This is a genomic window from Streptomyces sp. RPT161, from assembly GCF_027533845.1.
GTDB classification, from domain to species: domain Bacteria; phylum Actinomycetota; class Actinomycetes; order Streptomycetales; family Streptomycetaceae; genus Streptantibioticus_A; species Streptantibioticus_A silvisoli_A.
Map to the genome: position 1 here is coordinate 400,972 of NZ_JAPZVN010000003.1, position 112,491 is coordinate 513,462.

107 protein-coding genes, 7 tRNA genes and 1 pseudogene (2 of these 115 cut by a window edge) are annotated in these 112,491 nt (G+C 71.3%); 36 read left to right on the top strand and 79 right to left on the bottom strand.

The window, feature by feature from the left end:
* Together O5O46_RS09865 and O5O46_RS09870 are read right to left on the bottom strand one after the other, a co-directional pair.
* Positions 1-1,010 carry the 5' portion of a hypothetical protein gene (locus O5O46_RS09865; RefSeq protein WP_269854939.1) on the bottom strand. It extends 184 nt beyond the left edge of the window, so the window shows 1,010 of its 1,194 coding nt (coding positions 1-1,010); the start codon lies at positions 1,008-1,010; its stop codon lies off the left edge, out of view.
* Positions 1,010-1,576 (bottom strand): DUF4365 domain-containing protein, encoded by a 567-nt coding sequence (locus O5O46_RS09870; RefSeq protein ID WP_269854940.1) that lies wholly within the window; start codon positions 1,574-1,576, stop codon positions 1,010-1,012. The genes O5O46_RS09865 and O5O46_RS09870 overlap by 1 nt, the downstream gene beginning before the upstream one ends.
* A 241-nt stretch (positions 1,577-1,817) precedes the next feature.
* Between O5O46_RS09870 and O5O46_RS09875 the strand changes: the two genes are divergently transcribed.
* Entirely contained in the window at positions 1,818-2,546 is a 729-nt protein-coding gene (locus O5O46_RS09875) for an exonuclease domain-containing protein (RefSeq protein ID WP_269854941.1), read from the top strand.
* A 117-nt stretch (positions 2,547-2,663) separates the two neighbouring features.
* Here the strand turns inward: O5O46_RS09875 and O5O46_RS09880 are convergent.
* The 3 genes from O5O46_RS09880 to O5O46_RS09890 all read right to left on the bottom strand — a co-directional run bounded on the left by O5O46_RS09880 (position 2,664) and on the right by O5O46_RS09890 (position 3,411).
* Positions 2,664-2,735 (bottom strand) — tRNA-Val (locus tag O5O46_RS09880).
* Between the two features lie 62 nt (positions 2,736-2,797).
* On the bottom strand, positions 2,798-3,271 hold the full coding sequence (locus O5O46_RS09885) for an SRPBCC family protein (protein ID WP_269854942.1): 474 nt from the start codon (positions 3,269-3,271) through the stop codon (positions 2,798-2,800).
* Between the two features lie 68 nt (positions 3,272-3,339).
* Positions 3,340-3,411: transfer RNA gene (locus O5O46_RS09890), tRNA-Val, on the bottom strand.
* Positions 3,412-3,736: 325 nt separating this feature from the next.
* Between O5O46_RS09890 and O5O46_RS09895 the strand changes: the two genes are divergently transcribed.
* A complete protein-coding gene (locus O5O46_RS09895; RefSeq protein WP_003959770.1) occupies positions 3,737-4,150 on the top strand; it encodes an SsgA family sporulation/cell division regulator in 414 nt (137 codons plus the stop codon).
* Positions 4,151-4,396: 246 nt separating this feature from the next.
* Positions 4,397-4,939, top strand: a pseudogene (locus O5O46_RS09900) (CGNR zinc finger domain-containing protein); the annotation flags it as partial.
* Positions 4,940-5,293: 354 nt separating this feature from the next.
* On the opposite strand, the gene O5O46_RS09905 reads toward O5O46_RS09900, so the two are convergent.
* Entirely contained in the window at positions 5,294-5,767 is a 474-nt protein-coding gene (locus tag O5O46_RS09905) for a hypothetical protein (RefSeq protein ID WP_269854943.1), read from the bottom strand.
* Positions 5,768-5,931: 164 nt separating this feature from the next.
* Between O5O46_RS09905 and O5O46_RS09910 the strand changes: the two genes are divergently transcribed.
* Entirely contained in the window at positions 5,932-6,450 is a 519-nt protein-coding gene (locus O5O46_RS09910) for a DsbA family protein (protein WP_269854944.1), read from the top strand.
* A 37-nt stretch (positions 6,451-6,487) separates the two neighbouring features.
* Here O5O46_RS09910 and O5O46_RS09915 read toward each other — a convergent pair whose 3' ends face one another.
* The gene (locus O5O46_RS09915) at positions 6,488-7,315 is read right to left on the bottom strand and encodes a GNAT family N-acetyltransferase (protein ID WP_269854945.1); all 828 of its coding nucleotides are present in this window, start codon (positions 7,313-7,315) and stop codon (positions 6,488-6,490) included.
* A 44-nt stretch (positions 7,316-7,359) separates the two neighbouring features.
* Entirely contained in the window at positions 7,360-8,181 is an 822-nt protein-coding gene (locus O5O46_RS09920) for an aminotransferase class IV (protein ID WP_269854946.1), read from the bottom strand.
* 188 nt (positions 8,182-8,369) lie between these two features.
* On the opposite strand from O5O46_RS09920, the gene O5O46_RS09925 reads away from it, so the two are divergent.
* The 5 genes from O5O46_RS09925 to O5O46_RS09945 all read left to right on the top strand — a co-directional run bounded on the left by O5O46_RS09925 (position 8,370) and on the right by O5O46_RS09945 (position 8,827).
* Positions 8,370-8,442, top strand: a tRNA-Gly gene (locus tag O5O46_RS09925).
* Between the two features lie 27 nt (positions 8,443-8,469).
* Positions 8,470-8,540 (top strand) — tRNA-Cys (locus O5O46_RS09930).
* A 1-nt stretch (position 8,541) separates the two neighbouring features.
* Positions 8,542-8,613, top strand: a tRNA-Val gene (locus tag O5O46_RS09935).
* A gap of 42 nt (positions 8,614-8,655) precedes the next feature.
* Positions 8,656-8,730, top strand: a tRNA-Val gene (locus O5O46_RS09940).
* A gap of 25 nt (positions 8,731-8,755) precedes the next feature.
* A tRNA-Val gene (locus O5O46_RS09945) sits at positions 8,756-8,827 on the top strand.
* Between the two features lie 198 nt (positions 8,828-9,025).
* On the opposite strand, the gene O5O46_RS09950 is transcribed toward O5O46_RS09945, so the two are convergent.
* Both O5O46_RS09950 and O5O46_RS09955 read right to left on the bottom strand, forming a co-directional pair.
* A complete protein-coding gene (locus O5O46_RS09950) occupies positions 9,026-9,232 on the bottom strand; it encodes a hypothetical protein (RefSeq protein ID WP_269854947.1) in 207 nt (68 codons plus the stop codon).
* 292 nt (positions 9,233-9,524) lie between these two features.
* Positions 9,525-9,767 carry a hypothetical protein gene (locus O5O46_RS09955; protein ID WP_269854948.1) on the bottom strand — a complete coding sequence of 81 codons (243 nt, stop codon included), beginning with the start codon at positions 9,765-9,767 and terminating at the stop codon, positions 9,525-9,527.
* Positions 9,768-10,044: 277 nt separating this feature from the next.
* Between O5O46_RS09955 and O5O46_RS09960 the strand changes: the two genes are divergently transcribed.
* From O5O46_RS09960 to O5O46_RS09970, 3 genes are all read left to right on the top strand, one after another.
* Positions 10,045-11,337, top strand: coding sequence for a serine/threonine-protein kinase (locus tag O5O46_RS09960; protein ID WP_269854949.1), 1,293 nt, complete (start codon positions 10,045-10,047; stop codon positions 11,335-11,337).
* A gap of 582 nt (positions 11,338-11,919) precedes the next feature.
* Entirely contained in the window at positions 11,920-13,113 is a 1,194-nt protein-coding gene (locus O5O46_RS09965; RefSeq protein WP_269854950.1) for an acyl-CoA dehydrogenase family protein, read from the top strand.
* Positions 13,110-14,276, top strand: a complete 1,167-nt coding sequence (locus tag O5O46_RS09970) for an acyl-CoA dehydrogenase family protein (protein ID WP_269854951.1) — start codon at positions 13,110-13,112, stop codon at positions 14,274-14,276. Before O5O46_RS09965 ends, O5O46_RS09970 begins: the two co-directional genes overlap by 4 nt.
* Here the strand turns inward: O5O46_RS09970 and O5O46_RS09975 are convergent.
* The 5 genes from O5O46_RS09975 to O5O46_RS09995 form a co-directional block, all read right to left on the bottom strand.
* On the bottom strand, positions 14,243-15,061 hold the full coding sequence (locus tag O5O46_RS09975; RefSeq protein WP_269854952.1) for a TrmH family RNA methyltransferase: 819 nt from the start codon (positions 15,059-15,061) through the stop codon (positions 14,243-14,245). The genes O5O46_RS09970 and O5O46_RS09975 overlap by 34 nt on opposite strands.
* 54 nt (positions 15,062-15,115) lie before the next feature.
* Complete coding sequence (gene cobA / locus O5O46_RS09980) at positions 15,116-16,342, bottom strand: uroporphyrinogen-III C-methyltransferase (RefSeq protein WP_269854953.1); 1,227 nt, start codon at positions 16,340-16,342, stop codon at positions 15,116-15,118.
* A gap of 195 nt (positions 16,343-16,537) precedes the next feature.
* The gene (gene cobT, locus O5O46_RS09985; RefSeq protein WP_443072439.1) at positions 16,538-19,993 is read right to left on the bottom strand and encodes a nicotinate-nucleotide--dimethylbenzimidazole phosphoribosyltransferase; all 3,456 of its coding nucleotides are present in this window, start codon (positions 19,991-19,993) and stop codon (positions 16,538-16,540) included.
* 423 nt (positions 19,994-20,416) lie between these two features.
* Positions 20,417-21,631, bottom strand: a complete 1,215-nt coding sequence (cbiE, locus tag O5O46_RS09990) for a precorrin-6y C5,15-methyltransferase (decarboxylating) subunit CbiE (protein WP_269854954.1) — start codon at positions 21,629-21,631, stop codon at positions 20,417-20,419.
* Between the two features lie 141 nt (positions 21,632-21,772).
* Positions 21,773-22,423: a GNAT family N-acetyltransferase gene (locus O5O46_RS09995; protein WP_269854955.1), complete on the bottom strand. Its 651-nt coding sequence runs from the start codon at positions 22,421-22,423 to the stop codon at positions 21,773-21,775.
* Positions 22,424-22,638: 215 nt separating this feature from the next.
* Here O5O46_RS09995 and O5O46_RS10000 point away from each other — a divergent pair, with 215 nt between their 5' ends.
* Positions 22,639-23,409 (top strand): class I SAM-dependent methyltransferase, encoded by a 771-nt coding sequence (locus tag O5O46_RS10000; RefSeq protein ID WP_269854956.1) that lies wholly within the window; start codon positions 22,639-22,641, stop codon positions 23,407-23,409.
* Between the two features lie 36 nt (positions 23,410-23,445).
* Here the strand turns inward: O5O46_RS10000 and O5O46_RS10005 are convergent, their stop codons facing one another.
* From O5O46_RS10005 to O5O46_RS10025, 5 genes are all read right to left on the bottom strand, one after another.
* Positions 23,446-24,300: a MetQ/NlpA family ABC transporter substrate-binding protein gene (locus O5O46_RS10005; protein ID WP_269854957.1), complete on the bottom strand. Its 855-nt coding sequence runs from the start codon at positions 24,298-24,300 to the stop codon at positions 23,446-23,448.
* 162 nt (positions 24,301-24,462) lie between these two features.
* A complete protein-coding gene (locus tag O5O46_RS10010) occupies positions 24,463-25,140 on the bottom strand; it encodes a methionine ABC transporter permease (RefSeq protein WP_269854958.1) in 678 nt (225 codons plus the stop codon).
* The gene (locus tag O5O46_RS10015) at positions 25,137-26,195 is read right to left on the bottom strand and encodes a methionine ABC transporter ATP-binding protein (protein ID WP_269854959.1); all 1,059 of its coding nucleotides are present in this window, start codon (positions 26,193-26,195) and stop codon (positions 25,137-25,139) included. Before O5O46_RS10015 ends, O5O46_RS10010 begins: the two co-directional genes overlap by 4 nt.
* Before the next feature lie 106 nt (positions 26,196-26,301).
* A complete protein-coding gene (locus O5O46_RS10020) occupies positions 26,302-26,427 on the bottom strand; it encodes a hypothetical protein (RefSeq protein ID WP_269854960.1) in 126 nt (41 codons plus the stop codon).
* Between the two features lie 274 nt (positions 26,428-26,701).
* Complete coding sequence (locus O5O46_RS10025; RefSeq protein ID WP_269854961.1) at positions 26,702-27,355, bottom strand: HAD-IA family hydrolase; 654 nt, start codon at positions 27,353-27,355, stop codon at positions 26,702-26,704.
* A 116-nt stretch (positions 27,356-27,471) separates the two neighbouring features.
* On the opposite strand from O5O46_RS10025, the gene O5O46_RS10030 reads away from it, so the two are divergent.
* Both O5O46_RS10030 and O5O46_RS10035 read left to right on the top strand, forming a co-directional pair.
* Positions 27,472-27,840 (top strand): hypothetical protein, encoded by a 369-nt coding sequence (locus O5O46_RS10030; RefSeq protein ID WP_269854962.1) that lies wholly within the window; start codon positions 27,472-27,474, stop codon positions 27,838-27,840.
* Entirely contained in the window at positions 27,833-28,279 is a 447-nt protein-coding gene (locus O5O46_RS10035; protein ID WP_269854963.1) for a hypothetical protein, read from the top strand. Before O5O46_RS10030 ends, O5O46_RS10035 begins: the two co-directional genes overlap by 8 nt.
* Before the next feature lie 7 nt (positions 28,280-28,286).
* On the opposite strand, the gene O5O46_RS10040 is transcribed toward O5O46_RS10035, so the two are convergent.
* Complete coding sequence (locus tag O5O46_RS10040; RefSeq protein WP_269854964.1) at positions 28,287-28,790, bottom strand: GNAT family N-acetyltransferase; 504 nt, start codon at positions 28,788-28,790, stop codon at positions 28,287-28,289.
* Between the two features lie 250 nt (positions 28,791-29,040).
* The gene (locus tag O5O46_RS10045; RefSeq protein ID WP_443072440.1) at positions 29,041-29,556 is read right to left on the bottom strand and encodes an RNA polymerase sigma factor; all 516 of its coding nucleotides are present in this window, start codon (positions 29,554-29,556) and stop codon (positions 29,041-29,043) included.
* A gap of 203 nt (positions 29,557-29,759) precedes the next feature.
* On the opposite strand from O5O46_RS10045, the gene O5O46_RS10050 reads away from it, so the two are divergent.
* Positions 29,760-30,428, top strand: a complete 669-nt coding sequence (locus O5O46_RS10050) for a lysophospholipid acyltransferase family protein (RefSeq protein ID WP_269854965.1) — start codon at positions 29,760-29,762, stop codon at positions 30,426-30,428.
* 228 nt (positions 30,429-30,656) lie between these two features.
* On the opposite strand, the gene O5O46_RS10055 is transcribed toward O5O46_RS10050, so the two are convergent.
* The 4 genes from O5O46_RS10055 to O5O46_RS10070 form a co-directional block, all read right to left on the bottom strand.
* A complete protein-coding gene (locus O5O46_RS10055; RefSeq protein WP_269854966.1) occupies positions 30,657-32,195 on the bottom strand; it encodes an MFS transporter in 1,539 nt (512 codons plus the stop codon).
* Positions 32,192-32,740 (bottom strand): TetR/AcrR family transcriptional regulator, encoded by a 549-nt coding sequence (locus O5O46_RS10060; RefSeq protein ID WP_269854967.1) that lies wholly within the window; start codon positions 32,738-32,740, stop codon positions 32,192-32,194. Before O5O46_RS10060 ends, O5O46_RS10055 begins: the two co-directional genes overlap by 4 nt.
* A gap of 133 nt (positions 32,741-32,873) precedes the next feature.
* Entirely contained in the window at positions 32,874-34,298 is a 1,425-nt protein-coding gene (argH, locus tag O5O46_RS10065; RefSeq protein WP_269854968.1) for an argininosuccinate lyase, read from the bottom strand.
* Entirely contained in the window at positions 34,295-35,515 is a 1,221-nt protein-coding gene (locus tag O5O46_RS10070) for an argininosuccinate synthase (protein WP_269854969.1), read from the bottom strand. The genes argH and O5O46_RS10070 overlap by 4 nt, the downstream gene beginning before the upstream one ends.
* A gap of 281 nt (positions 35,516-35,796) precedes the next feature.
* Here O5O46_RS10070 and O5O46_RS10075 point away from each other — a divergent pair, with 281 nt between their 5' ends.
* The gene (locus O5O46_RS10075) at positions 35,797-36,180 is read left to right on the top strand and encodes a DUF488 domain-containing protein (protein WP_269854970.1); all 384 of its coding nucleotides are present in this window, start codon (positions 35,797-35,799) and stop codon (positions 36,178-36,180) included.
* Here the strand turns inward: O5O46_RS10075 and O5O46_RS10080 are convergent.
* Positions 36,152-37,627 (bottom strand): sensor histidine kinase, encoded by a 1,476-nt coding sequence (locus O5O46_RS10080; RefSeq protein ID WP_443072454.1) that lies wholly within the window; start codon positions 37,625-37,627, stop codon positions 36,152-36,154. The two genes, O5O46_RS10075 and O5O46_RS10080, sit on opposite strands and share 29 nt — an antisense overlap.
* Entirely contained in the window at positions 37,627-38,379 is a 753-nt protein-coding gene (locus O5O46_RS10085; RefSeq protein WP_269854972.1) for a response regulator transcription factor, read from the bottom strand. Before O5O46_RS10085 ends, O5O46_RS10080 begins: the two co-directional genes overlap by 1 nt.
* 126 nt (positions 38,380-38,505) lie before the next feature.
* Here O5O46_RS10085 and O5O46_RS10090 point away from each other — a divergent pair, with 126 nt between their 5' ends.
* From O5O46_RS10090 to O5O46_RS10100, 3 genes are read left to right on the top strand one after another with little or no spacing between them, the layout of a single operon-like run.
* Positions 38,506-39,876: a ferredoxin reductase family protein gene (locus O5O46_RS10090; protein WP_269854973.1), complete on the top strand. Its 1,371-nt coding sequence runs from the start codon at positions 38,506-38,508 to the stop codon at positions 39,874-39,876.
* A gap of 15 nt (positions 39,877-39,891) precedes the next feature.
* Positions 39,892-40,347: an FMN-binding protein gene (locus tag O5O46_RS10095; protein WP_269854974.1), complete on the top strand. Its 456-nt coding sequence runs from the start codon at positions 39,892-39,894 to the stop codon at positions 40,345-40,347.
* Between the two features lie 31 nt (positions 40,348-40,378).
* A complete protein-coding gene (locus tag O5O46_RS10100; RefSeq protein ID WP_269855157.1) occupies positions 40,379-41,179 on the top strand; it encodes an FAD:protein FMN transferase in 801 nt (266 codons plus the stop codon).
* On the opposite strand, the gene O5O46_RS10105 is transcribed toward O5O46_RS10100, so the two are convergent.
* From O5O46_RS10105 to O5O46_RS10130, 6 genes are all read right to left on the bottom strand, one after another.
* Positions 41,109-41,639 carry an arginine repressor gene (locus tag O5O46_RS10105; RefSeq protein WP_269855158.1) on the bottom strand — a complete coding sequence of 177 codons (531 nt, stop codon included), beginning with the start codon at positions 41,637-41,639 and terminating at the stop codon, positions 41,109-41,111. The genes O5O46_RS10100 and O5O46_RS10105 overlap by 71 nt on opposite strands.
* Positions 41,640-41,644: 5 nt before the next feature.
* Positions 41,645-42,838 (bottom strand): acetylornithine transaminase, encoded by a 1,194-nt coding sequence (locus tag O5O46_RS10110; protein ID WP_269854975.1) that lies wholly within the window; start codon positions 42,836-42,838, stop codon positions 41,645-41,647.
* Positions 42,835-43,740, bottom strand: a complete 906-nt coding sequence (gene argB / locus O5O46_RS10115; protein ID WP_269854976.1) for an acetylglutamate kinase — start codon at positions 43,738-43,740, stop codon at positions 42,835-42,837. The genes O5O46_RS10110 and argB overlap by 4 nt, the downstream gene beginning before the upstream one ends.
* Positions 43,737-44,888 (bottom strand): bifunctional glutamate N-acetyltransferase/amino-acid acetyltransferase ArgJ, encoded by a 1,152-nt coding sequence (gene argJ / locus O5O46_RS10120; protein WP_269854977.1) that lies wholly within the window; start codon positions 44,886-44,888, stop codon positions 43,737-43,739. The genes argB and argJ overlap by 4 nt, the downstream gene beginning before the upstream one ends.
* A 79-nt stretch (positions 44,889-44,967) precedes the next feature.
* A complete protein-coding gene (argC, locus tag O5O46_RS10125; protein WP_269854978.1) occupies positions 44,968-45,996 on the bottom strand; it encodes an N-acetyl-gamma-glutamyl-phosphate reductase in 1,029 nt (342 codons plus the stop codon).
* A gap of 220 nt (positions 45,997-46,216) precedes the next feature.
* A complete protein-coding gene (locus tag O5O46_RS10130) occupies positions 46,217-46,780 on the bottom strand; it encodes a dihydrofolate reductase family protein (protein ID WP_269854979.1) in 564 nt (187 codons plus the stop codon).
* 367 nt (positions 46,781-47,147) lie between these two features.
* Here O5O46_RS10130 and O5O46_RS10135 point away from each other — a divergent pair, with 367 nt between their 5' ends.
* Positions 47,148-47,594 carry a TIGR03618 family F420-dependent PPOX class oxidoreductase gene (locus O5O46_RS10135; RefSeq protein ID WP_269854980.1) on the top strand — a complete coding sequence of 149 codons (447 nt, stop codon included), beginning with the start codon at positions 47,148-47,150 and terminating at the stop codon, positions 47,592-47,594.
* 91 nt (positions 47,595-47,685) lie between these two features.
* On the opposite strand, the gene O5O46_RS10140 is transcribed toward O5O46_RS10135, so the two are convergent.
* The 5 genes from O5O46_RS10140 to O5O46_RS10160 form a co-directional block, all read right to left on the bottom strand.
* The gene (locus O5O46_RS10140; RefSeq protein ID WP_269854981.1) at positions 47,686-48,435 is read right to left on the bottom strand and encodes a GNAT family N-acetyltransferase; all 750 of its coding nucleotides are present in this window, start codon (positions 48,433-48,435) and stop codon (positions 47,686-47,688) included.
* A 57-nt stretch (positions 48,436-48,492) separates the two neighbouring features.
* Positions 48,493-50,895 (bottom strand): excinuclease ABC subunit UvrA, encoded by a 2,403-nt coding sequence (locus tag O5O46_RS10145; RefSeq protein ID WP_269854982.1) that lies wholly within the window; start codon positions 50,893-50,895, stop codon positions 48,493-48,495.
* Between the two features lie 418 nt (positions 50,896-51,313).
* Positions 51,314-51,730, bottom strand: a complete 417-nt coding sequence (locus tag O5O46_RS10150) for a VOC family protein (RefSeq protein WP_269854983.1) — start codon at positions 51,728-51,730, stop codon at positions 51,314-51,316.
* Positions 51,731-51,740: 10 nt separating this feature from the next.
* Positions 51,741-52,178, bottom strand: coding sequence for a helix-turn-helix domain-containing protein (locus O5O46_RS10155; RefSeq protein WP_269854984.1), 438 nt, complete (start codon positions 52,176-52,178; stop codon positions 51,741-51,743).
* A 279-nt stretch (positions 52,179-52,457) separates the two neighbouring features.
* Complete coding sequence (locus O5O46_RS10160) at positions 52,458-54,677, bottom strand: NADP-dependent isocitrate dehydrogenase (RefSeq protein WP_269854985.1); 2,220 nt, start codon at positions 54,675-54,677, stop codon at positions 52,458-52,460.
* 268 nt (positions 54,678-54,945) lie between these two features.
* On the opposite strand from O5O46_RS10160, the gene O5O46_RS10165 reads away from it, so the two are divergent.
* Both O5O46_RS10165 and O5O46_RS10170 read left to right on the top strand, forming a co-directional pair.
* Positions 54,946-55,650 (top strand): hypothetical protein, encoded by a 705-nt coding sequence (locus O5O46_RS10165; protein ID WP_269854986.1) that lies wholly within the window; start codon positions 54,946-54,948, stop codon positions 55,648-55,650.
* A 78-nt stretch (positions 55,651-55,728) separates the two neighbouring features.
* Complete coding sequence (locus O5O46_RS10170) at positions 55,729-55,935, top strand: DUF1918 domain-containing protein (RefSeq protein WP_269854987.1); 207 nt, start codon at positions 55,729-55,731, stop codon at positions 55,933-55,935.
* Positions 55,936-55,938: 3 nt separating this feature from the next.
* Here the strand turns inward: O5O46_RS10170 and O5O46_RS10175 are convergent, their stop codons facing one another.
* Positions 55,939-57,162 carry a glycoside hydrolase family 10 protein gene (locus O5O46_RS10175; RefSeq protein WP_269854988.1) on the bottom strand — a complete coding sequence of 408 codons (1,224 nt, stop codon included), beginning with the start codon at positions 57,160-57,162 and terminating at the stop codon, positions 55,939-55,941.
* 107 nt (positions 57,163-57,269) lie between these two features.
* On the opposite strand from O5O46_RS10175, the gene O5O46_RS10180 reads away from it, so the two are divergent.
* Both O5O46_RS10180 and O5O46_RS10185 read left to right on the top strand, forming a co-directional pair.
* Complete coding sequence (locus O5O46_RS10180; RefSeq protein WP_269854989.1) at positions 57,270-57,704, top strand: DUF6314 family protein; 435 nt, start codon at positions 57,270-57,272, stop codon at positions 57,702-57,704.
* A 109-nt stretch (positions 57,705-57,813) separates the two neighbouring features.
* Positions 57,814-58,674: a 3-hydroxybutyryl-CoA dehydrogenase gene (locus O5O46_RS10185; protein ID WP_269854990.1), complete on the top strand. Its 861-nt coding sequence runs from the start codon at positions 57,814-57,816 to the stop codon at positions 58,672-58,674.
* An 86-nt stretch (positions 58,675-58,760) separates the two neighbouring features.
* Here the strand turns inward: O5O46_RS10185 and pheT are convergent, their stop codons facing one another.
* The 7 genes from pheT to infC all read right to left on the bottom strand — a co-directional run bounded on the left by pheT (position 58,761) and on the right by infC (position 66,148).
* Positions 58,761-61,274 carry a phenylalanine--tRNA ligase subunit beta gene (gene pheT, locus O5O46_RS10190; protein ID WP_269854991.1) on the bottom strand — a complete coding sequence of 838 codons (2,514 nt, stop codon included), beginning with the start codon at positions 61,272-61,274 and terminating at the stop codon, positions 58,761-58,763.
* Positions 61,274-62,419: a phenylalanine--tRNA ligase subunit alpha gene (gene pheS / locus O5O46_RS10195; protein WP_269854992.1), complete on the bottom strand. Its 1,146-nt coding sequence runs from the start codon at positions 62,417-62,419 to the stop codon at positions 61,274-61,276. The genes pheT and pheS overlap by 1 nt, the downstream gene beginning before the upstream one ends.
* 158 nt (positions 62,420-62,577) lie before the next feature.
* Entirely contained in the window at positions 62,578-63,699 is a 1,122-nt protein-coding gene (locus O5O46_RS10200) for a sensor histidine kinase (protein WP_269854993.1), read from the bottom strand.
* A gap of 45 nt (positions 63,700-63,744) precedes the next feature.
* Positions 63,745-64,584, bottom strand: a complete 840-nt coding sequence (locus O5O46_RS10205; protein WP_443072442.1) for a TrmH family RNA methyltransferase — start codon at positions 64,582-64,584, stop codon at positions 63,745-63,747.
* A 149-nt stretch (positions 64,585-64,733) separates the two neighbouring features.
* Positions 64,734-65,117, bottom strand: coding sequence for a 50S ribosomal protein L20 (gene rplT, locus O5O46_RS10210; RefSeq protein WP_255928596.1), 384 nt, complete (start codon positions 65,115-65,117; stop codon positions 64,734-64,736).
* A gap of 97 nt (positions 65,118-65,214) precedes the next feature.
* Entirely contained in the window at positions 65,215-65,409 is a 195-nt protein-coding gene (gene rpmI, locus O5O46_RS10215) for a 50S ribosomal protein L35 (RefSeq protein WP_269854995.1), read from the bottom strand.
* Positions 65,410-65,524: 115 nt separating this feature from the next.
* On the bottom strand, positions 65,525-66,148 hold the full coding sequence (infC, locus tag O5O46_RS10220) for a translation initiation factor IF-3 (RefSeq protein WP_269855159.1): 624 nt from the start codon (positions 66,146-66,148) through the stop codon (positions 65,525-65,527).
* A 357-nt stretch (positions 66,149-66,505) separates the two neighbouring features.
* Between infC and O5O46_RS10225 the strand changes: the two genes are divergently transcribed.
* Positions 66,506-66,895, top strand: a complete 390-nt coding sequence (locus O5O46_RS10225; RefSeq protein WP_269854996.1) for a DUF1844 domain-containing protein — start codon at positions 66,506-66,508, stop codon at positions 66,893-66,895.
* 76 nt (positions 66,896-66,971) lie between these two features.
* Here O5O46_RS10225 and O5O46_RS10230 read toward each other — a convergent pair whose 3' ends face one another.
* From O5O46_RS10230 to O5O46_RS10245, 4 genes are all read right to left on the bottom strand, one after another.
* Positions 66,972-67,715: an MIP/aquaporin family protein gene (locus O5O46_RS10230; RefSeq protein ID WP_269854997.1), complete on the bottom strand. Its 744-nt coding sequence runs from the start codon at positions 67,713-67,715 to the stop codon at positions 66,972-66,974.
* Positions 67,716-67,854: 139 nt separating this feature from the next.
* Positions 67,855-68,634, bottom strand: coding sequence for an SseB family protein (locus O5O46_RS10235; RefSeq protein ID WP_269854998.1), 780 nt, complete (start codon positions 68,632-68,634; stop codon positions 67,855-67,857).
* 34 nt (positions 68,635-68,668) lie between these two features.
* Positions 68,669-69,847, bottom strand: coding sequence for a type VII secretion-associated serine protease mycosin (mycP, locus tag O5O46_RS10240; RefSeq protein ID WP_269854999.1), 1,179 nt, complete (start codon positions 69,845-69,847; stop codon positions 68,669-68,671).
* Positions 69,844-70,782: a hypothetical protein gene (locus O5O46_RS10245; RefSeq protein WP_269855000.1), complete on the bottom strand. Its 939-nt coding sequence runs from the start codon at positions 70,780-70,782 to the stop codon at positions 69,844-69,846. The genes mycP and O5O46_RS10245 overlap by 4 nt, the downstream gene beginning before the upstream one ends.
* 272 nt (positions 70,783-71,054) lie before the next feature.
* Here O5O46_RS10245 and O5O46_RS10250 point away from each other — a divergent pair, with 272 nt between their 5' ends.
* The gene (locus O5O46_RS10250; protein WP_269855001.1) at positions 71,055-72,257 is read left to right on the top strand and encodes an amino acid deaminase/aldolase; all 1,203 of its coding nucleotides are present in this window, start codon (positions 71,055-71,057) and stop codon (positions 72,255-72,257) included.
* 122 nt (positions 72,258-72,379) lie between these two features.
* Here the strand turns inward: O5O46_RS10250 and O5O46_RS10255 are convergent, their stop codons facing one another.
* The 3 genes from O5O46_RS10255 to O5O46_RS10265 are packed head-to-tail and all read right to left on the bottom strand — an operon-like array spanning position 72,380 to position 75,929.
* Positions 72,380-73,180 (bottom strand): 3-oxoacyl-ACP reductase, encoded by an 801-nt coding sequence (locus tag O5O46_RS10255; RefSeq protein WP_269855002.1) that lies wholly within the window; start codon positions 73,178-73,180, stop codon positions 72,380-72,382.
* Positions 73,177-74,553, bottom strand: a complete 1,377-nt coding sequence (locus tag O5O46_RS10260; protein WP_269855003.1) for an aldehyde dehydrogenase family protein — start codon at positions 74,551-74,553, stop codon at positions 73,177-73,179. The genes O5O46_RS10255 and O5O46_RS10260 overlap by 4 nt, the downstream gene beginning before the upstream one ends.
* A gap of 8 nt (positions 74,554-74,561) precedes the next feature.
* On the bottom strand, positions 74,562-75,929 hold the full coding sequence (locus tag O5O46_RS10265; protein WP_269855004.1) for a glutamine synthetase family protein: 1,368 nt from the start codon (positions 75,927-75,929) through the stop codon (positions 74,562-74,564).
* 82 nt (positions 75,930-76,011) lie between these two features.
* Between O5O46_RS10265 and O5O46_RS10270 the strand changes: the two genes are divergently transcribed.
* Together O5O46_RS10270 and O5O46_RS10275 are read left to right on the top strand one after the other, a co-directional pair.
* Positions 76,012-76,761: a FadR/GntR family transcriptional regulator gene (locus O5O46_RS10270; RefSeq protein ID WP_269855005.1), complete on the top strand. Its 750-nt coding sequence runs from the start codon at positions 76,012-76,014 to the stop codon at positions 76,759-76,761.
* A 49-nt stretch (positions 76,762-76,810) separates the two neighbouring features.
* A complete protein-coding gene (locus tag O5O46_RS10275; RefSeq protein ID WP_269855006.1) occupies positions 76,811-77,515 on the top strand; it encodes a gamma-glutamyl-gamma-aminobutyrate hydrolase family protein in 705 nt (234 codons plus the stop codon).
* 51 nt (positions 77,516-77,566) lie between these two features.
* Here the strand turns inward: O5O46_RS10275 and O5O46_RS10280 are convergent, their stop codons facing one another.
* Positions 77,567-78,493 carry a LysR family transcriptional regulator gene (locus O5O46_RS10280; protein ID WP_269855007.1) on the bottom strand — a complete coding sequence of 309 codons (927 nt, stop codon included), beginning with the start codon at positions 78,491-78,493 and terminating at the stop codon, positions 77,567-77,569.
* Positions 78,494-78,563: 70 nt separating this feature from the next.
* Here O5O46_RS10280 and O5O46_RS10285 point away from each other — a divergent pair, with 70 nt between their 5' ends.
* A complete protein-coding gene (locus O5O46_RS10285; RefSeq protein WP_269855008.1) occupies positions 78,564-79,685 on the top strand; it encodes a TDT family transporter in 1,122 nt (373 codons plus the stop codon).
* On the opposite strand, the gene O5O46_RS10290 is transcribed toward O5O46_RS10285, so the two are convergent.
* The 3 genes from O5O46_RS10290 to O5O46_RS10300 all read right to left on the bottom strand — a co-directional run bounded on the left by O5O46_RS10290 (position 79,651) and on the right by O5O46_RS10300 (position 83,329).
* Positions 79,651-80,370, bottom strand: coding sequence for a helical backbone metal receptor (locus O5O46_RS10290; RefSeq protein WP_269855009.1), 720 nt, complete (start codon positions 80,368-80,370; stop codon positions 79,651-79,653). The genes O5O46_RS10285 and O5O46_RS10290 overlap by 35 nt on opposite strands.
* Before the next feature lie 69 nt (positions 80,371-80,439).
* Positions 80,440-82,260 carry an ABC transporter permease/substrate binding protein gene (locus O5O46_RS10295; protein ID WP_269855010.1) on the bottom strand — a complete coding sequence of 607 codons (1,821 nt, stop codon included), beginning with the start codon at positions 82,258-82,260 and terminating at the stop codon, positions 80,440-80,442.
* Complete coding sequence (locus tag O5O46_RS10300) at positions 82,253-83,329, bottom strand: quaternary amine ABC transporter ATP-binding protein (protein ID WP_269855011.1); 1,077 nt, start codon at positions 83,327-83,329, stop codon at positions 82,253-82,255. The genes O5O46_RS10295 and O5O46_RS10300 overlap by 8 nt, the downstream gene beginning before the upstream one ends.
* A gap of 163 nt (positions 83,330-83,492) precedes the next feature.
* On the opposite strand from O5O46_RS10300, the gene O5O46_RS10305 reads away from it, so the two are divergent.
* Both O5O46_RS10305 and O5O46_RS10310 read left to right on the top strand, forming a co-directional pair.
* Complete coding sequence (locus tag O5O46_RS10305) at positions 83,493-84,425, top strand: 5'-3' exonuclease (RefSeq protein ID WP_269855012.1); 933 nt, start codon at positions 83,493-83,495, stop codon at positions 84,423-84,425.
* Between the two features lie 65 nt (positions 84,426-84,490).
* On the top strand, positions 84,491-85,348 hold the full coding sequence (locus O5O46_RS10310; RefSeq protein WP_269855013.1) for a siderophore-interacting protein: 858 nt from the start codon (positions 84,491-84,493) through the stop codon (positions 85,346-85,348).
* Positions 85,349-85,457: 109 nt separating this feature from the next.
* On the opposite strand, the gene O5O46_RS10315 is transcribed toward O5O46_RS10310, so the two are convergent.
* From O5O46_RS10315 to O5O46_RS10360, 10 genes are all read right to left on the bottom strand, one after another.
* Positions 85,458-88,298, bottom strand: a complete 2,841-nt coding sequence (locus O5O46_RS10315) for a DEAD/DEAH box helicase (protein ID WP_269855014.1) — start codon at positions 88,296-88,298, stop codon at positions 85,458-85,460.
* A gap of 153 nt (positions 88,299-88,451) precedes the next feature.
* Positions 88,452-89,369, bottom strand: a complete 918-nt coding sequence (tatC, locus tag O5O46_RS10320) for a twin-arginine translocase subunit TatC (RefSeq protein ID WP_269855015.1) — start codon at positions 89,367-89,369, stop codon at positions 88,452-88,454.
* A gap of 232 nt (positions 89,370-89,601) precedes the next feature.
* Positions 89,602-89,805 (bottom strand): hypothetical protein, encoded by a 204-nt coding sequence (locus O5O46_RS10325; RefSeq protein ID WP_269855016.1) that lies wholly within the window; start codon positions 89,803-89,805, stop codon positions 89,602-89,604.
* A 24-nt stretch (positions 89,806-89,829) separates the two neighbouring features.
* Positions 89,830-90,066 carry a hypothetical protein gene (locus tag O5O46_RS10330; protein ID WP_269855017.1) on the bottom strand — a complete coding sequence of 79 codons (237 nt, stop codon included), beginning with the start codon at positions 90,064-90,066 and terminating at the stop codon, positions 89,830-89,832.
* Positions 90,067-90,076: 10 nt separating this feature from the next.
* A complete protein-coding gene (locus O5O46_RS10335) occupies positions 90,077-91,036 on the bottom strand; it encodes a helix-turn-helix transcriptional regulator (protein WP_269855018.1) in 960 nt (319 codons plus the stop codon).
* Between the two features lie 16 nt (positions 91,037-91,052).
* Positions 91,053-92,027 carry a helix-turn-helix transcriptional regulator gene (locus O5O46_RS10340; protein ID WP_269855019.1) on the bottom strand — a complete coding sequence of 325 codons (975 nt, stop codon included), beginning with the start codon at positions 92,025-92,027 and terminating at the stop codon, positions 91,053-91,055.
* A gap of 107 nt (positions 92,028-92,134) precedes the next feature.
* Positions 92,135-92,515: an FKBP-type peptidyl-prolyl cis-trans isomerase gene (locus O5O46_RS10345; protein ID WP_269855020.1), complete on the bottom strand. Its 381-nt coding sequence runs from the start codon at positions 92,513-92,515 to the stop codon at positions 92,135-92,137.
* A gap of 40 nt (positions 92,516-92,555) precedes the next feature.
* Positions 92,556-93,452 carry an FKBP-type peptidyl-prolyl cis-trans isomerase gene (locus O5O46_RS10350; protein WP_269855160.1) on the bottom strand — a complete coding sequence of 299 codons (897 nt, stop codon included), beginning with the start codon at positions 93,450-93,452 and terminating at the stop codon, positions 92,556-92,558.
* 204 nt (positions 93,453-93,656) lie between these two features.
* Complete coding sequence (gene pafA, locus O5O46_RS10355; RefSeq protein ID WP_269855021.1) at positions 93,657-95,018, bottom strand: Pup--protein ligase; 1,362 nt, start codon at positions 95,016-95,018, stop codon at positions 93,657-93,659.
* Between the two features lie 9 nt (positions 95,019-95,027).
* A complete protein-coding gene (locus O5O46_RS10360; RefSeq protein WP_269855022.1) occupies positions 95,028-96,275 on the bottom strand; it encodes an MFS transporter in 1,248 nt (415 codons plus the stop codon).
* Between the two features lie 73 nt (positions 96,276-96,348).
* Between O5O46_RS10360 and O5O46_RS10365 the strand changes: the two genes are divergently transcribed.
* Positions 96,349-97,434 carry a LacI family DNA-binding transcriptional regulator gene (locus O5O46_RS10365; RefSeq protein ID WP_269855023.1) on the top strand — a complete coding sequence of 362 codons (1,086 nt, stop codon included), beginning with the start codon at positions 96,349-96,351 and terminating at the stop codon, positions 97,432-97,434.
* 505 nt (positions 97,435-97,939) lie between these two features.
* Here the strand turns inward: O5O46_RS10365 and prcA are convergent.
* The 5 genes from prcA to arc all read right to left on the bottom strand — a co-directional run bounded on the left by prcA (position 97,940) and on the right by arc (position 103,620).
* The gene (gene prcA, locus O5O46_RS10370) at positions 97,940-98,686 is read right to left on the bottom strand and encodes a proteasome subunit alpha (RefSeq protein ID WP_269855024.1); all 747 of its coding nucleotides are present in this window, start codon (positions 98,684-98,686) and stop codon (positions 97,940-97,942) included.
* Positions 98,687-98,735: 49 nt separating this feature from the next.
* A complete protein-coding gene (gene prcB / locus O5O46_RS10375; protein WP_269855025.1) occupies positions 98,736-99,581 on the bottom strand; it encodes a proteasome subunit beta in 846 nt (281 codons plus the stop codon).
* A gap of 152 nt (positions 99,582-99,733) precedes the next feature.
* Positions 99,734-99,949, bottom strand: a complete 216-nt coding sequence (locus O5O46_RS10380; RefSeq protein WP_269855026.1) for a ubiquitin-like protein Pup — start codon at positions 99,947-99,949, stop codon at positions 99,734-99,736.
* A gap of 181 nt (positions 99,950-100,130) precedes the next feature.
* On the bottom strand, positions 100,131-101,642 hold the full coding sequence (gene dop, locus O5O46_RS10385) for a depupylase/deamidase Dop (RefSeq protein ID WP_443072443.1): 1,512 nt from the start codon (positions 101,640-101,642) through the stop codon (positions 100,131-100,133).
* Positions 101,643-101,853: 211 nt separating this feature from the next.
* A complete protein-coding gene (gene arc / locus O5O46_RS10390; RefSeq protein ID WP_269855027.1) occupies positions 101,854-103,620 on the bottom strand; it encodes a proteasome ATPase in 1,767 nt (588 codons plus the stop codon).
* A 240-nt stretch (positions 103,621-103,860) separates the two neighbouring features.
* Here arc and O5O46_RS10395 point away from each other — a divergent pair, with 240 nt between their 5' ends.
* Positions 103,861-104,151: a ferredoxin gene (locus O5O46_RS10395; protein WP_269855028.1), complete on the top strand. Its 291-nt coding sequence runs from the start codon at positions 103,861-103,863 to the stop codon at positions 104,149-104,151.
* 26 nt (positions 104,152-104,177) lie between these two features.
* On the opposite strand, the gene O5O46_RS10400 is transcribed toward O5O46_RS10395, so the two are convergent.
* The 3 genes from O5O46_RS10400 to O5O46_RS10410 all read right to left on the bottom strand — a co-directional run bounded on the left by O5O46_RS10400 (position 104,178) and on the right by O5O46_RS10410 (position 107,100).
* A complete protein-coding gene (locus O5O46_RS10400) occupies positions 104,178-104,726 on the bottom strand; it encodes a hypothetical protein (RefSeq protein ID WP_269855029.1) in 549 nt (182 codons plus the stop codon).
* Positions 104,727-104,928: 202 nt separating this feature from the next.
* Positions 104,929-105,840 (bottom strand): tRNA (adenine-N1)-methyltransferase, encoded by a 912-nt coding sequence (locus O5O46_RS10405; protein ID WP_269855030.1) that lies wholly within the window; start codon positions 105,838-105,840, stop codon positions 104,929-104,931.
* A gap of 30 nt (positions 105,841-105,870) precedes the next feature.
* Complete coding sequence (locus O5O46_RS10410) at positions 105,871-107,100, bottom strand: site-2 protease family protein (protein WP_269855031.1); 1,230 nt, start codon at positions 107,098-107,100, stop codon at positions 105,871-105,873.
* 132 nt (positions 107,101-107,232) lie between these two features.
* Here O5O46_RS10410 and O5O46_RS10415 point away from each other — a divergent pair, with 132 nt between their 5' ends.
* Together O5O46_RS10415 and O5O46_RS10420 are read left to right on the top strand one after the other, a co-directional pair.
* A complete protein-coding gene (locus O5O46_RS10415) occupies positions 107,233-108,123 on the top strand; it encodes a RecB family exonuclease (RefSeq protein ID WP_269855032.1) in 891 nt (296 codons plus the stop codon).
* A 35-nt stretch (positions 108,124-108,158) separates the two neighbouring features.
* Positions 108,159-108,830, top strand: a complete 672-nt coding sequence (locus tag O5O46_RS10420; protein ID WP_269855033.1) for a response regulator — start codon at positions 108,159-108,161, stop codon at positions 108,828-108,830.
* A gap of 60 nt (positions 108,831-108,890) precedes the next feature.
* Here the strand turns inward: O5O46_RS10420 and O5O46_RS10425 are convergent, their stop codons facing one another.
* The 3 genes from O5O46_RS10425 to O5O46_RS10435 form a co-directional block, all read right to left on the bottom strand.
* Positions 108,891-110,489 carry an ABC transporter substrate-binding protein gene (locus O5O46_RS10425; protein ID WP_269855034.1) on the bottom strand — a complete coding sequence of 533 codons (1,599 nt, stop codon included), beginning with the start codon at positions 110,487-110,489 and terminating at the stop codon, positions 108,891-108,893.
* Positions 110,490-110,588: 99 nt separating this feature from the next.
* Positions 110,589-111,947, bottom strand: coding sequence for an oligopeptide/dipeptide ABC transporter ATP-binding protein (locus O5O46_RS10430; RefSeq protein ID WP_269855035.1), 1,359 nt, complete (start codon positions 111,945-111,947; stop codon positions 110,589-110,591).
* Positions 111,931-112,491 carry the 3' portion of an ABC transporter ATP-binding protein gene (locus tag O5O46_RS10435; RefSeq protein ID WP_269855036.1) on the bottom strand. Its footprint extends 534 nt past the window's final position, so 561 of the gene's 1,095 nt are visible here — the last part of the coding sequence; its start codon lies off the right edge, out of view; the stop codon is at positions 111,931-111,933. Before O5O46_RS10435 ends, O5O46_RS10430 begins: the two co-directional genes overlap by 17 nt.

Here is a 112,491-nt window from a genome sequence, read left to right on the forward strand (position 1 = left end):
TCGTCCGCCGCCAAGCGCATGCGAACGTGCCGTACGTCCGCACCCCCGAGCACCCGCAGCCGCACCGAACCGCCCTCCGCCGGACGGGCACTGCGCAGCCGGACCACGGTCCCGGTCACGGTGACCGGGACCGGCGGCTCCGAGGCGGCGTAGCGGGCGGCGGCCTGGTGCAGCGCGGGCAGGTCGCCCGGCGAGAACTCCACCGGCTCCGGGCGGGCGGCCACTCCGAGTGGCAGCCCGGCCGCCGGGGACCAGGCCAGGGCGATCTCGGCTCCCTCGCTGTCCCGCACCAAGTGCGCGACCGCCGCGACGAGTTCATGGCACACGCCCAGTTCCACCGCCGCGTCGAAGGCCTCAAGGCGGCCGGTCGCCCGCTGGTAGTCCACCGCGTCCCGGGCCGCCTGCAGGGCGCGCAGCAGCGTGATCGTGACGTGCCGCTCGTCCGGCGCCGGGGCGTACGCGGTCAGCAGATGACCGCCGGAGGACGGGCCGATCAGCACCCGTTCCAGATAGGCGGTGGCGTACCGCCCGTGCCGTTCCCCGAAGTATCCGGCGTTGCCCTGGGCGGCCCGCGCGGCGGCCGAGAGCATGCCGCGCACCGCGTCCCGCAGCCGCTCCGCCGCCGTCCACGGCACCGCCCCGGCGCACCGGGGCACGTCCCGCCGCCAGCGGATCTCGTCCCCCGGCACGGTCAGGGCCAGCAGCACCTCGCGGGCCGAGGGCGCGCCGGAGTGGGCCAGCGCGGTCAGTGCCTCGCCGACGAGGTCGGTGCAGTCCCCGTACTCCGTGCTCGCGGGCACCAGCAGGCTGGTGGCCGCCATACCGCTTCGGGTGCCGCTGCCGGGCGGGGTCCAGCGGGTGTACCGGCCGCTCTCGCCGCCCCTGCGCTGCCAGCCGTGCCGGGCGAGCAGCGCGGTGAGCACCTGGGGGTCGACGCGCTCGGGGTCGGGCAGTTCCGCCGCGGGCGGTTCGGGTTCTGACGGTTCGGGGTCCGGTCCGGTGAGTCGCATCAGGGTCTCCCTCCCGCCCCGACCCGCGTCATGATCTCGCACAGCGCCCGGTCGTCGAAGATCCGGGTCGTGGGGATCCGCACGGTGGTCTTGTACCTGCCCGTCACCGGCTGGCCGGCGAGGTTCGTCCAGTAGCAGCAGTGCCTCAGCTCCATGCGGTCGTGCCCCGCACGCAGCCACTGCTCCTGGCTGCGCGGCACCAGCATCACGACGAGGATCTTGTGCACCGACACCGGTGTCCTGGCCAGCTTGGCGAGGTGGGCGTTCTCCAAGGTGAAGGAGAAGAACGCCCCGGGTGGGTTCGGTGCCACCTGGTAGGTGCACTTGAGCTGCACCTTGATGGTGACCTCGTCGTCCACCGCGTGACCGCGCGAGCTGTGGCTGAGGTGCCAGTCGATGCCGTTGTCGGGGAAGGGCTGGGCGAGCGAGCATCCGGCCGCCGCGGCCACCGCATGCAGATAGCCCACCTGAAGGGTCTCCATACAACTGGTGGTGGCGAGTCCTCCCCGTAGCGGTGCCGTCCGTTCGGGAAGCAGCCCGCCGGGTTCGGGCTGAGCGAGCGCCATGGCTGCTGCCGTGCCTTCCGGGCCTTGCGCGAATCGTTTCCCCGCGACGAACCGTAGGCGGCTGGGGCGGTTTGGCCGCCCAGGAATCGAACGGGCCGTCAACTCTGTCTTCTCCGGCGGGAGTGATCCGCAAACAGGTGCGAACCGGTGCGCGCCACGACGGTTCGATGACGTGGCGTCACGGGTAGGAAACGGACAGTGGGTTGTCCGTCGGGTCAAGAGGGCGGAAGGGGTGGCGGTCATGGCACGTTGGTTCGAAGGGCCCCTGGCCGCGTTCGACACCGAGACCACCGGGGTGGACGTGGAGCACGACCGCATAGTGTCGGGCGCCCTCGTCGTACAGGACCGGGCAGACGCCGAACCGCGCTTCCTGCGCTGGCTGGTCGACCCCGGTGTGCCGGTACCGGAAGCCGCGCGGGCGGTGCACGGGCTGACCGATGCCCATCTGCGGGAACACGGCGCCGCGCCGGGTCCGGCCGTGGAGTCGATGGCGCGGGCGCTGGCACACGAGTCGGAGCCCGGCACACCGCTGGTGGTGATGAACGCGCCGTTCGACCTGACCCTGCTGGACCGGGAGTTGAGGCGGCATCGCGGGCTCGGCCTGTTCGGCTACCTGGAGCGCACGGCGCTGTGCGTACTGGACCCGAGGGTGCTGGACAAGTACGCGGACCGCTACCGCAAGGGCCGCCGTACCCTGAGCGACCTGTGCGCGCACTACGGCGTCCCGCTCACCGACGCGCACGACGCGGCGGCGGACGCGCTGGCGTCACTGCGCCTGGTGCGGGCGATGGGCCACCGCTACGCGGAGCGCGGCATCGGTCTGATGTCACCGGCCGAACTGCATGTCCGCCAGGCTTTGTGGCATGCGGCACAGGCTCGCGGCCTGGAAGCCTGGTTCGCCAGAAGCGGTTCCCCGGAACGCTGCGACCCGGCGTGGCCACTACGCCCGGAACTGCCCGCTGCGGCTTAGCACCCGCCTCAAGCCCGTTCGGCGCCTGAGGACCGGGGTTCGGGGAGAAGGCCCCGAAGATTCCCCATAACCAACAAGACCGGTCAGCGACTTGAAGCTGACCGGTCTCACTCGGGGTGGGCGATACTGGGTTCGAACCAGTGACCTCTTCGGTGTGAACGAAGCGCTCTCCCACTGAGCTAATCGCCCCGGTTGTTCCGCGGTTGCCGCCGCGGCACGTGCAGAACAATACAGTGCGCGGGACGTCGTGTTCAAACGCCGTTCTCCCGCCCTTGTTCCGACCGCTCGGCGAGCAGGGCGCACAATCCCCGGCGCCCGGCGCGCATCATCAGCGCGTGGTTGGCCCGGAAGAACAGCCGACCGGGAACGGAGAGCCACCGCATCACGGGTTTGCGGACGATCACCTGCTGCTCGAACGCCGCCCGGGTCCCGGTGCCGCGGGGGCCGAGCGTCCACCGTGCCCAACCCTCAAGATCACCGGTCATCGCGATCTCCAGCACCCCCGCCGCCGGATCGCGCCGCGCCTCGCGGGCGGTTACCACCAGCTCGTATGGGAGGACGGAACGGAAGCGGGCGGTGCCGCTCCACTCGTCGATCGGGTCGACCCGGCGCACCTGCGGCCACCACCGGGGGTACTCCTCGGCGCGTTCCAGCACCGCGTAGACCTCCGCGAGGGGAGCGTCCAGCCGCCAGACGTCGCGAAAGCGGTACCGGCACCAGTCCATGGCGCCCAGTGTGACGGCAACGCACGAGGGCCCGGAAGCCTTCTCGGCTTCCAGGCCCTCGGTCGGGGTGGGCGATACTGGGTTCGAACCAGTGACCTCTTCGGTGTGAACGAAGCGCTCTCCCACTGAGCTAATCGCCCCGGCGCGGAGACAACATTACCGCATGTCAGCGGGGGCTCTTGACCACCTCGGTGCCACCGGTCGTGCTTCGGTGCGCCCGCGCCCGCCTGGAGACACCGCCGGAGGTGAAGCGCTACCGTCACTCTTCGTGATCACAACGGTACAGTCGACCGATCCGACCGCTCACCGCATCGGCCCATCAGGGCAGCCCAGGACTGGTCCGAACGAAGTACCAGAAACCTCACAAACCAGTCAGAGGGGTTTACAACGTCCTCGCAGGTGGCATGTCGATTTCGCCGACGTGCGAATCCCCGAGCGCACACTGAGCGAAAGGCCTTGGCGCTTATGAACACCACGGTCAGCTGCGAGCTGCACCTGCGCCTCGTTGTGTCGAGCGAATCCTCACTGCCCGTACCCGCGGGCCTGCGGTACGACACGGCCGATCCCTACGCCGTGCACGCCACCTTCCACACCGGTGCCGAAGAGACGGTCGAATGGGTGTTTGCCCGCGACCTGCTCGCGGAGGGGTTGCACCGTCCCACCGGAACCGGCGATGTCCGTGTCTGGCCCTCCAGGAGCCATGGCCAGGGCGTTGTCTGCATCGCCCTGAGCTCTCCAGAAGGCGAAGCACTGCTGGAAGCCCCGGCCCGGGCGCTGGAGTCGTTCCTGAAGCGGACCGACGCCGCCGTACCGCCGGGCACCGAGCACCGTCACTTCGACCTCGATACCGAGTTGTCCCACATCCTCGCGGAGAGCTGAGCCCCCGCCCGCTGCCCGCGGCCGTCCTACTCGGGGGGACGACGCGGGCCTGACATCGCGCGTCGGAGCGCCGTTGCCGCGGAACCCCGCGGCGCGGCGCTTCTGCGTGTGCGGCGGTCACGGCCGGATCGGCGGGCTGATCCAGGTGGCGACAGCGCACGGTCCACTTGAGTAAAGTCACCCGGCAACAACCGCGGGCCCGACCCGCCGGTGCGCTGTCCGACCCTCCGGCCAGGGAGCGAAGCCGTGCTGATCAACCATGACACCCGGTGCGCCCTCGACCGTGTCGTCGACCTGCTCAACACCGCGCCGGAGAGCGAGGGCCGGGAGAGGCTGGACGGCCTGGAGTCGCTGCGCGACTTCGTGGCGCGCAACCGGGTCAGCGATGTCGGGCGGCTCGCGGAGTCGGATCTTCCAGCGGTGCGGGCGGTACGCGCCCGGTTCGGCGAGGTGCTGACCGCGACCGGCAGCCGCAAGGCGGCGGCCCTGATCAACACCATGGTCGCGGAGGCCGGGACCACCCCTCGACTGACCGACCACGACGACTACGACTGGCATGTGCACTACTTCGCCCCCGGCGCCTCGCTGGCCCAGCAGCTCGCCGCGGACGGCGGGATGGCACTGGCGTTCCTGGTGGTCGCGGGGGAACGGGACCGGCTGCGCCGGTGCGCCGCGCCGGACTGCCGTCGCGCGTTCGTCGACCTGTCCCGCAACCGCTCGCGCCGCTACTGCGACAGCCGCACCTGCGGCAACCGCCTGCACGTCGCCGCGTACCGCGCCCGCCAGCGCGCCGAGCGGTCAGAAACCAAGCAGGTCGTAACAGGCGCCGAAGAAGATCAGGGTGCCGATCACCCCGAGAAACACCATGAGCGGCGGCTGGGAGAGCGCGAAGAGGCACCCACGGGAGTCGTCGTTCATCTGGTACGCGGCCTCGACAGGTCGTAAGTCACTCGACAGGGGGCAGGCCCGCACAACAGTACGTCCCTGTAAGCCTCAAGTCGCTTACGCCAGAGGGGAGTTGGCGGCTGCCATAACGATCATCGCGTAATGCGGCCGCCCAGAGGGCCCAACACGCTGACCCGCGGGGGTGGTTGTGGGGCACATAACGGCGTGGCGCCGTGGCGCCACGCCCAACGCACTTGATCAGATGCCGTGTTTCCGAAGGATTTCCTCAATGTCCCCCATTTCGGAGGAAAGTTCATCGTTCGCCGCGCCCTTGCCCTTCGCCTTGACCGCGGGCTTCGACCGGCCCAACCGCGGTGCGGAACCGGCGGCGACCGCCTGACCGCCCCGCGACGGCCGGACGGCCTCGCGCTCGGCGCGGCTGACCTGCTTCGAGTCGCCGAAACGGGTGGAGACGTAGAGCACCACGGCCAGGGCCAGCACCGCGAAGCCCGCCCACACCGTCGGCTTGAGTACCAGGCCGGTCGCCCAGCTGCCGACCGCACTGCCGATCTTGCCCGCCAGGGTGATCAGCCCCGCCTCGTACAGTCCGATGGGCAGCAGTGCCAGTGCGGCGATGCGGGTCGCCCGGCGGAACCGGCGGCGCCAGGCGGTCAGCAGCGCCACCGCGAGTCCCGCGCCGGACAGGGCGACGCACACGGTGGCGGTCAGCATCGCCCACTCCTCGTGCCGATTCCGGACATGGCCACTCCAATCAGCCGGATGTGCGTCATCTCCATCGTGCACCGGCCGCGGCGCCGCGGGCCATGCCCGGACCCCGGCTTCAGGGAGATCTCGGGGTGATGATCCTCCCCACGACCTACTGAGAGACTGGCCGTATGAACGAAGCCAAACCCCGCAGCGCGACCCTCGACTTCTGGTGCGACCTGCAGTGCCCGGACTGCCGCACCGCCTGGCAGCAGGATCTGCGGGAGCTACGCGACCAGTACGGCGACCGGCTGGAGATCCAGCTGCGGCACTTCCCCCTGGAGAAGCACAAGTACGCCTTCGCCGCGGCGCAGGCCGCCGAGGAGGCCTTCGTCCAGGGCAGCGGCTGGGAGTACGTCGAGGCGGTACTGGACCGGATCGAGGAGTTGGAGCGGCAGGGCGAGCCGCTGCTGGTGCGCATCGCCGAGGAGTTGGGGCTGGACGACGAAGAGATGGACACCGCCCTGGTGGACGGCCGCCACATCCTCACCGTCGACGCCGACCACGCCGAGGGCAAGGCGATCGGTGTGACGGGCACGCCGACGTACGTGATCGCGGGCGTCCGCCTGGACGGTGGCAAGAGCCAGGCGGGACTGCGCGAGCGCATCCGGCAACTGGCGGACGAGGCCCTGGCCTCGCCCTCGGAGTAGCGGCTCGCCCCAGGGCCTGGGCGCGGGTCGGGAGGGCCTAGAGCAGGGGCTTGGCGAGGTACACCGTCGTGGAGCGGTAGCCCAGTGACTCGTAGAGTCGCTGGGCGGGCGTGTTCCCGGCGAACACGTTCAGGCAGAGGCTGCGGACACCGGCCGCCAGGCACTCGCGTTCCGCCAGCAGCATCAGCGTGCGGCCGTGGCCCTGGCCGCGTCGTGCCGCGGCCACCTCGACGCTGTAGACCCAGGCCGAGTCGGCCGACCCGAGTCCCACCCACAGCCAGCCGATGTCCTCGCCGCCCTGCGTGAGCACCCTGAGCACCGCGTCCGCGGTGTGCGGGCCGTCCGGCAGCAGCGTCCGGCACTCGCCGTCGGCCTCGGCCGACGCCTGCTCGTACGGCACTCCCCGCCGCACCCAGCCGTCGATGTAGCGTGCCCGGTCACGCTCATGCCAGACCGGGTACTCGTCCTCCCCCATCGGCCGCACCACGACGCCCGGCGGCAGGTCCGGCGGGGTGTCCGGCAAGAGCTTGACCATGCCGTGGCTGCGCTCCACGTAGCCCAGCGCGCCGACAAGTCGCAACGCGATCTCCGCATCGGCCGGAACCCGCAGCTCCACCCGTCGGCACCCCCAGCCGCGCAGCACCTCCTCAGCGGCGAGCGCCGCGACCGTACCGCGACCGCGTCTGCGGTCCGGCTCGTCGATGTCCAGCGAGACGATGCGCCCGACCTCGGGGCCGAAACGCCGGTCCGTGGCGAGCTGGATCGTGCCGACCGGGCGGCTGTTGACGCACACCGCGAACCGGCGCGATCGCCCTCCGTCCGCCTCACGCCGCTCCGCCTCCGCGGGCCGCAGGGTGGTTGTCATGGCTTCGCTCCCCCTCCCGTGGCGGCCTCCCGCCACCCATCACCTCACGGATTGCCGTCCGCCGCCGACCGTTCGGCGAACACCCGGGCCGCCTTGGCGGTGACCGGGCCCGGAGCGCCGGGCAGTTCACGGTCGTCCACCCGGTGCACCGCCTGCACATCGCGTGTCGAGGAGGTCAGGAAGACCTCGTCGGCGACGTCGAGCACATCGAGCGGCAGGTCGGCCTCGCGCGCCCCGGCCCAGTCGATCACCAACTGCCGGGTGATACCCGCCAGACAGCCGGAGTCCAGCGGCGGCGTGACCAGTTCGCTGCCGAGGACGACGAAGACATTGGTGCCGGTGCCCTCGCACAGCCGCCCCCGGGTGTTGCCGAAGACCGCCTCGGAGGCACCGCGCTCCCGGGCGCGGGCGAGGGCGACCACGTTCTCCCCGTACGAGGTGGTCTTCAGGCCGGCGAGGGCGCCGCGCTCGTTGCGCGGCCAGGGAACGGTGACGATCGCGGTGGTCTCCGGCCGTCGGGCCGTCCGCTCCAACGCGACGACCAGCGTCGGCTCGCCGTCGCCGCGTGCGGAGCCGAGCGGCGCGATGCCGCCGGTGTAGGTGATCCGCAACGCCCCGTAAGGCGCCGGGTTGGCGTCGAGCACCGCCAGGCAGGCCTGGCGCACGCGGGCCGGGTCCGGCTCGGGCAGCCCGAGACCGCGCGCCGAACGGGCCAGCCGGACCAGGTGCCGGTCCATGGCGAAGGCGGTGCCGTTGGTCGCCTTGAGCGTCTCGAACACGCCATCGCCCACGGTCAGACCGTGGTCCAGCACGGACACGGCGGCACTGGCCGCGTCCCTCAGTTCACCGTCGACCCAGATCTTCACCGTCGCCGTCCTTCGCTCATGCGCCCCTTCCGTTGTCGACGCTACCCCCGCCCACCCTCTACCTGCCCGGCACGCTGCGGAAACGGAATTTGAGCTGACGCGGAATTCCGCTAGAGTTCAACACGTCGCCGGGACGCGGAAGCGAACCGGCGGAGATCGCTCCCGGACGGTGTCCGGGGGAGACACACGCGGACGTGGCTCAGTTGGTAGAGCATCACCTTGCCAAGGTGAGGGTCGCGGGTTCGAATCCCGTCGTCCGCTCGGAGGGGGTCCCTGGATCCTCGACGTGGTGGAGTGGCCGAGAGGCGAGGCAACGGCCTGCAAAGCCGTCTACACGGGTTCAAATCCCGTCTCCACCTCGGACGATTAGCTCAGCGGGAGAGCGCTTCCCTGACACGGAAGAGGTCACTGGTTCAATCCCAGTATCGTCCACTGGGTCCGCGAGGGCCCAACGGTGCCCCTGCGGTACCACCCGCGCGATTAGCTCAGCGGGAGAGCGCTTCCCTGACACGGAAGAGGTCACTGGTTCAATCCCAGTATCGCGCACCAGGCCCTACCAGGGGCCTTTGCACAAGGACGATTAGCTCAGCGGGAGAGCGCTTCCCTGACACGGAAGAGGTCACTGGTTCAATCCCAGTATCGTCCACACCATGGCTGAGGGCCGGAGCGATGCTCCGGCCCTCAGCCGTTTCCGCCAGCCCCGAAAGACACCGAGAAAAACACCGAGGCCCGGACACCTCCCCCAGGTGTCCGGGCCTCGTGCCGTCCGCTACGCCCCCCGTCCCCACGGGGTCCTGTCGCCGGTTTCCCGCCCGGGCCGCTCTCCCGGACCTCGAACGCTTCGTCAGCGCCCCATCAACCCAGCTACGGACGACGCCTGTACGACCACGGCGTGCCAGCCGCCGCATGCAACGGCGAGCAGCAGAGCCAGGGGGGCCGCCATGGCCACCGCCACCAGCGGGTGCCGGGTCCCCGTCCGGCTTCCCGCGGGCAGCGCGGTGGACCTCAGCTCGCGCACACGCTTGACCGCACGTGCCGCCGAGTCCGTCATGGCCGCTCCCCCTGACCCTTCTCTTCCACACGGTGATCGTTCGCACTGCTCTCCAGCTTTGGCGGCGGCGGGCATCTGACCTCGGGGGACGAGTGCTCCACCCGCCGCTTGACCTCAACACTAGGCGCGCGGAGCGGCCTGGTCGTCATGCCCTCGTACAGCTTCGCGGGCCTCCCGGAGGATGACGCCGGAGCGGCCGGAATACTCCCCTGGTTGGAGACGCCCGCCCGCGTCCCTCAGGGGATCCCCGACGGTGCGCACCCGAGAGCGCCCCGGCGGGCGTCAACCGGCGCTACGCACCGCCCTCTTCCTCCGCATCGTCCCTGGGTACCGGCTGCTCCACCAGCGCGAGCACCCGGTTCGCCATGAACCGCGCGGTGCGCACTACGGAGCCGCTCCTGGTGACTTCACTCACTTCGACCACCCCTCGGCGCACCGCCGTCTCCACCCGGCGCCCGGCCCTGGTGGCCACCACCTCATAGGTACGCGTGGTGTCCCCCGCATCCACCACTATCTCCACACGATCACCTTTCATGCCGTCAATCCCCCTAATCCGACCGGCTGTTGGTGGCGTGGGGCGACTCCGCCCGATCGCGGCGGCGGACGCGTCCCCACCAGACCAGGATTCCACCGGCCACTGACAATCCGTCCGTTGACGCGTGCGGCGCCTCTCCGCGTCCCGGCCGGTCAGTCCGTAAGCTGTGCCTCGTCAGACGGACCGGGCGGGTGTCACACGGCGTACGGCGCGACCATCGAGCACGGTGGGGGGCGACGGGCGGGCAGGGCCTTCCCACCGGAGGTAGGGGAAGGACATGGCGATGATGCGGCTCCGGCGCGAGGATCCGCGTGTCGTCGGCTCGTTCCGGCTGCACAGGCGGCTCGGCGCCGGCGGGATGGGCGTGGTCTACCTGGGCGCCGACAGACGCGGACAACGGGTGGCGTTGAAGGTGATCCGCCCGGAGTTGGCGGAGGATCAGGAGTTCCGGCAGCGGTTCGCCCGCGAGGTCTCGGCGGCGCGCCGGATCCGTGGCGGCTGCACCGCGCGGCTGGTGGCGGCGGATCTCGATGCGGACCGGCCATGGTTCGCCACCCAGTACGTGCCGGGTCCCTCGTTGTACGACAAGGTGAGCGCGGAGGGGCCGCTGCCCGCCGCCGAGGTCGCGGCGATCGGCGCGGCGCTCGCCGAGGGGCTGGTGGCGGTGCATGACGCGGGGGTGGTGCACCGGGATCTGAAGCCGTCGAACATCCTGCTCTCCCCCAAGGGTCCGCGCATCATCGACTTCGGCATCGCGTGGTCCACCGGCGCGACCACCCTGACGCACGTCGGCACCGCGGTGGGCTCCCCCGGGTTCCTCGCGCCTGAACAGGTGCGCGGTGCGGCGGTCACCCCGGCAACGGATGTTTTCGCGTTCGGCGCGACGCTGTGTTACGCGGCGGCGGCCGACTCCCCCTTCGGACAGGGCAGTTCGGAGGTGATGCTGTACCGGGTGGTGCACGAGGAACCGGATCTGCGAGGGGTACCGGACTCGCTGGCGCCGCTGGTGCACGCCTGTCTGGCGAAGGAGCCGCAGGACCGGCCGAGCACGGCCCGGCTGGCGGAGCGGCTCTCGGAGATCGCCGCCCGGGAGGCGCGGGGGCTCGGAGTGCCCCAGGCGCCCGTTGCGCGCAGTGACCGGCCGGTCGGCCGCCGCGCCCAGGAGTACGCCGAGCAGCGCACCGAGCGGCGCGTGGTGCCCCCGGACCGGGCGTCCGGGAGCACTCCGGTGCGTACCGGTACGCCGCGCACGCCGGCTCCCCGGCCCACCGCGGGACGGGGCGCGGCCCGGCCACCGCAGCGGACTCCGGCGTCCCGGCCCTCTTCGGGCCGCCAGCCCGCCGCTCCGCCGCGGCCTTCGGCGGGCCGCGGCGGCCCGGCGACGGTACGGCGGACCGGGCGGCGGGATCGCGGGCTGCTGCGGCAGCGGTTGATCGTGTTCGTGACGGTCACACTGCTGGTCGCGTTGGGCATCGCGGTGGCGCAGGGCTGCCAGGGACCGGCCCGCGGACTCGGGGTCGTCGGCTCGCCGACGGCCCCCACGGCCCGGCCCACCGACGCGGCGCCGTAGCTCCCTTTCCGTCTTTCCGACGGGGCTGACCGGGGGTGCGGTGGCTGGTTCGCCATGGGTGCCGCACCGCCGGGCGGCCACGCGGGGCTGGTCGCCGTCGCGGCGGACTGTTCGGGGGCACGCCCGCGAAGCCCCGCAGCGGCTTCTGCGGGGCTTCAGGGTGGGGGTCCCGTCGGGTGCGCGGGTGATTCGGCACCGCCAGGCCGCGACGTCGTGGCCGCTCACCGCCGTGGCGGACTTCTTCGGGCACGCCCCCAGTAGCTGCCCCGGTGCGAGGCGCCTTGAGGCGCGCATCTGCCCCCGGTGTCGAGGTGCCTCGCCCGGTGACCCCCTCGGGAACCCCGTCCGGCGGGCCGGAGTTGGGGGCTGGGGGCGCGCCCGGACAACCGCGCCGCGACCGCGAGCGACTCCAACGGTGCGCCCCGGCGGCCTCGCGTCCGCCGCTGTCCAGACCGAAGAACGAGCCCGGCGCAGACCGACCCGAAAACCGGCCCCGGACCCTGGCGCGTTGCGCCACGCTTCGATAGGTTTCCAAGCGCTTGCTTAGTTCGAGGGCGTGGTGGCCCGGAGAGGACGTGGCTTATGGCGGAGAACGGACCGGACGCGGCGGAGGTGCTGCGGCGCGTGCGGGGGCTGCTCGACGCGTACGACCCCGGCAGCACCGAGCGGCTGGAGTTCCTGCGGGCCCGCTTCGACGCCGGGCTCGCCTGGGTGCACTTTCCGCCGGGGCTAGGCGGGCTGGGCGCGCCGCGCGCCCTCCAGAGCGTGGTGGACGCCGAGTTGGCGGCGGCCGGCGCGCCCGACAACGACCCGCGCAGGATCGGCATCGGCCTCGGCATGGCCGCGCCGACCATCCTCCGGTACGGCACGGACGCGCAACGCGAGCGCTTCCTGCGTCCCTTGTGGCTCGGCGAGGAGGTGTGGTGCCAGTTGTTCAGCGAGCCCGGCGCGGGCTCCGACCTCGCCGGACTCGGCACCCGCGCGGTGCGCGAGGGCGAGGACTGGGTGGTCACCGGCCAGAAGGTCTGGACCTCCAACGCCCACAACGCCCGTTGGGCGATCCTCATCGCGCGCACCGACCCCGACGTACCCAAGCACCGCGGCATCACGTACTTCGTCTGCGACATGACCGATCCGGGCGTCGAGGTCCGCCCGTTGCGGCAGATCACCGGCGAGGCGGAGTTCAACGAGGTCTTCCTGACCGGTGTGCGGATCCCGGACACCCTGCGGCTGGGCGAGGTCGGCGACGGCTGGCGGGTCGCGCAGACCACGTTGATGAACGAGCGGGTGGCGATCGGTGGTTCGCCCCTCCCCCGCGAGGGCGGCATGATCGCCAGTGTCGCCGCGACCTGGCGCGAGCGCCCGGAACTGCGCACACCCGAACTGCACGACCGGCTGCTGCGGTTGTGGGTCGACGCCGAGGTCACACGGCTCACCGCCCAACGCGTGCGCCAGCAACTCGCCGTCGGCGCGCCCGGACCCGAGGGCTCCGGGATGAAGCTCGCGTTCGCCCGACTCAACCAGGCGGTCAGCGGGCTGGAGTTGGAACTGCTCGGCGAGGAGGGACTGCGCTACGGGGACTGGACGAACGCCCGCCCGGACACGGTGGACTTCTACGGGCGCGACGCGGGATACCGCTATCTGCGCGCCAAGGGCAACTCCATCGAGGGCGGCACCTCGGAGGTCCTGCGCAACATCATCGCCGAGCGGGTGCTCGGCCTGCCCTCGGAACCGCGTACCGACAAGGACGTCGCCTGGAAGGACCTGCCCCGATGAACACCGATGGCCTTGACCTGCTGTACTCCGACGTGGAGGACGACCTGCGCGCGGCGGTGCGCGACCTGTTGGCAGACCGCTGCCCGGCCTCGGCGGTGCTGGCCCGCTGCGACAGCGACACGCCGTACGACCTGGAGCTGTGGCGGACGTTGCAGGTGCAGCTGGGGCTGGCCGGGCTGCTGGTGCCGGAGGAGTTCGGCGGCCAGGGCGGCTCGGCCCGGGAAGTCGGCGTCGTACTGGAGGAGTTGGCCGCCGCGGTGGCTCCCGTGCCCTTCCTCGGCAGTGCGGTACTGGCCACGAGCGCGCTGTTGGACTGCGACACCGCGGACGGCCAGGTCGCGGGGCTGCTCGGGCGGTTGGCGTCCGGCGAGTCGACCGCCGCGCTCGCGGTGCCGCTGTCCGCCGCGCCCGGCGGCGCGTTCCCGCAGGGCGTGGAGGCGGACGCGCACGGCGCGTTGAGCGGGCGGGTGACCAGCGTCGCCGACGCGACCGTGGCGGACGTACTGCTGGTGCCCGCCGTCGGTCCCGAGGGGCCGGGGCTGTACGAGGTCGCGGCCGACGCGCCCGGTGTCCGGATCAGCGCCGCGACACCGCTGGACCTGACCCGGCCCATCGCCGACGTCGAGTTGGCGGGGGTTCGGGCCACCCGCCTCGCCGGAGGACGGATCGCCGAGGCGGCGGTGGACCGGGCGCTGCTGGCCGGCGCCGGGCTGCTCGCCTCGGAGCAGGTCGGGGTGGCGCAGTGGTGTCTGGACGAGACCGTCGACTATCTCGGCCAGCGGCGGCAGTTCGGGCGTGTCGTGGGTTCCTTCCAGGCGCTCAAACACCGCTTGGCGGACATCTGGCTTGAGGTGGTATCGGCGCGCGCCGCCGCACGGGCCGCCGCCGACGCACTGGCCCACGGCGCCCCCGACACCGCCGTACTGGTTCGCGTGGCCCAGGCGTACTGCGCACCGGCGGCGGTGCACGCCGCGGAGGAGTGCGTGCAACTGCACGGCGGCATCGGCATGACCTGGGAGCACCCGGCTCATCTCCGCCTCAAGCGGGCCAAGTCCAGCGAGATCGCGCTGGGTACGCCGGGGCGGCACCGGGCGGCGCTCGCCGCCCTGGTGGACCTGCCCCCGGCGGCTCAGGCGACCGGGCGACCGGCCGTCACCGCGTAGAAGGCCACGGCCGCGGCGGCGCCGACGTTCAGCGAGTCCACGCCGTGGGCCATCGGGATGCGCACCCACTGGTCCGCGGCGACCAGCGCCCGGGTGGACAGGCCCTCACCTTCGGCGCCGAGCATGAGGGCGACCCGCTCCATCCGGTGCGGTGCCACCACGTCGATGTCCTCGGCCTTGGCGTCCGGGGTGAGGGCGAGAAGCCGGAAGCCGCGCTCCCGTACGGTCTCCAGATCGCGCGGCCACTGCTCCAGCCGCGCGTAGGGAACGGAGAAGACCGCGCCCATCGACACCTTGACCGAGCGGCGGTAGAGCGGATCGGCGCAGTCCGGGGAGAGCAGTACCGCGTCCATGCCGAGCGCCGCGGCGCTCCTGAACACGGCGCCGATGTTGGTGTGGTCGTTCACCGCCTCCATGACCACGACCCGCCGTGCGTCGGCCAGCAGTTCCGCCGCGTCCGGCAGTGGTCTGCGCTCCATCGACGCGAGGGCGCCGCGGTGGACGTGGTAGCCGGTGACCTGCTCGGCGACTTCCGGGCTCACCGCGTAGACCGGCGCCGGGACCTCGTCGATGACGTCGCGCATCGTGTCGACCCACTTCGCCGACAGCAGCATGGACCGCATCTGGTAACCGGAGTACCGGGCGCGGCGGATGACCTTCTCGCCCTCGGCGATGAACAGGCCTTCGGCCGGTTCGCGGCGCCGTCTCAGCTCCACGTCGGTCAGGCAGGTGTAGTCGCCCAGCCGCGGGTCGGCGGGGTCGTCGATCGTGATGAGCTCAGCCACAGGGTGATACTGCCTTGTCCCGCTCGGTGTGCCAACGGCCGGGGCGGGCCCGCGTTACCCACGGTTACCGGAGTCGAGGGAGACGACGTCGCCGATGACGATCACCGCGGGCGGCCGGACGCCCTCGGCGGCCACGGTCCGCGCGACCGTCGCCAGCGTGGCGTCGACCCGGCGCTGGGCGGCGGTGGTGCCCTCCTGGACTATGGCGACCGGTGTGTCTGCGTCCCGGCCGTACGCGACGAGGGTGCGGGCGATCTCGCCGATCCGCTCGACCGCCATCATGAGCACCAGCGTGCCGCGCAGCCGGGCCACGGCCGCCCAGTCGACCAGTGAGCTGGGGTCGTCGGGTGCGACATGTCCGCTCACGACGGTGAACTCATGTGCCACACCGCGGTGGGTCACCGGGATCCCGACCACCTCCGGCACGCTGATGGAACTGGAGATTCCAGGGACCACCGTGCAGGCGATCCCTGCCTTCGCCAGTGCCTGTACCTCCTCCATGCCGCGTCCGAAGACGAACGGATCGCCGCCCTTGAGCCGCACCACGGACCGGCCCGCCTTGGCGTGCTCGATCAGCGCGGTGTTGATGGCCTCCTGGGCCATCGCCCGCCCGTAGGGGATCTTCGCCGCGTCGATCACCTCGACGTGCGGCGGGAGTTCGTCGAGCAGGTCGCGCGGGCCGAGACGGTCGGCGATCACCACGTCGGCCTCCGTGAGCAGCCGCCGTCCGCGCACGGTGATCAGGTCCGGGTCGCCGGGGCCGCCGCCCACCAGCGCCACGAAGGGGGTGCGCGCCCGGTGGTGCGGGGCGGCGAGCGTACCGTCGCGCAGGCCCTCCACCACCGCGTCCCGCACAGCGGCGGAGCGGCGCGGGTCGCTGCCGGTGAGCACGGCGACGGTCACGCCCTCGCTGCGGCCGGTCGCCGGGGTCCAGGCGGTGGCGGCATCGGCGTCGTCGCTGCGTACGCACCACACCCGGCGCTGTTCGGCCTCGGCGGACGCGGCGGCGTTGGCCTGCGGGTCGTCGGTGGCGACCACCGCGTACCAGGCTTCGGCGAGGTCACCCGGCTGGTACCCGCGGCGCTCCCAGCGGATCTCGCCCGCCTCCGCCATCGCCTCCACCGACGCGGTGGCCGACGGCGAGACCAGCACGACGTCCGCGCCCGCCGCGACCAGCGAGGGCAGCCGACGCTGGGCGACCTGGCCGCCGCCGAGCACGACGACACGCCGTCCGGCGAGCAGCAGTCCTACGGGGTATGCGGGTACGTCGTTACGGGTCATGGCGAGTGGCTCCTTCCCCTCCCGGGGGTTTCTGACATTAGCGGGTCACCCGCATACACCAGGCCTGTGGCCTGGCTACTTCACTTCCGAGGCAAGGCCCCGGTGCCCCCCACCACGACGGTGTGGCGGCGGGGCAGCGCCCTCCCAGGAGGCCGGACAAGCCCCGGAGGCCGGGGAGGCCAAGCCCTCCCCGGGTCAGTCCTTCTCGGTGACGCCCGCGGAGTCGAACGTCGCCACCTCGTGCATCACCCGGGCCGCGCTCTGCACCAGCGGCAGCGCCAGCAGCGCGCCGGTGCCCTCGCCGAGCCGCAGGTCGAGGTCGACCAGCGGGCGCAAGCCCAGCTTGGTCAGCGCCGCCACATGGCCGGGCTCCGCGCTGCGGTGACCGGCGATGCACGCGGCCAGCGCCTCCGGCGCGATGGCGCGGGCCACCAACGCGGCGGCCCCGGCGCTGACCCCGTCCAGGATCACCGGCGTGCGCAGCGACGCACCGCCCAGCACCAAGCCGACCATGGCGGCGTGCTCCAGGCCGCCGATCGCGGCGAGCACACCGATGGGGTCGGTCGGGTCGGGCTGGTGCAACTCCAGGGCCCGGCGCACCACATCGACCTTGCGGGCGTGCATCTCGTCGTTGATCCCGGTGCCGCGACCGGTCACCTCGGTCGGGTCGGCGCCGGTGTAGACGGAGATCAAGGCCGCGGACGCGGTGGTGTTGGCGATGCCCATCTCACCGGTGAGCAGCGCCTTGTTGCCCGCCGCCACCAGGTCGCGGGCGGTCTCGATGCCGACCTCGATCGCCCGCAGCACCTCTTCGCGGGTCATCGCCGGACCGGTGGTGAAGTCACCGGTGCCGTGCCGGACCTTGCGCGGCAACAGGCCGGGCGTGGTGGGCAGTTCGGCTGCCACGCCGACGTCCACCACGCACACCTCGGCCCCGACCTGGTTGGCGAACGCGTTGCACACCGCGCCGCCACCAAGGAAGTTGGCCACCATCTGCGCGGTGACCTCCTGCGGCCAGGCGGTCACCCCCTGAGCGTGCACCCCGTGGTCACCCGCGAAGATCGCCACGGCGGCGGGCTCCGGGATCGGCGGCGGGCACTGCCGGGACAGCCCGCACAGCTGCGCGGAGATGATCTCCAACATGCCGAGCGCACCGGACGGCTTGGTCATCCGCTTCTGCCGCTCCCACGCCTCGCCGAGCGCCTTGGCGTCCAACGGGCGGATGCCGCGCAGGGTTTCGTCGAGCAGGTCGTGCGGCTGCTCACCGGGCAGCGCCCGGCGGCCGTACTCCTCCTCGTGCACCACCCAGGACAGCGGACGGCGCTTGGACCAGCCCGCCTGCATCAGCTCGGGCTCCTCGGGGAACTCGTCCACGTACCCGACGCACAGGTAGGCGACGACCTCCAGGTGCTCGGGCAGGCCGAGTTCGCGGACCATCTCGCGCTCGTCGAAGAAGCTGACCCAGCCGACGCCGAGCCCCTCGGCGCGGGCGGCCAGCCAGAGGTTCTCCACCGCCAGCGCCGAACTGTACGGGGCCATCTGCGGCTGCGTGTGGCGGCCGAGGGTGTGCCGGCCGCCACGCGTCGGGTCGGCGGTGACCACGATGTTCACCGGCGTTTCGAGGATCGCCTCGATCTTCAGCTCGCGGAACTGCTTGGCGCGGGCCTTCGGCAGCGACTTGGCGTAGGCGTCGCGCTGCTTCATCGCCAGGGCGTGCATCTTCTCGCGGGTCTGGGTGGACCGGATGACCACGAAGTCCCACGGCTGCGAGTGCCCGACACTGGGCGCGGTGTGCGCCGCTTCCAGTACCCGCAGCAGCACCTCGTGCGGAATCGGGTCCGGGCGGAAGCCGTTGCGGATGTCGCGGCGCTCCCGGATGACACGGTGCACGGCCTCGCGTACGGCCTCGTCGTAGCCGGTGGCGATCCCGACCGGCTCGGCCTCTCCCGGCGCGGGTGCGGCGACGGGCGGTACCGGCTCGGCGGCGGAGGGCTGTTCGGCCTCCTGCGGCCTAGGTTCCGGCGCGGCCTGCGGCTCGGCGACGGTCCGCTCCGGCTGCTCGTCGGCGGCCGGTTCCGCGAGCGGCTCGGGGGTGTCCGCGGCGGGCTCGTCGGTCGTGGGCTGCTGCGGTGCGGCGGCGTCCGGAGCGGGCGCTTCGCCCGAAGTGTCCGTCTCCGGCGTCGAGTTGTTCGGCGCCGCCTCGGTCACCGGCTCGCTCTGGACCAGTACCGGGGCGGGCGCGACGATGGGATCACGGTCCAGGTCGGCGAGGCCGCCCGGCTCGTCGGCCGGGGCGTTCTGCGGCGTCCCGGGGACCGGCTCGGCGACCACGGGGGGCGTGACGGGCGTGCCCTGCAGGGGAGTCGGCTGCGCCTCGGCGACCGGCGCCACGGGCTGCGGCTGGGCGGGCGTCTCCTCGGCGGGCGCGGCGGCGCCCTCCTCCGGGGCGGCGGCCGGAGCGTCGGTTTCCGGCGCGGCCTGAACGGGGGCCTGCGCCACAACCTCCGCCGAAGCCGCGGGCTCCGCCGAAGCCGCGAGCGGGTCGGCGGCAGCGGCCGGAACCGCTGCCTCCTCCCCCACCTGCCGCACCGGCTCCACCGGAACCGAAGCCTCAGCCGGAACCGAAGCCTCAGCCGGAACCGCGGGCTCCGCCGCAGTGGGCGCCTCGGCAACCGGCGCTTCCACAGCCGGAGCCGAGACCTCGGCCGCGCTTGGAACGGGCGCTTCGGGCTCGACCGGCATGGCGTTCACGGACTCGTCCGCGCCCACCGCCTCTGCGTCGCCGACCGCGGCTCCCGCCGTCGCGTCCGCGGCGACCCACGGGCCACCGGACACCGGCGCCTCCGCGGTCTGCTGGGCCGGGATCGCGGCGGCCTGCTCGGCCGGGGAGTCGAGGTACTCGGGCTCGGCGGCCTGGTCAACCGTGTCCGGGGCGGGCTGCGGCTCCGGCTGGTGCACCGGCGCCGCAGCGGCGGGCGCGGGCGCCGGGCCGCGTTCGGAAAGCGAGCGCACGGAGACCCCGCCCACGGACTCCGCCGAGGGGTTGGGCATGCCGACGGGCGTCGGCGGCCCCATGTTCAGCGGGCGGCGGGGCGGCGCGGCCTGCCCGGCCGTGCCGGAGGTCGAAGTGGCGGGCGCCGTGAAGTCGGCCGCGCCCGACTGCTGTTCGCCGTCCAGCGGTGCGACGGCCGGGTCCATCGCGACCGGCTCGGGCTCGACGGGCGTCGGTGCGACCGGCTGCTGCGGCACTGCCGGCGCCACCGGCGGTGACGGTTGCGCGGGGACCGGCTGCGGGTCGCCCCACGAGCCCTGCGGTGCGGGCATCAGCAGCAGGTCGTCCTCGTCGTCGACGGCCACCGACGGCTCGCCGTCCGGCTGGTCGAGGAAGGTGAACACGGGCGTGGCGGGGGCCAGGAACGCCTCGGTGCTCCAGCCGTGTCCGGACTGCGGCGCGCCCGTGGCCGCCGCGTCGGTCAGCCCGGCGTGCGGCTGCGGAACCGCTTCTGCGGCCATGGTTTCGGGCAGTCCCTCAGCGGGGACCCACCCCGTGGCCGGGGTCGCCTCCGCGCCCGCTCCGTGGGCGGCTCGCTCCGCTTCACCGTCCACTCCGCGAGCGTGTCGGCTCGCCGCTCCGGCACCGGTGTCAGTCATGCGTGCCCCTCGCCCATCGGTATCGATCCTTCCAGCCCCGTGATGCGCCGGCGGCTTCGGCGGTACGAGCCGGGCCTTCGGACCGACCGGCGGCAGGCTCGCGGTACGCGCTCCTGTGCCGGGCGGTCACAGGGAGAACGAGCACGCGTGGCGGTGCGTGACGACCCCCCGGACGTTCATTGTCCCGGTCGGCCGTGCGCCTCGACCACCCAACTCGCCATCCGGGCGCTGTGGACTGCGCCACTCCGCTGGCCTGCGGCACGGGGAACCCGTCGCCGACGCCGCGCTCACCGCCGGGGACGAGGCGGGCCGACACCGTGTCAACACCACATCGCCACCGGTAGGCGGCACAACGGTCCGCCAGCCTACCGCGCGATCACCCGAACGTGGTCCAAGCCCCCGCCACCATCAGACAAATGTTCGTCACATTCGTGTGCCGCACAGCAGGAAGACCGTCGAGCGTTCCCGCTCCGCCCACTCCTCGTCGAGTTCCACCGACTGGAGTAGCGCACGCTCCACCGCGTAACCGGCTTCGGCCAGCACCTGACCAACGCGCTCCGCTTCGTCGCGTGTTGTCGCGCTGGCGGCGATACGTTCCGGTTTACGTGCCGCGCAGGCCGCGACCACATCCGCCCCGCCACCGCCGACACGCACGACGTCCGGCTCCGGCAGATCCTCCAGGACGTGCGGCGCGGCGCCCTCCACCACCTGCGGTTGCACGCCGTAGCGGCGGGCGTTGGCGGTGATCCGGGCGCAGGCGTCGGCGTCCTGGTCCACCGCGATGACCGCGGCGCCGAGGCGGGCGGCCTCCACCGCCAACGCGCCGCTGCCCGCGCCGATGTCCCACAGCAGGTCGCCGGTGCGCGGCCCTAGCCGGGCCAGTTGCAGGGCGCGCAGCTGCGCGGACCGTTGGGCGCCGGGGGTGCCGGGTGCGGGTTCCTGTGCGTACCGCTCCTCCGGCAGCGCCCAGCCGCGTAGTTCGCCCGGGTAGCCGGGGTCCTGGCCCGCGATCCAGCCGCTGCTCTCGGTGGCCGAGCCGCCGCCGATCACCAGCACCACGTTGGGGTCGCGCCAGGTGTGGTCGGCGACCTTGTCCGAGGTGAGCACGGTGACCTCCTCGCGCTCGGTGCCCAGCGCCTCGCAGATGACGAACGTGCGGTGCACTCCGCCGAGCAGCAGGGCGAGTTCGGCGGGCCCGGCGCCCGGCGCGGTGAGCACCGCGACCTTCGGGTGCGCCCGGACCACGTTCACGGCGCGCCGCAGTGTGCGGCTGTGCGCGACGACGACGCGGGCGTCGTCCCACGGCATTCCGGCGCGGGCGAAGGCCTGGGCGACGGAGGAGACCGCAGGCACCACCTCGACCTCCAGGCCGTGCTCGGGCTTGCGCAGCGCCCGTACCACACCGAAGTAGCCGGGGTCGCCGTCGGCGAGGACCACCGCGGTGCCACGGTGCGCGGCGATGCGGCGGGCGGCGAGGTCGATGCTGCCGAGCAGCACGCGCTCGGCGTCGGCGGGCACGTCGGGCAGCGCGAGGTGGTGGCGCGCTCCGGCCACCAAAGTGGCCGCGCCGAGCGCGGATAGTGCCGCCGCGGTAAGCGGCGTACCGTCCCACCCGATCACCGTGACCCGGTCCGCCATCGTCGTCCTTCGTTCGGCGTGTCGTTGACTGTGCTGTCGGGGCGTTGTCGCCAGAACCAGGTGCAGACCTGGCATGACACAGTATCCCGGCCGGATCTGGCCAGGCACGGGAGCACCCGGTGCACACGCCGAGCGGGCGGATCAGCGCCAGTCGGGATAGGCGGCGTATCCGGAGTCGTCCATCACCCGGCCCGCGACCCCGTCGAGGTCCTCGGGCAGCAGGCTCCACACGATCAGATCGGTGCGCGACTCGGTCCAACGGCCGTCCGCACACCGGCTGCGCACTATGCCGGCGTTGCGCAGCACGCCCTCGCTGATGCAGCCGATCTTCTGGGCCACCTGCTGGGAGGCCGTGTTGTCGGCCGCCGTGCGCAACTCCAGGCGTTCGAAGCGCTGGTCGTGGAAGAGCCATTGGGCGGTGGCCAGCACCGCCTCCGAGGCGTAGCCCTCACCACGCGCCCAGGGGGCGGTGATGTAGCCGATCTCGGTGCTGCGGCAGCGCCAGTCGGTGTCGTACAGGTGGATGGTGCCGACCAGCCGCTGGGTGAGGAACTCGCTGACCGCGAAGACGATTCCGCGCCCCGAGGCGCGTTCCGCGGGCGCGGTGCTGGTGACCCAGTGCCGGGCGTCGGACCTGGTGTACGGGTGCGGCACGGGCGACCAGGCGACGACCAGTTCGTCGTTCATCATCTCCGCCAGCGCCGGGATGTCCTCCTCGTCGAACGGACGCAGGGAGAGCCGTTCCGTACTGATCGAGATGTCCGGGAAGATGTCCGGGAAGGTGGTTGTCATTCGCCGCTCCTCGCCGAGCCCCGTGGAAAGAGCCGTGTAAAGAGCACAGCATGCAACATCGGGCGCGGTGCGCGCAGTGCGGGGTACCGGGCCGCCGATCCGTGCACGGTGTCCGTGCGGCCGTGGATTGCCGCTGGTCCAAAGGGCCTTCGGGGTACCGCGCGGACCACGCCCGTACCCTTTCCCGTCACTGGCTCCTGCTACCGTCTGCCCGCGTGACGATCCACCACGCAGCAGGAATCGGTTACCAGCGTTCGGCGGGCGGCTACGAGCGGTCGCGGCCCTCCTACCCCATGGCCTCGCTCGCGGAGCTGGCGGACGCGCTGCCGCTGGAGGCCGGACGCACGGTCGTCGATCTCGGCGCGGGTACGGGGAAGTTCACCCGTCTGCTGGCGCTGACCGGTGCCGAGGTGATCGCGGTGGAGCCGGTCGCTCAGATGCGTGACCGGCTGGCGGAACTGCTGCCGGGGGTGGCGGTGACGGCCGGTACGGCGGAGGCGACCGGCCTGGCGGACGGCTGCGCGGACGCCGTGGTGGCGGCGCAGTCCTGGCACTGGTTCTCCGGTGGGCAGGCGCTCTCCGAGGTGGAGCGCCTGTTGCGGCCGGGTGGTGCGCTCGGGCTGGTGTGGAACACGTATGACACCTCGGTGCCGTGGGTGCGCGAGTTCCAGGACATCTACTTCCGCTGTGCGCCGCGTGATCTGCCCAGTCCGCTGGACGACGGTTGGCGGCAGGTCTTCACCGGCCGCCCCGGCTGGAGCGAACTGCGCGAGCGGCACTGGCCGAACCCGCACTCCACGACGGTGGCGGACGTGGTGGAGCGGATGATGTCGTCCAGCCACATCGTGGTGCTGGGCGGGGCCGAGCAGGAGCAGGTACGGGCGCAGGCCGTGGACCTGCTCAAGCGCCAGGGTGCGATGCGTGATGACGACCGCCTGGAGATGCCGTACACCACGGATGTGTACTGGGCGCACTGGCGGCCGTAGCGTCTCAGCGCCACGGCCGCCGGTGCGCGGTGCCTCTCAGGCGGCGGGCTTGCCGAAGGCGGGGACGACCGCGCCCTTGAAGGTCTGCTCGATGTACTGCTTGACCGCGTCGGAGTTGAGCAGCTTGGCGAGCTTCTGGACCCGCGGGTCGTTCTGGTTGCCCTCCTTGACCGCGAGGAAGTTGGCGTAGGGGTTGCCCTTCGCCTTCTCCAGCACCAGGGCGTCCTTGGACGGGTTGAGGTTGTCGCCTATCGCGTAGTTGCCGTTGATGATCGCGGCGTCCACGTCGTCGAGGGCGCGCGGCAGCTGGGCGGCCTCCAGCTCCTTGAACTGCAGGTGCTTGGGGTTGTCGGCCACCGACGCCGGGGTGGCGTCGTTGCCGGTGCCGGGCTTGAGGGTGAGCAGCCCGTTGGCGGCCAGCAGCTTGAAGGCGCGGCCCTCGTTGGTCGTGTCGTTGGGGACGGCGACGGTGGCGCCGTCCTTGATGTCCTTGACCGACTTCGCCTTGTGCGAGTACAGGCCCAGCGGCTCCAGCTCGACGTTCACCACCGGCACGATGTGGGTGCCGTTCTTCTTGTTGAAGTCGTCCAGGTAGGGCTTGTGCTGGAAGAAGTTGGCGCCGACGTCGCCGTTCTCGGTGGCGGTGTTCGGCAGCACGTAGTCGGTGAACTCCCTGACTTCCAGCTTGAGCCCGGCCTTCGCGGCCAGGTGGTCCCGGACGAAGTCGAGGATCTTGGCGTGCGGGGTGGGGCTCGCGGCCACGATCAGCGGCGCGTCGGCGCCCTTCTGCTGCGCGCTCGAACCGTCGGACGAGGACGCGCAGGCGGTGGCACCGAACGCGAGGGCCGCGGCGGCGAGCAGGGAGGTGGTGAACTTGGTTGCGGTACGCACGAAAAGTGCCTTTCGTTATGGGCGCTGGGCCCGATTTCCTGTACTGCGGGGAAACTTCGGGGGCTACTCCCCCAAGCCCCTGGCTTTTTCGGGAGCTTCGCCCCCCGTCGCCCTGTCCGGGGCCGCGTCCCCAGGCGCCCCTCGGGGCCTGTGCCCGGTCGCCTACGCTGCCGCGGCTCGTCTGCCGCGGCGGGCCAGGGAGCTGGCGGCCAGGTCGCCGAGCAACTGGATGGCGGTGACCAGGACGACCAGGATGACCAGAGTGATCAGCATGACGTTGGTCTCGAAGCGCTGGTAGCCGTAGCGGATCGCCAGGTCACCCAGGCCGCCCGCGCCGACCGCGCCCGCCATCGCGGTGTAGCCGACCAGCGCCACGGCGGTGGTGGTCAGCCCGGACACCAGCGAGGGCAGCGCCTCCGGCAGCAGCACCTTGCGCACCACGGTCCAGGTGCCGCCGCCCATCGACTGCACCGCCTCCACAAGGCCGTGGTCGACCTCGCGTATCGCGGTCTCCACCAGGCGGGCGAAGAACGGGATGGCGCCCACCGCCAGCGGCACGATCGCCGCCTCGGCGCCGATGCTGGTGCCGATCACGTACCGGGTGAAGGGGATCAGCGCGACCATCAGGATGATGAACGGCAGCGAGCGGCCGACGTTCACGATCGCTCCGACGACCTTGTTGACCGCCGCGTTCCGCAGCAGTCCACCGCGGTCGGTGAGCACCAGCAGCACACCGAGCGGGAGTCCGACGATCACCGCGATCGCCGCGGACCACAGCACCATGTAGATGGTGTCCCAACACGCGGGCAGCAGCATCGGCTGCAGCTCGTCCCAGGTCACTTCGCGGCCTCCTTGACCAGCGTGTCGTCAGCCTTCGGCGTGGCGGCGCCGTTCACCGACGCGACGTCGACCTGGAGGCCCTTCTCCCGCAGGAACCCGATGGGCACCACGTTCTCCTCGAAGCGGCCGGGTAGTTCGATCCGCATCCGGCCGACCTGGCGACCGCCGATGGTCTCCATCGCCGCGCCGAGGATCGAGATGTCGATGTTGTAGGTGCGGGCGAGTTGGGAGATGACCGGCTGGGTGGCCGCCTCACCGTGGAAGGTGAGGTCCACCACCGTGCGGCCCTCCTCGGAGGGCTCGCCGCCAACCGGGAAGAGTTCCTGGGCCAGTTCGGAACCGGGGGTCGCCAACAGTTCGGCTACGGTGCCGGATTCCACGATGCGGCCTCCCTTCATCAGCGCGGCCGAGTCGCAGACCGCCTTGACCACGTCCATCTCGTGGGTGATCAGCAGGACGGTCAGCCCCAGCTGCTGGTTGAGATCGCGCAGCAGTTGGAGGATGGAGCGGGTGGTCTCCGGGTCGAGCGCCGAGGTGGCCTCGTCGGACAGCAGCACCTTGGGGTCGCCCGCCAGCGCGCGGGCGATGCCGACCCGCTGCTTCTGGCCGCCGGACAGCTGTGCCGGGTAGGCCTTCGCCTTGTCGGCGAGGCCCACCAGGTCCAGCAGTTCCAGCGCCTTGCGGGACCGCTCCTGCCCGCAGATGCCGAGGATCTCCAGCGGCAGCTCGACGTTGTCCTGCACGGTGCGCGCGGACAGCAGGTTGAAGTGCTGGAAGACCATGCCGATCTGGCTGCGGGCGCTGCGCAGTGCCGCGTTGGCACGCCGGGAGCGACCGGCCAGCGCGGTCAGGTCGGTTCCGGCGACCTCTACGGTGCCGGAGGTGGGGCGCTCCAGCAGGTTGACGCAGCGGATCAGGGTGCTCTTTCCGGCGCCGCTGCGGCCGACGACGCCGAACACCTCGCCCTCGCGGACGTGTAGATCGACGCCGTCGAGAGCGACTGTCTCCCGACCTCGCGAGTGGTAGACCTTACTCAGGCCCGTGGTGGTGATCACTGGGTTTCCGTCACTGTCGAGTACGTACCGGGGTGTCCGTCACGTACGGATGTGTCCGTCTCGGATTACGGCAGGGCGCGGCCCGGGTACACCAGGCGGCGGTGTGTCAGAGGGAGTGGGTGCCCGGCGGCTGCGGGTCGTGGGCGAGTCGGCAGCGCTTGATCGCCGCGAGGCACATGTGCCGGCTCGCGGCGGTGGCCATGGCGAAGGCTCGGGGCACTGGATTGGTCATCGGGTGTCCGTGGTGCGGGAGCGGTCCGGATGCGGACGCCGCTCTGCTCTGTCCGTAGGGGGTTGCTCGCTTCGGGGCGCGAGGCTCAGGCAGGGGCCCTCAGAGTTCGCACATTCGACACATACGACGAACACCGGGCGTCATCGCCTCGGTCGCACGGCTGCGGCTGTTCGTCGTCGTCATGCGCCCCAGTAAACCAGACAGCGCTCGAACGTTCCGCATTCCGATCCGATTGTCCGCCATGCGGACAGCGCGGTGTCCGGCGGCGGTGTGCTCAGCCGTCGCAGCGCAGCGTCACGCCGACCTCGTCCACCTGCGCGGACACCTGCGAGAGGTCCCTGACCAGCACATCGGCGTCCAGCTCCGCCGGGTCGTGGGTTGTGGTCAACGCCACCGTGCGCATCCCGGCCGCCCGGCCCGCCCGCAGGCCCGCGGGCGCGTCCTCGAACACCGTGCACCGCCCCGGCCGGAACCCCAGCTTCTCGGCGGCGACCAGGAACGGCGCCGGATCGGGCTTGCCGCGCCGCACGTCACCGGCGCTCACCAGTAGGCCGGGGGCTATCCCGGCCGCCGCCAGCCGCGCCTCGGCCAGCCGCCGGGTGGCCGAGGTCACCACCGCCCACCGCTCGGCGGGCAGCGAGGCCAGCAGTGCGAGGGTGCCGGGCAGCACCACCAGACCGTCGACGTCCTGGACCTCAAGCTCCTCGATCCTGGCCAGCGCCTCCGGGACCCGCTCGGCGGGCAGCAACTCGGCGATGATCTCGACCGCGGGCCGCCCGTGCAGCTGCACCCGGGCGAACCGCTCGGCGCCGATCCCGTACTCCCGCGCCCAGCGGGTCCAGCAGCGGACGACGGAGTCCAGCGAGGAGACCAGCGTTCCGTCCATGTCGAACAGCAGGGCGTCGGTGCGGAAGTGCGAGGGGCTCATGATCCGCGACCCTATGCGGCCGGGTGGGGGCGGCGCATCCGGACTTTCGTCCCGTAATAGAGTCACCGCATGCTCGTACACCCCTGTCCGGTCCGTTCCGCGGTGCGGAGCGTGCGGTGATCGGCGCGCTCACCGTGGCGGTCACGGTCGCCGCGCTGCTGCTCGCCGCGTGGTGCGGATACGCGACCGCCCGCGACCAGTCCACCAAGGACTGGCACTTCATCGGCATGGCCGTGGTGTCCGTACTGGCACTGGCCCAACTGGTGGTGGGCATCGTGGAGTTGGCCGGCGGCCACAAGCCGCACGGCGGCACGGTGATCTTCGTCGCCTATCTGGTGGGCGCGGCGCTGACCGTTCCGGCGGCTGGCTTCATGTCGCTGCTGGAGCGCACCCGTTGGGGATCGGCGACGGTGGCGGCAGGCGGAGTGATTCTGGCCGTGCTCCAGGTGCGGCTGCTGGACATCTGGGGAGGCGGTCATGGCTGAGAGCCAGGCCACACAACGGCCGCGGAAGATCGGCGAGGGTCCGGGACGGCTGATCGTCTCGCTGTACGCGGTGTTCACCGTCGCCGCCGGATCGCGTTCGCTCTACCAGTTGATCGCGCAGTTCCACGAGGCGCCGCTGGCGTATGTGCTGTCCGCGGTGGCCGCGGTGGTCTATGCGTTCATCACGGTGTCGCTGGTGCGCGGCGGGGAGTCGGCCCGGCGGCTGGCGATGGTGTGCTGCGCGGTGGAGCTGGCGGGCGTGCTCGCGGTGGGCACGCTGACCATCGTGGACTCCTCCGCGTTCCCCGACCAGACCGTGTGGTCCTACTACGGGATGGGCTATGTGTTCATTCCGCTGGTGCTGCCGGTGACCGGGATGCTGTGGTTGCGCAGGGCCGCCCCGCAGCGGTTGAGCACGGCGGGGCAGCCCCAGGCGTAGTGGCCGGTCAGGCGCTGGCGGCGAACGAGGACGCCTCGACCGCCTTCTCCATGGTGACCAGGCTCAGTCGGCGGTTGATCTCCTCGGTGCCGATCTGCGCGTAGCCGAGCCGGCGGTACAGGCGCAGGTTGCCCTCGTTGCGGTGGCCGGTGAACAGCTGGAAGCGCTTGGCCTCGCGCTCCGCGGCGAGCCGCTCCTCGATGGCCCCCAGCAACCGGCCGCCGAGGCCGTGCCGTTGCATCCGCGGGTGGACGATCAGCTTCGCTATCCGGGCGGTGCCGTCGGAGTCGACCGTGCCGCGCACCGAGCCGACGACCTCCTCGCCGAGCCTGGCCACCAGTACGCAGCCCTCGCCGAGTTCGGTGCGCAGCGCGGCCAGGGTCTGGGTCAGCGGTTCGATGCCGTAGTCGCCGTACAGCTCGGCTTCCCGCTGGTAGCAGAGGTACTGGAGTTTGAGGATCTTCTCGGCGTCGTCCTCGGTCGCCGTAGAGATGGTCACGCTCATGCCCATGTGCGCAGGCCTCCCCTTTGTGTTCTCCCGGACGCGGGTGGGTGAGGGTGTACGCCCGGGATGTCTGCCCTGTTTGCCGGAGGCGGCGCGGGTTCGCCCCGCCTCCGTGGCGCCGATGATCGCACAGTCGTCCGGACGGGGAGAGCGAGCGGTTGGCCCGTCTCTGCCCCGCTTCGGGTGCTGTTCCGGACACGTCTCAAGCGCCCTGCCGCCGACTGTTTACCGCTCCTTACCCCGTAGTTGCGGCCTTTCAATCCTCCGAACCGAGCCTGGCCCGCAGGCAACCCAGACAACGCGAGCGCAGCGGACCGAGGCTGCCCTGTGAGATTCCCAACTCCCGGGAAATTTCTTGGTAAGTGGGGTCGGAACGGGACAACAGTGCGGATAACAGCTGCGGGCAGCGGCCCGGCAGCTTCCGGATGACGGCGCGCAGCGAACGGCGCAGCTCGGCGTCGAGCGCCTGGTGCTCCACCGACGGCCCGGCCGCCAGGTGCCCCGGTTCGTACGGCAGCTCGCGCCGCGCCCTGCGCCGGGCCTCGCGCGCCTCCCGGTGTACCGCCTCGCGCAGCCACGCCGCGCTGTCGGTGGGCGCCCGGCCGCGCTCCAAAAGCCTCAGCCAGACGGCCTGTTCGAGGTCGGCCGGGTCCAGCCCGCCGCTCCCGGCCTCCGCGGCGGCCTCGGCGGCCAGCAGCGGGGCGTACGCGTTGATCACGTCGAGCATCGGCGCCATGTCAGAGGAGATGCCCAGCGGATGGCGGGCGCGCACCGTGTTACACGGAGATCACTCGCACGAGGGGCAGGGAAAGGTTTCGGCGCCGCTTGTCAACTGTGCGTACCAAGTGGGTGAACCTGGCGTGGAACTCGTCAGTAGCCGCGAGTATCGTCCCCGTCAGGAGTGACGCGGTGGCTGCCGCTCCACTTCTTCCGCCTAGCGTTTCCCATATCGGCTGACCCCGACCGGAGGGCCCGTTGTCCCGCATTCTGCTCAAGGCGCTGCTCGGATTCCTGATGCGCGTCCTGTTCCGCCCACGGGTGGAGGGTGTGCAGAACATCCCGGAGAGTGGTGCGGTGATCCTCGCCGGGAACCATCTCACCTTCATCGACTCGCTGTTCCTGTCGCTGGTGGTGGATCGACCGGTCTACTTCATCGGCAAGGACGAGTACGTCACCGGGCGGGGCGTCAAGGGTCGGCTGATGGCCTGGTTCTTCACCACCTCGGGCATGATCCCGGTGGACCGGGACGGCGCGAACGGCGGGGTCGCGGCGCTGATGACGGGCAAGCGGGTGCTGGAGGAGGGCAAGGTGTTCGGCATCTACCCGGAGGGCACCCGCTCCCCCGACGGCCGTCTGTACCGGGGCCGCACCGGCGTGGCCCGGCTGGCGCTGATGACCGGCGCGCCGGTGGTGCCGTGCGCCACCATCGGCACCGACCGGGTCCAGCCCGGCGGTGCGGGCATGCCGCGCATCACCCAGGTGACGGTGCGGTTCGGCGAGCCGCTCGACTTCTCCCGCTACGAGGGCATGGACCGGGACCGGTATGTCCTGCGCGCGGTGACCGACGAGGTCATGAGCCATGTGATGCGTCTGTCCGGCCAGGAGTACGTGGACGTCTACGCCACCAAGGCGAAGGCGGCCTAGCCTCGGGCGGCTGAGCCGCCCCTACGCGGCGGGGTGCGCCCGTGCTCGGCGCCCCCGCCTTCCGGCTGTTCGGCGGAACCTCGTCGGGCCTTGGTGCGTTCGGCACCGCCGGGTTCGGCCGGTGTGGCTGCTCACCGCCGCGGCGGAAAGAGGATTCGGCTGCGCCGCGCTACCGCGGTGGCGAGCGACCACACCGAAGCAGCCCGGCGGTGCCGAAGCCACCGCCGCCTACGAGCGCAGCGTCTGCCCGCGCAGCATCCGCCAGGCCCAGACAGCGGCGAGCAGCAACACGATCGCACCGACCGCGGCGGCCCCCCGCACCCCGTCGGTGAAGGCGCTCTGCGCGGCGACCCGCAGCGCGTCACCGGTCTGCTGCGGCAGCAGATTCGCCGCCTCCATCGCACCCGGCAACGACTGCCGCGCCTGCTGGGCCGCACCCGCCGGTACTCCGTCGGGGATGGCGATGCCCGCGTACCGACTGGTCACGATCGACCCCAGGAAGGCGATGCCGAGCGCGGCGCCCAACTCGTACGCCGTCTCCGAGACGGCCGACGCCGCACCCGCGTTCTCCTTGGGCACCGAGGACAAGATCACGTCCGCGGTAACGGTGAAGGAGAACCCCGCGCCGATCCCGACGATCAACAGCACCGCGCCCACCAGCGGATATCCGCTGTCCGGGGTGAGCGCCAACAGCGCCGCCAGCGCCACCCCGATGGCCGCGAGTCCTCCGGCGACCACGGCGCGCACCGAGTAGCGGCGGGCCGCCTTGCCCGCGAGCAGACCGGTGACCACGGCGCCCACGGTGGCCGGTAGCTCCGCGAGCCCGGCCTGCAGCGGCGAACGCTCCTGCACCAGTTGGAGGAACTGGGAGAGGAAGAACACCAGCCCGGACATGCCGAGCACGGTGAGCAGATCGGCCAGCACCGACGCGCTCAGGCCCCGGTTGCGGAACAGGCGCATGTCCAACAGCGGTGCCGGGATGGTCAGTTGCCGCCGTACGAACGCGGCGACGCACAGCAGTCCGACCGCACCGGCCGCCAGGTGGCTCGCTCCGACCCCGTAGGCGGCGGTCTCCTTGACCGCGTAGACGATGCCGGCCATACCGACCAGTGACAGCAGCACACTGGGCAGGTCCCAGGGCCCGGGTGCCGGGTTGCGGGACTCCGGCAGCAGCTTGGCGCCGAACACGATGAGCACCGCCATCACCGGGATGTTGATCAGGAAGACCGAGCCCCACCAGAAGTGTTCCAGCAGGAAGCCGCCGACCACCGGACCGGCCGCGGCGCCCGCCATCGAGGCGGAGCCCCACACACCGATGGCGAAGCTGCGCTCACGCGGGTCGCTGAACAGGTTGCGGATCAGCGCCAGAGTGGACGGCATCAGCGTCGCGCCCGCGACACCGAGCAGCGCCCGGGCGGCTATCAGCATGCCGGGCGTGGCGGAGTACGCGGCCAGCACCGACAGCGCACCGAACGCGGCGGCGCCGCTGAGCAGCAGCCTCTTTCGGCCGATGCGGTCGCCGAGGCTGCCCATGGAGACCAGCAGTCCGGCGATGACGAAGGAGTAGACGTCACCGATCCACAGCAACTCGGTGGAGGACGGCCGTAGTTGCTCACTGAGGAACGGCATCGCCAGGCCCAGCACGGTCGCGTCCACCGCGACCAGCAGCAGGGCCAGGGTCAGTACCGCGAGCGCCCACCAGCGCGCGGGGTGCGGACGCCGGGGCGCCGCTTCCGTGGGGGTGGACTCGGACACCTGCGAGGTCATGACCGCTCCCGCAGCATTCCGCCGAGCAGCAGTTCGCCGACCATGCGCGCCGAGTCGCGCGAGGCCACCTTGCCGTCCTGCACACACCAGCCTGAGGCGGCGATCAGCGCGTACAGCGCCTCGCACAGCCAGGCGGGGCTCAGGTCGTACCGGAACAGGCCCTGCTCCTGGCCGCGCCGGAACAGCGCGGAGACCCGCTCGTCGATCCTGCCCCAGCCCTCGTCGATCTCCGCGACGTCGTAGAGCTGGTTCTCGCCGTAGAGGAAGGCCAGGAAACCGGAGACCGGCATGGCCTCCCCGATCAGCCGCCGCACCGCCTCGACCGGATCGCCCTCCTCGATGCGGGCGGCGTCCAGCCGCTCCTCCAGTTGCTCGACGCCGAGCGCGCCAAGCGCCCGGACCAACGCGTCACGGCCCGGAAAGTACCGGTGCAGGGTCGCCCGGCTGACCCCCGCCGCCTTGGCGATCTCGTCCATGGAGGCGGTCGCCTTACGCGTCAGCAGCGCGGCGGCCTCCCGCAGCACCTGTTCACGATCGAAACTCATGAGACCAGAATAATGCATGCGAGACATGAGTGTCTCAATTTGGATGTTCGCGCCTCGCCATGTGGCGGCTCCGACGCACTCCGACCCGGTCTCCGCGTGTCGCGGCGGCCGGGCCGGAGTGGGGTCTGGTGGATCAGTTCTTGGCGTTGGACCAGGCTCGCTGGATCGCCAGGTCCTCGTGTACCTCGGCGAGCTGGGTGGCGACGGCAGAGGGGGCCGTACCGCCGCGGCCGTCGCGGGCGGCCAGCGCGCCGTGCACGTTCAGGACGCTTCGCACCTCGGGGGTCAGGTGCTCCGAGATCGCGGCGAACTGATGATCCGTCAGCTCATCCAGTTCGATGCCCTCGGTCTCGCAGACCTTGACGCACTCGCCCGCCACCTCGTGCGCGACTCGGAACGGAACACCCTGCTTGACCAGCCACTCCGCGACGTCGGTCGCCAACGAGAAGCCCGCCGGGGCGAGTTCCTCCATCCGCTCGCGGTTGACGGTGAGCGTCTCCATCATGCCGGTGAACGCCGGAAGCAGGATCTCCAGTTGGTCGCAGGAGTCGAAGACCGGCTCCTTGTCCTCCTGAAGGTCCCGGTTGTACGCGAGCGGCAGCGCCTTCAAGGTGGCCAGCAGACCGGTCAGATTGCCGATCAGGCGGCCGGACTTGCCACGGGCCAGCTCCGCGATGTCCGGGTTCTTCTTCTGCGGCATGATCGACGAGCCGGTGGAGAAGGCGTCGTGGAGGGTGACGAAGGAGAACTCCTTCGTGTTCCAGATGATCACCTCCTCCGCGATCCGCGACAGGTCGATGCCGATCATCGCGGTGATGAACGCGAACTCGGCGACGAAGTCCCGCGACGCGGTGCCGTCGATGGAGTTGGCGGCCGATCCGTGCTCGAAGCCCAGGTCGGCGGCGACCGCCTGCGGGTCGAGGCCGAGCGAGGAACCGGCCAGCGCCCCCGAGCCGTACGGGGAGACCGCCGTGCGCTCGTCCCACTGCCGCAGCCGCTCCGCGTCCCGGGACAGCGCCTGGACATGCGCCAGCACATGGTGTGCGAACAGCACCGGCTGGGCGTGCTGGAGGTGGGTACGGCCGGGCATGGCGACGTCGGGGTGCGCCTCGGCCAGTCCCACGAGGGCGTGCTGCAAGTCGGCGATCAGGCCGCCGATGATGCACGCGTGGTCCCGCAGGTACATCCGGAACAACGTGGCGACCTGGTCGTTGCGGGACCGCCCGGCCCGCAGCTTGCCGCCGAGTTCCGGGCCGAGCCGCTCCAGCAGGCCGCGTTCCAGCGCCGTGTGCACGTCCTCGTCGGCGACGGTCCCGGTGAAGGAGCCGTCCGCCACATCGGCTTCCAGTTCGTCCAGGCCGACCAGCATGCGCTCCAGTTCGTCCGCGGTCAGCAGCCCGGCCTTGTGCAGCACCCGGGCGTGCGCCCGGGATCCCGCGATGTCGTACGGGGCCAGCCGCCAGTCGAAGTGGACGGAGGCGGAAAGCCTTGCGAGTGCGTCGGCCGGTCCGTCCGCGAACCGGCCGCCCCACAGACGTACGTCGTTCTTCTCACTCACGAGGCGAGGTCCGCGTCGTGCGAAGCGCGCAGATCACGCTGTGCGGCGATCTTCGAGGACATGCCGAACAGTTCGATGAAGCCCTTGGACATCGACTGGTCGAAGGTGTCGCCGGTGTCGTAGGTGGCGAGGTTGAAGTCGTACAGCGACGACTCGGACCGCCGGCCGGTGACGACCGCCCGGCCACCGTGCAGGGTCATCCGGATGTCACCGGAGACGGGCTCGTTGGCCTCGTTGATGAAGCCGTCCAGCGCCCGCTTGAGCGGGGAGAACCACAGGCCGTCGTAGACCAGTTCGCCCCACCGCTGCTCCACCTGCCGCTTGTAGCGGGCGAGTTCCCGCTCGACGGTGACGCTCTCCAGCTCCTGGTGCGCGGTGATCAGGGCGATGGCGCCGGGGGCCTCGTAGACCTCCCGGGACTTGATGCCGACCAGCCGGTCCTCGACCATGTCGATCCGCCCGACGCCCTGCGCACCGGCCCGCTCGTTGAGCTGCTGGATGGCCTGCAGGACGCTGACCGCCTTGCCGTCGATGGCCACCGGGACGCCGTGCTTGAAGGTGATGACGACCTCGTCGGGGTCGCGCGGGGTGGCCGGGTTCTCGGTGTAGTCGTAGATGTCCTCGATCGGCGCGTTCCAGATGTCCTCAAGGAACCCGGTCTCCACGGCCCGGCCGAACACGTTCTGGTCGATGGAGTACGGGGACTTCTTGGTGGTGGCGATCGGCAGGCCCGCCTTCTCGGCGAAGGCGATCGCCTTGTCCCGGGTCATGGCGTAGTCCCGCACCGGGGCGACGCACTTCAGATCGGGGGCGAGGGAGGCGATACCGGCCTCGAAACGCACCTGGTCGTTGCCCTTGCCGGTGCAGCCGTGGGCGACGGTGTCGGCGCCGTGCTTCTTGGCGGCGGACACCAGGTGCTTGACGATGGTCGGCCGGGACAGCGCCGAGACCAGCGGGTACCGGTCCATGTACAGGGCGTTGGCCTTGATCGCCGGGAGGCAGTACTCGTCGGCGAACTCGTCCTTGGCATCGGCGACCTCTGCCTCCACCGCGCCGCAGGCCAGCGCCCGCTTGCGGATGACGTCCAGGTCCTCGCCACCCTGGCCGACGTCGACGGCGACGGCGATGACCTCGGCGCCGGTCTCCTCGGCGATCCAGCCGATGCAGACGGAGGTGTCCAGGCCGCCGGAATAGGCGAGTACGACGCGCTCGGTCACGGCTTTCTCCATTCACAGTGCAGGTGGGGCAGGGCATCCGAGGGGACATCCATGCGGTACGTGGCATAAGTATGCAGGGTGCCGCATGGAAAATCAACGCGGCGCGGCAGGAGCATGCGCCTCCGGCGCGAGGCCAGGACTCCAAGGGGGCTTCTCCAGGCGCCGGGAGGGCCGACGCGAAGCCCAAAAAGACCGCGCCGGCGGAGGCCGGCCGGGTCTGGCCGCAGCCCAGGCGGCCGGGCACGGCCCGCGTTAGCGTGCAGACGTGGGAGGAGGCTGCCATGACTGAGCGACGGCACGATGTGCGGGTGCGGCGGGTCTATGACGAGCCGCGGGTGGAGGACGGGACTCGGGTGCTGGTGGACCGGGTCTGGCCCCGCGGCCTGGCCAAGGAGCGCGCTGGGCTGGACGAGTGGGCGAAGGACGCGGCGCCGTCCACCGAACTGCGCAAGTGGTACGGGCATGAGCCCGAGCGGTACTCGGAGTTCCGCAGGCGCTACCAGGACGAGCTGGCCGACCCCGAACACCGGGCGGCGGTCAGGCACCTGCGGGACCTCGCAGCGAAGGGACCGCTCACCCTGCTGACCGCGACCAAGAGTGTCGAGCGCTCACAGGCTCCCGTACTGGCTGAACTGATCAAGCGCGGTGCGGGAGGCGCAGGGTGAAGACCGTCCGGCCTGGACGGCTGTCGATCTCCGCGGTACCACCGTGCGCGGCGGTCACCCCGGCGACGATGGCCAGGCCCAGGCCCGCGCCGCCGCCGGAGGCGTGACGGCGGGAGTCGGCCCTGGTGAACCGCTCGAAGACGGTGGCCTGTGCGGCCTCTGGCACGCCAGGTCCGTCATCGGTGACGGTCAGCACCGCGTGCGAGCCGGTGTCCCGCAGCCCCACCTCGACCGTCGTCCCCTCAGGGGTGTGCACCCGCGCGTTGGCCAACAGGTTGGCCAACGCCTGGTGCAGTCGGTGCCGGTCACCGCACACGGCGACCGGCTCCTCCGGCAGGTCCAGCGTCCACCGGTGGCCGCGCCCCGCCACCCGGGCGTCGTCGGTCGCGTCCAGCACCAGCCGTGTCAGGTCTACCGGGTTCCGCTCCAGCGGCCGTCCCGCGTCCAGCCTGGCCAGCAGCAGGAGGTCGTCGACCATCTCCCCCATCCGCCCGGACTCCGCCGCCACCCGCCGCACCGCGTGGGTGATCTCCGGCGGCACCGGGCCGGGATGCCGCAACGCCAGCTCGGCGTGGCCGCGGATGGAGGCGACGGGGGTGCGCAGCTCATGGCTGGCGTCGGCGGCGAACCGCCGCAGCCGCTCCTCGCTGGCGTGCCGCTGCGACAGCGCGTCCTCGACATGGCTGAGCATGAGGTTGAACGCCGAGCCGACCCGCCCGACCTCGGTCCGCGGATCCGCGTCCGGCACCCGCGCGGGCAGCGTCACCTCACCGCTGGCCAACGGCAGCCGGGTCACCGACGCCGCGGTCGCCGCCACCCGGCTCAGCGGGCGCAGGCTCCAGCGCACCCAGAGCGCCCCGGCCACCCCCGCCACCAGCAGCACCGCGCCGAACACCGTGGCCGACACCAGCTCAAGCCGGTGCACCGCCGCCTCGACGTCCTCCAGAGGCAGCCCGGTGACCAGTACGTCCCCGTCGTGTCCCCGCACCGCCGCCACCCGGTAGCGGTGCAGCGCCGACAGCTGCACGTCCTGGGCGTGCCCGTCCGTGGGCAGGGCGGCCAGCGCCTTCTCGTCGGCGGCGTCCAGCGACACCGCGGTGTCGGCGCCCGAGGACCGCACCACGGCCACGTCGGTCACCCGCCCGTGCAGCAGCCGCGCCCCGAAGGTGCCGGGCGCCTGCCGACGGGTGTCCGCCCGTACTCCCCCAGCGCCGCCGTCCGCGGGGTCGCCGCGCCCGCCGTGCTCCAGGCTGGCCGGGAACCGGCCGCCCGCCTCGCTGAGCTGCTGGTCCAACTGGTTGCTCAGGAAGCCGCCCAGCGACAGCACCGCCGCCACCCCGACCGCCGCGCAGCCGACCGCGAGCAGCACGACGAGCCCGCAGGTCAGCCGGGCCCGCAGGGTGCGAGGGCGGAGCCGGGAGGCGATTCGGCGCAGCGGCGGTCGGATCACCGGTCCGCCGGTTTCAGCACGTAGCCCGCACCTCGGACCGTGTGGATCATCGGGGTGCGGCCCGCGTCGATCTTCTTGCGCAGGTAGCTCACATACAGCTCCACCACGTGCGCCTTGCCTCCGAAGTCGTAGGACCAGACCCGGTCGAGGATCTGCGCCTTGCTGAGCACCCGGCGCGGGTTGCGCATCAGGTAGCGCAGCAGCTCGAACTCGGTCCTGGACAGTTCCACCAGATCACCGGACCTGGTCACCTCGCGGGCGTCCTCGTCCATCACCAGGTCGCCCACGATGAGAAGTGAACCATCCTCGTCGCGAAGACGCGTCATGCCCGCCCTGCGCAGCAGCCCGCGCAGCCGGGCGACCACCTCCTCCAGGCTGAACGGCTTGGTGACGTAGTCGTCGCCGCCCGCGGTGATCCCGGCGATACGGTCCTCCACCGCGTCCCGCGCGGTGAGGAACAGCACACACACCTGCGGCTGCTCGGCACGCAGCCTGCGCAGCACCTCGAAGCCGTCGACGTCCGGAAGCATGACGTCGAGCACGACGGCGTCCGGCCGCAGCTCGCGGGCGGCGGCCAGCGCCGAGGCACCGTCGGAGGCGGTGCGGACCTGCCAGCCCTCGTAGCGCAGGACGCCGGAGAGCACATCGGCCAGATCCGGCTCGTCGTCCACGACCAGGACGCGGACGGGGGTGCCGTCCTCACGGGTGAGCGAGGGCAGGCGGCGGGAAGTGATGCTGGGGTTCGTCATGATGGCTACAGGATCGCGCGGCCACCTCTGAGTTTGCTCTGAAGGTACTCTGCGGCCGCCTGCTCAGAGGGTACTCAGAACCGCCCGGGGCACAGTGGACCGTCCGGATATCGGAAGGAGCCGCTGGTGACCACCACGTATGACGGCCGGGCGGTGCGCAGGCACGCCGCCCCACCGCTACGCGCCCGGCGCGACCCCGCCCCGGTGGTCCTGACCCTGGTCTACGCGGGCGCGGCGGCGGTGCTCGCCCTGTGGTGGACCGGCACCGCCACGGTGGTCGGCGCCGACGGCTGGCTGCTCGGCGCGGGCCGCATCGCCGGGCTGCTGACCGGCTACGCGTGCGCGGTGCTGGTGGCGCTGATGGCCAGGGTGCCCGCGCTGGAGCGCCGGGTCGGCAGCGACCGGGTGGCGCGCTGGCACGCGTCGGCCGGGCGGTGGACGGTGAGCCTGCTGGTGGTGCACGCGGTCTGCGTGCTGCTCGGGTACGCGATGCAGGACCACAGCCCTGTGGTGCGCGAGACGCTGAACGTGGTGCTGCACTACCCGGACATGCTCAAGGGCACGCTGGGCGCCGCGGTCCTGGTGGCCGTCGCAGTGGTCTCGGCGCGTGCGGTGCGTCGCCGGGTCTCCTACGAAACCTGGTACTACCTGCACCTGTTGACGTATGCGGCGGTCTTCCTCGCCTTCTTCCACCAACTCTCGCTGGGCGCGCAGTTCGCCGGCAACGGCATGGCGCGGGCCGCCTGGTACCTGCTGTACGGCGGGGCCGCGGGCCTGGTGCTGTGGTACCGGGTGCTGGCCCCGGTCCGGCTCAACGCCCGCCACCGACTGCGGGTCGAGTCGGTGGTACGGGAGGCGCCGGACGTCCACTCGGTACTGATCCGCGGCGAGCATCTGTCCGAACTGGGCGCCGAGGCCGGGCAGTTCCTGCGCTGGCGCTTCCTGTCCGGGTCACTGCGCTGGACCTCGACGCCGTACTCGCTTTCCGCCGCGCCCCGCGACGACTTCCTGCGGATCACCGTCAAGTCGGCGGGCGGCCACAGCGCGGCGGTGGCGGGGCTGCGCCCGGGCACCCGGGTGTGGGCCGAGGGGCCGTACGGGGCGCTCACCGCGGGCCGCCGTTCGCGCCGCAAGGTGCTGCTGATCGCCGGAGGCGTGGGCATCACCCCGCTGCGCGCGCTGTTCGAGACGCTGCCCGCCCGGCCCGGCGAGCTGACCCTGCTCTACCGTGCCAGTACCCCCGAAGGCCTGGCGCTGTGGGGCGAGTTGGAGAGGATCGCCGACGCCCGCGGGGCGCGGGTGTACAGCGCGGTGAACGCTCCGGACGGCCGCCGCGCCGACCTCAGCGCCGACGCGCTGCGCGCCGTGCTGCCGGACATCGCCGAGCACGACGCCTTTCTCTGCGGCCCACCGGGCTTGATGGAGCAGGCCCACGCGGCGCTGCGGGCGGCCGGGGTGCCCGGCCGCCGTATCCACCACGAGTCATTCGAACTGTGAACCGGAGCCCCGAAGTTGACCAGGAACCCACTGCGCAGGGTGGTGCTCGGCGCCGCCGCGACGGTCTCCGGGATCGTGCTGCTGCTCGCCCTCAAACCGCACTCCGCCCCACCCCCGGCGCTGGCACACGCCACCGTCCCGGCCGGCCCCCGGCCGTCGTCGAGCGGCGCGCCGGGAGCAAGCGGCCCGAAGCACACGGGAACGGTCACCGGCGACACCGAGCAGACCGACTACGGCCCGGTACAGGTGCAGGTGACCCTCGCCAACGGCCGGATCACCGGCGTCACCGCCCTGCAGACACCCTCGGACAACCCGCGTGACCAGGAGATCGCCTCGTATGCGATACCCCAGTTGACCCGGGAGGCGATCGCCGCGCAGAGCGCGCACATCGACGCGGTGTCCGGGGCCAGTTACACCAGCGCGGGCTACATCCAGTCCCTGCAGAGCGCGTTGGACCGGGCCGGTGGCTGAGCGGCGGCGGTTGCGGCACGTCGAGGAGGCCATGGGCACGGTCTTCTCGTTCGACGTCGCGTACGGAGCCGGGCTCAGGGTGCCCTCCGCCGTCGAGGCCGCGGTGGCCTCGCTGCACACCGTGGACGCCGTCTTCTCCACGTACCGGCCGGACAGCCAGCTCTCCCGGCTCGCCCGCGGCGAACTCGGCCTCGCGGACTGCGATCCGCGGGTGGCCGAGGTGCTGGGGCTGTGCGAGCGGGCACGGGAGCGGACCGACGGCTGGTTCAGCACCGGCTACGCGGGCGGTCTGGACCCGACGGGCCTGGTCAAGGGCTGGGCGGTGGAGCGCGCGGCGCGCATGATCGCGGAGGCGGGGGCGTACGGGGTGTGTGTCAACGGCGGCGGGGACATCCAGTTGCTCGGCGAGCCGGAACCCGGTCGGCCCTGGCGGGTGGGCGTCACCGATCCGCTGCGGCCGGGCGCACTGGCCACCGTGGTGGAGAGCGCCGGGGAGCTGGCGGTGGCCACCTCGGGCACGGCGGAGCGCGGCGTCCATGTCCTCGACCCCCACACCGGGCGGCCACCGGAGGGCGAAGCGGTCTCGGTGACCGTGGTGACCCGCTCGCTGACCGACGCCGACGCCTGGGCCACCGCGGCCTTCGCGATGGGCTCCCGGGCGCGGCGGTGGCTCGAGGACCTGCCGCACGCCGAGGCGTTCGCCGTCACCGCCGACGGCCGCGGCTGGCGAACTCCCGGGTTTCCGGCGGCGGTCAGGACCTCTAACGGTCTCGTTGGGCGAGCCGCAGCAGATGGTCGGCCAGCGCCTGGCCGCCCGTCGGGTCGCGGCTGATCAGCAGCACGGTGTCGTCGCCCGCGATGGTGCCCAGGATGTCGTGCACCTCGGCCTGGTCGATCGCCGAGGCCAGGAACTGGGCGGCGCCCGGTGGTGTACGCAGCACCACGAGGTTGGCCGACGCCTCCGCGGAGATCAGGAGTTCACCCGCCAGCCGGGCCATCCGCTCCTCCTTCACTGACTCGCCCAGCGGTGCCATCGGGGTACGGAACCCGCCCTCCGACGGCACCGCGTAGATCAGCTCACCACCGGTGTTGCGGATCTTGACCGCGCCCAGTTCGTCCAGGTCGCGGGAGAGCGTCGCCTGGGTGACGTTCAGACCGTCGTCGGCCAGCATCTTGGCGAGTTGGCTCTGCGACCGCACCGGCTCCCGGTTCAGGATGTCCACGATCCTGCGGTGTCGCGCGGTACGGGTCTGCGGCACGGCCTGGCCGCCGCCCTGCTGCCCCTCGGTCATGGTCGTCATTCTCCGGATCGTCGTGCCCCGTAAGCCACCTCGAGGACACCGGGCAGCGCCCGGAGGAACGCGTCCGCCTCGTCCTCCCCGATGATCAGCGGAGGGGCGAGTCGTACCGTGTCGGGTACTGCGGCGTTCACCAGGAATCCGGCGTCCTGAGCCGCCTGCTGCAACTCGGCGGCGAGGGGCTCTGTGAGCACGATACCGATCAGCAGTCCCGCACCGCGTACCCGGTCGACCAGCGGATGTCCCAGCGCCTCGACGCCGTCCCGCAGCCGCTCCCCGGTGCGCTTGACCCGCTCCAGCAGCCCGTCGCCCTCGATGGTGTCGAGGACCGCGAGGGCCGCCGCGCACACCACCGGGTTGCCGCCGAACGTCGTACCGTGCTGGCCGGGCGTCAGCAGTTCGGCGGCGTCCCCGAAGGCGACGGTGGCGCCGATCGGCAGCCCACCGCCGAGGCCCTTGGCGAGCGTGACCACATCGGGCTCGACGCCCTCTGCCTGGTGGGCGAACCAGTGGCCGGTACGGCCGATGCCGGTCTGCACCTCGTCCAGCACCAGCAGGGTCCCGGTGGCCCGGGTGATCTCCCGGGCCGCGGCCAGATAGCCTTCGGGCGGTACGACGGCGCCGTTCTCGCCCTGGATCGGTTCCAGGACAACCGCCGCGGTCCGTTCGGTTACCGCCGCGCGCAGCGCCTCGGCGTCCCCGTACGGCACATGGGTGACGTCACCGGGCAGCGGCCGGAACGGGTCCTGCTTGGCAGGCTGTCCGGTGAGGGCGAGCGCCCCCATGGTGCGGCCGTGGAAGCCGCCCTGGGCCGCGACCATGTGGGTGCGGCCGGTACGCCGTGCGATCTTGAACGCTCCCTCGACCGCCTCCGCACCGGAGTTGCAGAAGAAGACCCGGCCCTGTCGGCCGAACAGTCGCAGCAGCCGTTCGGCGAGGGCCACCGGCGGTTCGGCGATGAACAGGTTGGAGACATGGCCGAGTTGGGTCATCTGCCGGGCGACGGCGTCGGCGATCGCCGGGTGCGCGTGGCCCAGCGCGTTGACCGCGATGCCGCCGACGAAGTCCAGGTACTCCTTGCCTTCGGCGTCCCACACCCGGGCGCCCGCGCCGCGCGCCAACGGCAGCCGCGGAGTGCCGTAGTTGTCCATCATCGCGCCCCGCCAGCGCCGGGTCAGCTCGGCGTTCGTCATTTCCGCCCCCCTTGCGGGCCGTCCGGCACGACCATGGTGCCGATGCCCTCGTCAGTGAAGATCTCCAGCAGGATGGAGTGCTGTACCCGTCCGTCGATCACCCGGGCGGTGTTGACGCCGTTGCGCACCGCGTACAGGCATCCCTCCATCTTGGGCACCATGCCGCTGGCCAGCTCGGGCAGCAGCTTCTCCAGTTGGCTGGCGGTGAGTTGGCTGATCACGTCGTCGCTGTTGGGCCAGTCCGCGTACAGGCCCTCAACGTCGGTGAGCACCATCAGCGTCTCGGCGCCCAGGGCGGCGGCGAGCGCGGCGGCGGCGGTGTCGGCGTTGATGTTGTAGACCTGCCCGTCGTCGGCGCCGCGGGCGATCGAGGAGACGACCGGGATCCGGCCGTCGTCCAGCAGGGCCTGGATGGCGCCGGTGTCGATCGCGGTGACCTCGCCGACCCTGCCCAGGTCGACGCGCTCTCCGTCGATCTCGGTGTACCGCTTGACGGCGCTCATGGTGTGCGCGTCCTCGCCGGTGAGGCCGACGGCCAGCGGGCCGTGCTGGTTGAGCAGGCCGACCAGCTCGCGCTGCACCTGACCGGCGAGCACCATCCGCACCACGTCCATGGTCTCCGGGGTGGTGACCCGCAGTCCGGCCTTGAACTCCGAGGTGAGGCCCAGCTTTTCGAGCTGGGAGCTGATCTGCGGGCCACCGCCGTGCACGACGACGGGCTTGAGGCCCGCGTGCCGCAGGAAGACCACGTCCTGCGCGAAGGCGGCCTTCAACTCCTCGTCCACCATGGCGTTTCCGCCGAACTTGATGACAACCGTCTTGCCGTGGTGGCGGGTCAGCCAGGGCAGCGCCTCGATGAGGGTCTGCGCCTTGGGCAGGGCGGTGTGCTTGCGGGTGCTCATGAGCTGTACGCGCTGTTCTCGTGGACGTAGTCGGCGGTGAGGTCGTTGGCCCAGATGACGGCGGAGTCGCCGCCCGCGGCCAGGTCGGCGATGATGTGCACCTCGCGGTAGCGCATGTCGACCAGTTCCCGGTCCTCGCCCACCGAGCCGTTCTTGCACACCCACACGCCGTTGATGGCGACGTTGAGGGCGTCCGGGTCGAACTCGGCGGAGGTGGTGCCGATCGCCGAGAGCACCCGGCCCCAGTTGGGGTCCTCGCCGTGGATGGCGCACTTGAGCAGGTTGTTGCGGGCGATGGAACGGCCGACCTCGACCGCGTCGTCCTCGCTCGCCGCGTTGGTCACCTCGATGCGGATGTCCTTGGAGGCGCCTTCCGCGTCGCCGATGAGCTGCCGGGCGAGATCCGCGCAGACCCGCTCGACGGCGGCGGCGAACTCCCCGTACGGCGGGGTGGTTTCGGAGGCGCCGGAGGCGAGCAGCAGCACGGTGTCGTTGGTGGACATGCAGCCGTCGGAGTCGACCCGGTCGAAGGTGGTACGGGTCGCGGCGCGCAGCGCCTTGTCCAGGGTGGGCGCGTCCACGTCGGCGTCGGTCGTCAGGACGACGAGCATGGTGGCCAGGCCCGGTGCGAGCATGCCCGCGCCCTTTGCCATTCCGCCGACCGTCCAGCCGTCGCCTTCCACGACCGACGTCTTGTGCACGGTGTCGGTGGTCTTGATGGCGATGGCGGCCTTCTCCCCGCCGTGTGCGGAGAGTTCACCGGCCGCCTTCTCGACTCCCGGCAGCAGCTTGTCCATCGGCAGCCGCACGCCGATCAGTCCGGTGGAGGCGACGGCCACCTCACCCGCGCTCAACCCGAGCACCTCGGCGGCCTTCTCCGCGGTGGCGTGGGTGTCCTGGAAGCCCAGCGGTCCGGTACAGGCGTTGGCGCCACCGGAGTTGAGGACGACGGCGGAGACCGTGCCGCCCTTGAGTACCTGCTGGGACCAGAGCACCGGCGCGGCCTTGACCCGGTTGGCGGTGAAGACACCGGCCGCGGCCAGGCGCGGGCCGTTGTTGACGACGAGGGCGAGGTCGGGGTTCCCGTTCTCCTTGATCCCGGCGGCGATGCCCGCCGCGGTGAAGCCCTTGGCTGCGGTGACACTCACTGCGCTTCTCCGTTCGCTTCTCCGCCCGCGAGGCGAAGGTTGAGGCAAGTCGTTGTCGGCGGCCCGGCGGCACGGCGGCTCACGGGGCGATTCCGATCGTGGAAAGCCCAAGCTCCTCCGGGAGGCCCAGGGCGACGTTCATGCTCTGCACCGCGCCGCCCGCGGTGCCCTTGGTGAGGTTGTCGATGGCGCTGATGGCGATGATCCGGTCCGCCGCCTCGTCGTAGGCGACCTGCAGCAGCGCGGAGTTGGAGCCGTGGACGGCCGCGGTGGACGGCCACTGCCCGTCGGGCAGCAGACGGACGAACGGCTCGTCCCGCAGCGCCTTCTCGTACGCGGAACGCAGCGACTGCGCGGTCACGCCCGGGGTGGCCTTGGCGCTACAGGTGGCCAGGATCCCGCGCGGCATCGGGGCGAGGGTCGGGGTGAACGAGACGGTGACCGGGCGGCCCGCCGCGGCGGAGAGGTTCTGCGCCATCTCCGGGGTGTGCCGGTGCCCGCCGCCGACGCCGTACGGGCTCATCGAGCCCATCACCTCGCTGCCCAGCAGGTGCGGCTTGGGCGCCTTGCCCGCGCCGGACGTACCGGAGGCGGCCACCACCACGGCCTCCGGCTCGGCCAACCCGGCCGCGTACGCGGGGAACAGCGCGAGCGACACGGCGGTCGGGTAGCAGCCCGGCACCGCGATCCGCCTGGCCCCCCGCAACGCGGCCCGTCCGCCGGGCAGTTCGGGCAGCCCGTACGGCCAGGTACCGGCGTGCGCGGAGCCGTAGAACCTCTCCCAGTCCGCGGCGCGCTTGAGCCGGAAGTCCGCCCCGCAGTCCACGATCAGCGTCCCGTCGCCGAGCCGCTCCGCCACGGCGGCGGACTGCCCGTGGGGCAGCGCGAGGAAGACCACGTCATGCCCGGCGAGCGCCTCGGGCGTCGTGGCTTCGAGTGTCCGCTCGGCGAGCGGCACCAGATGCGGCTGCACGGCACCGAGCGGCTGTCCGGCGCTGGAGTTCCCGGTGACGGCCCCGATCTGAACCTGGGGGTGCCCCATGAGCAGCCGCAACACCTCACCCCCCGCGTACCCGCTGGCCCCCGCCACCGCTACCCGCAACGCCATCGAAACCCTCCTCGCCGATGGCATGACTATACGGCTCAGCGAAGTTTTATGCAATGACGCCCGTTGACGGCCTCGACTGGCGCATGCGACTGTGCCCTTCGGCTGGCCCGTGAGCGGTTGAGCTGGCCAGGTGAGCGCGGGAGACGCCCGCAGGTGTGACTGGTCGCGATGGATGTCACCTGGTCGCCTGGCCGCCGCAGTTGGCACCGCGACGAGCTGGCTAGCGCGCCACGCGGTAACGGAGGTAGACGACCGTCGAGCCGAAGGTGCGGGTCTCCACGAGTTCGAGATCCACTCGGCGCTCGCGCTGGGGAAAGAACGGAATGCCACCGCCTACCAGCACCGGGTAGACCCTGGCCCGGTACTCGTCGATCAGACCCAGCGCGGCCGCCTCGGCGGCGAGAGTCGCGCCGCCGATAGCGATGTTGCCCTCCCCCGGCTCGGCTCGCAGCCGTTCGATCTCCGCCGCCAGGCCACCGGACGCCAGGCGGGTATTGCCCTGCACCGCCGACAGCGTGGTGGAGAAAACCACCTTCGGAAGCGCCTTCCAGATCGCGGCGAATTCGAGCATCGCAGTGTCGAGCGATGGATCCTGGTCGGCGGTCTCCCAGTACAGCATCGTCTCGTACAGCCGTCGTCCCAACAGGTGGACGCCGGCCTCGCGTACCTCGTCGGTGGCGAAGCGGAAGACCTCCTCGTCGGGCGCCGACCAGTTGAAACCGCCGTCCGGCCCGACGATGTAGCCGTCCAGTGAGACGCCCATCGAATACGTCAGGCTGCGCATCAGAAGCCCTCCTCGGCGACGGGTTCGCCAGTACGACCGCCGAACGCCGCGGTGACATCTATCGCGACAGTCACAGCAGAGTAGCGGTCACCACTCCCACCTGCGGGGTTTTCGTGGGAAGTGGCACGGGAGGCCGCTCGGGCAGGCTGCGCTGGGGGTAGGAGGTATCGGTCCGTACACAAACCCCTCACGGGCCAACCGAAGGGCTCAGTCACAGCAGCGCGGTACGAGTGCCGGTGGGCCAGCCCGCGGCGCGGTCTCGGCCGCAGGGGCAGGAGCGCGGGGATAGGTCCCCGCGTCGGCTTCACCCCTCGGAATCCCGGCTCTCCCGAGCTGTCCCGCCGATCATGGTTGATAGCCTCCCGGGATGACTGCGACGTTCGACGAAGCCGTTCGCGCCCGGCTGCAAGCCCCCAACATCTGGTACGTCGGCACCGTGTTCGCCGACGGAGCACCACAGGTCAGCCCGATGTGGGTGGATCTGGAGGGAGAGGGGGAGCTGATGTTCAACACCTCGGTGGGTCGGGTGAAGGAGGAGAACCTGCGCCGCGACCCCCGCGTCTATCTCTCGCACGCGGACGCCACGGACCCCTTCGACCGAGTGCAGATCAGTGGTGTGGTGGCCCGCTTCATCGAGGGTGAGGAGGCGCACGAGCGGATGGACCAGTTGGCCCGCAAGTACCTGGGCAGCGAGCGCTTCGAGTGGCTCATGCCGGGGGAGCAGCGGGTCGCGGTGATCGTGCGCCCGGTCAAGGTGCGGCACATCGTCGGGGTGGAGCGGTTCCGGCCCGGCGGCCCCGTCCCCGCTCCCTGACATGCACCCCCCGAGGCCGTCCTGCCGCAGGACGGCAGGACGGTCGGCAGGTGCCACGCTGCTGACCTGCGCCGTGCCGGAGGGTCAGTCCTCACCGGCCCTGGTCGGCAGGGGCGTTGCCTAGGCGAACGCTGAGCTGGGCACCCAGTTCCTGGAAACCCAGAGCTGCAGCCACCCGCTGTGACGGATAGGGCCGTGCTCTCCACTGGGGCAGCAATCCGACATCAAGGGCATGGGCCACTGCTGCGGACGCCACGGTCCGGGCCAGGTGCCGTCCCCGGTAGTGCGGAGCAACCAGCACGCTCAGGTGGGCCACTGACCGCGGCCAGGACTGGTACCCGGCCGCGGCCACCACCTCGTCGCCCCGGCGCAGCGTGAACGCGGGAGAGGAGATGTCCGCCAGACCGCTCTCGCCTGCCTCCTCCTCCCCGGCCAGGGCCAGCAGTTCGGCCAGGTCGTCAGTAACGTGACCGACCGGCAACTGCTTGACCCCGGTAACTTCATGCGCAGGAAGAAAGCCGTCCCGGCCGACATAGAAGAGCGCAGCCGGCCCGAGGACATCGAGTACAGGCAGCACCACACGCAGACGAGCGACCTCGAAGAGCTCTTCGAGGGACAACCTCCGCGCGGCGTCGTCCATCATCCCGGCGGTCCGCACGCTCGGCGCGGTGACGATGGCGGCGTCACCGATCCGCACGACCCCGGTCCACGACGGCGGACACAACCGAGCCCCGGGCGCGACCACCACATTCACACCTCCCGACGGGCGGAAATCCACTGGTGTGCCCGCCAGCTCCGCCCACAGTTCCCGGGCGCGAGCGAGCAGGAGATCGTCAGCCATGGCCGCATCCTGTCGGCTCCGTCAGCCGGAGCGCGACCGGATTCCGCGAGGTCTCGGTCAGGTGCCGACGTAGGCCGCGAGGTGCTCGCCGGTGAGGGTGAAGCGGGCGGCGACGAGGTCGGCCGGTGTGCCCTCGAAGACGATTCGGCCGCCGTCGTGGCCGGCGCCGGGGCCGAGGTCGATGATCCAGTCGGCGTGCGCCATGACCGCCTGGTGGTGCTCCACGACGATGACCGACTTGCCGGAGTCGACGAGCCGGTCGAGCAGCCCGAGCAGGTGCTCGACGTCGGCGAGGTGGAGGCCGGCGGTCGGCTCGTCGAGGACGTAGACGCCGCCCTTGTCCGCCATGTGGGTGGCCAGTTTCAGCCGCTGCCGCTCGCCGCCGGACAGCGTGGTGAGCGGCTGGCCGAGGGTGAGGTAGCCGAGCCCGACGTCGGCGAGCCGGCCGAGTATGCGGTGCGCGGCCGGCGTGTGCGCCTCGCCGGCGCCGAAGAACTCCTCGGCCTCGGCCACGGACATCGCCAGCACCTCGCTGATATCGCGGCCGCCGAGGTGGTACTCCAGCACCGACGCCTCGAACCGCTTCCCCTCGCACTCCTCGCAGGTGGTGGTGACTCCAGCCATCATCGCCAGGTCGGTGTAGATGACACCGGCGCCGTTGCAGTTGGGGCAGGCGCCCTCGGAGTTGGCGCTGAACAGCGCGGGCTTCACGCCGTTGGCCTTCGCGAACGCCTTGCGGATCGGCTCCAGCAGCCCGGTGTACGTCGCCGGGTTGCTCCGTCGCGAGCCGCGGATGGCGCCCTGGTCGATCGACACCACACCCGCACCATCGGCCCCCGGCTGTTGGGGCAGCGACCCGTGCACGAGCGAGCTCTTGCCGGAGCCGGCGACGCCGGTGACCACGGTGAGCACGCCGAGCGGGATGTCGACGTCGACGTCGCGCAGGTTGTGCGTCGTCGCGCCGCGGATCTCCAGCGTGCCGGTGGGCTTGCGCACCGTCTCCTTCACGGCGGCCCGGTCGTCGAGATGGCGGCCGGTGATGGTGCCGCCGGCCCGCAACCCCTCGACGGTGCCCTCGAAGCAGACGGTGCCGCCCGCCGTACCGGCGCCGGGACCGAGGTCGACGACGTGGTCGGCGATCGCGATCACCTCCGGCTTGTGCTCCACGACGAGCACCGTGTTGCCCTTGTCCCGCAGCCGTAGCAGAAGGTCGTTCATCCGCTGGATGTCATGGGGGTGCAGGCCCGTGGTGGGCTCGTCGAAGACATAGGTGGTGTCGGTGAGCGAGGAGCCGAGGTGGCGGATCATCTTGACGCGCTGCGCCTCGCCACCCGACAGCGTGCCCGAGGGACGATCGAGCGAGAGGTACCCCAGGCCGATCTCCACGAACGAGTCGAGGGTGTGCCGCAGCGCAGTGAGCAGCGGCGCCACCGACGGCTCGTCGAGGCCGCGGACCCATTCGGCCAGGTCGCTGATCTGCATCGCGCAGGCGTCGGCGATGCTGGTCTTCTTGATCTTCGACGACCGGGCCGCCTCGCTGAGCCGGGTTCCGTCGCAGTCGGGGCAGGCGGTGAAGGTGATCGCCCGGTCCACGAACTCCCGGATGTGCGGCTGCAGCGAGTCGACGTCCTTGGAGAGCATCGACTTCTGGATCCGCGGGATCAGCCCCTCGTAGGTCATGTTGATGCCCGCGATCTTCATCCTGGTCGGCTCGCGGTGTAGGAAGTCGTGCAGTTCCTTCTTGGTGTACTTGCGGATCGGCTTGTCCGCGGCGAAGAAGCCCGACTCGCTGTAGAGGCGATAGTTCCAGCCGCCCGCCTTGTAGCCGGGAACGGTGATCGCGCCCTCGGCGAGCGACTTCGAGTCGTCGTAGAGCTGGGTGAGGTCGACGTCGGAGACCGACCCCCGGCCCTCACAGCGCGCACACATGCCGCCGGTGCGGGAGAAAGTCTGCTTCACCGTCTTCTTGGCACCGCGCTCAACGGTGATCGCGCCGCTCGCCCGGACCGAGGGGACGTTGAAGGCGTAGGCGCTGGGCGGGCCGATGTGCGGCTTCCCGAGCCGGCTGAAGAGGATGCGCAGCATCGCGTTGGCGTCGGTGGCGGTGCCGACCGTGGAGCGGGGGTCGGCCCCCATTCGCTGCTGGTCGACGATGATCGCGGTCGTCAGCCCTTCGAGCACGTCGACCTCGGGCCGCGCCAGCGTCGGCATGAACCCCTGCACGAAGGCGCTGTAGGTCTCGTTGATCAGCCGCTGCGACTCCGCGGCGATCGTGTCGAACACCAGCGAGCTCTTGCCCGAGCCGGAGACGCCGGTGAAGACCGTCAGCCTGCGCTTCGGAATCTCGATGCTGACGTCCTTGAGGTTGTTCTCGCGCGCGCCGTGCACGCGGATCAGATCGTGGCTGTCGGCAACGTGCTGCGCAGGCGACTGCGTGTCCGTCCTCTTGGCCTTGCTCATCGTGTCTCCATAGGTGGGCGAGGCCGCCCTCGCGGCCTCTGTCTGCGTCGCCCGGCTCGATCTGACCAGCTTCGAGCAGTACGTCTGGTTCTCGGCGCGGTCGTGGCAACGGTAGCTGGCCACCCGACCGGTGGTGCCGGCCGGGGCGCCGGACCGACCATCCCCGTCGGGCATGGGCTCGCGGTCGTGCGGGCGGCGCACATCGCGTCCGGCCCGCGTCGAGGAAGTGGCCGTGCGCGACCGCGCCAGCGGTGGCAGCCGCCAGCGGGCGCGGCGCGCGATCGTCTGGAACATGACGCGGGCCAGGCGGCGCTTCGCGCCGCTCGTGGCGTGCGCCGACTCGTCCCCCAGGTACGCCTCGATCCCCGCTCGGGGCGTTTGCCCCCGCGGTCCACCCGGACCCTGCGGCGGGCGGTGCTTACCGCTTGCGGGGCTGGTTGAAGCGGAGCATGTTGCCGGCCGGGTCGCGGAAGGCGCAGTCGCGGACGCCGTAGGGCTGGTCGATCGGCTCCTGCAGCACCTCACCACCGGCGGCCCGGATGCGTTCGAAGGTGGCGTCGCAGTCGTCGGTGGAGAAGATCACGCCGCGCAGCATGCCCTTGGCCAGCAGTTCCGCCATCGCCTGCTTGTCGGCCGGCGAGGCGTTGGGGTTGGCCAGCGGCGGTTCGAGGACGATCTCCACGTCCGGCTGCGCGGGCGAGCCGACGGTCACCCAGCGCATCCCCTCGAAGGCGACGTCGTTGCGCACCTCCATGCCGAGGATGTCGCGGTAGAAGGCGAGCGCCTTGTCATGGTCGTCGACTGCGATGAAGCACTGTGCGAGCTTGATGGTCATGCCTCCGACGCTACGAGGCGGCGGCGGATTCCGCTTCTTCGATCCTGACCGGTTGGCCGGTCCTGACCGGTCGCGTGAGGATCTTGGCGACGCACGCCGGGATCGCGGCGCCCGCCTCGTGGCGGCGGGCCCGGTAGGCGCTGGGGCTCTCGCCGACCAGTTCGGTGAAGCGCGAGCTGAACGACCCCAGCGAGGTGCACCCGACCGCGAAGCAGACCTCCGTCACGCTCATGTCGCCCCGCCGCAGCAACGCCTTCGCCCGCTCGACGCGGCGGGTCATCAGATAGCTGTAGGGCGTCTCCCCGAAGGCGGCGCGGAAGCTGCGGGAGAAGTGCCCGGGTGACATGAGCGCGACGTTCGCCAGCGCCGGAACGTCCAGTGGCCGCGCGTAGTCGCGGTCCATCACGTCCCGGGCGCGGCGCAGCCGTACCAGGTCCTCCAGGTTCATGCGCACCAGCATCGCACGTCGGCGGCCGGTCCTCGGCACGACCGGAACCCGATGGCGCGAAGCCGGGTCGCGGCGCCGCGGCGCGTAGCCGGTCGAGGCACCGTGTGACCGCCTCCACGACTTCCGGCGCGGCCTGCCGCCTTGGTGGCCACGGGCTGCTCCAGGACCCCGCGCTGTCCGCCTCGGGTGACCTCCTGGCTGAGACCCGGCCGCCCCGGCTGGCGAGGCCAGCCGGGGCGGAACAGGGGGTTGCGCGGGGCGGCGGGCCGCCCCGGCGGATCAACTCAGGCTGGCGAGGGCCTGGTTGAAGGTGGCCGACGGACGCATGACCGCCGCGGCCTTGGTGGCGTCGGGCTGGTAGTAGCCGCCGATGTCGGCGGGCGAGCCCTGCACCGCGACCAGTTCGTCGACGATGGCCTGCTCCTGCTCGGAGAGCGTCGCCGCGAGCGGGGCGAACGCCTTGGCCAGCTCGGCGTCGTCGGTCTGCTTGGCCAGCTCCTGGGCCCAGTACATGGCCAGGTAGAAGTGGCTGCCCCGGTTGTCGATGCCACCGAGGCGACGGCTCGGCGACTTGTTCTCGTTCAGGAAGGTGCCGGTGGCCCGGTCGAGGGTGTCCGCGAGCACCTGGGCCCGGGCGTTGCCGGTGGTCTTCGCGTACTGCTCGAGGGAGGGGACGAGGGCGAAGAACTCGCCCAGCGAGTCCCAGCGCAGGTAGTTCTCCTTGACCAGCTGCTGGACGTGCTTCGGCGCGGAGCCGCCCGCGCCCGTCTCGAACAGGCCGCCGCCCGCCATCAGCGGGACGACCGAGAGCATCTTGGCGCTGGTGCCCAGCTCCAGGATCGGGAACAGGTCGGTCAGGTAGTCGCGGAGCACGTTGCCGGTGACCGAGATGGTGTTCTCGCCGCGGCGGATGCGCTCCAGGGAGAACTTCGTCGCCTCGACCGGCGACATGATCTCGATCCGCAGGCCCTCGGTGTCGTGCTGCGGCAGGTAGTTCCTGACCTTCTCGATCAGCACCGCGTCGTGCGCCCGGTTCTCGTCCAGCCAGAACACGGCCGGGTCGCCGGTGGCGCGGGCACGGGTGACGGCGAGCTTGACCCAGTCCTGGATCGGCAGGTCCTTGGTCTGGCACATGCGGAAGATGTCGCCGGCGCCGACCACCTGCTGGAGCACCACGTTGCCGTTGCCGTCGACCACCCGCACCGTGCCGGTGGTGGGGATCTCGAAGGTCTTGTCGTGGCTGCCGTACTCCTCGGCCTTCTGCGCCATCAGGCCGACGTTGGGCACCGAGCCCATCGTCGCGGGGTCGAAGGCGCCGTTCGCCCGGCAGTCCTCGATGACGGCCTGGTAGACACCGGAGTAGCTGCTGTCCGGGAGGACCGCGAGGGTGTCCGCCTCCTGACCGTCCGGGCCCCACATGTGGCCGGAGGTGCGGATCATGGCGGGCATGGAGGCGTCGACGATGACGTCGCTCGGTACGTGCAGGTTGGTGATGCCGCGGTCGGAGTCGACCATCGCCAGGGCCGGGCCCTCGGTCAGCTCGGCGTCGAAGGACGCCTTGATCTCGGCGCCCTCGGGCAGCGACTCCAGGCCCTTGAAGATGCCGCCGAGGCCGTCGTTCGGGCTCAGCCCCGCGGCGGCGAGCGTCTCACCGTACTTGGCGAACGTCTTCGGGAAGAAGGCCCGCACGACGTGGCCGAAGATGATCGGGTCGGAGACCTTCATCATGGTGGCCTTCAGGTGCACGGAGAAAAGCACGCCCTCGGCCTTGGCCCGGGCCACCTGCTCGCTGAGGAACTCGCGCAGCGCGGCGACGCGCATGACGGACGCGTCCACGACCTCTCCGGCGAGCACCGGCACCGACTCGCGCAGCACGGTGGTGCTGCCGTCGTCCCCGGCAAGCTCGATGCGCAGCGAGCCGTCCTCGGCGATCACCGCGGACTTCTCGGTGGAGCGGAAGTCGTCGACGCCCATGGTGGCGACGTTCGTCTTCGACTCCGACGTCCAGGCACCCATGCGGTGCGGGTGGGCCTTGGCGTAGTTCTTCACCGACGCGGGGGCGCGGCGGTCGGAGTTGCCCTCGCGCAGCACGGGGTTGACGGCGCTGCCCTTGACCTTGTCGTAGCGGGCGCGGATGTCGCGCTCCTCGTCGGTCTTCGGGTCGTCCGGGTAGTCCGGCAGCGCGTAGCCCTTCTCCTGGAGCTCGGCGACGGCCGCCTTCAGCTGCGGGATCGAAGCCGAGATGTTCGGCAGCTTGATGATGTTGGCCTCGGGCGTCTTGGCCAGCTCGCCCAGCTCGGCGAGGGCGTCCGGGATCCGCTGGCCCTCCTCAAGACGCTCGGGGAAGCTGGCGATGATCCGCCCCGCCAGAGAGATGTCACGGGTCTCCACAGCGACTCCGGCGGTCGAGGCGTACGCCTGGATCACAGGCAAGAACGAATACGTCGCCAGGGCCGGGGCCTCGTCGGTGTGGGTGTAGATGATGGTCGAATCAGTCACCGGGTGCTCCGCTCCACGTCTGCACACATTGCTTGACATCAAGATATCCCGTGATCGACTCGACCTCGAAAGGGCCCTACGCTTTCCCGTCGCCGAGCGGAGCCGAGGCCGCCGCAACCCCCGGCCGAACCCCGGACACGCGTCCCGGATGGCGAGACATCACCCCTAACTTGGCTGCTGCCAGGCCAAGTTGCGCCATCCTTGGGGAACGATGGGCAGCCGAGTACCGCGGCTCCCGCGCGGACCAGGACGACGGAAGGCATTCAGCGTGACATCCCGGATACAGCGCCGCACCATGCTCGGACTCCTCGCGGCAGGCGCTGCCGCACCGGCACTGGGCGCCTGCGCGAAGGGCGGACACGCGTCGGACCCCACCGTCAGCACGGCGTCGACGGCACAGGTCGGTAGCGGAGGGCCGGACATGCTCATGATCATCCGGCACGCGGAGAAGCCCACCGGCTCCGGAGCCCCGTACGGGGTGACCGAGGCCGGCGAGAAGGACGACAAGTCGCTCACCATCCAGGGCTGGTCCCGCGCGGGCGCGCTGATCGGGTTGTTCGACCCGCGGGACGGTGACGGCCACCCCGCGCCGCCGCGCCCCGGCCTGGCCCGCCCGACCCGGATCTTCGCCGCCGACCCTTCCAGCGGTGGCAGCAAGCGCCCCAAGGAGACGGTCACCCCGCTCGCCGCCGCCCTGGGCACCTCGCTCGACCTGCGGTTCGCCAAGGGCCAGGAGGCCGCGCTGGCCGCCGCCCTGCGCAGCACCTCCGGGCCGACGCTGGTGGCCTGGGAGCACCAGAGCGTCGCGGCGATCATCGCCCATCTGGGACCGGTCACCCCGAAGCCGCCGGCGTCCTGGCCGGGGTCCCGGTTCGACGTGGTCTACGTCTTCAACCGGCACGGCGACGGCTGGAACTTCAGCCAGGTGCCGCAGCTGCTGCTCGCGGGCGACTCCCCGCATCCGATCGCCTGAGCGGGTGCGTCCGGGCCGTACCCGAATAGACTTGGCACATCCGCGCTAGGGAATTCATCACCGGCCGGGAGGTCAGCTATGCACGCGGACAAAGGCGACAAGATCCTGGTGCACGGCAGGACCGTGGGCCACCATGACCGGATGGCCGAGGTCATCGAGGTGCTGGGCGAGAAGGGCGACCCTCCCTACCGGGTGCGGTTCGAGGACGACGGGCACGAGTGCCTGATGTCGCCCGGGCCCGACTCGGTGGTACGGCACCTCAAGTCCCCGCCCACCGCGCACTGACCCTCAGCGAGGCGGCCTGGCCCGGGTCGGATAGTGGTCGGCGACCACCCGGGCCATCGCGCCGGACGGGTCGGCGATCACATCCCTCGCCGAGAAGTAGACGTTCCCCAGCACCTGCGGCCACGACCGGTCGAAGGCGAGGTGCCGGCTGAGTTCGCCCGGGTTCTGCCAGGCGGCGGGCTGGCCGGGTGCCTCCTGCCTGTAGAGCGCCTCCCCGATGTAGAGGTGGACCCCGGTGCCGTCCACGGCATCGGACCACCAGGGGACGAGTTTGGCGTAGTCGGCGGCGGCCAGGCCGATGTTCCAGTACAGCTGCGGGCAGACGTAGTCCAGCCAGCCCCTGCGCACCCAGCCGCGCGAGTCGGCGTAGAGGTCGTCATAGCTCTGGATCCCGGCCGCGGTCCGTGAACCGCGCGGATCCGCCGAATCGTTCCGCCACACCCCGAACGGGCTGATGCCGAACCGCGCGCCCGGTCGAAGCCGCTTGATCCGGGCGGCCGTCTCCCATACCAGCAGGTCCACGTTGTGCCGCCGCCAGGCGGCCCGGTCCGGGAAGCCGCTGCCGTACGCCTGGTACGCGTCCGCGTCGTCGAACTCCTCACCCGCCACCGGGTACGGGTAGAAGTAGTCGTCGAAGTGCAGGCCGTCCACCGGGTAGCGGCGCACCGCGTCCAGCATCGCCTCCCGGACGAAGCCGCGTACCGCGGGCAGCCCAGGGTTGTAGTAGAGCTGCCCGCCGTACTCGACCACCCAGTCGGGGTGCCGCCGCGCCGGATGCCCCGGCGCCAGCATGCCGGGATCGGGCTGCACCGAGACCCGGTACGGGTTGCACCAGGCGTGCAGCTCAAGCCCCCGGCGGTGGGCTTCGCGCACCGCGTGGCCGAGCGGATCCCAACCGGGGTCCCGGCCCTGGGTACCGGTGAGGTACCGCGACCAGGGCTCGTAGCGGGACGGCCAGAAGGCGTCGGCGGCCGGTCGCACCTGGAGCAGTACCGCGTTGAGCCGCCGGTCGACGGCGCTGTCGAGCAGCGCCAGCAGCTCGGCCCGCTGCTCGGGTACGCCGAGGCCGGGCGCCGAGGGCCAGTCGAGGTTGGCGACGGTGGCCGCCCACATCCCGCGGAACTGCTCGGGCAGCCGCTCCCGGGCGGCGGCGGGCCCGCCGCCCAGCGCACCGGTCAGCGCGCCCACGGCCGCCGCGGTGAAGTTCCTTCGGCTGATCGGCTCCATCACATCCCCTGACGACTCGTCAGATACTGGTCTGCCGATGATGTGCACGCGGCGCGCTCCTGGGCAACCCGTCAGGGCCACGGCGCGTCGCCGCTACGATCGACGGCGTGTCCCATCCCGTACCCGATGTGCTCGCCTACCTGGAAGGCCGATGGCGGGTGACGCGTACGGTCCGTGACCTCGGCAGCGGGGAGACCGGCTCCTTCGACGGGAGTTGCGAGTTCCGCCGGCAGCGCCCGGGCGGAGTGCTGCTGCACACCGAGGAGGGCCGGTTCACCTGGGGCGGCGTGACCCGGCCCGCCTACCGCGGCCACCGCTTCGAACCGGTCGGCGACGGCACGTGCGAGGTCCGGTTCACCGACGGCCGTCCGTTCCACCACCTCGACCTGCGCACCGGGCGCTGGGCGGCGCACCATCCCTGCGCCTCGGACGGCTACCTCGCTCAGTACACGGTGAGCGGTCAGGACCGCTGGCAGGTGGTGTGGCGGGTGACCGGACCGCACAAGGACCTGCTCATGATCACCGTCCACGACCGGCTCTGAAGGGCCCCGCGCACCCGGTGTAAGGTCGCGAAGTGGCGCGGGTCGACGGGGACCGGCCGCCCGCCGCCCGCGATCCGGGGGGCGACATGCGAACACGAGAGGCTGCACGGTGGGCGACATCCAGTTGGTCGGGGTAGTGGGCTGCGGTCAGATGGGCGCGGGTATCGCCGAGGTCTGCGCCAGGGCGGGGCTGGACGTACGAGTCGCCGAGACCAACGGTGAGGCGCTGGAGCTCGGCCGGACCCGGCTGGCGAACTCCCTCGGCCGGGCGGCCGAACGCGGCAAGATCACCGAGGCGGAGCGGGACGCCACACTGGACCGCCTCACCTTCACCACCGACCTCGGCGAGTTCGCCGACCGCGACCTGGTGATCGAGGCGGTGGTGGAGAACGAGCAGGTGAAGACCGAGATCTTCCAGGTGCTCGACCAGGTGGTGACCCGGCCGGACGCCATCCTCGCCTCCAACACCTCCTCCATCCCCCTGGTGAAGCTGGCCGTCGCCACCTCGCGCCCCGACCATGTGCTGGGCATCCACTTCTTCAACCCGGCGCCGGTGCAGAAGCTGGTCGAGCTGATCCCGGCGCTGACCACCGGTGAGCAGACGCTGCTGCGTACCGAGAAGCTGGTCACCGACGTGCTGGGCAAGCACGCCATCCGCGCCCAGGACCGGTCCGGGTTCGTGGTGAACGCGCTGCTGGTGCCGTATCTGCTCTCCGCGATCCGGATGTTCGAGTCCGGCATCGCCACCCGCGAGGACATCGACAACGGCATGGAGCTGGGCTGCGCCCACCCGATGGGACCGCTCAAGCTCTCCGACCTGATCGGCCTGGACACCATCGCGGCGATCGCGGACTCGATGTACGCCGAGTACAAGGAGCCGCTGTACGCCTCGCCGCCGCTGCTCCAGCGCATGGTCGACGCGGGCCGCCTCGGCCGCAAGAGCGGCCACGGCTTCTACGACTACGCGTAACCCGCGCTCTTCCGGGGCTTGGCGACAAGCCCGAACGACCGAGGGCCGGTCCGGCGAATCGCCGGACCGGCCCTCGGTCGTCACGGTCACGCGCCGCGCAGCACCGCTCCGGTGCGCTCGGCCGCCGCGGCCACCGCGGCGTCGCGAGCGGCGGACGCCTCCTCGGCGGTCAGCGTGCGGTCCGGGGCGCGGAAGCGCAACGCGTACGCCAGCGACTTCCTGCCCTCGCCGATCTGCTCACCGGAGAAGATGTCGAACAGCCGCAGATCCTCCAGGAGTTCACCCGCGCCCGCGCGCAGCGCGGCCTCCACGTCGGCGGCCGGGACGGACTCGTCCACCACCAGCGCGACGTCCTGGGTGGCCACCGGGAAGGTGGAGACCCGCGGTGCCCGCAGCGTGCCGCCACCGGCCCGCTCCACGAGCTCCAGGTCGATCTCCATCGCGCAGGTGCGCTCCGGCAGGTTCATCGCCTTGATGACCCGCGGGTGCAACTCTCCGGCGTGGCCGACCAGTTCCTCCCCCGCGTACAGCGCGGCGCACCGGCCGGGGTGCCAGGGCGCGTACTGGCCCTGACGGACGGCCAGTTCGACTCCGGCCTCACGGGCCACGGTACGGGCCGCCTCGACGGCGTCCGCCCAGGTCGCGGGGTAGCCCCTGCCCCACCAGCCCTGGGGCTCACGGGCACCGGTCAGCACGACGGCGGCGTGCACCGGCTGGTGCGGCAACGCGGCGTCCAGCGCGGCCAGTTCCTCGTCCGTGGGGCGCCGGTCCACCGTCAGCTTCGGCGGCGCCGGCTCCTCACCGGTGGGCAGGAAGACCAGGCCGGTCTCGAAAAGCGCCAGGTCCTGCGCACCGCGCCCGTGGTTGCGGCGAAGCGTGCCGAGCAGCCCGGGCAGCAGCGTGGTGCGCATCGCCGGTTCCTCGTCGGACAGCGGGTTGACCAGCGTCACCGAGCGGCGCCGTGCGTCGTCCGGCTCCAGGCCCATCTGGTCCAGCACCGCGTCACCGACGAACGGGTAGTTGAGCACCTCGACGTACCCGGCACCGGCCAGCGCGCGGCCGATGCGGCGGCGCAGCTGCTGCGACTCGGTCAGACCACGGCCGGAGGGCAGCTTCGGCAGCGTGGACGGCAGGTTCTCGTAGCCTTCGAGCCGGATGACCTCCTCGGCGAGGTCGTTCGGGTCGGTCAGGTCCGGGCGCCAGCTCGGCACGGTGACGACCAGCTCGTCGGCACCGTAGACGTCGCAGCCGACCTGCTGCAGCCGCCGTACCACGGTCTCCCGGCCGTACTCGGTACCGGCGACCCGGTCCGGGTGGTCCGCCGGGATGGAGATGGTGCGCGGCGCGGACGGGGAGATGACCTCGGTGACCCCGGCCTCGGCGGTGCCGCCCGCCAGCAGGACCAGCAGGTCGACGGTGCGCTGGGCGGCGGCCGAGGCGGCCTGCGGGTCGACGCCTCGCTCGAAGCGCTTGGACGCCTCGGAGGACAGCTTGTGGCGGCGGGCGGTGCGGGCCACCGCGACCGGGTCGAAGTGCGCGGCCTCGACGACGATCTCGGTGGTGCCGCGCACCTCACCGGTCTCCTCATCGCGGACCGGGTCGGCGATCTCGGTGTTGGCACCGCCCATCACGCCGGCCAGGCCAATCGGGCCGGAGTTGTCGGTGATGACGAGATCCTCGGGGTCGAGGACGCGCTGGGTGCCGTCCAGCGTGGTGAGCTTCTCGCCCGGATGGGCCCGGCGCACCCCGATGGGGCCGTCGAGACGGCCGCGGTCGTAGGCGTGCAGCGGCTGACCCAGCTCCAGCATCACGTAGTTGGTGACGTCCACGGCCAGCGAGACCGGCCGCATCCCGGCCTTCTGCAGCCGCCGCTGCAGCCAGATCGGCGAGACCGCCTCGGGGCTGACGTTCACCACGGTGCGCGCGGTGAAGCGGTCGCACCCGATGGGGTCGGCGACCTTCACCAGGTAGCCGTACGAGTTGGGGGCGGGCACGTCCAGCAGCGCCGGGTCGCGCAGCGGCAGCCCGTAGGCGGTGGCGGTCTCACGGGCGATGCCGCGCATCGACATGCAGTAGCCGCGGTCCGGGGTGACCGCGATGTCCAGCACCTCGTCGACCAGTTCCAGCAGCTCGATGGCGTCGGTGCCGACCTCGTGCTCCGGCGACAGCACGATGATGCCGTCGTGGTCGTCGCCCATGTCCAGCTCGCGGGCCGAGCAGATCATGCCCTCGGAGACCTTGCCGTAGGTCTTGCGGGACGCGATCTGGAAGTCGCCCGGCAGCACGGCGCCGGGCAGCGCGACGACGACCTTGTCGCCGACGCGGAAGTTGCGCGCACCGCAGATCACGTTCTGCGGCTCACCGGTGCCGTTGGCCGTGCCGACGTCCAACTGGCAGTAGCGGATGGGCTTCTTGAACTCGGTCAGCTCCTCGATGGCCAGCACCTTGCCGACCACCAGCGGGCCCTTCAGGCCCGCGCCGAGCTGCTCGACCTTCTCCACCTCGAGTCCGGCCGAGACCAGCCGCGCCTGCACATCGCGGCCGGTCTCGCCAGCCGGAAGGTCGACGTACTCCCGCAGCCAGGAAAGCGGGGCCCGCATCAGATCTCCATCCCGAACGGAAGGGTGAAGCGCACGTCACCCTCGACGATGTCTCGCATGTCCTCGACGTTGTGGCGGAACATCAGCATCCGCTCGATACCGAAGCCGAAGGCGAAACCGCTGTACTTGTTGGGGTCCACACCGCAGGCGGTGAGCACCCGCGGGTTGACCATGCCGCAGCCGCCGAGCTCGATCCAGCCCTCGGAGGAGCAGGTGCGGCACGGACGGTCGGGGTTGCCCACCGAGTCGCCACGGCACACGTAGCAGACCATGTCCATCTCGGCGGACGGCTCGGTGAACGGGAAGTAGTTGGGGCGCAGGCGGGTGCGCATGCCCTCCCCGAACAGCGCCTGCACCATGTGGTCCAGCGTGCCCTTGAGGTCCGCCATGGTCAGGCCCTCGTCCACGGCGAGCAGCTCGACCTGGTTGAAGACCGGGGTGTGGGTGGCGTCCAGCTCGTCGGTGCGGTAGACGCGGCCCGGGCAGATCACGTAGACCGGCGGTTCGCGGTCGAGCAGCGAACGGACCTGCACCGGCGAGGTGTGGGTGCGCAGTACGACATCGCCGGAGGCCGAACCGGTGCCGACCCGCCTGCCGTTGGCCTGACCGGCGTTGACGAAGAAGGTGTCCTGCATCGTGCGGGCCGGGTGGTCCGCGGCGATGTTGAGGGCGTCGAAGTTGAACCACTCCGCCTCGACCTCCGGACCCTCGGCGACCTCGTAGCCCATGGCCACGAAGACGTCGGCGATCCGGTCGGAGAGGGTGGTGAGCGGGTGCCGGGCACCGGCCGGGCGGCGGTCGTACGGCAGCGTGACGTCCACCGCCTCCTCGACCAGCACGCGGGCGTCGCGCTCGACCTCCAACTGCTCCTTGCGGGCGGCCAGGGCCTTGTTGACCGCGCCGCGCGCCTGGCCGACGCGCTTTCCGGCCTCCGCCTTGGCGTGCGGCGGCAGCGCGCCGATCTCCCGGTTGGCGAGCGCGAGCGGTGAACGGTCACCGGTGTGGGCGACCTTCACCTCGTGCAGCGCGTCCAGATCGGCCGCGGCGGCGATGGCGGCGAGCGCCTCGTCGCGCATCCGCTCGATCTCTTCCGGTTTCAGCATCGCGACCTCGACAGGGTCGTACGACTTATTGGGTGCCGACATCTCTTCCCGTGTTTCCGGTTGGCTGGCGCGCGGTCTGTCTTCGACCTGGATGGCCTGTTTCCGACCTCTGTGGCCAAAGGTCGAGTCTAATGGGCACGGCGGCCGCGCCCGACGCACCCTGCAGTGGACCTGCGGTGGAAGAGGAAGCCCGTGGAGGCTCAGCCCATGAAGGCCGGTGCCCCGACGGGCAGGATAAATCGGAACTGGGCGCCGCCGCCGGGGGCCCGGGACACCGTGATCGTGCCGCCGTGCGCCTCGACGATGCCCTTGACGATGTACAGGCCCAGGCCGGTGCCACCGCGCCGGTTGCCCCGCCAGAAGCGGGTGAAGACGCGGCCCATCGACTCCTCCGGAATGCCGGGCCCCTCGTCGCTCACGGTGACGGCCGTTCCGGCACTGCCCCGCTCACGCGGGGACGACGAGGGCGCCACGTCGATGATGACAGTCCCGTCACCGTGCCGCACCGCGTTTTCCAGCAGGTTGCTCAGCACCTGCTGGAGCTTGTCCGGGTCGGCCCACAACGGGGGCAGCGGTCCGGTCACCCGCACCCGCAGCCGTTCGGCTGGGACGCCCGCCGCGATGAGCGCGGCCACCCGGTGGCGCACGGCGGCCTCGATGTCGACGAGTTGACGGCGCACTTCGAGCCGGCCGGTGTCGATCCGGGAGATGTCCAGGAGTTCGGCGATCAGCCGGGTGACCCGGTTGGCGTCCGCGTCGACGGTCTCCAGCATCAGCTTCTTCTGCTCGTCGGTGAACCGCTCCCACTTGGCGAGCAGGGTGGCGGTGAACCCCTTGACCGAGGTCAGCGGGGAGCGCAGCTCATGGGCGACGGTGGCGATCAGTTCGGCGTGGCTGCGCTCGGTGCGCCGACGGCTTCCGGTGCCGCGCAGCGCGACGACCAGGCGGCGCACCGGTCCGGCGGGGTGCTCGCGCACATAGCGGGCGGAGACCAGGACCTCACGGCCGCCGGGCAGCAGAAGGTTGCGTTCCGGTTGCCCGATCCGGATGGCCAGGCCGCGGTACGGATCGGTGACCGTCCACCAGCGGCGGCCTTCGAGGTCCTCCAGTGGCAGCGCGTGCTCGATCGGCAGGCCGATGACGTCCGCCGGGCGCAGTGCGGTCAGCCGGGCGGCGGCGGCGTTGAAGCAGACGACCCGCCCGGTCTCGTCGGCCACCACCAGTCCGTCGGGGAGGTCGTCGGGGTCCAGGCCGAGGTCCGCCAGGTCGGCGCCGAACAGCGCGACGCTCGTGGTGCGGCTGGCGGCGGTTCCGGCGTCCATCCCCCTGCTCCCCTTCGCTGCCCTTCACGGGTCCGGCCCGTCAGCCTACCGGCCGGAGGTTACTGAGCGGCACCCTCCCGCTGCGCGCTGCGCACGCGCCGAGGCGTACAGGCAGACCGCGGCGGCCGTCGCGAGGTTGAGGCTCTCGGCCCGGCCGTGGATCGGGACGCGGACCACCTCGTCGGCGAGCGCCCGCGTCTCCTCCGGCAGTCCCCAGGCCTCGTTGCCGAAGATCCAGGCGGTGGGGCCGCCCATGGTGCCCTCGTCCAGCTCGCTGTCCAGGTCCCGCTCCCCCGCGCCGTCGGCCGCGAGCAGCCGCACGCCCGCCTCGCGCAGCCCGGCGACCGCGGTGTGCACCGGGACGCCGACCGCCACCGGCAGGTGGAACAGGCTGCCCACCGAGGCGCGCACGGCCTTGGGGTTGTACAGGTCGACCGAGGCGTCGGTGAACACGACCGCGTCGGCGCCGGCGGCGTCCGCGCAGCGCAGCACCGTTCCGGCGTTGCCGGGGTCGCGGACGTGCGCGAGGACGGCGACCAGCTTCGGGCGGGCGCGCAGGATCTCCTCGAACGGCGAGTCGAGGAACCGGCAGATGCCCACGATGCCCTGCGGGGTCACGGTGTCACAGACCTCGGCCACGACCTCGTCGGTGGCGGTGAACACGGTGACGCCCGCGGCGCGGGCCGCCGCGACGATGTCGGCGTGCCGCCGCATCGCCTCCGCCGTCACATACACCTCGATCAGGTGCCCGATCGCCTCACGGACCGCCTGCGGCCCCTCGGCGATGAACCGGCGCTCCTTGCCGCGGAAGCTGCGCTTGGCGAGCCGCCGTGCGGCGCTGACGCGCGGGGATCGCAGGGAGGTCAGCTGGGGGGTCTGGCTCAAGGTGCGCAAGCTTTCGGTTCAGGGGCGGTCGCCGGGTGCGGGTCCGTTGTGCCCAGCCGTTCCGCCCTGCGGAACGACCGACCACAACGGAGGGCCCGCAGGGAGATCCCTGCGGGCCCGGAAGCCTTGACGGCTCAGCGCAGCGTCACTCACGCGGCCTTCGGCGCGTTGACGTCGCTCGGCAGCGCCTTCTGCGCGGCCTCGACCAGCGCGGCGAACGCGTTGGGGTCGTTGACGGCGAGCTCCGCGAGGATCTTGCGGTCCACCTCGATGTTGGCGGCCTTCAGACCCTGGATGAAGCGGTTGTAGGTGATGCCGTTGGCGCGGGCAGCGGCGTTGATGCGCTGGATCCACAGCTGACGGAAGTCGCCCTTGCGCTTCTTGCGGTCGTTGTAGTTGTAGACGAGGGAGTGGGTGACCTGCTCCTTCGCCTTGCGGTACAGGCGGGAACGCTGCCCGCGGTAGCCGCTGGCCTGCTCGAGGATTGCCCGGCGCTTCTTGTGGGCGTTCACTGCCCGCTTGACGCGTGCCACTTGGTAACTCCTTGTTGGGGACCGCGGTGGTACTCACACGGCCCGAAAACGAATTGGTCCCGGTCAGTCGGCGCGCCCCCGTCGGGGGCGCGGTCCGTCACTTGCCGAGAAGCTTCTTGATCTTCTTGGCGTCGGCCGGAGCCATCTCGGCGTTGCCGGTGAGGCGGCGCGTCAGCGCGGACGACTTGCGCTCCAGCAGGTGGCGCTTGCCGGCACGCTCACGCAGCACCTTGCCGGAGCCGGTGATCTTGAACCGCTTGCTCGCACCACTGTGCGTCTTGTTCTTCGGCATGGCGCCGTAGTCTCCTCATCGCTGGCCCTCCCGTCCGCGACCAGGGCGGACGGAGAGCGTCAGTCAGTACTGCATTGCATACCCAGGGTTCACCCCCGGGGTCTTGCTGGTTGCCTCAGCCGGCGTCGGCGGGAGCCTGCGGCTCCTCGGCCTCTTCGTCCTGCCTCGGCTGGCGACCGGCCTTGCGGGCGGCCTGCGCCTCGCGGGCCTCGGCCATCGCCTCGGTCTTCTTCTTGTGCGGACCGAGAACCATGATCATGTTGCGGCCGTCCTGCTTCGGGTTGGACTCCACGAAGCCCAAGTCCTGGACGTCCTCCGCCAGCCGCTGGAGCAGTCGGAAGCCCAGTTCGGGACGGGACTGCTCGCGACCACGGAACATGATCGTGATCTTGACCTTGTCGCCCTGCTTGAGGAACCGGACGACGTGACCCTTCTTGGTGTCGTAGTCGTGCGGGTCGATCTTCGGCCGGAGCTTCATCTCCTTGATGACCGTGTGCGCCTGGTTCTTGCGCGCCTCACGGGCCTTCATGGCCGACTCGTACTTGAACTTCCCGTAGTCCATGAGCTTGCACACGGGCGGGCGGGCGGTAGCCGCGACCTCGACCAGGTCCAGGTCGTACTCCTGTGCGAGCTCCAGGGCCTTGGCAAGCGGCACGATGCCCACCTGCTCGCCACTGGGACCGACGAGTCGCACCTCGGGGACGCGAATCCGGTCGTTGATGCGGGGCTCGGCGCTGATGGGGCCTCCTCGGTTGCACCACGCGGCGGCCTGGCGGGCAACCGCGCCTTGAGTCTTCTAGTCTCCAGACCCCGTACCCAGGACGCGAAAAACGCCCCGTACGGTACGCAGGCGGGGCTCCTCACAACCGGGAGCACCGCCGCGAAATTCCGCGGGGCGCATCGGGCCATCGCCTCTCACGAGGTGATGACGCCTGACCGGAGACCCGCCGACCCGGAGGTCGGTCAGGTGGGAGTTGGAGTTCCACTTGCGGGCTGAACATCCGGGTAAACCTGGGTGCCCAGCCGGTCGATCTCCAAGCATACCAGCCTCTGGGCGCGGACAGTAATCAACGGAACGGGGCCTATCGTGTCCGTCATGAGCGACACCACCTCCCCCACCGCCACCGCCTTGTCCGACTCCGCCGCCGGTGGCCCCGATTTCGACACCATGACCCGTGACATCGCGGACGTTCCCGCGGTCGAGGTGATCACCACGGTGGCGGTCCACCTCATGAGCGCCGCGGCGGTCAACCTGGGCCTGGCCGAGGAGGGCGCGGATCACAAGGACCTCGACGAGGCCCGCAAGCTGATCACCGCGCTGGCGGGTCTTGTCACCGCCGGAGCCACCGAGATCGGTTCCTACCACGCGGCCCCGCTGCGGGACGGACTGAAGTCGCTGCAGTTGGCGTTCCGCGAGGCCTCCATAGTGCCGGACGAGCCCGGTCAGGGGCCGGGCGAGAAGTTCACCGGCCCGGTGATCGGCTGAGGCACCCCAGCACGGAGCGCGGCCCCGGTACGGCTGTCCCGCGCACGCGCGGCACCCCGAGCGGCCCCGCCCCCGGTCACCGCGTCCGCGCCGCGGCGGCGCTCGCCTCCGGCTCGGCCAGGGACATCGGCGCGGCGGGCGCCGGATGGGTCAGCCGCTGCGCCAACGCCGCGAGCGCGCCGCCGACCAGTGGGGCGGCGAGGAACAGCCACAGTTGCGTCAGCGCCGCCCCGCCCGCGAACAGCGCGGGCCCCAGGCTGCGCGCCGGATTCATCGAGGCGCCGGTGAGCGGGCCGCCGACCAGTTGCGCCACGGCGAAGGCCATCCCGACCGGCAGCCCGGCGGAGCCCGCCAGGGTGGCCCTGCCCCGGCTCACCGCGAGCACCACGAAGACCAGCAGGAAGGTCAGCGCCACCTCGGCGAGGAACGCCCCGAGGACGCTGATGCCGACGGCCGACCGGCCGCCGTAGCCGTTGCTGCCGAACGTCTCCTTGACCTTCAGCCCAGGCACCTGACTGGCCACCACGAACAGCAGCGCGGCCCCCGCGATCCCGCCCGCGAACTGGGCGGCCCAGTACCGTACGGCGGTCCGCGGCTCCAGCCGTCCCGCGCACAACATGCCCAGCGTCACCGCCGGATTGACGTGGCAGCCGGAGACCGCGCCGAACGAGGACACCAGCGCCAGCAGCACCAGGCCGAAGGCCAGCGCGGTGCCGAGGGTGCCGATGTACTCGCCCGCCAGGACCGCGGCCCCCACGGCACAGAAGACCAACAGCAGGGTGCCCAGGAACTCGCAGGTGAGGGCGGCCCGGTTCGCCATGGCGCTCTCCTCGCGTCGATTGCCATGTCCCATTCGTTGCCCTGTCGCACTTGGGACACGGGACATTCTCGACCAACCGACCACTCGCCGACATCTCGACCCTCCGGTGCGGCCTTGACTACCGGTGGGAATGTTCCGTTCAGCGAACGAACAGCGGCTCACCGGGCAACCTGGCGTCCGGCGGCAGCAGCGCCAGGTCCAGGCCGCGCACCAGCCGGGCGCGCAGCGTCTCGTCGCCCGCGAGCGCCGTGGCCACCCGCTGGGCGACCGCCGCCACCTCGGCACCGTCCCCGAGCACCAGCCCGAGCGTGCCGTCCGTCTCCCGGCTCGGCACCAGATGGGCACGCACCACGTCGGGCTGCGCGGTCAACACGTCACGCACCGCCTCGGCGACCGCAGGGTCGGTGAGCGGGTCCAGCCGGTCCCGGCCGGAGGCGAGGGCGTGCAGCGCGGGGCCCGACAGCGCGTACGGCACGGGTCCGGCCATGTCGATCAGCAGGGTGTCGGCCTGCTCGTGGGCGAGCGCGCGCAGCGCCTGCTGCAGCGGTACGGCGACCGGCCGGGCGTCGGCCCGCCAGCGGGCCAGGCTCTCGACCGAGGTGAACGCGGGTAGCGCCCGGCGGCCGTCCGGGGCCTGGATGGTGGGCACCGCCATGTCGCTGGTCTTCTCCCGGCGCAGCCCGTCCGCCCGTCGCCCTCCCTCGGCGGAGGCGCCTGGCGCCGCGGCGGCCACCACGGTCTCCACCTCCCCGAGCAGCGCGACGACCGGCACCAGCAGCCGGGCGCCGACCAGCGCGGCGAGCACATCGGGCTCGGCGGCGCGGTCCTCGGCGTACGCGGCGAGGGCCGCGGTCAGCCGGGGGTCGGCGGTGCCGTCGTCGTCGGAGAAGCCGGGGTCCGGAATGTTCTTGAGAGCCACCCGATGAGGGTATCGGCGCCCGCGCCCGGCCCGGTCAGCGCCTTGCCCGCCATCTGAACACCCCGGCCGCCACCAGCAGCACGACCCCGGCGATCGCGCTCACCGTGGCGAGTCCGATCCCGGAACCGCCACCTGACCGCGCGGAGGCGCGGACCGGGGCCGGCCCGGAACCGAAGTACCGCTTGGCGTAGGCCGCCGGGGTGGGCGCCTCGGGGCTGGGGGTGAGCTTCGCGGCGGCGTCCAGCGCGGCCACCGGGTCCACCACGCCCGCGCCCACCTGGTCGTTGCGGCCGCCCGGCGGCGCGTCCTGGGCGGTGTCCTCCAGCAGCCGCTTTATCTGGGCGGGGCTCAGCCGCGGACAGGCGGAGCGGATGAGCGCGGCGACGCCGGAGACGTACGCGGAGGCGGCGCTGGTGCCCCAGCCCTCGTAGTAGCGGCGGTCCGGGTCGGCGATGACCACGTCCACGCCGGGCGCGCCGACGGTGGCGTACCAGCGGCTGGTGGAGAAGGCGGCGCGGTTGCCGTACCGGTCCACCGCCGCCACCGCGATCACCCCGGGGTAGGCGGCGGGGTAGGAGGCGGGGTCGCCCTGCTGGCCGCTGTTGCCCGCGGAGGCGACCACCACGATCCCCTTGGCCAGCGCGTACTGGACGGCGGCGTCCTCGGCCGGGTCGGGGTGCGCGGTCTTGCTGTCGTCGCCCAGGGAGAGGTTGATGACGTTCGCGCCGTGGTCGGCGGCCCAGCGGATGCCCTGGGCGAGTGCGCCGCCGCGAGTGGCGCGGGCCTGTTTGCGCTGTGGGTCGGTGTCTTCGAGGATCACCCGCACCGGAAGGATCTTCGCCTCAGGGGCGATGCCCATCACACCGCTGCTGTCGCCGGGGCCGTGGCCGTGCCCGGCGATGATGCCCGCCATCGCGGTGCCGTGCCGGGCCCAGGTGGAGGAGCCGCGTCTGGCGCCGAAGCCCACCAGGTCGGTGCCGGGCAGTACCTGCCCGGTGAGGTCGGGGTGGCTGCCGTCGACTCCGGTGTCGAGGACCGCGACGGTCACGCCCCTGCCCTTGGTGGTCCGCCAGGCGGTCTGCGCGTGGAGGGTGTCGAGTGCCCACTGCTGCTGGCGGATCGAGTCGGCGTACGCGGTGGACGCACCCGGCGCGAGGAGGGCGGTCAGTACGGCGAGCAGCAGGGCGAGGCAGCGGTGGCGTGCCGCCGTCATGAGGCGCTTCCCTTGCGATGGACGGCCTGTTCCACGTCGGTGCGTATGTGGTGTTCGATGGCGGAGGCCAGTCCCTTGGCGTCGTATCCGAGTCCGGCCTGCGCGGCGGCCGTGGTGGCGCCCGGCTTGGTGGCCGCCGCGGCGGGCTGCGGGTCGGTGACGGTGCGGCCGTCGGCGAAGCCGCTCACCGCGTAGCCGATGACCGGCAGGGTGTCGGAGATGTCGACGGTCCAACTGCCGCGCTGGGCAAGGCCGAAGCCCGCCGCGAGGGTGCCGGGGAAGGCCACCGGGCGCGGCATGGCGTCGGTGCGGTCGCCCAGGTGGCGTGCGGTCCAGGTGCCGCGCAGCGCGGCCATGCTGGCCGGGTCGGCGCGGGTGATCAGCACTCCGACGGTGGTGACGTTGCTGGACGTGGCGTCGGTGTAGGTGGCGCGCAGCAGCCGCAGGCAGCCGACCGGGGCGAGTGCGGTGGCCAGCGGCGGATCGAACGCGCCGTCACAGCCGCTGTCCGGCGCGACCCCGATCCGGGTCCAGGTCCGGTCGGCGCCCCCGGGTCCGGCGCCGCGGCCGTGCACCGTCGGCGGGAAGAGGGTGTCGACGGGCACGCTGTGCCACAGGCTCCGGGCGTCGGCGTACGTCAGCGCGGTGTCCTCCCGGGTGGTCTGCGCCGCGGCCGTGTCACCGCCCACGAAGTGCCCGACCGCCGCGCCGCCCAGCAGTCCGGCGCCCAGCACCAGGCAGATCCCGGCCGCCACCGTGCCGCGCGTCGAGCGCCCGGCCGCGTACGGGGACGGGCCCGGGCGGGCGGCGGGCGGCGGCGGATAGCCGGGCGGGGGCGGGAACGCGGGCATCCCGAGCGTGGGCGGGCGCACCGGCGCGGGCGGCACCGCGAGCGTCGAGGTCGGACCGGTGGGCACGGAACCGATTTCGGCCATGGGGCCAACTCCTGCGGCGGAAAGAGGCTGTTGCGGCGGAGCCGGGGGGCGCGGTGGTGGAGCGACGCGGCGTGGTACCCCGCTGTCGACTCCGGTTCCCACCCGGTGCCCCCTCCGTGAGCTGTGTCCGTTCCGGTTCGTCCCGCCGATAACGGGGCCTGGCCCCGAGGTGACACAGTACGGGTTGTGCCTGTGTTCGCGCCCCCTGGTCCGGATCATGTCCGCTGGTCGAGGGTCTTGTCGGGCGCTCGAACACGGTGCAAGCTGCCCGCATGTCTGATCGTGCCGCTGACCGCGCCCGTTACGACCGGGCGACCGCGCACCTTGACGCACCGCTCGCGGTGGTGGATCTCGCCGCGTTCGACGCCAACGCAGATGACCTGGTGCGACGGGCGGGTGGCAAGCCGGTCCGGGTGGCCAGCAAGTCGGTGCGCTGCCGGGCGCTGCTGGAACGGGTGCTGGAGCGGGACGGGTTCGCCGGGGTGATGGCGTTCACGCTGGCCGAGGCGGTGTGGTTGGCCCGTGCCGGGATCGAGGACGTGCTGCTGGCCTACCCGTCGGTGGACCGTACCGGTTTCGCGGAGTTGACGTCCGATCCGAAGCTGGCCGGGGCGGTGTCGGTGATGGTCGACGACGTGGCGCAGCTCGATCTGATCGACACGGCGCGCGCGGGCGGCGGCCAGGAGGTGCGGGTCTGCCTGGAGTTGGACACCAGCCTGCGGCTGCTCGGCGGCCGGATACGGTTCGGCGCACGTCGCTCACCCCTGAACGATCCCGCCCAACTGGCCGAACTGGCAAGGGCGGTGCAGCGCAGGCCCGGGTTCCGGGTGGTTGGCCTGATGGCGTACGAGGGGCATGTCGCGGGGGTCGGTGACGCGGTTCCGGGCGCCGCGCTGCGGTCCCGCGCGGTACGGCTGATGCAGGCCGCTGCCCGCAGGGAGCTGGCGGCGCGCCGGGCGGAGGCGGTGCGCGCGGTACGGGCGGTGGTGCCGGGGCTGGAGTTCGTCAACGGCGGCGGCACCGGCAGCGTGCAGCACACGGCCGCGGAGCGCGCCGTCACCGAAGTGGCCGCCGGTTCCGGGCTGTTCGTCCCGCGGCTGTTCGACAACTACACCTCGTTCCGGGGGCGTCCCGCGGCCCTGTTCGCCCAGCCGGTGGTACGGCGCCCCGGGGTCGGGGTGGTGACGGTGCTGGGCGGCGGATATCCGGCGTCCGGCGCCGCGGGCAGGGACCGGTCACCGGTGCCGTATCTGCCGGAGGGGTTGCGGTACGACCCGCAGGAGGGCGCCGGTGAGGTACAGACACCGCTCCTGGGGTCGGCCGCGGACGACCTGCTGATCGGTGACAAGGTGTGGTTCCGGCACGCCAAGGCGGGCGAACTCTGCGAGCGCTTCTCCGAGTTGCACCTGGTTTCCGGCGAGGAAGTGGTTGCCGTCGTCCCCACGTACCGCGGCGAGGGCCGCACGTTCCTGTAGGGATTTCTTGGGGTGTCGGGGGCTCGCCCCCGACGTTTCGTCCCGCCGCGACGGCGGGCGACCCCCGACGCGAGGACCGGCGGTGCCGAACCAACCGCAATCCAGCCCCCGCGTCCACCGCCCTACAGCGGCGTGACGTACGCGCCCGCGATGCCACCGTCCACCAGGAACTCCGAACCCGTGATGAACGACGAGTCGTCGCTGGCCAGGAAGGCCACCGCGGCGGCGATCTCGTCGGCCTCGGCGAAGCGGCCGAGCGGAATGTGCACCAGGCGCCGGGCGGCGCGCTCCGGGTCCTTGGCGAACAGCTCCCGCAGCAGCGGGGTGTTGACCGGCCCCGGGCACAGCGCGTTGACCCGGATGCCCTCCCGGGCGAACTGCACGCCCAGTTCACGGGACATCGCCAGCACTCCGCCCTTGGAGGCGGTGTACGAGATCTGGGAGGTCGCGGCACCCATCACGGCGACGAAGCTCGCGGTGTTGATGATGGAGCCCCTGCCCTGGCGCTGCATGTAGGGCAGTGCCGCCTTGCAGCACAGGTAGACGGAGGTGAGGTTGACCTCCTGGACCCGGCGCCAGGCGTCGATCCCGGTGGTCAGGATGGAGTCGTCGTCGGGCGGCGAGATACCGGCGTTGTTGAACGCGATGTCAACGGAGCCGTAGATGTCGTAGGCGGTGCGGAACAGTTCCTCCACCTGCTCGGCGTCGGTCACGTCGACCTTGACGTAGGAGCCGCCGGTCTGGGCGGCGGCGCTCTCCCCCGCCGCCTGGTCGATGTCGGCGCACACCACGTTGGCGCCCTCGGAGGCGAGACGACGGGCGGTCGCCAGGCCGATGCCGCTGCCGGCACCGGTGACGACGGCGGTACGGCCGGGCAGGCGGCGGCAGATGACTTCGTCGGTCTGTGCGGTCACTGGTGTCATTCCTCCGTGCTGATGAAGACGTTCTTGGTCTCGGTGAAGGCGGCCAGCGCGCCGGGGCCGAGTTCGCGGCCGAGTCCGGACTCGCCGAAGCCGCCGAAGGGTGTCCAGTAGCGCACCGCGCTGTGGGAGTTGACGGAGAGGTTGCCCGCGGCGACCGCCCGCGAGACCCGCACCGCGCGGCCCACGTCCCGGGTCCACAGCGATCCGGCGAGCCCGTAGCGGGTGGCGTTGGCCAGCCGTACCGCGTCGGCCTCGTCCTCGAACGGCAGCACAACGGCGACCGGCCCGAAGATCTCCTCGGTGACTGCGGGGGCGTCCTCCGGCAGCCCGGCGAGTACCGTCGCCGGGTACCAGAAGCCCTTGCCGGTGGGTGCGCTGCCGCGGATCGCGGCGGGGGCGTCCTCGGCGACGTAGGACCTGACCCGCTCCCGCTGGGCGGCGGAGATCAGCGGCCCCATCTGGGTGGCCGGATCGGCCGGGTCGCCGATGGTGACCGCCTTGATGTGGGGTTCGAGGAGTTCCAGGAAGCGGTCGTGGACGCTGCGTTGCACCAGGATGCGGCTGCGGGCGCAGCAGTCCTGGCCGGTGTTGTCCAGGAAGGCCATCGGGGCGGCCTGCGCGGCCCTTTCGAGGTCCGCGTCGGCGAAGACGATGTTGGGGCTCTTGCCGCCGAGTTCGAGGGTGACCCGCTTCACCTGGTCCGCGCACTGCGCCATGATCCGCTTGCCGACCGCGGTGGAGCCGGTGAAGACGATCTTGGCGACCGCGGGGTGCTCCACCAGGGCGGCGCCGGTGACCGGGCCCGCGCCCGGCAGCACCTGGAACAGGCCCTCCGGAAGGCCGGATTCCAGGGCGAGTTCGGCGAGCCGCAGCGCGGTCAGCGGTGTGGTCTCGGCCGGTTTGAGCAGTACCGCGTTACCGGCCGCGAGGGCCGGTGCGGTGGCCCAACCGGCGATCGGCATCGGGAAGTTCCAGGGGGCGATGACCCCGATCACACCGAGCGGTTCGTGGAAGGTGACGTCCAGCCCACCCGGCACCGGGATCTGCGCGCCGAGGAGGCGTTCGGCTCCCCCGGCCGCGTACTCCAGCAGGTCGCGTACGTTGCCCGCCTCCCAGCGGGCGTTGCCGATCGGGTGTCCGGCCTCGCGGACCTCCAACCGGGCGAGTTCCTCGGTGTGTTGGTCCACGGTGGCGGCGAAGCGGCGCAGCAGGCGGGCCCGGTCGGCGGCGCTGGTGGCGGCCCAGTCGGCCTGCGCGCGGGCCGCGCGGCGGACGGCGGCGTCCACTTCCCGCGGTGTGGTGGCGGGGACGGTGGCGATGGGTTCTTCCGTCGCCGGGTTGAGCACCTGGTGCTCGGTGGGGTGGTCGGGCACGGGGCTCCTCACATGCGTTCGAAGGAGCGGTAGCGCTCCCAGTCGGTGACGGCGGTGTCGAAGGCGTCCTGCTCGACGCGGGCCATGTTGGCGTAGTGCTCGACCACTTCGTCGCCGAAGGCGCCGCGGGCCAGCGCGCTGGCCTGCCAGAGTCCCGCCGCCTCGCGCAGGGTGGCCGGGACGTGGCCGTCGTCACCGCGGTAGGCGTTGCCGGTGCAGGCGGGCGGCAGCTCCAGTTCGTTGTCGACGCCGTGCAGCCCGGCGGCGATCATTGCGGCGACCGCCAGGTACGGGTTGACGTCTCCGCCGGGCACGCGGTTCTCGAAGCGCAGCGAATGGCCGTGGCCGATGACCCGCAGTGCGCAGGTGCGGTTGTCCGGCCCCCAGGCGACGGCTGTGGGGGCGAAGGAACCGGGCCGGTAGCGCTTGTACGAGTTGACGTTGGGCGCGTAGAGCAGGGTCAGTTCGCGTAGCGCGGCGAGTTGTCCGGCGAGGAAGTGCCGCATGGTCTTCGCCATGCCCAACTCGCCGCCCGGGTCGGCGAACACCGGCTGGCCGAACTCGTCGCGCAGCGAGAGGTGGATGTGGCAGGAGTTGCCCTCGCGCTCGTCGTACTTGGCCATGAAGGTCAGCGCGCGCCCCTCCTGCGCGGCGATCTCCTTGGCGCCGGTCTTGTAGATGACGTGCTGGTCGCAGGTGGTCAGGGCCTCGTCGTAGCGGAAGGCGATCTCGTGCTGGCCGAGGTTGCACTCGCCCTTCGCCGACTCCACGGTCATCCCGGCGGCGCCCATCTCGTTGCGGATGCGGCGCAGCAGCGGTTCCACCCGGCCGGTGCCAAGCACGGAGTAGTCGACGTTGTACTGGTTGGCGGGCTGCATCTGCCGGTAGCCGCGGCTCCAGGCGTCCTCGTAGGTGTCGTTGAACACCATGAACTCCAACTCGGTGCCCACGTAAGCGGACCAGCCGCGTTCGGCGAGGCGGTCGAGCTGGCGGCGCAGGATCTGCCGGGGCGAGGCGGTGACGGGCGCGCCGTCGTGCCAGGCGAGGTCGGCGATCAGCAGCGCGGTGCCCTCGTTCCAGGGGGTGCGGCGTAGCGTGGCCGTGTCGGCGTGCATGGCGAAGTCGCCGTAGCCGCGTTCCCACGAGGACATCGCGTAACCGTCCACCGTGTTCATGTCCGCGTCCACGGCGAGCAGGTAGTTGCAGCCCTCGGTGCCGTGCTCCAGCACCTCGTCCAGGAAGAAGGGTGCCGCGAAGCGCTTGCCCTGGAGCCGCCCCTGCATGTCGGTGAAGGCGAGGACGACGGTGTCGATGGTGCCGGTGTCGATCAGCCGCCGCAGCTCGGCAACGGTGAGTGGCGGTGTGCGGTCTGCCACGAGGTGGGCCTCCTGTCAGTGGACCGGAGCCCTAAGGTATGCATAGGAACCATTGGTTGGGAAGGGCTTTCGGGGAGGACGGATGAGCGGGTCCGCGCAGAGCGGCCAGGCACGGGAGGACGACCGGTTGTCACCCGTGCTGCGTCCGGTGCGGGCGGGCAGCGGCTTCGAGGAGGCGCTGGAGCAGATACTCCAGGTGCTGCGGCTCGGCCTGGTGCCGTACGGCGAACGGCTGCCGTCGGAACGGGAGTTGGCGGACCGGCTACGGATCAGCCGGGTGACCTTGCGCGAGGTACTCAAGGTGCTTCAGGAGCAGGGCCTGGTGGAGAGCAGGCGCGGCCGGTACGGCGGAACGTTTGTGCGCTACCGCGCGGGGGACCTGGCCCCCACGCCGTCCGGCGGCACGTCCCAGGTCACCGACATCGACGTGGATGACGCACTGCGGTTCCGCGAGGTGCTTGAGGTGGGCGCGGCCGAGCTGTGCGCGGCACGGGAGTTGGACGGGGAGCAGCGGGAGCGGTTGCGGGCCTGCCTGGCCGCGACGAAGGACGCGCCGCTGGGTGACTACCGCAGGCTGGACACCCGGCTGCATCTGACGCTGGCCGAGCTGTCGGGTTCGCCGTCGCTGGCCGCCGCCTACGCCGGGACCCGGGCGCGGGTCAACGACCTGCTGGACCGGATCCCGCTGCTGGTACGCAACCTTGAGCACTCGCAGACCCAGCACGCGGCGCTGCTGGACGCGATCCTGGAGGGGGACGTCGACGGGGCGCGCGAGGTGATGCGCGAGCACTGCGCGGGCACGGCGGCACTGCTGCGCGGCTTCCTCACCTGACCCGCCAAAGGTACGATCCCGATCCATTGGAGGCGACGGGAGGACAGCGGTGGGAAGGCCACTGATCGGCATCAGCACGTACTGGGAGTCCTCGGCACGCTACCGGGTGTGGCAGCAGCCGGCGGCACTGCTGCCCGCCGGCTATCCGCGCATCGTGCAGGCGGCCGGGGCACTGGCGGTGATGCTGCCGCCGGACGACCCGGGAGCGGCGAAGGAGGCCGTGGAGCGGTTGGACGGTGTGGTGATCGCGGGCGGCGAGGACGTCGACCCACGCCGGTACGGCGCCGAGCCGCATCCGCGGACCGGTCCACCCGCGGTGGAGCGCGACGCATGGGAACTCGCCCTGATCGAGGCCGCGTTGGCCTCCGGCACCCCGCTGCTCGGCATCTGCCGCGGCATGCAACTGCTCAACGTCGCACTGGGCGGCACCCTGGTGCAGCACCTGCCGGACGAGGTGGGCCACACCGAACACGCCGAGAGGGAGGGCGTGTTCGGCAGCCACCGGATCGTCCCGGTCCCCGGAACCTGCCTGGCCACCGCCGTACCGGAGCCGGTGGACGTCCCCACGTACCACCATCAGGCGGTGGGCCGTCTGGGCAACGGCCTGATCCCCAGTGCGCACGCCGTCTGCGACGGAACGGTCGAGGCGGTCGAACTGCCGGGCACCCCCTTCACCCTGGCGGTCCAGTGGCATCCGGAGATGTCCGACGACCCGCGTGTCCTGCGGGCGCTGGTGGCGGCCGCCTTGGGGTGAGGCGGGCTCGGCACCACCGGCCGCCCCCGTCGTGGTGCCGCAACAGCCGCGCTACCCCTGTACCGTCAGCGACAGCAGGTCCCGGGACGGCCCGGAAGGCCGCTGGCCGCAGGGCCATACCGCCCGCAGGGCGCGGGTCAACTGGATGCCGGACACCGGGACTTCCACCATGCGGCGAGCCGTCAGCTCGTCGCTGACGGCGAGTTGGCTGAGGACTGCGGGGCCTGCCCCGCTGATGACCGCGGACTTGACCGCCGTGGTCGAGGACAGTTCGAGCAACGGTGCCGCCAGGCCCCCGTACTGCGCCAGGGCCGAGTCCACCACCTGGCGGGTCCCGGAGCCCTCCTCGCGGAGGATCAGCGGGGTCGCCGCCACCTCCCGCGCCGGAATCGGGGTGCGGCGCCGCGCCCAGGGGTGGCCCGGTGCCACGACCACCACCAGCCGGTCCTTGGCGACCGTCACCGCGTCGAGCCCACCCGGCACGTCGACGCCCTCGACGAAGCCCAGGTCGGCCTCGCCGGCCCGCAGCCGTTCGGCGACCGCCGCCGAGTTCCCGGCCAGCAGCGAGACCGCGGTGCCGGGGCGCTGCCCGTGCAGCGCGATCAGCCAGCCGGGCAGCAGGTACTCGGCGATGGTCATGCTGGCGGCGATGCGCAGCCGGGAGTCCCGGCGGCCCCGCAGCGCCTGCGCGCCCACGTCGAACTCCTCGGCCGCCTCGACCACCCGCCGCGCCCAGTCGGTGACCAGGGACCCGGCCTCGGTGAGCCGGGAGCCGGACGGCGAGCGGGTCACAAGCCCCACACCGAGTTGCCGTTCCATCGCACGGATCCGGCTGCTCGCGGCGGGCTGGGTGATGCCGAGTTCCCGCGCGGCACGGCCGAGGCTGCCCAGCCGGGCGACGGCGAGCAGCAACTCCATCGCGCCCAGATCCGGCACCCGGTGGGCAAGTGGTCGCGGCACGCCCTCACTGCTGCTCATAACCCCAGCTTATGCCCCCATAGACACATACTCCCTGGTGAGCGAGGCGACGACCGGCGAGCGTGGAGCCATGGCCACTCTCACACCCGTACGCCCCACCGCCCCGACCGCCCAGGACCGGCGATCGGCGCCGCTACGCCACATCGGCCCCAACTGGTACGCCACCGTCATGGGCACGGCCATCGTGGCCAACGCCGGTGTGGCGCTGCCCGGTCATCCGTCCTGGCTGCGGGTGCCGTGCCTGGTGGTGTGGGCGCTGTCGGGGGTGCTGCTGGCCGCCGTGCTCACCGCCCGCGTCGGGCATCTGCTGTGCCACCCCGACCAGGCGCGCAGGCATCTGCTGGACCCGGCGGTGGCACCGTTCTACGGGTGTCTTTCGATGGCCCTGCTCGCGGTGGGCGCCGGGACGCTGTCCGTCGGCGCCGAGTGGATCGGGATGCCGGCAGCGGTCGCGGTGGACGCGGGGCTGTGGCTGGCCGGAACGGCGAGCGGGCTGCTCATCGCGGTCGCGATCCCGTATCTGATGGTGGTCAGGCACCGCGTCGCGCCGGACGGCGCGTCGCCGGTGTGGCTGCTGCCGGTGGTGGCGCCGATGGTGTCGGCCGCGACCGGTCCGGCGCTGGTGCCGCATCTGCCGCCAGGCCAGTGGCGGGCGGCGCTGCTGCTCGGCTGCTATGCGATGTTCGGGCTGAGCCTGCTGGCGACGCTGGTGATGCTGCCGGTGGTCTTCGCCCGGCTGGTGCAGCACGGGCCGCTGCCGCTCGCCCTGACGCCCACGCTGTTCCTGGTGCTGGGCCCGCTCGGCCAGTCGACCACCGCGGTGGGCAACGCCGCCGACGCCGCGCCCGCCCTGGGCTCCACGCCGTACGCACATCTGCTGGGCGGCTTCGCCATGCTGTACGGGGTGCCGGTGATGGGGTTCGCGCTGCTGTGGCTGGCGCTGGCCGGGGCGATGGTGGTGCGCGCGGCGCGGCGCGGCATGCCGTTCGCGATGACGTGGTGGGCGTTCACCTTCCCGGTGGGCACCTGCGTCACCGGCGCGGCGAGCCTGGCCCGGCACACCGGCGCGGAGCTCTTCGGCTGGCTGGCGGTCGGGCTGTACGTCCTGCTGGTGGCGGCCTGGGGCACCGCGGCGGTGCGCACGGCGCGCGGCCTGGTCAGCGGCGCGCTGCTCGCAGCGCCTCGCCGATGACCTCGGGCGCCTCCCGCAACGAGGGCCCGTACCAGGTGAGATGGCGTCCGCTGACCAGCGCCGTGGGCAGCCCGGGGAACGCCTCCGGGCCGTCGTCAGCGGTGAAGCGGTACGGCTCGTCGGGCAGCACCACCAACTCGGCCCCGGCCGCGTTCAGTTCGCCGATCGGGACACGCGGATAGCGCTCGGGGTGACCGGCGTACACGTTGCCCACCCCGAGCCGGGCCAGTACGTCGCCCGCGAAGGTGTCCCGGCCGCAGACCATCCAGGGCCGCCGCCAGATCGGCACGACGGCCGCGATCCGCCGGGTGGGCGGCTCCAACCGGCGCCAGGCGTCCTCCGCCTCGGCCAGCCAGCTCGGGCCGGTCAGCCCGCAGCCGTCGACCAGTACCCGGCGCAGTTCTGCGAACGCCTGCTCCAGGGTGCGTACCTCGGTGACCAGGACGCGCAGCCCGGCGGCGCGCAGCGCGGCGAGGTCCGGTGCGCGGTTCTCCTCCTCGTTGGCGATGACCAGGTCGGGCGCGAGCTCGGTGATCCGCTGGGTGTCGGGGTTCTTGGTGCCGCCGATCCGCACCACGTCGAGGTCGTGCGGATGGCTGCACCATTCGGTGGCGCCGACCAGCATCTCCCGTCGGGTGGCGGCCACGGCCTCGGTGAGCGAGGGGACCAGCGAGACGACACGCATGGCCCCAGTCTCCCGGATGGCCCCGAACCGCGCCGCGCGCGGTGTGCTCAATCGCCGGACGGGCTGGTTTCAGTCCGTTCCGGCCTTCGTGCTGCCCACCGGTGCCATCTTGTCGACGAAGCCAGGGTGCTGCTTCAACCAGTCGCGCACGCCCTGCTGTTCGTTGCCCTGTCCCGCGTCCTGGATCGCCGCCTCCAGTCCGGTCAGGTCCTTCTCGTCCATGTGGAAGTTCCGCAGCCAGCCGGCGACCGCCGGGTCCTTCTTCGGGAACTCCTTGGCGGCCAGGGTGTGGATGCGGTCACCGGTGCCGAAGGCGCCCTGTGGGTCCTGGAGCTTGGTGAGCGAGTACTTGCTGTACGCCCAGTGCGGCGACCACAGCACCACGGCGACCGGCTCCTTCTTGGCGTAGGAGCGCTCCAGTTGGGCCAGCATCCCGGCGGTGCTGCCGGTGGTCAGCTGGTACTCCTTGTCCAGGCCGTACGCGGGCAGCACCTTGGTACGCAGCAGGTTCATCTCGCCCGCGCCGGGTTCGATGCCGATGATCCGGCCGCCGAACTCCGACGCCTTGCCGCGCAGGTCGGCGAGCGACTTCACGTTCTTCACATAGCTGGGAACGCTGATCTCCAGCGACGTCGGCCCGTACCAGGAGCCCAGGTCGGCCAGGTCCCTGCCGTACTGCTTCCAGTACTGGGCGTGGGTGGTGGGCAGCCAGGAGTCGGTCTCGAAGTCGACGGCTCCCCTGGCCATACCCGTGTAGAGGGCACCCACGTCGTAGGTCTTGGCGTTGACGGTGTAGCCGCGCTGTTCCAGCGCCTCCTTCCACAGGTACGTGGAGGCGATGCCCTCGTCCCACGGGATGTAGCCGAGGTTGACGGTCCTGCCCTTGCCCACGTTCTTGCCCGCGGCGACCTGGACCCCGCCACCGGATCCGCCGAACACCCCGATCCCCGCCGCGACCAGGGCGAGCACCACCACACCGGCCATGGCGACCGCGGTGTTCGGCCGGTAGCTCCGGATCCGCGCGCCGCGCAGCGCGTCGGCCTTGGCCAGGGCGCGGCGGCCGAGCGGGGAGACCTGGTTGCCCAGGGCGCCGGTCATCCGGTCCAGGTACATGGCGAGGATGACCACGGCGACGCCGCCCTCGAAGCCGAGGCCCACGTTGACCTGGCTGATCGCGGTGAACACCGAGGCGCCCAGACCACCCGCGCCGACCATGCCCGCGATCACCACCATGGACAGCGCCAGCATGATGACCTGGTTGATCCCGGCCATGATGGTGGGCAGCGCCAGCGGCAACTGCACCCGCAGCAGGACGTTGCGCGAGGTGGTGCCGAACGCCTCGGCGGCCTCCACGAGTTCGCCGTCCACCTGCCGGATGCCCAGCTCCGTCATCCGTACGCCCGGCGCCATCGCGAAGACGATGGTGGCGATGACGCCCGGCACCACGCCGAGGCCGAAGAAGAAGATGCCGGGGATCAGGTAGACGAAGGCGGGCATCGTCTGCATGACATCGAGCACCGGCCGCAGCACCGTGCTGACGGTGCTGTTGCGTCCGGCCCAGACGCCCAGCGGCACGGCGAGCACTACGGTGATGACGGTGGCGACCAGTACCAGCGAGAGGGTCTGCATCGCCGGGTCCCACTGCTGTACGGAGTCGATGAGCGCGAAGCCCGCGAAGGCCAGCACACCGGCGGTCAGCCCGCGCAGCCACAGCGCCAGCACCGCGAAGATGCCCGCCAGCAGCAGCGGTTGGGGCGCGGAGAGCACCGCGTTGACGCCGTCGTACATGTGCGAGACGACGGCGGTGACGAAGTCGAAGAGCCAGGCGAGGTGGTCGCGCAGGAAGCTGACCGCACTGTCCACCCAGTGCCCGAGTCGCAGCCTAGGCACCGGTGGCCTCCTTCTCCGTCGGCCGTGCGTCGCACGCCGTTTGCGGTCCGTCGTGGTCGCCGAGCAGGGTCAGTACGCGCTGCCGGGGTACGACGCCCAGCAGTCGGTCCCCGTCGTCGCGGACCGCGACCGGGTGCGGCACCCGGGCGGTGACGGGGAGCAGGTCGGCGAGCGTGGTGTTCGGGGTGACGGTCTCGCAGCCGCAGCCCGCGGCGTCCCGGCGGTGCGGCGCCACCATGGCGGAGGCGGCGGTGAGCACCCGGGAGCGGTCCACGTCCTGGATGAAGGAGGCCACGTAGTCGTTCGCCGGTTCGACCAGGATCTGCTCGGCGGTGCCCAGTTGCACGATCCGGCCGTCGCGCATCACGGCTATGCGGTCGCCGAGCCGCATCGCCTCGTTGAGGTCATGGGTGATGAAGACGATGGTCCTGTGCAGGCTCCGCTGGAGTTCCAGCAGTTGGTCCTGCATGTCGCGGCGGATCAGCGGGTCGAGGGCGCTGAACGACTCGTCCATCAGCAGCAGTTCGGCGTCGGTGGCCAGCGCCCTGGCCAGGCCCACCCGCTGCTGCATGCCGCCGGACAACTCGTCGGGCCAGGAGTTCTCCCAGCCCTTCAGGCCGACCAGGTGCAGTGCCTCGGTGGCCCGCCGCAGCCGCTCCTCGCGCGGTACGCCCTGCACCTCAAGCCCGTAGGCGGCGTTCTCCAGCACGCTGCGGTGCGGGAACAGCGCGAAGTGCTGGAAGACCATGCTGATCTGGTGCGAGCGCACCCGGCGCAGCTCGCGCGGGGCGAGCGCGGTCAGGTCCTGACCGCCGAACAGCACCCGCCCGCAGGTGGGTTCCAGCAGGCCGTTGAGCATCCGCAGCAGGGTGGACTTGCCGGAGCCGGACAGCCCCATGATGACGAAGATCTCGCCCTCCTCGACGGTGAAGGACGCGTCGATCACCGCGGGCGTGCTGCCGCCGTCCCGCAACGCGGCCCGTTCTGCGCCCTGTTGCAGTTCGTGTACCGCGTCGAGTGGCCGTCGCCCGAAGACTTTGTACAGGTGGTCGGCTTGCAGGCTTGGCACTGACACCTCGCGGGTCGAACGGCAAAAAGACCCGCCGTGCGCCGGGTCCACTCCGGCCAGCCGCTGCCCGACATCTCCCGATCCAAACAATTCGTGGCCCAGATCACAGTGCGCGGCGGGTGCGGCGGTCCCCGCCCGCGACCGGTAGGGCATCATCGGTCGGGTGAGTCGACGTCTGATGCTTCTGGACACCGCGAGCCTGTACTTCCGCGCGTACTTCGGCGTTCCCGAATCGGTGAAGGCGCCCGACGGCACGCCGGTGAACGCGGTGCGGGGACTGCTGGACTTCATCGCCCGGCTGGTCGAGGACCACTCCCCCGACGACCTCGTGGCCTGTATGGACGCCGACTGGCGCCCGCAGTGGCGGGTGGACCTGATCCCCTCCTACAAGGCGCACCGGGTCGCCGAGGAGACCCCGGCGGGGCCGGACGTGGAGGAGGTGCCGGACACCCTCTCCCCGCAGGTCCCGGTGATCGAGGCGGTGCTGGACGCGATCGGCCTCGCACGGGTGGGGGTCCCCGAGTACGAGGCGGACGACGTCATCGGCACCTTCACCGCCCAAGCGGCCGGGCCGGTCGACATCGTCACCGGCGACCGCGACCTGTACCAGTTGGTGGACGACGCCCGCGGGGTGCGGGTGCTGTACCCGGTCAAGGGCGTGGGCACCCTGCACATGACCGACGAGGCGGCGCTGCGGGCCAAGTACGGGGTGGACGGACGCGGTTACGCGGACCTCGCGGTGCTGCGCGGCGACCCCAGCGACGGGCTTCCCGGGGTGGCCGGGATCGGCGAGAAGACGGCGGCCAGGCTGCTGGCGGCGTACGGCGATCTGGCCGGGGTACTGGCCGCCGTCGACGATCCGCGCTCCGGGCTCACCCCGTCCCAGCGCAAGCGGCTCATCGAGGGGCGGCCGTACCTCGCCGTGGCACCGAAGGTGGTCCGGGTCGCGGCTGACGTTCCGCTGCCGCCGGTCAGCACGGCGCTGCCGGGCGAGCCGCGTGACCCGGCGGCGCTGGAGGCGCTGGCCGAGCGGTGGGGGCTCGGCGGATCGCTTCAGCGGCTGCTGGCGGCGCTGTCCCTGCGGGCCGCGCGGTAATCGGTACCGGATCAGTACCACATTGGTTAGGCTTCCCTAAGTCATTCGATGATCAGGGAGTCCTCATGGCGGACGCTTCACAGCGTGCTTCACAACGTAGGAACCAGCCAGTCAGCCGGGGTCGTGTGGTGCGCGTCGAGCGGCTGACCCCGCACACGGTCCGGGTCGTCCTCGGCGGCGAGGGGCTCGACGGCTTCGCCGCGGGGCAGTACACGGACCACTATGTCAAGCTGCTGTTCCCGGTGGACGGGGTGGCCTACCCCGAGCCGTTCGACATCCAGGCGATCCGTGCGGACTTCCCGCGCGACCAGTGGCCGCGCACCCGCACCTACACCGTGCGGCGCTGGGATGCCGAGGCGTGTGAACTCACCCTCGACTTCGTCGTCCACGGGGACGAGGGCCTGGCCGGACCGTGGGCGGCCGGCGTCCAGCCCGGCGCGGAGATCCTCTTCCTCGGCCCGGGCGGCGCATACGCCCCCGACGAGGCGGCCGACTGGCATCTGCTGGCCGGCGACGAGAGCGCCCTTCCGGCGATCGCCGCCACGCTGGAGCGGCTGCCGCAGGAGGCGGTCTGCCATGCGTTCATCGAGGTGCCGGACGCGGCGGAGGAGCAGAAGCTGAACGCACCGGCCGGGGCCTCCATCACCTGGGTGCACCGCGGCACCCGCCCGGTCGGTGAGGCACTGGTGGCGGCCGTCGAGGCGCTGGAGTTCCCGTCCGGCACCCCGCACGCCTTCGTGCACGGCGAGGCGCACTTCGTCAAGGAACTGCGCCGACTGCTCCGCGTCGACCGGGGCATCGACCGGGACCGCCTGTCCATCTCCGGCTACTGGCGCCACGGCTCCGACGAGGACAACTGGCAGGCCACCAAGCGCGAGTGGAACCAGCGGGTGGAGGCGGAACAGGAGCCGGCGGCGGCTTGATGAGCGGCGTGCTCGCCGCCGCGACGGCAAGAAGTCTCCGCCGCGACGGCGAGCGACGGCGCGGCCCGGCGGCGCCGGACCGACCGCGACCCGCCACCGCCGAGGGGCTTCAGCCCAACGACGAGTACGCCACGACTCCCCGCAACAACCCGTCAACCGCCTTGCGGGCGTTCCGCCGTACCGGGGAGTCCTGGGGCGCAGCCTCGGAAATCTGCCCCAGCACATCGATCAACTGCTTCGTCCAGCGGACGAAATCACCAGCGGGCATGTCCGCCTCCCGCAGCACGGAGTCCAGGCCCTGCCCCGACGCCCAGCTGTAGGCGCACCAGGCGAAACCGAGGTCCGGCTCGCGCTGGCCCACGCCCTCCGTCTGGTTGATCTTGTGCTCCTCCTCCAGCGCGGCCAACCGCCCCCAGATCCGCACCATTTCGCCAAGTGCCGTACGCGCCTGGCCGTTCGGCAGCTTCGGCGGCAGCGTGTCCTCGGCGGACCTGGCCTCGTACACCAACGCCGAGGCGCAGGCGGCGAGTTCGGCCGGGCCGAGCCCGTCCCACACTCCTTCCCGCAGGCACTCGCTGGCCAGCAGGTCCAACTCGCCATAGAGACGGCCCAGTCGCCGGCCCTCCGGGGTGACCCGGTCCCCGTCGAGATAGCCCAGTTCGGACAGCAGGCCGCAGATGCGGTCGAAGGTGCGGGCGATGGTGTTGGTGCGGCCCTCGATGCGCCGCTCCAGCGCCTGGGTGTCGCGGCGCAGCCGGTGGTAGCGCTCGGCCCAGCGGGCGTGGTCCTCGCGTTCGTCGCAGCCGTGGCAGGGATGGGCACGGATCGCGGTGCGCAGCCGGGTGATCTCGGTGTCGTCGGCCGCGGCGGCGCGCTGCTTGCGCCGCTTGGGGGCGTGGATCCCGGCGGTTCCGGCCTTGGACCGCAGGGCGGAGGCCAGATCGCGCCGCGAGTGCGGGCTGCGCGGATTGAACGTCTTGGGGATCCGCATCCGGTCCAGCGGCTCCACCGGAACCGGGAAGTCCACCGAGCCCAGCCGCTTGACCTGCCGCTCGGCGGTGAGCACCAGCGGGCGCGGCCCGTCGTCGTAGCTCTGCCCGCCGTACCGCGGGTGGTGGCGGCCCGTGCTGCGTCCGGCGGGCACACCGGGGTCCAGGACCAGCGCGAGGCCCGCGAACTTGCCGGACGGTACGTGGATTATGTCGCCAGGGCGCAGTCGCTCCAACGCCTCCGCCGCCGCGGCCCGGCGCTGGGCCGCGCCCTGCCGGGACAGTTCGGCCTCGCGGTCCTTCAACTCCCGGCGTAGCCGGGCGTACTCCTCGAAGTCGCCGAGGTGGCAGGTCATGCCCTCCTGGTAGCCCGCCAGGCCCTCCTCGTTGCGCTGCACCTGGCGGGAGATGCCGACCACCGACCGGTCGGCCTGGAACTGCGCGAACGAGGTCTCCAGCAGTTCCCGCGAGCGGTGCCGCCCGAACTGGCCGACCAGGTTGACCGCCATGTTGTACGAGGGCTTGAACGAGGAACGCAGCGGATACGTACGGGTTCCGGCGAGGCCGCCGAGCGCCACCGGGTCGAGACCGCGCTGCCACAGCACCACGGCGTGGCCCTCCACGTCGATGCCGCGGCGTCCGGCACGTCCGGTGAGCTGGGTGTACTCACCCGGGGTGATGTCGGCGTGGGTCTCGCCGTTCCACTTGACCAGCTTCTCCAACACCACTGAGCGGGCGGGCATGTTGATGCCCAGCGCCAGGGTCTCGGTGGCGAAGACAGCCTTGACCAGGCCCTGGACGAACAACTCCTCCACGACCTCCTTGAAGGTCGGCAGCATGCCCGCGTGGTGCGCGGCGATGCCCCGCTCCAGCCCTTCGAGCCACTCGTAGTAACCGAGGACGTGCAGGTCCTCGTCGGGAATGGCCGCGGTGCGCTCCTCGACGATGGACCGGACCCTGGCCCGCCCCTCGTCGTCGTTGAGCCGCAACCCCGCGTACAGGCACTGCTGTACGGCGGCCTCGCAGCCCGCGCGGCTGAAGATGAAGGTGATGGCGGGCAACAGGCCCTCGGCGTCCAGCCGCTCGATCACCTCGGGGCGGCCGGGCGTCCAGATCCTGGAGCTCTGCCGCCGGGCGCGCTCACGGTCCGCCTCGTAGCCGCGACGGCGGCGGTCGCGCGGGTTGTACGCCAGGGTGTTCTGGACGCGAGCCATGCGCACCAGGTCGGGGTTGACCTCAAGCCTGCCGCCGCCGTTCGGGGAACCGTTGTTCTTCACCTCGAACAGGTCGTACATCCGGCGTCCGGCCAGTACGTGCTGCCACAGCGGGACCGGGCGGTGCTCGGCGACGATCACCTCGGTGTCGCCGCGTACGGTGTCCAGCCAGTCGCCGAACTCCTCGGCGTTGGAGACCGTGGCGGAGAGGGACACCAGGGTCACCGACTCCGGGAGGTGGATGATGACCTCCTCCCAGACCGCGCCGCGGAAGCGGTCGGAGAGGTAGTGCACCTCGTCCATCACCACGTAGCCGAGGCCGCTGAGCGCCTGGGATCCCGCGTAGAGCATGTTGCGCAGCACCTCGGTGGTCATCACGACCACCGGAGCGTCGCCGTTGACGCTGTTGTCGCCGGTGAGCAGTCCGACCTTGTCGGAGCCGTAACGTTTTACGAGGTCGGCGTACTTCTGGTTGGACAGCGCCTTGATGGGCGTGGTGTAGAAGCACTTGCGGCCCTCGGCGAGGGCCAGGTGGACGGCGAACTCGCCCACGATGGTCTTGCCTGATCCGGTCGGCGCGGCGACCAGTACGCCCTTTCCGGCCTCCAGGGCCTGGCAGGCCGCTACCTGGAACGGGTCCAGCGGGAAGTCGTACATCTCGCGGAAGGAGCCGAGCGCGGTGGCCCGCTCGGCGGCGCGACGCCGAGCGTCGGCGTACCGCTCGGCTGGTGAGATCTCGTCGGTCATCGTGCTTTCGAGCCTACCGGCCGGGTGTGACAACGTGCCCGATCTTTACCAGGGGGCTCCGCCCCGGACCCCTTCGGCAGCTCCGCCCCCCGGACCCCGCTCGGGGCCGCGCGCCGGGGAACCGCCTGCCGGGGGCAGCGACAGGCTCACGGGCTACGTGGCGTCGTCGTAGTCGTCGGAGGGGAGGGCCTGGGGGCTGGAGACGGACTCCACCTCGGGGAGGGCTTCCGGGGTCAGGTCGAGGTCGGAGGCCTCGTCGGGGCTCAGGCCGTCGTCCGCACGCCGGGCCTTGCGCTTGTCGTGGAGCATGGAGATGCCCACCGCCAGGAAGAACAGCGCGCAGATGGGCGCCGCCAGCGCCAGCATGGACAGCGGGTCGGGACTGGGCACCGCGATCGCCGAGAAGACGGTGATGCCCATGACCATCCAGCGCCACCACCCCAGCATCCGCCGCCCACTCAGCACCCCGCCGAAGTTGAGCAGCACCAGCAGCAGCGGCAGTTCGAAGGAGAGCCCGAAGACCAGCACCATCCGCACCAGCAGGTCCAGATACCCGTCCAGCGGCACGAGGTTGGTGACATGGTCGGGGGTGAGGCTGAGCAGTGCCTTGGCGGTGGTCGGAATGATGGTGTACGCGAACCACGCGCCGATGAGGAACAGCGGGAACCCGGCTCCGACGAAGCTGAGCGCGTACCTCTTCTCGTGCTTGTGCAGCCCGGGCGCAAGGAAGGCCCACACCTGGTAGAGCCAGACCGGCGAGGCCGCCACCACACCGGCCATCAGGCCGACCTTGAGCAGGATGCTGAACGGCCCGAGCAGGCCGTTGATGTTGAGCGTCGCGCAGTGCTCGCCGTGCTTGGCGATGTCCTGGAAACTGGCCTTGCAGCCGACCGACTTCAGCAGCGGCTCGGTGAGGAACGCGGCGAGCTGGTCGTGGTAGATGAACGCGACGACCGCGACCAGCCCGATCGCCAGCAGCGACTTCACCAAGCGGCTGCGCAGCTCGCGGAGGTGGTCCGCGAGCGGCATCCGCCCCTCGGGGTCCTTCTTCTTGCGGGCGGACTTGAGCAACCCACGTCCCTATCTCGTGCGGCAGCCGGTCGTCGTCGGCTTGGGTGTACCGTTCGGGGCACTTACGTACGCGTCACATCTCAGTGACAGCGATCGTAACGCGCGGTGGTGAACGCCTGGCAATCCCCCAAGGGCCGCCAGGTGGCCGCCCGCGCCGTGCGTACGGGCCGCGGCGATCAGCCTACCCTCGGCCGGGCCGCGCCCTGTGCCAGGCGGACCGCCGCCCGCCGGGTCAGCGGCGGACCGCGGTACCGGCGCGGGCGGCCAGCGGCTCCGCGCTGCGCTGGAACTGCTCGGCCGCGCCGGCCAGCGCCTGGGAGCTGTCGCCGACCTGCCGGGCGAGCCGCCGTACCTCCACATAGACCCGGATGCTGAGGACGCCGAGGACGGCGATGCCGCAGAACGCGAGGGCGGTGGTGACCAGGATCCAGACCATGCCCGCGAGCCTAGCGGCCCCGCCTCACCCGACGTGCAGCCGCATGGTGCGCACTCCGCCGCTGGTGAGCAGCGCGACGATCCGCTGCCCCGCCGGCTTGCGCACCGAGGCCCCGCAGTCAGGGCAGGTGAACGAGTAGAAGGTGGTCCTGGCGGTGCGCCCGATGGCCAGCCGCAGTGCCGGGGCGGTCAGCTCGAAGCGGCCCCGGCAGTCGGGGCACATCGCCTTGAAGACCACGCTCTGCGCCGTGGGCACCTGCATGTCGCGTCCTCTACTCGTCGCCGTACGCCGCGAGCGCCTGCTCGGCCGCCGCCCGTGCGCTGTCCGCCAGCGCCCGGGGCGAGACGATCCGGCCGTCGCGGCCGAGCCGCAGCGCCAGGCGGCGCAGCGAACCGGGGTCGGGGGTGCGCAATGTGATGCGCAGGCCGCCTTCGGGCAGTTCCTCCGCGCTGTCGTGCGGGTAGTACTCGGCGACCCAGCGCCCGCCCGGGCCGACCTCGACCACCACTTCCGGGTCGTCACCGGCGGGCTGGACCAGTCCGGCGGACAGGTCGCGCGGCTCGATCCTGGGCGGGTCGGCGGGGGCGTCGAGCAGCTTGATCTCTGCGACCCGGTCCAGCCGGAACATCCGGCGGTCCTCGGACAACCGGCACCAGGCCTCGAAGTAGGTGTGCCCCACGGCGAACAACCGGATCGGATCGACCTCGCGCTCGGTCAACTCGTCACGGGCGGGTGAGTAGTAGCGGATCCACAGCCTGCGCCGCTCGGCGATGGCCCGGTCCACATCGGCGAAGACGCTGCCCTCGGACTCGAAGGTGACCGACAGCCGGGCGCTGGCGCCCGCCGCCTCACCGGCCGCCGCCTCCAGCTTGGCGTAGGCCCGCAGCAGCGCCTGGCGGTCGCTGTCCCGCAGCCCCGGCAGGGTGGCCACCGCCCGTGCCGCGACCAGCAGCGCGGTGGCCTCGTCGGCGGCCAGCCGCAGCGGCTGGGCCGCCTCACCGAAGGCACCGTCGTTGTGCCACCAGATCCGCTCGCCGTCGGTGTCGATGTCGAGCAGGTCGCCGCCGCGAAAGCTGGTGCCGCACATCGGCAGCACGTTGAGGTCGCCGATCAGCTCGGCCTCGGTCACCCCGAAGGCGCGCGCCACATCGCTGACGTGCGCGCCGGGACGCTCCTTCAGATAGGTGACCAGGGAGAGCATCCGGCGGGTCTGGTCGATCGCGTTGGACATCGTGGTTCGTCTCCCCTCAGCCGCGGGCCACGGCGCGCAGCCGGTCGACCACGTCATCGCGCAGCTCCGCGGGGGCCAGCACGACCACGTCAGGCCCGAACTCCACCAGCCAGGCGTCCAGCCCGTGTCCGTACGGGATCTCCAGCTCGTCCCACTCCGCGGCCCATTCTCCCGGCGCGGGCGTCGTCTCCACCGCCTTGGCCCGCAGCGGGTATCCGGCACCGCGCCGCAGCCGGATCCGCGCGGTGGCGGTGGCGCCCTCACCGGCCCAGCTGGCCACGGTCTGCCGTACGTCGACGTGGTCCGGCACCTCGGCGGTGAACTGGCCGCCACGGGACCGGATCCGGCCGGTGATCCGGCTGAGCCGGAACACCCGGCGGGCCTCGCGGTCCCGGTCCCATCCGGCCAGGTACCAGTGGCCGCGCCAGCACTCCAGCGCCCACGGCTCCACCGACCGTGGCTCGGGGCGCACGGCGTTGGACTTGCGGTAGTCGAAGGAGACCGGGCGGCGGTCGCGGGCGGCCAGCATCAGCGGCTCGAAGGCGGGCTCGTGCGCGGGGATCCGGGGTTCGATCACGCTGTGGCCCTCGGCGGGCTCGTAGCCGGACTCCTGGAACGGCACGCCCGCGGCTCGCAGCTTCTGCAGCGCTCCGCTGGCGGCTCCGGCCAGCCGGGCCTGCTGCCAGACCTTGGCGGCCAGGGTGAGCGCGGCGGCCTCCTCCGCGTCGAGGGCGATCTCGGGAAGGCGGTTGCGGTCGCGGCGGGCGACGTAGCCGGTCTCGCCGTCGATGGCGTCCACCGTCTCGATGACCAGGCCGAGTTCGCGCAGGTCGTCCTTGTCGCGCTCGAACATCCGGTTGAAGGCCTCCTCGGAGGCGATCTCCCGGTAGGCCTCGACCGAAGCTCGCAACTCGCGCTTGCTGAGCGGGCGGCGGGTGTTCATCAGGCACAGTGCCAGGTTCATCAGCCGCTCGGCCTTGGCGATGGCCATCGGACGCACCCCTCCTGTTCTGCTCTCACGATGAACCTACCGTTCCCAGGTCGTCACGCAAAAGCCGATGGCCCCCGCCGGGCGGCGGGGGCCATCGGTTCGGGCTGCTACCGGCCCTGGACGGCCATCAGGTCGCAGACGAAGATCAGCGTCTCGCCCGGGGCGATCCGGCCGCCCGCGCCACGGTCGCCGTAGGCCAGGTGCGCCGGGATGGTCAGCTGGCGGCGTCCACCGACCTTCATACCCTGCACACCCTTGTCCCAGCCGGAGATGACCTGACCAACGCCGAGCTGGAACTCCAGCGGGTTGCCGCGGTTCCAGCTGGCGTCGAACTCCTCGCCGGTGCTGAAGGCCACGCCCACGTAGTGGACCTTGACGAAGTCGCCCGCCTTCGCCTCCGGGCCTTCGCCCTCCCAGATGTCCTTGATCTCAAGGTCCGCCGGGGGCTCGCCGCCCGGGAAGTCGATCTCGGGCTTGTCGATGCTCACGTCTCTGCTCCTCATTACGGTGTGTGCAACCTGCACAGTTTTACATCGTTCCGAGGATGTCCACCGAGAAGACCAGGGTCGAGTTGGCCGGTACGCCGTTCTGCGGCTGACTGCCGAACGCCTGGTCGGGCGGAAGCACGAGCAGCACCCGGCTGCCCACCTTCTTGCCGGTGAGGCCCTGCGTCAGCCCCTTGACCGGGAGTTGATTGAGCGTCAGCGTGGTGGGCGCGTTCCGGTCGTAGGTGCTGTCGAACTTGGAGCCGTCCCACAGCACGGACTTGTACTGCACGACCACCGTGTCGGTGTTCTTCACCACCGGGCCGCTGCCCTCGATGACGTAGTTCGACACCAGCTTCTTGGGCGCCGGGGTCTTGGGCACGTCGAGCGACGGGGCCTTGCCGTCGGTGTTGGTGCCGACCTTGGGCAGGCTGCTGTCGTTCTGCGGCTGGACCGCGCCCTGGGCACTCTTGGGCGGGTTGGTGCCCTTGAGGATGTCGACGACGAAGAACAAGGTGGCGTTCGGCGGGATCTGCGGGGGCTGGCCCTGGGGGCCGTAGCCGAGATCCGGCGGGATGGTGATCGCGAGCCGGCTGCCGACCTTCTGCCCCTCCAGCGCCTGGTCCCAGCCCTTGATCACCTGACCGGTGCCCACCACCAGACTGAACGGCTGCTTGCCGAAGCTGGTGTCAAAGGGTGTGTCGGAGTCATAGGTTTGACCCAGGTAGTTGACCTGGGCGATGGAGCCCTTGCTCAGGGTGGTGCCGTTGCCCTGGTGGAGGACCTTCACCTCCAGGTTCTTGGGTGGCGTGCCCTTGCCCTTGGAAACGGTCGGCTTCTGGCCGAAGTCGGCCCCGGAGGTGATCTTCGGCGGGGTGTTCTCACTGCCGCAGGCCGCCGCGGTCAGCACCAGCAGCGGTACGACCAGGGCGGCCAGCAGCCGCGAGGCTCGGCGCTTCCTCGGCGGGGCGGCGGACTCGGTGGCTGCCGGACCTGGGGGCGGCGGCGGGGCAATTCGACGCAACGTTGCCTCGGTTTCATCAATGGATCTTCCGGGTGTGCAATGCGGGCCACTCTACGACGCGACCGGGGCCCCGTACGAGAAACGTACGGGGCCCCGGCGTTGCTTTCGTCCGCCCTCCGGTCACATTCCGGCAATTAGCTTCTCCACCCGGTCGTCAACCGAGCGGAACGGGTCCTTGCACAACACCGTGCGCTGCGCCTGGTCGTTGAGTTTCAGGTGCACCCAGTCGACGGTGAAGTCGCGCCGCTGTTCCTGCGCGCGGCGGATGAACTCACCGCGCAGCCGCGCCCGAGTGGTCTGCGGGGGCACCGACTTGGCCTCGAAGATCTTCAGGTCGTCGCAGATCCGCTTGGCCTGACCCTTGCGTTCCAGCAGGTAGTACAGACCACGACGGCGGTGAATGTCGTGGTAGGCGAGGTCTATCTGGGCGATTCGCGGATGTGACATGGTGATGTTGTCGCGGCTGCGATAGCGCTCGATCAGCTGGTACTTCATCACCCAGTCGATCTCGGTGCTGATCGAGGCGAGGTCACCGGTGGAGACCGCCTCCAGGGTGCGGCCCCACAGGTCGAGAACCTGCTCGGTGACTCCGGTGCGGATGCCGCGGCGCTCGCAGAAGTCAACTGCCTTGGAGTAGTACTCCTCTTGGATGTCCAGGGCGGAGGCCTCGCGTCCGCTGGCCAGCCGCACCTTGCGGCGTCCCGTTATGTCGTGGCTGACCTCGCGGATGGCCCGGATCGGGTTCTCCAGTGTCAGGTCCCGCATCACCGTGCCCGCCTCGATCATGCGCAGCACCAGATCGGTGGCGCCGACCTTCAGCAGCATCGTGGTCTCCGACATGTTGGAGTCACCGACGATGACGTGCAGCCGCCGGTACCGCTCGGCGTCGGCGTGCGGTTCGTCGCGGGTGTTGATGATCGGGCGCGAGCGGGTGGTGGCGGAGCTGACGCCCTCCCAGATGTGCTCGGCGCGCTGGCTGACGCAGTACACCGCGCCGCGCGGCGTCTGGAGCACCTTGCCGGCGCCGCAGAGCAGTTGCCGGGTGACGAGGAACGGGATGAGGATGTCGGCGAGCCGGGAGAATTCCCCGTGCCGGGCGACCAGATAGTTCTCGTGGCAGCCGTAGGAGTTGCCCGCGGAATCGGTGTTGTTCTTGAACAGATAGACGTCGCCGGCGATCCCCTCCTCGTGCAGCCTGCGCTCGGCGTCGACCAGCAGCCCTTCCAGAATGCGTTCACCGGCCTTGTCGTGGGTGACCAGTTCGGTGACGCTGTCGCACTCAGGAGTGGCGTACTCCGGGTGCGAACCCACATCGAGATAGAGGCGGGCGCCGTTCTTCAGGAAGACGTTGCTGCTGCGACCCCATGACACGACACGGCGGAACAGGTACCGCGCCACCTCGTCCGGGGACAGACGACGCTGTCCCCGGAACGTGCACGTGACGCCGTACTCGTTCTCCAGCCCGAAAATGCGGCGGTCCATGAGTGAACATTACGCCCGATGCGTCTCACTGAAACCGGGTTCGACGGCGTCGATTCGATCATTTTCCGGTCGGCGCCCCGCGTTTGGGGCAGCGAGCACCCGGCCGCCCGCCAGCAGCACCAGCAGCGCGACGACCCCACCGGCCCCCGCCACCGCGAACCCGGCCGGAACGCCACCGTACTGCGCGGCCGGCCCGGCCGCCGCCGTACCCACCGACGCGCCCACGCCGAAGGCGGTGACCAGCCAGGAGAACGCCTCGGTCACGGTACCCGCCGGGGCGTGCCGGTCCACCACCACGAAGGCGCATGCGAGGGACGGCGCGAGAAACAGGCCGGACAAACCCGCCAAAGCAGTCATAGCTGGCACACCGGGCACGGCCACCAGCGGTACGTAGGCGAGCGCGAGACACAGCATCAGCGCCCGCAACCTGCGCTCCGGCACACCGGACCAGCGCACCGCGCCGTAGACCACACCGCCGATCAGCGCCCCGACGCCCAGCGCGGAGAGCAGATAGCTGGAGACCATGCCGCCGCCGTGCGCGTCGGCGTAGGCGACCGCGGCGACCGCTATCGAACCGAGCGCCAGGCCCACGAAGAAGAACGAGCCGAGCAGCGCGAGCAGTCCGGGCGAGCGCAGCGGCCCAAGCCAGTGCGCCTCGCGCTCGCCCGCCCGCCAGCGGCGGGACGGCTCGGTGGTGACGACCAGCAGCGTGCCGACGACACCGATCAGGGACAGCCCGACCAGCGCGGCGGCGGTGGAGGCGGTGGCGACGAGCAGGGTGACCAGCAGCGGGCCGACCGCGTACATCACCTCCTGCGCGGCGGCGTCCAGCGCGTACGCGCTGTGCACCTGGTCGGCGCGGTCCAGCACGCTGGGCCACAGGGCGCGCAGCCCGCCCTCCAGCGGCGGGGTGGCCACACCCGCCACGGCCATCGCGGCGCAGGCGGCGGCGAGCGGGTCCGGACCCATGACGGCGAAGGCGGTCATGGCGGCGGCCGAGACCACCGCCCCGCCGAGCATCACCCGCGGCTGGCCGCGCTTGTCGACCAGGCGGCCCAGGGCGGGCTGGCCGATCGCGGTGCCCAGGCCGTAGACCGCGGACAGCGCCCCGGCGAGGACGTAACTGCCGCCGTGGGCGCGGGTGAACAGTACGACCGCCAACGCGGCGGTGGCGTTCGGCAGCCGCCCGATCAGCGTTCCGCCCAGCAGCCGTATCGCGTACCGCGTGCGCAGCAGCTCCAGGTACGCCGTGGCCATACCCTCCCCGTTCTCCGTGGACGGACCTTCCGCCCTCGTTAGTGTTACGTATAACTTACCCGTCATACGTAGCATGGCGCTCGGCCGCGGGTCCAGCCGCGGGACGCAGAAGGGACATGAACCGGTGACCGGGACCGACCGTCCGACCTCACGGGACGTCGCACGCGCCGCGGGCGTCTCCCAGGCCACGGTGTCGCTGGTACTCGGCGACAAGTGGCGTGGCCGGGTCTCGCCGCGAACCGCGGAGTCGGTGCGGTCGGCCGCCGTCGAGCTCGGATATCGGCCGAATCTCGCCGCCCGGAACCTACGATTGGGCCGGACGAGGACGGCGCTGCTGGTGGTGCCCGCACTCACCAACGACTACTTCGCCCGGGTGTACACCGGCGCGGCGCGGGTCGCGGCGCGCAACGGGGTCGGCGTGGTGCTCTATCCGTCCCCGGAGGGGGTCGGTCCGGCGCCCGACCCGTTCGGTTCCGCGCGGGCGGCGCTGGACGGGGTGATCGCCTCGTCCATGGCGGTCGGAGCGCTTGACGCGATCAGCGGCGATCCGGCGGCCGGGACGGCCGGGCTGCCGCTGGTGATGCTGGACAGCGAGCCCGGGGCGGCCGGTGCGGCGGCCACCGTCAACCTCGACCTCGCCGACGGCATGCGGCAGGTGATGGACCATCTGGGCGCCCTGGGCCATCGGCGGATCACGCACATCACGGCGGCGGTGGACTCCTGGACGTTCCATGTACGGCGGCGCGCCTTCGAGACCGCGATCGTCGGTCTGCCGGGCGCGGTGGCGGGCCGTGAGCCCGCCGGGCTGAGCGTCGACGAGGGCCTTCAGGCGGCCCGGCGGGCGCTCACCGCGCCGGGTCCCAGGCCGACCGCGCTGGTCTGCGACGACGACCTGCTGGCCGTGGGCGCGTGCAAGGCGGTACGGCGTCTGGGGCTGCGGGTGCCGGAGGACGTGTCCGTCACGGGTTTCGACGATCTGGCGCTGGCCACGGCGGTGGAGCCGGAGCTCACCACGGTCCAGCTCCCCGCCGACGAGGTGGGCGCCCGCGGTATGTCCGCCCTGCTGGGCGCGTTGGACGGCCGTCCGCCCGAGCCGCCCGACATCCTCCCCGTCCACCTGGCGGTACGCGGCACGACGGCCGCTCCCGCGGAGGGTTGAGGGGCGCCGCTCCCGCCGCCGGGGGGATCCTGCCGGGGCAAGGGTCCTCGGCCGCGGCTGGAACTTGGGGAGCGCACCGCCGCCTCCAGGGCAGGGCGGGCCGAGCCCTCTGACCGCTCCGGCCTGAGCTGCGCTCAGCAACGCCGGTCCGCACTGCGGGGGTTATTCGACGTCGCAGCGGAAGGTGTTGGGGCGAGCACCCAGCTCACCGGCCACGGCGCCCTCGTGGCTGGGCCTCAACGCCCAGTGAAGGCCCGGGCACTTGGGCGTGTCCCAGAATCCACCGCTCACGTCGGCCCGCGGCGAGTTCGGCACCGCGGTCTCCACCGCGGGAGTTGTTCGCCCCTGCGGCGGAAATCGCTGGGGCAAGCCACATCGCCCCGGGCGCGGGTTGAGGCCAGCCTCAAATGCCCGGATGCGCCCGGGACTTCGTGGCGTGCCCGGAAGGGCCATCGCGACCGCCTTCGAGAGCCGCGGGCCCACCCGCGCCGGGAGGGTGCGCGGACTACTCCTCCGGTTCCGTCTCCGACGGCTCGGTGCCCTCGGGGGTGCCCTCGGGCGAGAGGAGGCGGGTGAGTTGGCGGCCGAGTACTCGGCGGAACTTGCGCTGTTGGGGGCGGGTGCGGTCAAGGACCGCGACCTCCAACTGCTCGGCGGTGAGCTGTCGTTCACCGCCGTTGTTGTCCCGGCTGAGCGACTCCACCGCCAGCCCGAGCGCCTCGGCGAGCGTCATGTCGTCGCGGTGCCGCTGGTCGAGGTAGCTGCCGATCTGGTCGGAGTTGCCACCGACCGCGACCGCGCCGTGCTCGTCGACGATCGAGCCGTCGTGCGGCAGCCGGTAGATCTGGTCCTCCTCCGGCGCCGAGCCGACCTCGGCGACGATGAGCTCGACCTCGTACGGCTTCTCCGCCGCGCTGGAGAAGATGGTGCCGAGCGTCTGGGCGTAGACGTTGGCCAGCCCCCGCGCGGTCACATCCTCACGGTGGTAGGTGTAGCCCCGCAGATCGGCGTAGCGGACGCCGCCGATGCGCAGGTTCTCGAACTCGTTGTACTTGCCGACCGCGGCGAAGGCGATGCGGTCATAGATCTCGCTGACCTTGTGCAGCGCGCGGGACGGGTTCTCGGCGACGAAGAGGATTCCGTCGGTGTACTGCAGTACGACGACGCTGCGACCGCGCGCGATGCCCTTGCGGGCGTACTCGGCGCGATCCGCCATGGCCTGCTGGGGTGAGACGTAGAACGGCGTCGACACCGGCTATCCGTCCCTTTCTGTCTGTGTGGGAAGTTCCCGGATCCGACCGTTACAGAAGCGAGGCGCGGGGGCCGTCCGGCTCCTCGAGACGCCGCTCGTGGACAGCCCGGGCGACCTCCGAGACCTCGGCCTCCGTGAGCCGCCGGAAGCCCTCGTCGGTGATGACGGTGACGATCGGGTAGATCTGCCGGGCGAGGTCCGGACCGCCGGTCGCCGAGTCGTCGTCGGCCGCGTCGTACAGCGACTGCACGACCGCGGTGATGGTCTGCTGCTCCGTCAGGTCCTTGCGGTAGAGCTTCTTGAGCGAACCGCGGGCGAAGACCGAGCCGGAGCCGGTGGCCGTGAAGCCGTGCTCCTCCGCGCGCCCGCCGGTCACGTCGTAGGAGAAGATCCGGCCCTTCTCGCGGTCCGTGTCGTACCCGGCGAACAGCGGTACCACCGCGAGGCCCTGCATGGCCATGCCCAGGTTGCCACGGATCATCGTGGACAGCCGGTTCGCCTTGCCCTCCAGGGAGAGCCCGGCACCCTCGATCTTCTCGTAGTGCTCCAGCTCCAGTTGGAACAGCTTGACCATCTCGACGGCCAGGCCCGCTGTTCCGGCGATACCGACCGCGGAGTACTCGTCGGCCGGGAAGACCTTCTCGATGTCCCGCTGCGCGATGACATTGCCCATGGTCGCCCGGCGGTCACCGGCGAGCACCACGCCACCGGGGAACGTGGCCGCCACGATCGTCGTCCCGTGCGGGATCTCCAGCGCGCCCTGTACGGGGGGCAGCGTCCGGTTGCCGGGCAGCAGTTCCGGCGCGTGCTCGCCGAGGAAGTCCATGAAGGACGACGAACCAGGCGTCAGGAAGGCCGCCGGCAGACGCCCGGTACTACGAGTGTTGGCTTCCACACGTTTCCTTCCACGATGACTGCGGACCGTCTCCCTCTCCCCGGGGAGCGGCCGGTTTCGATCACTTGCCACGGACCTTACCCCTGGCCGTGCCAGTCATCCGTCCCGCGTCCGGAACCTGGGCACCGGAGGCGGGACGGACGGCAGAGCGGCTACTGACCGCCCTTCTGTACGAACGAACGAACGAAGTCCTCGGCGTTCTCCTCCAGGACGTCGTCGATCTCGTCCAGGACGGAGTCCACGTCGTCCGAGAGCTTCTCCTGACGCTCCTTGAGGTCGTCGGAGGCCTGCGCCTCCGGGGCGGTCTCCTCGACCTCCTCGGTGGAACGCGTGGCCCTCTGCTGCCCGCCGGTGTCCTTGGTAGCCATGTGCACCTCACCCCGATCGCCCGCTCGGTTTGCATGTCCTACAAGATCAGACCCTACAAGCCGGGTCTGACATCGGCCCTGTTCTCCGGTGATCTCGCGGAACTCGCGGACCCTCGCTCACGTGCTTTCCACTGGTTCAACGTCCGGGAGCCACCCCGATGATTCCCGCAACCGCGCGGTTTCAGCCCCCGGACAACACCCGTACCAGGTCCTCCGCGGTACGACAGCGGTCCAGGAGTTCCTTGACATGGTTGCGGGTGCCGCGCAGCGGCTCCAGGGTCGGCACCCGTTGCAGGGAGTCCCGCCCGGGCAGGTCGAAGATGACCGAGTCCCACGAGGCGGCGGCCACGTCGTCCGCGTACTGCTCCAGGCACCGGCCGCGGAAGTAGGCCCTGGTGTCCTCCGGGGGCTTGATACGGGCCCTGGAGACGGCCGTCTCGTCCAGTAGCCGCTTCATCCGCCCGCGGGCCACCAGGCGGTTGTACAGGCCCTTGTCGGGGCGTACGTCGGCGTACTGGAGGTCGACCAGGTGCAGCCGGGCCGCGTCCCAGTCGATGCCGTCGCGCCGGCGGTAGCCCTCCAGGAGTTCGCGCTTGGCCACCCAGTCCAGCTCTCCGGACAGGCTCATCGGGTCGGTCTCCAGCCGCCCCAGGACGTCCTCCCAGCGGGTCAGCACGTCCCTGGTCTGCTCGTCGGCGTCGGTGCCGTAGCGGTCCTCGACGTACTTGCGGGCCAGCTCGAAGTACTCCATCTGCAGCTGCACGGCGGTCAGCGTGCGGCCGTTGCGCAGGGTGATCAGCCGTCGCAGTGTGGGGTCGTGGGAGACCTGGTGCAGGGTGCGCACCGGCTGGTCCACGGCGAGGTCCACCGCGATGAAGCCGTCCTCGATCATGGACAGGACAAGCGCGGTGGTGCCCAGCTTGAGGTACGTGGAGATCTCGGAGAGGTTGGCGTCACCGATGATCACGTGCAGTCGGCGGTACTTCTCCGCGTCGGCGTGCGGTTCGTCCCGGGTGTTGATGATGGGGCGCTTGAGCGTGGTCTCCAGGCCCACCTCGACCTCGAAGTAGTCGGCCCGCTGGCTGATCTGGAAACCGTGCTCACCGCCGTCCTGGCCGATGCCGACCCGGCCCGCGCCGGTGACGACCTGCCGGGAGACGAAGAAGGGCGTCAGGTGCCGCACGATGTCCGAGAACGGGGTCTCCCGCTTCATCAGGTAGTTCTCGTGGGTGCCGTAGGACGCGCCCTTGTTGTCGGTGTTGTTCTTGTACAGGTGGATCGGCTGCGCGCCGGGCAGCTGGGCGGCCCGCTCGGCCGCCTCGGCCATGATCCGCTCCCCCGCCTTGTCCCAGAGCACCGCGTCCCGCGGGTTGGTGACCTCCGGGGCGCTGTACTCGGGGTGGGCGTGGTCCACGTAGAGCCTGGCCCCGTTGGTGAGGATCACGTTGGCCAGGCCGATGTCCTCGTCCGTGAGCTGGCTGGAATCGGCCGACTCGCGCGCCAGGTCGAAGCCGCGGGCGTCCCGCAGCGGGTTCTCCTCCTCGAAGTCCCAGCGAGCGCGGCGGGCCCGGTGCATCGCCGCCGCGTAGGCGTTGACGATCTGGGACGAGGTGAGCATGGCATTGGCGTTCGGGTGGCCGGGGACGGAGATCCCGTACTCCGTCTCGATGCCCATTACTCGCCGTACGGTCATGCGGCCCTCCTTGCCCGGCTCCGCCCGTCGGCGGCACCGTGTGGCGCGGTACCGACGAGCGTAGAACGCGGCGGCGGCAGTGGGGAGATCATTACAGTCATTCCTCGGCTTCCGGACGTCTGGCGGCCTGCGGGTGGCGCCCGCTGGGAGCCCCGGGAAAAGCGTCCGGCTGCGGGTACCGGAGTTCCGGTACCCGCAGCCGGCTGCCGTCCTACAGGTACTGCCCGGTGTTGGCCACCGTGTCGATCGAGCGGCCGGTGTCGGCGCCCTGCTTGCCGGTGACAAGCGTCCGGATGAAGACGATGCGCTCGCCCTTCTTGCCGGAGATGCGGGCCCAGTCGTCCGGGTTGGTGGTGTTGGGCAGGTCCTCGTTCTCCTTGAACTCGTCCACGCAGGCGGAGAGCAGGTGGGAGACGCGGATGCCCTTCTGGTTGTGGTCGAGGAAGTCCTTGATCGCCATCTTCTTCGCCCGGTCCACGATGTTCTGGATCATGGCGCCGGAGTTGAAGTCCTTGAAGTACAGGACTTCCTTGTCGCCGTTGGCGTAGGTGACTTCGAGGAAGCGGTTCTCCTCCGTCTCGGCGTACATCCGCTCGACCACGGACTGGATCATCGCGCCGATCGTCGCCTCCGGCGAGCCGCCGTGCTCGGCGAGGTCCTCGGCGTGCAGCGGCAGCGTGTCCGTCAGGTACTTGGAGAAGATGTCCTTGGCCGCCTCCGCGTCCGGACGCTCGATCTTGATCTTCACATCGAGGCGGCCGGGGCGCAGGATGGCCGGGTCGATCATGTCCTCGCGGTTGGAGGCGCCGATGACGATGACGTTCTCCAGCCCCTCCACACCGTCGATCTCGGCGAGCAGCTGCGGGACGATGGTGTTCTCCACGTCCGAGCTGACGCCGGATCCGCGGGTGCGGAACAGCGACTCCATCTCGTCGAAGAAGACGATGACCGGGGTGCCCTCGCTGGCCTTCTCCCGGGCCCGTTGGAAGACCAGGCGGATGTGCCGCTCGGTCTCGCCGACGTACTTGTTGAGCAGTTCCGGGCCCTTGATGTTCAGGAAGTAGCTCTTGCCCGCGGGCTGCCCGGTGACCTCGGCGACCTTCTTGGCAAGGGAGTTGGCCACCGCCTTGGCGATGAGCGTCTTGCCGCAGCCGGGCGGGCCGTACAGCAGCACACCCTTGGGCGGGCGCAGTTCGTGCTCCTTGAACAGATCCGGGTACAGGTAGGGGAGTTCGACCGCGTCGCGGATCAACTCGATCTGGTTCCCCAGCCCGCCGATCTTGTTGTAGTCGATGTCGGGCACCTCTTCGAGGACGAGTTCCTCGACCTCGCTCTTGGGCACGACCTCGAAGACGTAGCCGGATCGGGGCTCGAGCAGCAGGGCGTCACCGGCGCGGATGTTGACGTCGAGCAGCGGCTCTGCGAGCCGGACCACCCGCTCCTCGTCGGTGTGCCCTATCACCAGGGCCCGTTCGCCGTCCTCAAGGATCTCCTTGAGGGTGACGATCTCGCCGACGCGCTCGAACTCCATGGCCGAAACCACGTTGAGCGCCTCGTTGAGCATGAGCTCCTGTCCGCGCTGGAGTTCATCGAGCTCGACGGTCGGGCTCACGTTCACCCGCAGCTTGCGGCCGCCGGTGAAGATGTCCGCCGTGTCGTCGTCGTTCGCCTGCAGGAACACGCCGAATCCGGCAGGCGGCTGGGCGAGCCGGTCCACTTCCTCCTTGAGGGCCACGATCTGGTCGCGGGCCTCGCGAAGGGTGTTGGCCAGTCGTTCGTTCTGTGCGGACACACCTGCCAGGTTGGTCTGCAGCTCGACGATCCGCTCCTCGAGAATCCTCGTGTGACGCGGAGAGTCGGCGAGCTTGCGGCGCAGGACGGCGATCTCCTGCTCAAGAAAGGCCACCTGGCTCGCGGGGTCCTCCGAACCCCGTGCGGGCCGGTTGCCACGGTTGATGTCGTCGTCGTGGGCTGCCACGGTCCTCACCTCCTCCAGGGGGAGCTGGACGCTTTCAGACCCTACCTGGGCCGGTGGGGGTTGAAACCCCTAGATCACAAACCCGGTCGGGGTGTGTCCGATCTTCACCCTTGCGCACGTCCCCACGCCAGGGAGATACCCACCCAACAACATCGGAAAGCGACCGGTTGTATCGTCGTTTCGGTCAACAGCCGCCAGGGGCTGTTACTTCCCGATGGACGAACGGCAGGCGAGGTACCCGTGAGCGACGCAGTCGGCGAGGCGCTGGAAGTCTGGATCGACCAGGACCTGTGCACCGGCGACGGGATCTGCGCGCAGTACGCGCCCGAGGTCTTCGAGCTCGACATCGACGGCCTGGCCTACGTGAAGGGCGACGACGACGAGTTGCGCACCGAGGCCGGCGCCACCGCTCCGGTACCGCTGCCGCTGCTGAACGACGTGGTGGACTCGGTGAAGGAGTGCCCCGGCGAGTGCATCCACGTACGCCGGGTCTCCGACGGCGCCGAGGTGTACGGCCCGGGCGCGGAGTAACGGTTCGACGGGCGGCGGGTGACGGCTCAGACACTCCCCGCATGCGGCCCGGGCACCGCGTTGAACCGGCCGTCGCGCCAGTCCCAGTCGAACTGCCGCCGCAGGTCCGGGCAGCAGCGCGGCACGGTGTCCGACGAGTAGCCGAGCAGGGTCGCGCTGACGGTACGACCGGTCACCGCGAGGTCCTGCACGCTGAGTTTGCGCGCCGGGTCCACCAGCGTGGCCACCACCCTCGGCGGCGCGCCGGGGGACGTACCGGCGGAGAGCACGTAGACGCCGCTGGGCGGGGTGCCGAAGTCGGTGTGACAGCGCACCACCGCGACGGTGTCCGGGCGCCCGTCGCCCTCGATGTCGCCGGACGCCCTGGCGACCACGTCCACCGGGCCGCCACCGCAGTTGACCGGATAGTGCGCGGCGGCCGCGTCGGGACCGCTCCCGGCGTCCGTCGCCGAGGCGCCCGCCGGCCGGGTCAGGACGGCGACCCCGATGACGGCGGCGACGGCCACACCGGTGGCGAGCCAGTGTGCCGGGTGGGTACGCGTGTGTGGGAGGTCCTGGCCTGCCGAAGGCTGCACGCGGCTGTCTCCTGGGGCTTGAGCCGAGCGGCTTGATCGTTTGGCGGTGCCCAGCATCGTGCCACACGTCACACGGCACCGGAACACCGGGTACCGGCGTTCCTCACGGGTCCCGTTCCGGGAACGAAACGGCGCCGCCGCCGGTTCCCGTCTGATGCGGAACTCGGCGGCGGCGCCCGGGTGTTGGGGTGGCGCGGCGTTGCTACGCGGGCGGCGGCGAGCCCGCGCTGCCGCTGCCGGGGCCGGCGTAGTCCTCGCCGTACGCGCCCTTGGCGGGACGGCGGCGGCGCATCGGCGGCTCCACGCCGTCGGCGAGGCGACGGGCGGTCAGCAGGAAGCCGGTGTGGCCGATCATCCGGTGGTCCGGGCGGACCGCGAGGCCCTCGATGTGCCAGGTGCGGACCATCGTCTCCCACGCGGTCGGCTCGTTGAACGTACCGTGCTCGCGGATCGCCTCCACGGTACGGGCGAGCTGCGTGGTGGTGGCGACGTACGCGCACAGCATGCCGCCGGGGACCAGCGCCTTGGAGACCGCCTCCAGGCACTCCCAGGGCGCGAGCATGTCCAGGATGACGCGGTCGACATCGGTGTCCGACAGGTTGTCCTGGAGGTCGCCGACGGTGAGCTGCCAGGCCGGGTGCTCCTCGCCGAAGTAGCGGCGGACGTTCTCCGCGGCGATCTCCGCGAAGTCGGCCCGGCGCTCGTAGCTGTGCAGCATGCCCTGGTCACCGACGGCGCGCAGCAGGAAGCAGCTGAGCGAGCCGGAACCGACGCCCGCCTCGACGACACGCGCGCCGGGGAAGATGTCGGCCATCGACAGGATCTGCCCCGCGTCCTTGGGGTAGACCACGGCGGCACCGCGGGGCATGGACAGGACATAGTCGGGGAGCAGGGGTCGCAGCGCGAGATACGCGATGTTCCCCGTGGTACGCACAACAGTGCCCTCGGGAGCGCCGATCAGCTCGTCGTGCGGGAAGGAACCCTTGTGGGTGTGGAAGCTCTTCCCGGCTTCGAGCGTGAAGGTGTGGTGGCGTCCCTTGGGGTCGGTGAGCTGAACCTGGTCCCCGACCTGGAAGGGCCCGCGACGGCGGGCGGCACCGGTCGGTTCGGACATGTGACCAGGGTATCCGAGGTCTGAGGGGGTCTATGCCCGGGAGGGCTGCGCCATGGCCGCGACGAAGGCCCGCTCCACGTCCGCGGTGGACAGCACGCCGTAGATCTCGCCGGTGGGCTCCACGACCAGGTACTCGGTGGCGGGGGTGGCGCGCAGCGTCTCCAGCAGGTCCTCGCCGTCCAGTTCGGCGGAGACCCGCATTCCGGGCCGGAGTTCCTGAGTCAGCCCGCTCACCGCGACCCAGGGGCGGCGGTGCTCCGGGATGCCGACGATGGCGGCCTCCCTGACCAGTCCGGTGGCCTCCCCCATGGCGTCCACGACCACCAGGGCGCGGGCACCCGCCTCGTGGGCCCGGCGCAGCGCCTCGGACAGCGGGGTCTGGGCGGTCACCGGGACCGCCCGCCGGGTCAGTGAGCGGGCCCGCAGCTCGGGCAGCCGCTCGCGCAGCCGGGCCATCCGCAGGCTGTTTCCGGCGCCGGTCCAGATGATGGCCGCCAGGATCGCGGCGAGCAGGGCGTCGGTGAGCGAGTCGGCGCCGGTCTTGGACTCGCTGACCCCGCCCGCGTAGCTGAGCAGCGGCAGCCCGATCAGGACCGCGACGGCGAGCGCCCGGCCGGTCCACGCGGCGGCCACGGTGCCGGTCATCGGCTTGCCGCTGATCTTCCACACCACCGCCCGAAGCATCCGGCCGCCGTCCAGCGGAAGGCCGGGCAGCAGGTTGAAGACGGCCACGATGAGGTTGCTGACCATCAGCCCGGCGAGCAGCACACCGGGCACCGTGTCCGGCTCGACGCCGCGCATGCCGAGGTAGAACAGCCCGGCCAGCACCAATGACAGCAGCGGCCCGACGAAGGCCAGCACGAACTCGCGACCCGGGGTGTCGGAGTCCTTCTCGATCTCGGAGACACCGCCGAAGAACTGCAACTGGATGCGGCGCACCGGCAGCTTGAAGCGCAGCGCGGCGACCGTGTGCGCCAACTCGTGCACCAGCACCGAGGCGTAGAAGGCGACCGCGAAGAACAGCGACACCAGATAGCGGAGGGCGCCGAGTTCCGGCAGCACCCGGTCGAGTTGGCCGCCGAAAACCCAGGTGATCAGGGCGGCGACCAGGAACCAACTGGGCGCCACATAGACCGGGACGCCGAACGGGCGGCCCATCAGGATCCCGCCGCCGGTCTCCCGTGGCCGTTTGCCGTTGCCCCGGCCACCCCCGGGAGCCGCTCCCCCGGTGCCGGACTGCGGCTGCCCGCTCGTGTTCATGCGTCCCCTCGATCGCCGGATCCTCCTGGCCCTGACCGATGATGACCGATCATGCGGCGCGGAGGCATGTGCCGTCGATGGTAACGACGAGTGGCGGACGGTTGTCAGTGGCAACCCGTAGGGTCGTATGCCATGACCAGCACCCCCGAGTCGGGCTCGGCCGCGCCGTGCGCCACGCCCGCGCCCCCTTCGTCGCTCTCGCCCTCGCGGGCGGCGGACTTCATGCAGTGCCCGCTGCGGTACCGGTTCCGGGTGATCGACAAGCTGCCGGAGAAGCCCAGTGAGGCCGCCACTCGGGGCACGGTGGTGCACGCGGTGCTGGAGCGCCTCTTCGACGCGCCCACGGCGGAGCGCACCGCGGTGCGGGCGCGGGCGATGGTGCCGGTGGAGTGGGAGCGGCTGCTGGCGGCGAAGCCGGAGCTGGCGGAGCTGTTCGCCGACGAGGAGGCGGAGCCGGGTACCGAGCGGTTGGCGCGTTGGCTGGAAAGCGCCGAGCGGCTGGTGGACCGGTGGTTCTCGCTTGAGGACCCGACGCGGCTGGAGCCCGCGGAGCGCGAGTTGTACGTGGAGACCGCGCTGGAGTCCGGGTTGGTGCTGCGCGGCTATGTGGACCGGCTGGACGTGGCCCCCAGCGGTGACCTGCGGGTGGTGGACTACAAGACCGGCAAGGCGCCCCGGCCGGAGTACGCGGCGGACGCGCTGTTCCAGATGAAGTTCTACGCGCTGGTGCTGTGGCGGCTGCGCGGTGTGGTGCCGCGCCGGCTGCAACTGGTCTATCTGGGCAGCGGCGATGTGGTGACCTGTGATCCGACGGCGGACGAGCTGCGGGTGGTGGAGCGCAAGCTGCTCGCGCTGTGGGACGCCATCCAGCGCGCCACCGAGTCCGGGGACTGGCGGCCACGGCCGAGCAGGCTGTGCGACTGGTGCGACCACCAGCCGGTGTGTCCGGCGTTCGGTGGCACTCCCCCGGTCTATCCGCTGCCCACCATGCGACGGCCACCCGGCGCGGGCGAACCGTCGTAGGGAAGAATGGGGGCGGCCTACCGTTAGGAGATCACGTGGCAATCCGCGTCCTGCTGGTCGACGACCAGCCGCTGCTGCGCACCGGATTCCGGATGATTCTGGAGGCGGAGCAGGACCTGGCCGTGGTCGGCGAGGCCGGTGACGGTCTGCAGGCGCTGGACCAGGTGCGTGCGCTCCAGCCCGACGTGGTCCTGATGGACATCCGGATGCCGCGGATGGACGGCGTCGAGGCGACCCGGCAGATCACCGGGCCCGGCCGGGACGGTCCGGCCAAGGTGCTGGTGCTGACCACCTTCGACCTGGACGAGTACGTGGTGGAGGCGCTGCGCGCCGGCGCCAGCGGCTTCCTGCTCAAGGACGCCCCGGCGGACGAGCTGGTGCAGGCGATCCGGGTGGTGGCGGCCGGTGAGGCGATGCTGGCGCCGAGCATCACCCGGCGACTGCTGGACAAGTACGCCGGGCATCTGCCGTCCGGTGAGGAACCGGTGCCTCCGGCGCTGAACACGCTCACCGAGCGTGAGGTCGAGGTGCTGAAGCTGGTGGCCCGCGGGCTGTCCAACGCGGAGATCGCGGCGGAGCTGTTCGTCAGTGAGACCACGGTCAAGACCCATGTCGGCCATGTGCTCACCAAGTTGGGGCTGCGCGACCGTGTGCAGGCAGCGGTGTACGCCTACGAGAGCGGTCTGGTGCGACCGGGCGCCCAGTGAGCCGGTGAAGCCGAAAGGGGCCGGGGCGGCGTTCGCCCCGGCCCCTTCACGCTGCGCGGGTCAGCCCTTGACGCCCTTGCCCAGCTCCCAGTACTGGAGCTCGGAGGAGGCGTTCATCGCCCACTCGGTGCCGGTGATCTGGGACTGCGCGGCCAGGTACTGCTTGCCCTGCCACAGCGGCAGGAACGGCACGTCCTTGGCGATGTCGTCCTGGATCTCCTGGAAGGCGTTCACCGCCGTGCTGCGCTCGGCGACGGTGCGGGTCTGCGGCAGCAACTGCGACTCGATGGCGTCGTTGTGGTACGGGCTGCCGAGGAAGTTGTCCTTGCCGAAGAACGGGCCGATGTAGCTGTCCGGGTCCGGGAAGTCGGGGAACCAGCCCATGCCGTAGACCTGGTACTGGCCCTTGCGCTCGGCGGGCCGGAAGGCCGACCACGGCACGCCCTGGAGCGTCACCTTGAACAGGCCGCTCGACTCCAGCTGGTTCTTCAGCTCGGTGAACTCCTTGGTGGTGGACTCGCCGTAGTGGTCCGTGGTGTAGCTCAGGGTCAGCGGGACCGGGGTGCTGATGCCCGCCTTCTCCAGGGTGCTGCGGGCGGCCGAGACGTTCGGATTGTTGTAGATGTTGAAGAACGAGTTGGTGTGTCCGGTGATGCCCTGCGGAACCATCGAGTACAGCGGCTGCGAGGTACGCGCGTACACATCCCGCACCAGGGCGGAGCGGTCGACGATCTGGGCGACCGCCTTGCGCACGGCGGGGTTCTTCACCGTCGCGTCGTTGGTGTTGAACACCAGGTAGCGGATTTCGGTGCCGGGCGCCTCGACCAGGTTGATGTTCTGCGAGGTGCCGTTGCTCAGCCCGGAGATCTCGTCCGGCGTCATGGAGCGGTTCATCACGTCGATGTGACCGGCCTTGAGCGCGGCCTCCATGTCGCTCGAACTCTTGAAGAACTTCAGCTCTATCTTGCTGTTGTTGAGCTTGGCGTTGCCCTTGTAGTGCGGGTTCTTCTGGAACACCGCCTCGTTGCTGGAGTCGAACGAGGCCAGCGTGTACGGGCCGGAGCCGAGCACCGAGGTGCCCGAGTAGACCTTGTTGGCCGGGTAGACCTTGCTGTCCACGATCGAGGCGGCCGGGGTGGCCAGCTTGAACGGGAAGGTGGCGTCCGGGGTCTTGAGGTGGAACACCACCGTCGAGTCGGTCGGTGTCTCCACCTTGTCGACGTTGTCCAGCAGCCCGGAGGGGCCGTTGGGGTCGCGGATCGCCAGCATGCGGTCCACGGAGAACTTCACGTCGGCGGCGGTCAGCGGGTCTCCGTTGGAGAACTGCAGCCCGGTGTGCATGGTGCACCGGTAGGTCTCACTGAGCTGGTCGGTGAAGCCGCATCGCTCGGCGGCCTCGGGTACCGGGTCGGTGCCGGTGCGGGGGTAGCTCAGCAGCGTCTGGAAGGTGTTGCGCAGCACCGTCCACGCGGCGACGTCGTACGCGGCCGCCGGGTCGAGCGGAGCCGGGGCGTCCTTGGTCGCCTCGATCCGGTCGGTAGTGCCCACGACGATGGCATCGCCGCCGCCTCCACTGCTGCCGCTGGATCCACCGCACGCGGCGAGGGCGGGCGCGATCAGACCCACCACAGCCGGCAGCACCAGTAGCTTGCGATTCATCCTCGTTGGTCTCCCTGTTCGGCGCTGGTAGTTCATAGCTGCGGGTGGCGCTACGCCTGCGCCACCCGCTCCCCCGGATTTCTACGTCATCTTCTGTTGTTACTCGTCACCGGTGCCGTCGTAGAGGTGGCAGGCCACCCGCACCCCGGTCTCCGGCAGCAGCCGCAGCCGCGGATCCCGCGACTGTTCGAACTCCAGCACAACGTGGCCCCCCTCGGCCTGCATGGCCACCACGCCGCTCCAGAACGGCTCGCGCGGCTGCGCGGCGGAACCCTCTTCGCGAAGGTTCCGGAGGTATTCCAGCACCTCTTCCTCGGTGTGCCCACGCCCGGGTGCGACTGTGAGCCGGGGGACGTCCGGTTCGGCGAGCGCGGCGAGGTCGGCGAACAGCGCCTTCTCCTTCGCGTACTCCTCCACGGGCATCTCCAGCCAACGCCGCTCCAGCAGCGCGCGCAGGTCACGCGCCTCCCAGCCGCAGGTCGCCAGCGCCACCGGGCACCGGGGGTGGAAGGAGCAGCCGAGCGGCGGACGGGCCGCGTCGGGGATCTCGCCGCGCGGCAGTTCGCGCGGCACGGCCCGGTTCGGGTCCGGCTCCGGGATCGCGGCCAACAGCGCCTTGGTGTACGGGTGTTTGGGGTCGGCGAAGACCTGTGCGGTGGGCCCGTACTCCACGATCCTGCCCAGGTACATGATCGCGATGTTGTCGCAGAAGAACTTCGCGCTCGCCAGGTCGTGGGTGACGTAGACGTACGTGAGGTCCAGGTCGCGCTTGAGGTCCAGCATCAGTTGCAGGATCTTGGCGCGCACGCTCATGTCGAGCATCGAGATCGGCTCGTCGGCGACGAGCAGTTCGGGCTCGGCGATGATCGCCCTGGCCAGTACGGCACGCTGCTTCTGGCCGCCGGACAGGTCCGAGGGGTACTTGGTGAGATACCGCTCGGGCGGCGTCAAACCCACCCGATCCAGGGCATCGACCACCTTCGCCTCATACTCCGCCTCGTCCTGGACGAGGTTGTGGATGAGCAACGGGTGGCCGACCGCGGTACGGATGTCCATGGCCGGGTTGAGCGAGGCGTGTGGGTCCTGGAAGACCATCTGCAGCTTGCGCCGCAGCGGCCGCAGTTGACGCTCGCTGTACTGGGCGATGTCCTCGCCGCGGTACCGGATGGCGCCCGCGGTCGGCGAGTTGAGGCCGAGCAGGGTGCGCCCCAGGGTGGTCTTGCCGGAGCCGGACTCGCCGACCAGGCCGAGCACCTCGCCCTTGCGCAGGGTGAGGTTGATCCCGTCGACCGCCTTGACCGCTCCGGCACCGCGGCCGGTCACCCGGCTGAGGAAGCTGCCGCGCAGACCGAAGTGGACCTCGAGGTCCTCGATCTCGACGAGCGTCCCGGCCTCGGCGGACTCCTCGGCCGGCTTGTCCAGGGCTACGGCGGCGTCCGTGTCAGGCTTCGTCGGCAACGCTGATCTCCTTCACCGCGGCGAGCGGCTCGCGCCCGTCCGTTCCCAACTCGTCGGCCAGCGAGGGGTCCACCTCGATCGCCTGGTGCCAGCAGGTGCTGCGCACACCGGACCGCAACTGCGCCTCGGGCGGCTCCGCGGTCGCGCATCCCCGCATCGCCACCGGGCACCGCTGGTGGAACCGGCAACCCTCGGGGGGGTTGCCGAGGTCCGGCGGACTGCCCGGAATGTAGTGCAACCCGGTGGTGGACAGCGAGATGGTGGAGCGGAGCAGCTCCTTGGTGTAGGGGTGCTGCGGGTTGGCGAACACTTCGCGGGAATCGCCCTGTTCGACGATGTGCCCCGCGTACATCACCGCGACCCGGTCGCACGCCTCCGCGACAATACCTAGATTGTGCGTGATGAGAACCAAGGCGGTGTCAAAGTTCTTGCGGAGGTCCGCGAGAATTTTGATGATCTGCGCTTCCACCAGGACGTCGAGCGCGGTCGTCGGCTCGTCGGCCACCACGAAAGCGGGTCGCAGCACCAGGGCCAGGGCGATCAT

Coding starts and splice junctions, on each gene's coding strand:
- O5O46_RS10020 (WP_269854960.1), bottom strand. CDS start 26,427: ATGACCAATCCAGTGCCCCGAGCCTTCGCCATGGCCACCGCCGCGAGC.
- O5O46_RS09960 (WP_269854949.1), top strand. CDS start 10,045: ATGGCGATGATGCGGCTCCGGCGCGAGGATCCGCGTGTCGTCGGCTCG.
- O5O46_RS10085 (WP_269854972.1), bottom strand. CDS start 38,379: ATGACGAACCCCAGCATCACTTCCCGCCGCCTGCCCTCGCTCACCCGT.
- argC (WP_269854978.1), bottom strand. CDS start 45,996: ATGGCGTTGCGGGTAGCGGTGGCGGGGGCCAGCGGGTACGCGGGGGGT.
- O5O46_RS10200 (WP_269854993.1), bottom strand. CDS start 63,699: ATGGACGCCGGAACCGCCGCCAGCCGCACCACGAGCGTCGCGCTGTTC.
- O5O46_RS10135 (WP_269854980.1), top strand. CDS start 47,148: ATGACTGCGACGTTCGACGAAGCCGTTCGCGCCCGGCTGCAAGCCCCC.
- O5O46_RS10140 (WP_269854981.1), bottom strand. CDS start 48,435: ATGGCTGACGATCTCCTGCTCGCTCGCGCCCGGGAACTGTGGGCGGAG.
- O5O46_RS10330 (WP_269855017.1), bottom strand. CDS start 90,066: ATGCAGGTGCCCACGGCGCAGAGCGTGGTCTTCAAGGCGATGTGCCCC.
- O5O46_RS09910 (WP_269854944.1), top strand. CDS start 5,932: ATGAACGAAGCCAAACCCCGCAGCGCGACCCTCGACTTCTGGTGCGAC.
- O5O46_RS10410 (WP_269855031.1), bottom strand. CDS start 107,100: ATGAACACGAGCGGGCAGCCGCAGTCCGGCACCGGGGGAGCGGCTCCC.
- O5O46_RS10100 (WP_269855157.1), top strand. CDS start 40,379: ATGGGCACGGTCTTCTCGTTCGACGTCGCGTACGGAGCCGGGCTCAGG.
- O5O46_RS10035 (WP_269854963.1), top strand. CDS start 27,833: ATGGCTGAGAGCCAGGCCACACAACGGCCGCGGAAGATCGGCGAGGGT.
- O5O46_RS10290 (WP_269855009.1), bottom strand. CDS start 80,370: ATGCGTGTCGTCTCGCTGGTCCCCTCGCTCACCGAGGCCGTGGCCGCC.
- cobT (WP_443072439.1), bottom strand. CDS start 19,993: ATGACTGACACCGGTGCCGGAGCGGCGAGCCGACACGCTCGCGGAGTG.
- O5O46_RS10225 (WP_269854996.1), top strand. CDS start 66,506: ATGAGCGACACCACCTCCCCCACCGCCACCGCCTTGTCCGACTCCGCC.
- O5O46_RS10360 (WP_269855022.1), bottom strand. CDS start 96,275: ATGGCCACGGCGTACCTGGAGCTGCTGCGCACGCGGTACGCGATACGG.
- rpmI (WP_269854995.1), bottom strand. CDS start 65,409: ATGCCGAAGAACAAGACGCACAGTGGTGCGAGCAAGCGGTTCAAGATC.
- O5O46_RS09870 (WP_269854940.1), bottom strand. CDS start 1,576: ATGGCGCTCGCTCAGCCCGAACCCGGCGGGCTGCTTCCCGAACGGACG.
- O5O46_RS10150 (WP_269854983.1), bottom strand. CDS start 51,730: ATGACCATCAAGCTCGCACAGTGCTTCATCGCAGTCGACGACCATGAC.
- O5O46_RS10130 (WP_269854979.1), bottom strand. CDS start 46,780: ATGCGCAGCCTGACGTATTCGATGGGCGTCTCACTGGACGGCTACATC.
- pheT (WP_269854991.1), bottom strand. CDS start 61,274: ATGCGGGCCCCGCTTTCCTGGCTGCGGGAGTACGTCGACCTTCCGGCT.
- O5O46_RS09995 (WP_269854955.1), bottom strand. CDS start 22,423: ATGACAACCACCTTCCCGGACATCTTCCCGGACATCTCGATCAGTACG.
- O5O46_RS10255 (WP_269855002.1), bottom strand. CDS start 73,180: ATGACACCAGTGACCGCACAGACCGACGAAGTCATCTGCCGCCGCCTG.
- O5O46_RS10250 (WP_269855001.1), top strand. CDS start 71,055: ATGTCTGATCGTGCCGCTGACCGCGCCCGTTACGACCGGGCGACCGCG.
- O5O46_RS09965 (WP_269854950.1), top strand. CDS start 11,920: ATGGCGGAGAACGGACCGGACGCGGCGGAGGTGCTGCGGCGCGTGCGG.
- O5O46_RS10145 (WP_269854982.1), bottom strand. CDS start 50,895: ATGAGCAAGGCCAAGAGGACGGACACGCAGTCGCCTGCGCAGCACGTT.
- O5O46_RS10335 (WP_269855018.1), bottom strand. CDS start 91,036: ATGTCCAACGCGATCGACCAGACCCGCCGGATGCTCTCCCTGGTCACC.
- O5O46_RS10415 (WP_269855032.1), top strand. CDS start 107,233: ATGACCAGCACCCCCGAGTCGGGCTCGGCCGCGCCGTGCGCCACGCCC.
- argB (WP_269854976.1), bottom strand. CDS start 43,740: ATGAGCACCCGCAAGCACACCGCCCTGCCCAAGGCGCAGACCCTCATC.
- O5O46_RS10040 (WP_269854964.1), bottom strand. CDS start 28,790: ATGGGCATGAGCGTGACCATCTCTACGGCGACCGAGGACGACGCCGAG.
- O5O46_RS09875 (WP_269854941.1), top strand. CDS start 1,818: ATGGCACGTTGGTTCGAAGGGCCCCTGGCCGCGTTCGACACCGAGACC.
- O5O46_RS10025 (WP_269854961.1), bottom strand. CDS start 27,355: ATGAGCCCCTCGCACTTCCGCACCGACGCCCTGCTGTTCGACATGGAC.
- O5O46_RS10245 (WP_269855000.1), bottom strand. CDS start 70,782: ATGGCCGAAATCGGTTCCGTGCCCACCGGTCCGACCTCGACGCTCGCG.
- O5O46_RS10280 (WP_269855007.1), bottom strand. CDS start 78,493: ATGAGCAGCAGTGAGGGCGTGCCGCGACCACTTGCCCACCGGGTGCCG.
- O5O46_RS10060 (WP_269854967.1), bottom strand. CDS start 32,740: ATGAGTTTCGATCGTGAACAGGTGCTGCGGGAGGCCGCCGCGCTGCTG.
- O5O46_RS10055 (WP_269854966.1), bottom strand. CDS start 32,195: ATGACCTCGCAGGTGTCCGAGTCCACCCCCACGGAAGCGGCGCCCCGG.
- O5O46_RS09905 (WP_269854943.1), bottom strand. CDS start 5,767: ATGCTGACCGCCACCGTGTGCGTCGCCCTGTCCGGCGCGGGACTCGCG.
- O5O46_RS09970 (WP_269854951.1), top strand. CDS start 13,110: ATGAACACCGATGGCCTTGACCTGCTGTACTCCGACGTGGAGGACGAC.
- O5O46_RS09895 (WP_003959770.1), top strand. CDS start 3,737: ATGAACACCACGGTCAGCTGCGAGCTGCACCTGCGCCTCGTTGTGTCG.
- O5O46_RS10325 (WP_269855016.1), bottom strand. CDS start 89,805: ATGGTCTGGATCCTGGTCACCACCGCCCTCGCGTTCTGCGGCATCGCC.
- cobA (WP_269854953.1), bottom strand. CDS start 16,342: ATGACCCGTAACGACGTACCCGCATACCCCGTAGGACTGCTGCTCGCC.
- O5O46_RS09885 (WP_269854942.1), bottom strand. CDS start 3,271: ATGGACTGGTGCCGGTACCGCTTTCGCGACGTCTGGCGGCTGGACGCT.
- O5O46_RS10110 (WP_269854975.1), bottom strand. CDS start 42,838: ATGACGAACGCCGAGCTGACCCGGCGCTGGCGGGGCGCGATGATGGAC.
- dop (WP_443072443.1), bottom strand. CDS start 101,642: ATGACCGTACGGCGAGTAATGGGCATCGAGACGGAGTACGGGATCTCC.
- O5O46_RS10285 (WP_269855008.1), top strand. CDS start 78,564: ATGGCCACTCTCACACCCGTACGCCCCACCGCCCCGACCGCCCAGGAC.
- pheS (WP_269854992.1), bottom strand. CDS start 62,419: ATGTCGGCACCCAATAAGTCGTACGACCCTGTCGAGGTCGCGATGCTG.
- O5O46_RS10405 (WP_269855030.1), bottom strand. CDS start 105,840: ATGTCCGAACCGACCGGTGCCGCCCGCCGTCGCGGGCCCTTCCAGGTC.
- O5O46_RS10310 (WP_269855013.1), top strand. CDS start 84,491: ATGGCGGACGCTTCACAGCGTGCTTCACAACGTAGGAACCAGCCAGTC.
- O5O46_RS09950 (WP_269854947.1), bottom strand. CDS start 9,232: ATGACGGACTCGGCGGCACGTGCGGTCAAGCGTGTGCGCGAGCTGAGG.
- O5O46_RS10380 (WP_269855026.1), bottom strand. CDS start 99,949: ATGGCTACCAAGGACACCGGCGGGCAGCAGAGGGCCACGCGTTCCACC.
- O5O46_RS10230 (WP_269854997.1), bottom strand. CDS start 67,715: ATGGCGAACCGGGCCGCCCTCACCTGCGAGTTCCTGGGCACCCTGCTG.
- O5O46_RS10175 (WP_269854988.1), bottom strand. CDS start 57,162: ATGGAGCCGATCAGCCGAAGGAACTTCACCGCGGCGGCCGTGGGCGCG.
- O5O46_RS10170 (WP_269854987.1), top strand. CDS start 55,729: ATGCACGCGGACAAAGGCGACAAGATCCTGGTGCACGGCAGGACCGTG.
- O5O46_RS10340 (WP_269855019.1), bottom strand. CDS start 92,027: ATGGCCATCGCCAAGGCCGAGCGGCTGATGAACCTGGCACTGTGCCTG.
- O5O46_RS10425 (WP_269855034.1), bottom strand. CDS start 110,489: ATGAATCGCAAGCTACTGGTGCTGCCGGCTGTGGTGGGTCTGATCGCG.
- cbiE (WP_269854954.1), bottom strand. CDS start 21,631: ATGGCGGACCGGGTCACGGTGATCGGGTGGGACGGTACGCCGCTTACC.
- mycP (WP_269854999.1), bottom strand. CDS start 69,847: ATGACGGCGGCACGCCACCGCTGCCTCGCCCTGCTGCTCGCCGTACTG.
- O5O46_RS10270 (WP_269855005.1), top strand. CDS start 76,012: ATGAGCGGGTCCGCGCAGAGCGGCCAGGCACGGGAGGACGACCGGTTG.
- pafA (WP_269855021.1), bottom strand. CDS start 95,018: ATGGACCGCCGCATTTTCGGGCTGGAGAACGAGTACGGCGTCACGTGC.
- O5O46_RS10155 (WP_269854984.1), bottom strand. CDS start 52,178: ATGAACCTGGAGGACCTGGTACGGCTGCGCCGCGCCCGGGACGTGATG.
- O5O46_RS09955 (WP_269854948.1), bottom strand. CDS start 9,767: ATGAAAGGTGATCGTGTGGAGATAGTGGTGGATGCGGGGGACACCACG.
- O5O46_RS10315 (WP_269855014.1), bottom strand. CDS start 88,298: ATGACCGACGAGATCTCACCAGCCGAGCGGTACGCCGACGCTCGGCGT.
- O5O46_RS09915 (WP_269854945.1), bottom strand. CDS start 7,315: ATGACAACCACCCTGCGGCCCGCGGAGGCGGAGCGGCGTGAGGCGGAC.
- O5O46_RS10365 (WP_269855023.1), top strand. CDS start 96,349: ATGGCGCTCGGCCGCGGGTCCAGCCGCGGGACGCAGAAGGGACATGAA.
- O5O46_RS10075 (WP_269854970.1), top strand. CDS start 35,797: ATGACTGAGCGACGGCACGATGTGCGGGTGCGGCGGGTCTATGACGAG.
- O5O46_RS10105 (WP_269855158.1), bottom strand. CDS start 41,639: ATGACCGAGGGGCAGCAGGGCGGCGGCCAGGCCGTGCCGCAGACCCGT.